Below are 86820 nucleotides of genomic sequence, written 5' to 3' on the forward strand. Positions count from 1 at the left end.
ACCTAATCTTACTTCCCAAAAGAGGGAAGTAGAATAATATTATTTTTAAACAAAGACACAGTTAAATGAACTATCCCTTAAGAGTCTCCCTTTTGAATTTTCAGTAAATTCTAAAATATTATTTAACCCAAATCCCCTATTTCTGGGATTTGATTTGACAGAAAAACCTTTTTCTAATGATTTTAATATAGCTTCCCAATCTTCCATTTGTGCTAAATCCTTTTGGTCTGTATTTTTTACAGATGTTGGAATTCCGATTCCATAATCACATACAGAAAAAGATAGCTTTTTGGTCTTTGGGTAATATTGGGTTAAGATATATCCAGTAACTGGAGATTGTGAATGGTCAAAGATATTGTTGAATACTTCATCCATATTAGAAGCAAGTGGTATCAAATCCTTATTCGCAGTAAACTTCTCGAAATAAAGTCTAGCATATTTAGAGTAGGAGTAAATCATATCAATTGAAATTTTCCAAAGACAAAGTGTTGTGTGATTCTTTGAAAAGGTAAATTTATCTCTGTTGAAACCTGGCTTCCAATATTCTTTAAATTTAATATTAAAAAGGTGATCATTGAAATTTGGTGTGCCGCCAACAAATAAAATTTTACTGTTATTGATGTAATAACTTTCAATTAAACACGCTAACATTACGAATTCATCTGTATCCATAAAATGGACAACATTAAAATCGACTAGTAATTCATCAAAACCAACAGTCTTTTGTAAGCTTCTATTTATAAATTGGAACCAGTCTTTTTTTTTCTGTGATGAAGGGACTTTTAATACACGGCTGTTCACTTAAGATCTTTTATTGATATAAATTGCAATATCGTCACATAAGTTCATCGCAATGCAAAAGATTTAGTCTCGTTGGTTATTTAAAATAAATAGAAAGTATGAAGTTTAAATGTAGAATTAATTGGTGTAAAAAAAGCACAAATTTCGAAAATAGAGAATAATCTAACTGACGCTCGATTTGAAACTATTCTAAAAGTCTTTAGAGCATTAAATGCCAAAATCAACTTCAGTGTAGAATTGCTGGACCACAAAATGGACTTGACGAAGGAATAGCATCCATTCCATATTGTGGATAGAAAGCAATTCTATCCATTAATTAATGACTAGGAGGACTTATATTCCTTATGCTATTTAGTGTTGAACTCGTTCATCGTCCGTGCAGGACCAATGGTAAAATAGCTTTTGATGGCCTCACTGGCATTTTGAATAAATAAAGGGAGACCTGCTTCTTCATCTGCTGACCATTCCCCTAAAACGAAATCAATTTGCTGGCCGGAATAAAAATTTTGACCGATACCCATACGCAATCGCGGATATTCTTGGGTTTGGAGTACTTCTTGAATATTTCTCAATCCATTGTGGCCCCCGTGGCTTCCTTTTTTGCGAATACGGATAACTTCGAAATCGATGTGAATGTCATCGACTACGACCAATACTCGGTCCAATGACTTGATTTTAAGTTTTTGCATCCAATAATTCACGGCTTTTCCACTGAGATTCATATAAGTGTTGGGTTTAAGCATATATATGGTTCGACCCTTGTGCTTGCCCGTGGCCATGTGACCGTGTGTTACCGATTCAAAAGGGACGGCTAAATCTTGGGCTAAATGATCTAAAACTTTAAAACCTATATTATGTCTGGTATTGCTGTATTTAATTCCAGGATTACCTAGGCCAACTGCTAAATATTTCATTGCTCTTAATAATTAATAAAGTGGAGAAAATCCTCTAACCTTCTGTTGATTTTCCTCCTTCAGTGTTATTTTTTTAGAATTAATCGGTCAAAATTAAAAGTATTCTTTACGATTATGTCGATTCTCTTGGGATATTTTAAAATTGTCAATATTTTTGTAACATCTTATTTACACTATTCATCCAATACTTGTTCAGATCTTAGAGAATGGTATAGATTTTGAGTTAGTATTTTGCTACAAATAATTTTTTAAAACAACCAATATGTTCTATAAAAGTATCTTTCAAGGAAAGATAGAATTTGACAACCCTAGAAGTTATTCGAAAGCCCTTAAAATGTTTCGACACCGTGTGGAAAATTACCACAAGTCGACAGAGGTGATTTTCGATGAAGAGCTATTGTTTCACGAGGATCGGTTGACCATTGAATTGCCGCGAACCGTACTCAATACCACGGAAAAAGCCTGGAAAACCACGGTGAGCCTATTGTCTTACACGGCGCAGTTTGGAATATCCGGGAGTTTGGGCGTGTGGATGATTGATGAAGGCAAGTTGATGCATTTTGCTTGGATAGAACCGGAAAGTGATAAGGCTGTGGTCAAAAATTATCTAATGGGCAAAGAAATGTCCAAGGTAGAGGGCAAAGAAGACGAAGCCATTGACTTGTTGACAAAGGCTATCGAGTTGTATGACAAACATTCACAGGCCTACGAACGAAGAGGATTTATGAATTATATCCTCGAGAAATATCACGATGCCGAAAGAGATTTCTCCAAGGCCATTAAATGGGATGAGGGCAATGCCGCTGCTTATTTGGGTAGAGGAAGAATTAAAATGAGACGGAAAGACTATGTGGAAGCCTTGGAAGATCTCAAGATGACCATAGCCAAGTCATTGGCCTTGCAGGACATCCATTGGCATGCCCGTAGACTTAAAGCCGATTGTTTGATCCATTTAAAAGATTTTAAAGGAGCGGAATTTGAACTTCGGTTTTTTATAAAGAAAGACTTTAAGAAGACCAGTAGAAATAGTCGACACAAAAAAGTGTCTATGCTCAAACATGCCATTGTGATGAAGGAACTCGGCGAAACAGACAAAGCTCTGGTAACGCTTAAGGATGCCTTGAAAATAGAGGACGAAAATCAGAAATATGTCGAAGATGCCGATATCTATTTGGAAATGTCCATCTGTAAGAAAGAATTGGGCAAAAATGGCCACCTCGCCGATTTGAAAAGAGCGGCAAAAATGGGAAATAAACGCGCTATTGGCATTTTGGAAAATAGATAATCAAGGTTTGCGTTTATGGATTGAATGAAATACGCACTATATATTATATTGTTTTGCTGTTTGTCTTTGGAAGGCTGTGCTCAAAATAAAAGGGCATCGGCTAAGTCCAAACACAAAAATATTGAGTCCTGTGTAGAATGGTATCGTTCTGGTGATTTTCAGAAAGCTTATGCTTGTTTGAATGATTTAGACGATACCTCGCTGTATTACTACAATATCAAGGGCAATACAGAATTGCAATTGGAGGATTACGCTGCGGCAGAAAAATCTTTCCGCAGGGTATTGGCATTAGATAGCCTTCAAAAAAATATTTTTGTGAATTTCAGTTTGGGCCAGGTCTTATGGTATCAAAATAAATTTTTGGAAGCATATGAGGTACTGACGACTATTCACGAAGCCAATCTCAATCTTCAACCCACAGTGAGTCGCCAATTGGATTACTTCCTTCGATCGGCATCATTGGCCGATTCCCTATACAACTCACCTCGAATATTTGATCCTCAATCCTTGTCTAATACAATCAATACCGAAGACGATGAGTTAAGTATTTCATTTACCCATGATGGTGAAGAAATGATGATTACCCGCCGCAATAATCAAGAAGATATATTTTGGTCTAAACATAAAGATGGGGATTGGGCATTGCCGGTATCTATGGTGATAATCAATACCGCCGACAATGAAGGTGGAGTCAGTATATCTGGGGATGGACAAACCCTAGTATTTACGGCCTGCAATCACAGTGAGGGCAAGGGCGGTTGTGATATCTTTATGTCCTTAAAATCCGATGGACATTGGCAAGAACCTTTCCCCATGACAGGAATCAATTCGAGGTTTTGGGATTCTCAACCATGTATTTCCAACGATGGCTCTGTATTGATATTCAGTAGTGATCGACCAGGAGGTCAAGGGGGAAGAGATTTGTGGTTGACGGTGTTGAATAGCCAAGGTCAATGGATCAATCCGATAAATTTGGGCCCGACTGTCAACTCCGTGGGCAATGAGGAAAATCCTTTTCTACATCTCGACGAACACAGTTTATATTTTACTTCTGATTATCATCCCGGTTTTGGAGGTAAAGATGTGTTTCGCAGTCAGCGATTACAGGGCAATCAATGGACGAGGCCACAAAATCTTGGCTATCCGATCAATAGCTTCAAAGACGAACAGGGTATATTTGTAAATGCCAAGGGAGATGAAGGCTATTTTTCCTCAAATATTGAAGGGGATTTTAATTTATATCGTTTTTCTATGGATGCTTCCATTCGTCCCTCCACCATTTTGTTGATCGATCTCGTGGTTATGGATAGAGCGGATCACTCTGTGTTGTCCAATACCGAGATTGAAGTATATGATATTGAAAATAACAAGGTGCTGAATAAGACTTTTACCGATCAGAGTGGACAGTTTCGCTACCTCGTATCTAGTGATCGACCTTATGGTGTCAATGTAAGAAGACCGGGTTATGTGATGACATCGGCTCAAGTAGATCACCTCGATAATAACCGAAGAGATACCCTGTATTTAGATAAGTTAGAAAAATTAAATCGTCCTATTGTTCTAGAAAACATTTTCTTTGCAACGGGAAAAGCTGAATTAAAAGAGGCTTCGGTATTTGAATTGGATAAATTGGCCCAGTTTTTAGAGGAAAATCCCGATATGGAGATTCAAATCCTAGGTCATACTGACAATATCGGACAACCTGATGATAATAAGGTATTGTCTCAAGATAGGGCCAATGCCGTAGTGAATTATTTAGTAGGCAAAGGCATAGAGCACAACAGGTTAATGGCTATCGGAAAGGGAGAGGAGCAGCCCATAGCCGATAACAACAGTCCAGAAGGTAGAGCAAAAAATAGACGTACAGAATTTTTAATAAAGTAAATATGGCAAGAAGAAGAGAGCCGCGAATGATAGAGGTCAACATCGTGGATATAGGGAACAAAGGTGCGGCAATAGGTAAAACCGATGCCGGAGAAGTGGTACTTGTACAAGACGCTGTACCTGGTGATCGAGTAATGGCCAATCTTTTGCGAAAGAAAAAGGGATTGTGGAACGGCTATGTTCATGAAATTATTAGTGAGAGCCCTGACCGCGTTGTCCCAGAATGTCAGCATTTTGAAGAATGTGGTGGATGTAAATGGCAGCATTTGAGTTATGCCAAGCAAATAGCCCTTAAAGAAAAAGGTGTCTACGATGCAATGCAGCGACTGGGAGATTTGACTATCGGTGAAAAAAGACCTATTCTTGGTTGTGAGGAGATTTACTATTATAGAAATAAATTGGAGTATTCATTTTCCAACAAGCGTTGGATTACCGATGCCGAAAAAGATATCGATAAGGAAAGTATAGAATGGCGGGGATTGGGTTTTCACCGACCCGGAAAATTTGATAGAGTATTGCATTTATCTCATTGCCATCTTCAGCCTTCTCCTTCCAATGAAATAAGAAATTATATTCACGACCGGGCTTTGGAGTTGGATCTCACGTATTATGATGCGGTAAAAAAGATCGGTTTTTTGAGAAATATGATTGTCCGCACTACTGAGAGTGGTGACCTTATGGTGGTATTGATAGTTTCACAAAATGATGAAACTGTTATTGAAACCCTGTTGAGTGGACTTAAAGCGGAGTTTCCCATCATAACGAGTTTGATGTATGTCATCAACAATAAAGCCAATGATACTATATACGATCTTCCCGTTCATGTATATTCTGGTAGTTCGACCATTGTAGAGACACTGCGAGATAAAAAATACTATGTCGGTCCTAAATCCTTTTTTCAGACCAATACTAAGCAGGCTACTCGACTCTATGATATCGTCGTTGAATTTGCTGAATTTAAGGAGGATGAAGTTGTCTATGACCTTTATTCTGGATTGGGGAGTATCGCATTGTATGCCGCCGACAGGGTGGGTAAAATGATCGGAGTTGAGGAAGTGGAAGAGGCCGTAGAATTAGCTCATCGGAATATAGAACTAAACCATGCCGACAATTGTTACTTTTACTGCGGTGATGTAAGAAAGGTTCTCAATACCGAATTTGTGGCTAAAAATGGAGCACCGGATACCATCATTGTAGATCCACCAAGAGCTGGACTACACGCTGATGTCGTTCATTTTATAGGTCAATTGTCGCCCAATAAAATAGTGTATGTGAGTTGTAATCCCGCAACACAAGCCCGCGATATGGCCTTGTGGAAAGACGATTATGACTGTGTCAAAATGCAGCCGGTGGATATGTTCCCCCATACCAGTCACGTGGAAAATGTGGCACTTTTAATTAAAAAGACCTAGTTTTGTGGTCTGAATGGATATAATGTTGTAAGTACTATAGTTTTGTTTATGAAAGAATTAGTTAAAAATTTTCAGGATCATTTTCCTCGCTTTAAAGACATGTTGCTAGAAGCCCAAAACATTATTTTAAACAGTGAGGTATCGGATTTTCCGGTTTTTGTTTTTTCGAAAACTGAGCCCGAAATAGGAATTGGTTTATACAGTTCAAAAGACTTTGATCGAGATTGGAATGTTCATGCATCCTCATTGGAAGAGCTAGTCGCTAAAAATGTAATCGTAGATTCCAAAATAGAAGAGTTTAAGGATGTGTACAAAGATCCGAGTTCATTCTTTTGTATTTTATTGCTAGACCAAGCCAACGCTCAGTTTGCATTTCCTCCGATAAATGATATTCCTTTTTCGGATAATTAACGCCCAAATCGTTTAGTTAGAAAAAGTAGTTTTTTGTAAAGCCGCGGCAAGGACTTCGCTAAACTGGTTGGGATGACTGGTATAACAGGGGATGTCGAGTTTGAGTAAATGTTGGGCCAGTGCTTTGTTGTAACTCGTACTGCCTTTTTCGTCCATCGACAAGATGCAGTGGATGGTTACATGATCGGCTCTTAATTCGCTTACCGTATCGTACACCGCACGATCGCTGTAATTGTCAAACAAGTCAGTTATTAAAAATACATAACTGTCCGCCGGTGTTTGAATTTTAGATTTTACATATTTCAAGGCTTTGTTAATATTAGTGCCTCCACCCAGTTCAATGTGGAAAAGGAGGTCGACTACATCGTCGAGTTGGTCGGACAAATCTGCAATGTCGGTGTCAAAAAGGATAAGTGTGGTCTTGATGGTGTGAATTTGAGCCAGAATAGATGCGATAATGGCTGAATAAATGACGCTGTCGCTCATACTGGCACTGGAGTCTACCACAATGAAAATCTCCGGAAACCCACTGGACTTCATAGCGTGACCATAGTATTTTTTAATCAAGATGGTATTTAGTGACTCCTGATAGTTCTTTAAATTTCTTTTAATGGTTTTGTTCCAGTCTACATATCTTTTTGGAGGGTGAAAACTCAACTCTCCTTTTGAAAAATGTTGAAATAATGCATTTTGAATTTCCCATTGGATGGTTTTTTCAACTTCTTCAGCATACCGTCTAATCATTAGTTTGACATCGTCGAGGCGATCTTCCGGTATTTGCGATTTTAGGTTGAGAATGGTCTTGATGAGTTCAATGTCTGGTATGAGTTGTTCAAAAGTTTCTTGTTCAAACAACAATTGATTAATACGCAAGCGTTCTATGGCTTCTTTTTGAAGAAAAAAAGTTTTTTCTGGGGGAAAATATTCTCGAATGTCTCTTAACCATTCATTGAGTTTAACCCTAGATCTACGCAATGCATCGTTTTTGGTATCGTCGTATACCAAGGATAGGGCGCGATCTATTTTTTCACCATCTTCGTCTAGGGATTCACTGCCTTCGGGATCAGCTCCAGGTCCTAGTATAAGGCGCCATTTTTGATCAATGGACAGGTTCTCTTTCAATTTAATCCTTATTTGCGCATATGAAATAACAGGGATTTCAGCCACAACAAAACAAAGGCTCCAACAGTAGCTGTGATTAGCGGTCCCCAGCGACTATCTATGGTCACACCGAGTTTTTCGAAGATCCACCCACCTACAAAGGCACCCAACATGCCGAGAATTATATTCACGATCAATCCAGATCCTTTTCCTTTCCAAAGTAAGCTGGCTAGCCAGCCTGCAATACCACCTACGATGAGTCCGATAATTAAGTCCATAGAACAGGGTTTGTGTTACTTAATGAGGTTTTATGGCCGTGTAGTGATGTTTGCACAATAAAAGGTTATATCATTTGTTTGGCCTTCTGGTAAAATTGAGTGATACGCATTTTGTCTTGATCGTTTTGACCATTTTTTGCTTGAATCATTTGATAAACCTTCTCCAAAAAATCTTCATCTTTTGAACCGATGGCCAAATTTAAGCCGATTACATAGTTTTGAAGAGTTGTGTTTTCTGTATAATCGTTGATAAAAATTTGCTTAGAATAATCCCTCATATTGGGTGATTCGACAAAGGCTCTAAAAGTCTCAAACGACAAAATAGAAACATTGGGACCGTCTTTTTTAATGTGTTCGTTTAGAGTCTTGAGATAACTGGTTTCATCCTTTAAAGTCCCGTAATATTGCAATTCTAGTTTTCTGCAAAAGGCAGGATTTAAACCAAATTCTAAAACGTTGTCTATAGTTTGGTTAAAGATTTTAACCTCTTCATACATGGCAGCTGTTTCAATAGAGGCAGAGGCCGCATTATATATTTTTTCGACCACGGCTTCATATCCGTATGCTTGGTCTAAAAAGTCTTTTTTATCCTTGATTATTCCATATAGATAAGAATCTAAAGATTCCAATCCAGAATAAGCGATTTTGGTTTTGAGGGATTCGTCTATGGATTTTTGTTCTCTCAAGTATTCATTGGTGAATTTTTCCGTGGGTTTTTCAGCTTTTATCATTTCTTCTATGTAGCTGAGTACGAAACCGGGATCTCGCTCTCCGGCATCGTATTTTTCCTTGTATTCTTTGTATTGGTTGACTTTTCGCAAAGCCAATTCTGCATTCTGTATTAATTTGTCCGGGGTTTGGTATCCCACGACCTTGTGCAATACTTTTCCTGAGCTATTGACAAATAGTAATGTAGGGTAAGCAGTTACACCAAATTCCCCTCTCAACTTAGGGCCTTCGCCCTTTTCCATATCAATTTTGGCATTAATAAAATTCTTATTGAAAACATCGCCCACTTCAGACGTGGAAAATACTTGTCGATCCATCATTTTGCACGGCCCGCACCATTCTGCATAGGCATCAACGAAAATGATTTTATTGTCTTTTTCGGCTAGCGCAAGAAGATCCGCCCATTTGTCGTGGTTGAATTCGATTTGACCAGTGGCTATTTGAACGCTCAAGAAACTGATAGATAAAATTAATAGTCGTCGAAAATTCATAGAATACCCTGTTTTGATTTATTGTATAACTTCTTAAAAGTACGGTTGTTGTCTAATTATACCTAAAATTTAACGTTATTTAAATGATAGATAGGCCAATAAGTTTAAAAATGACTGTTTTTGCGGTATTGGCTCGGTGATTGATTCTTGGTTTTCTTAAATTGTCGATTGAAGTTGGCCAAATTGTTGAATCCACATTTGTAGGCAATTTCTGAAATATTTTGATCGGTTTCCGACATCAACATACAGGCATGACCAATGCGTACGGAATTGACATACTCTACAAAAGTCATTCTAAATTGGGTTTTAAAATAGTTGCAGAAGGTAGTTACACTCATATTGGTCAATTCTGCAATGTCGGCCAATTTTATCGGTTGATCAAAATTTTGCATAATGTATCCTGTGATTTTTTTAAACCGATCCGAAGTTGCATGGTTTGAGTTTTTTACAAATGTTGGGCTGGCTAAGAGTTCATATTCGGGTTGTTGAGTGAGCAAATCGAATATTTTAAAAAGAGAAGAAATCCGTTGCAAACCACTCATTTTCGGCATCGCTTTTATAATTTCATTGGCCACCTCCTTGGTCTTTCCTCTGAGGACCATGCCCCGCTCTGAAAGTTGTAGGATTTTGTTGAAACTTTCCATTTCTGGAATTTTCAATATTTCATCGCCGAGGAAGTCTGAAGTGAAGTGAATGACTATGGCGTTGGCTTCCTCCTCTGCCTCTCCTTTGAGGTATTCTTCATCATTGATCCATACATGAGGAAGAAGAGATCCTAAAAACACCAAATCATCGGGCTCGAAATATCCGATGTGGTCGCCCACCATTCTGCGCCCAGTGCTTTGGGTAACTAGGACAAATTCAAAATGAGGATGGTAATGCCAAGGAACGGGAAAGTATTGACCAGTTTCTTGAAAAACAATAAAAGAAGTATTGTGATCTTGGGGTAAATGGAGTTCAACGGCTTTCATAATTTTCTAATATTTTCAGCCCTCTGGTCTGGTTTTAAGTTTATTTATTTCGATAGAATTCAACTCCAATTTACTGTTTTTTTCTCTATTCTCGTAAGTGAGGCTAGAGCTACATTGTATTTTCTAAAGATATATTGGGTTTATTTTAACATGTGTTCGAACACATAGTTTAAAAAGTACCATATTGACTGGCAATATTAGTTTTTCTTTATTATAAAAAATCTATTGTAGATAACAAACTAGATTTTTTTACCCCTTTTTATCGCACTTTGGCTATGGATGGTTTTTGGTCCATATCATCGATGACGAATCATCTTGTTCTTGCCTTTTAATTTTTTCTTGTTTATAGGACTTTTTGCCATTGAAAATGAAAGAGTATGGTTCTCCAAGGTCAATTAGATGAGTATTTTTAGCATTTAAATTTAAGTAGAGTTTGACTAAGAAAAGGGAGATGAAATATAAAGTGGCATTTAGTTTTTTTTGTAATATCTAATGATAGCATGGATGGATATTAAATTTAATGAGGCAACCAACTTTTTTGGTCTCTATAAAGTGACAGGTATTCAATTTGTCGGTTATAGACTGGATTCCTTTTTTATAGACCGAGTTCAATAAGGTAGCTGTCATGGATTTGTGAAGAGATTAAATAGTTTTTCTATTTTGTGAGCAGAAACACCACATTATAGTGACAGAGGATTGTATTTTACTTGAGTGGAATATCCTCTGGCTAAGGCAAGACTATTTTTTGAATTATTAAAAACACGATAGTTGGCAGTTAAAAATGCATGTATAGGAGTAGATTTAGGTGGAACATCCATCAAGTATGCAGCCGTGGATGAATCTGGAGCTGTTCTTTGGCAAGGGAAAAAAGCGACGGAAGCCCAGATGGCCACCCCTCATATTCTTCAGAATATCGTAACTGCCATCGAAGAGGCTAGGGCAGGTGTTAGAGATACAGGTTGTGAGATATTGGGTGTAGGTATGGGTTCTCCAGGGGTAATCGATATCCATAGTGGGCAAGTCCTCGGGGAGGCCAATAATCTCAATGGTTGGAATGGTCTGATGTTGGCAGATGCCATTACCGAAGCGGTAGGTTTACCCGTATTCATAGACAATGATGCCAATCTAATGGGCTTGGGAGAGTTTTCATTTGGTCAGAATATCCGAGAGCGTCAGGTCTTGTTTGTCACCATTGGCACTGGTATTGGTGGGGCTATCTTTATGAATGGCGAGTTGTATCGCGGTCATCGATTTGCCGGTGGTGAATTGGGTGGTTTGGTCATGGAGTATGAAGGCAAAGTGGGTTATTGGGAAGATTTTGCAAGTACTTCAGCATTGGTTGCCAGATATCAAGAAAAAGATGGTCATTCGGAAGAATCTATGGATGGATATACCATATTTCAACGGTATATAAAAGGTGAGGCATTGGCTAGTGAGGTATTGTTGGAACAGAGTCGACTCATTGGAATGGGCTTGGCCAGTTTGGTTAATATCTTTAATCCACAAAGAATAATTGTCGGTGGTGGTATTTCAGAAGCGGGTCCTATCTATCTTCAGTTGATAGAGAAAGCGATGTTACAATATAGTATGCCCACTGCTGTGAAAGATTGTATTCTATCTGCGGCTGAGTTTGGCAATCAAGCTGGGTTTTTGGGTGCGGCAGAATATGCTCGAAAAAGATTAAACTCTTAATATCTTTTCCATTTTTCGACCTTTTGCGAGTTCGTCCACCAACTTGTCGAGGTATCTTACTTTTCGAGTTAAAGGATTTTCAATTTCCTCAATTCGATAACCACAGATGACACCTTTTATGAGGGTTGCATTGGGATTGAGTTGGGCTTGTTGGAAAAACGTTTCAAAAGTTGCATTTTTTGCAATGAGTTCTTGCTGCTTGACCACATCAAAACCTGTCAACCATTCAATGACACGATGCAATTCTTCTTGGCTTCTTCCTTTTTTCTCAATTTTGGTAACATAGTGAGGGTATACCGATGCAAAGGTCAAGCTGGCCATTCGTTCATTGTGTTTGCTAGTTACTTCCATAATGATACATTTTAATTGTCCTAATAAATTGAACGCTATAAACTCACATTTGATTTTGTATTATTCTTAGATTTCTATATTATTCCAAATGAATATATTATTGCCGGTTATTATTCGATTTGCTTATGTAGAGAGGTGGCCGACATCATAAAACGCAATTGGTATAAATATAGTAATTATAATGGGAGGAGAATTGATAAATCATATATTTTAATTATTTGTTTACTTCCATTCATGAGAGTATTTAGTTTTCTTGAATTTTGAAAACTCTTCCTATTTTTTATATGCAGTCACTAGCTTGTCTGAATAGTACATTATATTGATAGTTTGTCTATGATGGAGATCTTTATTTTTGGCTATTCCATGTTGCTTAATCCGAAATCGTTGGAATTGAATGTGAGTCTACAATAGTTTAAGGTTTTTCTTTTATTTGAAATATATTTTTGTAAAAATAAAATAAAGACCAATATTTGCCATTAATTTTGTCCTGTATTAAAATCGAATATGTCTGGTCGAGATCATAACATCAATTCACAACGAGAGCGATACAATCGTATGTTCGATGAGCATTATGAGATGATGTATCGATATGGAATGAGGTTATTACAGGATAAGGTAAGTGTGGAAGATGGGATACAAAATGTTTTTATGCGTTTATGGCTTAAAAAAGACCAGTTGTCCATTCAATCGGAGTCGGCTTACCTCTTGATTTCATTGCGCCGTGAATTGTTGTTGAATAAGAAAAATACCATCGATATGACACCTATCGATGAAGGTTTTAATATCACATTTAATCAAAACGATATGCTGGAGCAAGAGATGGTCGGATTGCAACGAAATAGAATCACCCTGCTTTTAAACCAATTAAGCCAACGTCAAAAAGAGATTATTTACCTCCACTTTTATGAGGATCGATCTTATCAAGAAATTGCCTCTATCCTAGAGGTGAAATATCAGTCCGTCTTAAATAACCTTCAAAGGGCCTTTTCTAAATTGAGAGAGAAGGAAAAATTTAATCAATAATAATTATTTTTTTTAGGAATTATTTTTGGTTCTTCAATCTCCTTACATAGTATGATTGTTTAATATTTGGCATATTGGTCTTTATTTGGAATTATTGTCTAAACATGACAATATTGATGTTTGTATAATATGGTTTTTTTTAAATTTTATTTGTGTTGGTGAGTATATATAAGAGTATATTCTCTCTATGTAGTTAAATGTTTAGATAAAACAATATAGTCATAAAAGATAAACATGATCGATAAGCAGATAATAGATCAATTAATCAATGATGATCAATTTAGAAAATGGGTGAAGAATGGGGAATACGATTTGTATTGGTCTCAATGGGATCAGTCTCATCCGGAGTACCATGAAGAATTTTTATTGGCTCAAGATATGATTTCTGGTATACCATTTGACCGCAGGCCATTGCCAATTGATGAGGTAAATCGGGCAAAAAATAGATTTTGGAATGAGGTTGAACAAGTAGAAAAACAAAGAACACCTATATCTATAATGACATGGAAGAGAGCCTTGTCAGCAGCGGCAGCTATTGCTTTGTTGATCTTGGGTTATATGATGTTGGTCAGTCCATCCGAAGTTGTGGAAAAAGTCGCTGTTGTTGAGAATGAGATGATTCAGAATATTGCATTGCCCGATAGTACCATGGTGGTGTTAAATGCCTATGCCGATATAACCTATCATCATGACAGAGAAGAAAATCTTCGGTCGGTTTATTTGGAAGGAGAGGCCTTTTTTAATGTTAAAAAATTGAAGGAGAATAATGTGTATCAAAAATTCCAAGTGGAGACCAAAGATATGAAGATTAGTGTATTGGGTACATCATTTAATGTAATGGCCACCGATGATGGTACTACTGTAGTATTGGAAGAAGGATCAATAGAGTTATTGGTAGAAGGATATGACAGACCTATGCTGATGAACCCCGGAGACAAGGTATATTATTCTAAATCTAAAGGACTGTTTAAGGAAGAATTGGTACTAGCCCCCGATTATTCATCTTGGAAGGAAGGTGTATTGACACTTACTGGGAAAAATTTGGGTGAAGTTGTAGCTTGGCTAGAACAGCGATACAACATCGATATTGAGATAGATACCTCCAGAGCAGATATTCGATTAAGTGGGTCAGTGAATACGGCCTCAACTTCGGAAACCATAACTACAGTATCTATTGCGGCTGGTTTAGAGGCTATACAACTCGATGACAAAAGCTGGAAAATGGAATAAATTTTTACTAATATAAATTAATAATAATGGGATTTTTTAAACGAATGTATATTCTCACATTAGTGGGAATACTGGCAGGACTATGCCCTGGTCATTCACAAGAAGGATTGACTTTGGTATCCTATCCTCATATGAATTTTCAAGAACGGACTGGAAAACAAGAATTAAAACGAGTCTTATATGATTTAGAAAAAAGATATAATGTCAATTTTGCATACCAAGCAGGATTATTAGATGAGAAGTATATTACTCCTCTAGATTTAAAAGAATTGACTTTGGAGGATTTGTTGTCCAATTATCTAAAGAAGAATCAACTCGATTTTAAAAAGATGAGTGAGAAAAACTTTGTAATTTATAGAATGAAGAATAAAGGAGTTCATCTAAGATCTGTTCAAATGTTGCCCTTAAGATTTAATAAGTTTTTAAGTTATAAAAGGTCTGATCGGCAACCACCCATCGATGGTCTGGTGGTAGATAAAAGGTCGGTGCCTTTGATAGGAGCGACTGTTCAAGTAAAGGAGCAGCCTGGTTTAGGAGCCATTACTGATTTTGAAGGTCGATTTTCATTTGGAAATGTCAGGGCCAGTGAGACATTGATAATCTCTTATATTGGGTATAAGACTATAGAGGTTCCGATTAATGGAAGGTCAAATTTGACAATTACCTTGGAGCAAAATTCAGAATTGTTAGATGAGGTTGTCATTGTGGGCTATGGTGTTCAGAGGAAAGGTTCTACAACTGGTGCTATGAGTTCAGTAAAAGCTGAGGAAATAACAAAAACCCCAATAACAAATATAGCACAAGGAATTCAGTCAAGAGTATCTGGTGTTCAGATTACTCAAAATAGTTCAGCACCTGGAGGAAATATAAGTGTTCGTGTGAGGGGAACTAATTCCATAAATGGTTCTTCTGAGCCGCTCTATGTAATCGATGGCATACAAATCTCTAATGGAGGAGGGGTAACGGATGTTAGTCCTCTATCCACTATAAATCCGAATGATATTGAATCGGTTGAAATCTTGAAAGATGCATCTGCTACAGCAATTTATGGGGCTCGTGGTGCAAATGGTGTGGTTTTGATTTCTACTAAAAGAGGAAAGAATGCACCAACCAAAATTCAGTTTGATAGTTATGTAGGAATGCAAAAAATAACAAAAAAATTAGATGTTTTAAATGCAAAAGAATTTGCAAAATTAGAAAATGAGATTTATCCTTCAACACCATATCCTGATATTGATAATTTAGGTCAGGGTTCAAATTGGCAGAATTTAATATATCGAAAAGCTCCTATTCAAAATTATCAATTATCTGTTACTGGCGGGAATGAAAAAACCCAATTTTCAGTTTCTGGAAATTATTTTGATCAATCTGGAATTATTATAAAATCAAATTTTAAGAGATTTTCTCTAAGATCTACCTTGGATCATAATGTAAATGATAGAATTAGGATAGGTAGTACAATTTTAGGTAGTTATTCAGCTAACAATGGTATTCCTACCGGAGTGACTGGTGTAAATAATCATTTGTCAGATAGGAGTATAGTCGGTGCAGCATTGGGTGCTCCACCGACATTAAAACCATATCGGGATGATGGTGCGATTTTTCCTTTCGTTGATCAAGGTGGTGGACGATACGCAGAAGTTGTAAACCCCTTAGGATTAGCAGAAGTATATGATAAAAATCAAATTAATAGGATATTGACGAATCAATATTTTGAAATTGAAATATTGGAAAATGTTAGATATCGAGCTACGGCAAATTTTGATATAAACTATTCGTTAAAAGATTTTTATTCTCCTATCTATATAATTCCTGAAAGTATGGTAAATGCCAGCTCTGGCACTGCGAGTAAGACCAATGTCAGCAAAAGATCCTTATTGCATGAAAGCATTTTGACATATATAAAAGATTTTAATGAACATGGATTAAAGTTTACAGGTGTTTATTCTATTCAGAGAGATTTATATTCAAGCAATAGCATATCTGCCTCTGGATTCCCCAATGATCAAACAACCAACGAAGCATTAGGTTTGGGTATAAATAGGACTGTAAGTAGTTATAGAAGTAAAGGTGATTTAGTTTCAGTAATGGGACGATTAAATTACTCCTTTAAAAGTCGGTATATTTTTGACCTGACGGCAAGATATGATGGAGCATCAAAATTTGGTATAAATAATAAATATGGTTTTTTCCCTGCTGTGGCTTTTGGCTGGAGATTAATTGATGAAACTTTTATGTCAAATCAAAATGTATTTAGCGATTTAAAAATAAGGACAAGTTATGGTTTAACTGGAAATGCTGCCGCAATAGGACCTTATCAATCACTATCTCTTTCTAGCCAGGGTTATCCCTACATTTTTAATCATCAATATACCTCGGGAATAAGTCCGTCTGGCATTGCGAATACAGATTTAAGATGGGAAAAATCCCAGCAATTAAATTTGGGTGTTGACATGTCTTTTATAAATAATAGGTTAAATGTAGTGATGGATATTTATGATAAAAAAACTGATGATCTGTTATTTGGAAGGGATTTACCGATGTCCTCTGGGTATAATTCATATACAGGGAATTTTGCAAGTATTAGAAATAGGGGATTTGAATTTGCCGTGGATGCAATTTTAATAGATAAGGAACTAAAATGGGATCTGGCTGGTAATATTTCCATTAATAAAAACGAGTTGTTATCCCTTGAAGGTAAAGAGAATGAGTTTATACTTTCAGAATTTAGTATTCTAAAAGTTGGATTACCTGTTGGTACTTTTAGGACATATGTTTTTGACGGAATTTACCAAACTGGTGAAAATATTCTGCCAGGTCAGACCAGTAGAGTTGGAGGAACAAAATTAAAGGATGTAAATGGTGATGGAATGTTGACATCTGAAGATCAACTGATATCAGGGGACGCAAATCCTAAAATTATATATGGAGTGTCTTCTAACCTTTCTTTTATGGGTTTTGATTTAAGTGTATTTCTTTCAGGTGTACATGGGAATAGTATTTATAATTTAAGTAGGTATACTTTTGAAAATCCTCTGGGGTCTAGGAATACCTTAGGAGGATTGGTTGATAGATGGTCATTGGATAATCCCAGCAATGAATTTCAGAATGGTAGTCAAGGAGGAAGATTACAGATTTCAGATCGGTTCATAGAGGATGGTTCATACCTAAGGTTGAAAAATGTTAGTATGGGGTATAGATTAACTTCGCTAAAGTCCATAGCTTCATTAAGGATATACATTAGTGCTAATAATGCCTTGACCTTTACTTCTTATTCAGGATATGATCCAGAGGTCAATTCATATGGTGGGTCTAATGTCTTGCTAGGAGTTGATAATCTTGTTTATCCTAATTCAAAGTCATTACTTTTCGGATTGCAAATCGGTTTTTAATATTTAAATAATTAACAATGAAATATATTATAAAAATAGCACTAATTTATCTTTGTGTATTTTATTCCTGTAGTTTGGAGGAAGAACCATATTCTTCCTTATTTACAGAGGATTTTTATAAAACAGAAAGTGATTCAGAAGCTGGTTTAACTGCAGCTTATGGAGCACTTCAAAATTTGTACAATACTGCAGGAACAGGAGCTTCGGATTTTAGTGCAGATCAAACTTATGCCAGACCAGTAGTGGGCAGAGATGTGTATGCATTATTTAATTATGATCAAAATTATACAACGCAAAGAAGTTTTAGTAGAGAGTTTGAATCTGCTCAATATATTTGGAGATCATGTTATCTTGGTATTGAAAAGGCAAATTGGGTTATTAAGAAAGTACCAAGTGCTTCTATGAATGAAGTTAGAAAGACTGAAATTATTGGAGAGGCTTATTTCTTAAGGGCATTTTACCATTGGTTTTTAACTAAAAATTTTGGTGATGTAATACTTAAGCTTGAACCTAGTGATAATCAACAAAGTGCATATGTGGAAAAGTCAAAAAAAGAAATAGTATATAAACAAATCTTTAGTGATTTAGATAATGCCATTGAACGGTTACCACATTATGATATAAGTGTTCAAAAAGGGAGAGTTTCGAAAGAAGTTGCTATAGGACTCTATTCAAAAGCTGCACTATATGCTGAAGAATGGACTGTGGCTTTAGAAAAAGCTAAAATGGTAATTTCTTCGGGAGCATATCAATTAATTGATGATGTATCAAAATTGTACAAGGTGGAAACAGAGGATTTTGCAAGGACTGAAATTATGTGGGCATTTGAATGCGAGACTTCAGTACCATCAATTGGGAGTCAGATTCACAGTTTATTTGGCCCTAGAAGTAGTTCTGGTCCAAATTATCTTCGAACCTCTTGGGGGTCAGCTTTGGCTTATCAATCGTTTTTTGACTCATTTAATCCATTGGATGATCGACGTAAACTATTAGATACTTCATATTTGCATAAGGACGGACACAATGTGGCTCAAAAAGACATAGATCCAGCAATAAAGGAGGCAGTGCTATTAAAAAAATATCAAGATCCTAATTCTTTAGGTAGTATCGGAGCAAATAATATACCCATATTAAGGTTTGCCGATGTCCTATTGATTGCGGCTGAGGCTGAATGTAGGTTGAATGGACCGACAAATTTATGCTATGATTATATCAATCAAATTAGAAAAAGAGCTCGACTAGAAGTTTTGGAAATGGGACACACTAAAGAGGAATTAATAGATGCGATACTGCAGGAAAGATCTTGGGAGTTTTTTGGCGAGGGAGATAGATGGTATGATTTAACGCGAACCAATACATTTTTGGAAGTGATTCCCCATGCCGTCAATAGTATTTACCCAGTAAGACAACCTAAGCCAAAACACAGGTATTTTCCGATTCCTTTAGAAGAAATTAATGCCAATCCCAAGCTTGTTCAAAATGAGGATTGGAGATAATTAAATTACACAACAAAAGAAATTATGATAAAATTTATAAAAAGCTGTTTTTTTTCAGGCATGTTTATTTTTATGCTCATTGAAGTAAATGGTCAATCAGATGGGAATCAGGATCTAAGTGTAGTGATTGATAAAGAATTTCCAGGAGGTAATATTTCGGTTCAGAAGATATCAAATGATACAGTTTATATCTATCAGGATTTAAAAGATACTGAAGGAAATTGGTTTTATTGGAACTTTCGATTGAGAGGGGGAGCAGGAAAAAAATTGGTTTTTCAATTTGTGAATCCCTGGAAAGACCTTAAAGATGTACCTGTATTTGCAGTGAATGGACCAGCTATTAGTTATGATAATGGAAAGGAATGGATTTGGTTGGGTAAAGAAAGTGTAAATGACTTAAGTTTTGAATATGACTTTAAAAAGGAGGATACCATTGTTCAATTTAGTATGGGAATGCCATATGTTGAAGCTGATTTAAGGTCATTTTTGTCGAGGTTCACAGATAATATATTTATAGAAACTGGAATTCTTGCTGAAACGAAAGGTGGGCGCAAGGTAGAGCGATTGCATCTAGGGAATATTCATGGAAACCCGAAATACAAGATAATTTTAACTGCTCGACACCACGCTTGTGAAATGATGACCAATTATGTATTAGAAGGATTTATGGAAACGGTATTGGGAGATAGTGATGTTTCACGATGGTTTCAAAAACATGTAGAAGTAATGATTATTCCTTTCGTAGACAAAGATGGGGTAGAAAATGGGGACCAAGGAAAAAATAGGAAAGGTCGAGATCACAACAGAGATTATTCAGGAGAAAGTTTATATGAAAGTACACGAGCCATAAGAGCATATCTTCCTGTTTGGGCTGAGGATAAAATTCAAATAGCAATGGATCTTCATTGTCCATATATTAGTGGGGGGATTCACGAAAAAATTCATATTGTTGGAGGGGAAAAAGGAGTTGTAAATGAAAAAGTATTTTCATTATTATTGGAGGAAAGTTCTCAAACCCTAAATTCATTACCTTATTATGAAAAAGATAATCTCTTATTTGGGCAATCATGGAATACATCAAAAAATTATACAAAAGGTCAGAACTTTAGGGGGTGGGTAGAGAATCTTGATAAAGTTCGTTTATCTACAACTTTGGAATTCCCCTATGCAGAGGTATCAGGGGTCCCAATTAATCCTAGTAATGCTCGATTATTTGGTAAAACGTTGGCATTTGCTATGCATAAATTTATTTTACTTGATTCTGATCAAAAATGAAAAACTTTAAATATATTATGGCAAAAAGGAAAAATATGAAATTCGCATTGATGATTTTAAGCATAATGTTGCACTTTGTAACAAGTCATGCTCAATCGTTTTTAATTGAAGCCGAGAGCTTTGATGACAAAGGGGGCTGGGTTGTCGATCCACAATTTGTGGAACAAATGGGGTCACCCTATATTATGGCTCACGGTATGGGTATCCCAGTGGCAGATGCTGTGACACAGGCTAGTTTTAAAGAAAAAGGGGAATACCATGTATGGGTTAGAACCAAAAATTGGGTGCCTGGTAAATGGGATCCGCCCGGACGCTTTAAGCTGCAAATTGACGATGTAGTCATGGAGCCCACATTGGGTCAAAAACCTAGCTGGAGTTGGGAGTATGCCGGTAGTGTGGAGATAAATAAGAAAAAAGTAGCCGTGGTATTAAAGGATCTAACTGGATTTAATGGACGGTGTGATGCTCTGTATTTTAGTCTCGAAAATCAGCCACCTCCCCATAGTGGAGAGGCATTGGCCGAATGGAGAACGGAAATTACCAATCAAAAAAATGCACCTAGCAAGACGAAACAATACGATTATGTAGTCGTAGGTGGTGGTATTGCGGGTTGTGCCAGTGCGATTGCAGCGGCAGAACAGGGATTAAAGGTGGCTTTGATTCACGATAGACCAGTTTTAGGTGGGAATGCCAGTAGTGAAATTCGCGTTCATACTTTGGGTATTTACGGACATTATGAACGCATATTGAAGATGTTGGATACCGAACATTATCCCAACGGATCTCCAGAAGCTCACGAAGATCAAAAGAAACGAGATGAAAATGTAAAAAGCTATAAGAATATTGATCTTTTCCTCAATTGGAGAGCCTATGATGCCAATACGGAGAATAGTACCATATCTTCTGTAGATGCCAGACATACTTCGACAGGAGAGCGGATAAGATTTAAGGCTCCGTATTTCGCCGATTGTACTGGGGATGGATGGATTGCCTATTGGGCAGGGGCAGAATTTATGTACGGAAGAGAAAGTGTAGATGAATACGATGAAGGTTGGGATGAATTTGGAGAGTTATGGAGTCCAGAAGAACCGGATGGAGCGGTGATGGGATCATCTGTTTTATGGCGAAGCTTTGAGGATAGCAAGCCTTATCCTTTTCCCGAATTGCCTTGGACAGAGGAAGTGGTGGGAGATTTTGCCGCCAAAAAAGGGGAATGGCAATGGGAGTATTCTCGAGCAGATATTCATCAAATTCACGATGCCGAGGAAATTCGAGATCATATGTTGAGGGGGATATTCGGTGCCTTTGCCAACCAAAAGAAATTGCCCGGTCAAGAAAATCTAGGATTGGAGTGGATCTCGTATTTAGTGGGGAAGCGGGAGTCTAGAAGAATCATTGGTGATTACATTTTTACATTTAACGATGCGCGCAATAGCAAAAAGTTTAAGGATTCTGTAGTCATGGAGATCAGAGAAGTTGATGTGCATTTTCAGCAAAATTTAAAGGATCCAGAGAAGGTGGATTTTCTTTCTGAAGCCATGTTTTACAAGACCAAAATGTATTACATCCCTTATCGCAGTCTATATTCACGAGATATTAATAATCTGTTTATGGCCGGAAGAAACTTTAGTTGTTCACATATTGGATTAGGGGGACCTCGAGTGATGAGGACAACTGGGCAGATGGGGGCTGCTGTTGGTTTGGCCGCATCCATCTGTACCAAGTACAATGTAAGTCCAAGAGAAGTCTATCAAAACCATCTCAAGGAATATATGGAGTTGGTCGTCAATCAAAACAATCAGGCAAAGCCGTAAATGAAATACAGAGGGATAATATTGATGGCCATCGTTTTTATGACCTCGCCCTTGATCGCCTTGATCTCGGAAATGTCTTATGGTCGGCCCATGAAGATAACTAGGAATTGGAAAGCCGTGTCTACTGCAGATAGGGCTTTTCAATATGTAGATGATAGTACTTTGATATCCATGGACATATTGCTGTTGGAGGACGATGGGGGGTTGCCGGAAGCCTATACGACTTATATTCGCACTCCGGTCTGTGATGATACTTTGTGCAATCTTCTGCATATCCAAATGTATTGGAATGTATTGGGTAATTATTTGGGCTTCGATACCATAGCCGGTGAGTCTTTAACCAAAAACGACCATTTGGCCTTTACCAATGAAGATTATGATAAATTGCATCAATTGTTACAAGATGACAATGCCGTAATTAAAAGGAAGAGCAAAGCCGAACTATTTGATAAGACAGAAACACGTCAATCCGAAGTGGTAGATGCGGTGACTGGTGCCACGGCTTTGGAGGTAAAGGAAGCAGTGGTAGATGGTGCACTTTATTCTTGCTATACCTTATATCATTTGGTATATGGAGAAATCTCTGATCGTATTCAGTTGCATACAGAGGAGTTATTGGATCGAGGATTGACAGAGAAGTTGTTGAATTCTCAATACGCCGATGATCAACTCTATGCCTTGAAAAACCTAAATGAAGATGATTTTCTACGCTATAAAGAAATCATCCTTGGTCTAATTGAGTCTGCTATACCATTGAATAGAATTTATATTTTGAAAAAAATGCCCAAAATATTATGGCAAGATCGAGAGGTTCAACTTAAATTAGGGAAGTATTTTATGGCTATGGATGTCAACAGTAGAACCTATGTTTTAAATAAACTTTTGGACGAAGATTGGATTGAACCACAATCATTAAATGATATGGCGAATTGTCTAACTGAGTTGAGCAAGAATCAAGTGAAATCATTATCGGCTATATTGGCCAAGAATGAGGAAGTTATTTGGTCTTCAACCCGTATGCGTATCGATTCAATAGTGAACGGCGGGCAGTTTAGGTATGATTATTTATTGCAGCCATAGAAGATTGAGATTCTTAAAGCCGTAATTGGGAGGGTAGAAGTGTAAAGTAGTTATAAGAGTTTGTTTTTAATGGAGAAACCTGGTGAAGAGAAGATATTGACTATGATGGTAGAACCTCGTTCGCTTATATAGGTATGGTGATAAGTGGAAAACAACAGAATTGGGCAATTGTGCCAATAGGTATTCAAGAATCTTTAAAAATAGATGTTATTAAGTACAAAATAGTGTATAATTGCATCCCATTGTTGCCATAATTATATGGACAATGGAATATATAATTATACAATAAATTATTACCATGTATTTGTTTTTACTGTCTATCGCTATATTGGTATTGGGCTATTTTTTATACGGCAAACTTGTTGAACGTATTTTTGTCATACAGACCGATGTCGAGACCCCGGCTTATGCCAATGCAGACGGAGTAGATTTTATGCCTATGCCTTGGTGGAGGGTCTTTTTGATTCAGTTTTTAAACATTGCTGGTTTAGGTCCGATATTTGGAGCGGTAGCCGGTGCAATGTGGGGGCCAGTAGCTTTTTTGTGGATTGCCCTCGGCAGTGTCTTTGCTGGTGCTGTTCACGATTATTTTTCTGGAATGCTGTCTCTTCGTCACAATGGTTTAAGTATTTCTGAGGTTACAGGACATTATTTAGGAGATAGCATGAAGCAGGTAATGCGGTTGTTGACTGTAGTACTATTGGTTATGGTGGGTGTAGTATTCATTATGGGACCTGCCAAGATATTGGCTGAGATCACCAGTGGATGGGCGTCGATGACTATGTGGGTGGCCATTATTTTTATATATTATTTAATAGCTACTTTATTGCCTATTGACAAGGTCATAGGAAAACTGTATCCGATATTTGGATTTGTGTTGTTGTTTATGGCCGTTAGTATTTTGGTCAGTATGGTGGTTCAAGGTGTACAGATACCGGATTACAATATTGGCTTGACGACAAATCACCATAGCAATTCTTCATCTTTCCCAATTTTTCCAATGTTGTTTGTGACCATAGCTTGCGGTGCGATCTCTGGTTTCCATGCTACCCAATCCCCGCTTATGTCTCGATGTTTGCAAAAAGAAAATCAGGGACGAAAGGTTTTCTATGGAGCGATGATCGTAGAAGGAGTGGTGGCTTTGATTTGGGCTGCTGTTAGTATGAGTTTCTTTGGGGGCATCGGTCAGCTCAATGAGGTAATGGCTGCCAATGGGAACAATGCAGGGTATATTGTCAATGAAATTTCAGTTGGTTTATTGGGTACATTTGGAAGTATTCTAGCGGTGTTGGGTGTGGTGGCTGCGCCAATTACTTCTGGAGATACGGCTTTTAGAAGTGCGAGATTAATTATCAGTGATTTTATGAAAGTCAAGCAAGGGTCTTTAAAAAACCGATTGATGATTAGCATCCCTTTATTTGCTGTTGCTTGGGTATTGACTCAAATTGACTTTGGAATTATATGGCGGTATTTTGCTTGGTTAAATCAAGTGGTGGCAACTATAGTCTTATGGGCCATATCCGTTTATTTGTTGAAATACAGTAAAAATTATTGGATTACTTTAATTCCCGCCGTTTTTATGACCATGGTGGTATCTACCTATCTATTGTTTGCGCCTGAGGGATTGAGCTGGTCCTATGATAGGGCTCTAATGGCGGCAGCAGTAATAACTGTGTTGGTTACCTTGTCCTTTACGCGATTGGTCTGGTCAATGAATAAAGGCAATACTAAAGAACAAGTGGTGTAAATTGGCTAATGAAAGTATGTGTTGTTTATATGATCATGATAGTGTGATTGTATAAATCTTACCTCTTTTTGGTCTATGAAATTCATCCTGTCTCTGTCAAAGAATCTAGAGGACCTTTTGTAATTCGTATAATAAGATTAGGGAAATGTCGATTGGTTTTAAAAAAATGGTCGATATTTTTATTAAATATCGACCATATGGCTGTGAGAGCAGGATTCGAACCTACACAGAGCGGTTAGTGCTATTGAACAGATACTGAAATCCAAAAACAATCGGTAAAGATTATTTATCCTATAACATTTATCCCGTTGACTCCACCCTCGAGACAAGAGGGCACGGCTGCCTATTTCGTCACCTCACAGTATGTTTATGGAATGTAATCACTTGTTGATTACATTGGCAAATATACAATAAAACATCTTGTATTATAAAAATAATTTAATAAAAATAGATTAAATATGCAATATTGATATTGTTGTGGCGTATTTGTTGAAATATTGATAATTTGAATTGTAATAGGGCATTTCTAATTATTAAATTTTAAATTCATAGGTAATGATGCCATCTTGGATAATCCCCCTCCTTTGGAGGTGATCGAATGTAGTTGCTCAATAGAGCAACCCGATGGACTAAATGTGAACGAGCGAAATACGAAGTATCCAATGTCTGGATATAGTATAAAATTCAACAGCGATTTTCCGGGAATCTAGTCATGTCAGTGTGGGCATGACTAGATTTTATGAAAACTGATGGGGTAGTTAGATAAATTTTAGTCAATAATTTATTTGAAGTGATGGTGTTTAGGAGAATTTTCTTTCGATTGAATGGAGATGAAGATAATTTCTAAATTTGAGGTGGTTTCATTGTTATAAAACGATGACTATAATAAGCCTATGTTATGTTTGTGTTATGTTATTGAAAATTTCATCTGCTAGATATTGGGAAAATAACCCTAATCAGGTCGGTAAATTGTGATATTTACCTAGGATTTTATATGATTTTTATTGTTTTAATAATACTGTTAACCTAGAGGTAATACATTAGTTTGTATTTTATTATTCTTGTATTTTGTAAATAGTTTCTGTGAAACATGTATTTTTAGTGATAATATTAGTTGGGTCGGAGATGATTTGATGTTCTAATATAATAATATTAAAATAGGTCACTTTAATACGTACTATTGTATGTTGCACTGTATATATTTCCTTCGAATATTTACATTTACTCGAATTTTTACTTGAATATTAGAAGTATAATGTCATAGGATGTCCAAAGAGCAAACCATAGATTTGTTGAAAAAACTGTATTTTGACAATTACGAAGTAATGTTGCGATATGGTGTTAAGCTTGTAGGTGATGCATCCATGGTTAAAGATATTATTCAACGATTATTCTTGCAATTTTATGAGAAATCACTGTCCTTAGAACGACATCCTAATCCGGATGCCTATGTTATTAAATCATTTCGAAGAGAATTACTCCGGGCGCAAAAATCCTATTTTTTATCTGCCGATAGGGTCATTGGAGAGGATGAGACCTTGGTATATTCGGCGGAAGATTGGGTTATAGAAGATGAGGAAAAGTCTCAGAAAAAGCAGAATGTGGCCGATCTATTAAATAGTCTTTCATCCAGACAGCGCGAGATTATTTATCTTCATTATTTCGAAGGTAAGACCTATAAAGAAATAGCCCATGTTTTGGATATAGAATACCAATCTGTCTTAAATAATCTACAGCGCGGTTTTAGAAAAATACGAGAAGTTTATCCTGAAGGTATATAGTTTTTAGAACATTTTAGTTTTTAAAGAATAATATTTTGACAACTCTTTGCTTTTTATATGATTTTAAAATTTAATTTTTTTTTAAAATTTTAATGTAAAAACTGAGTATGAATCCATAGTCCATTTCCTTATTAAGGTGTATTGGAATAGGAAAATAATGAAAAATAATATAGAAAAGATCTTGTCGGATCCCTTCTTTGCTCCCTATGTAGATCAAGGATTGTATAGCGAATATTGGGAGAATTGGAAGGTTGAACATCCCGACATGATTGAATTGTTATATGATGCCATAGCTGTTAAACGAGGTTTGCCCGTTCGCAACCAAATGGTAAATGATGGTGAAGCAGAGGCTGGATTTGAAAGGTTGAAAGCTGCCATTTCTCAAAAGAATAGACGGATAGTAATCATGAGATGGTCTGCATATGCAGCAGCTTCCATCGTATTGTTAATGGGCTTGTTTTATTTCATGAATTCACCTAAGACTGTTGAAGTTTCACTTCAAGAAATGACATTAGTTGGAGAAATAAAAGAAGTAGGTCTTCCCGATTCTTCATCCGTTATCCTCAATGGAAATACTACTATTTCATATACCTCTGACATAGCCAATGATGTCCGCAGAGTAGAACTGGATGGAGAAGCTCATTTTTCTGTACGGAAACATTATCAAGATGGTCAGCCCCAAAAATTTGTTGTTCAAACCAGTAATGCCCAAATCGAAGTCTTGGGTACAACCTTTAGTGTAAGCACTGATAGTGTGTGGACAACGGTAGTGTTGGAAGAAGGTAGTGTTCAATTGCGCTTGGGCTCCATAGAATCAGCGAAAATAAAAACCATACTTATGACGCCGGGAGAGAAGGTGGTTTACAATAATCTAACCGGACAGATAGATCAGCATAATATAGATGCTATTTCCTATAATTTATGGACGGAAAATAAGTTGGCCTTGGTCGATCGATCCCTAGATGAATTGATTCGTTGGTTTGGACACACTTACAACATAGAACTAGATCTACCTTCAAAATATTTGGATAGGAAATTGACAGGTACGATTGCAACAGATAATTCTGATACCGCGATAAAGATGATAGGAGCTGCGCTGGGATTGGAAGTAAAGAAAATAACTAATACAAAATGGGAATTTAAATAATCTAATGAAAACCAGTAATGATGAATAGGAAATTTACACGATTTATGATCGGTGTAATGGCTGTGTTTACTGTCTGCCAACTGCAGTCACAGGAAATAGTAGCTTACGCCGGAGGAAGCTTTAATTCTACTTATGACAATGTGAAAGAGGAAAAACAAAGCCTCTCATCTGTTCTTAAAGTAGCAGAAAGAATTTATGATGTGCAGATACTTGCACAGTCGAATTTGATTAAGGATGTTTCTTTGACCTATCAAATTCGACCAGAACAAAGTTTGGAAGTTAATCTGACCAGTCTTTTGAAAGATGTTGGTTTAACGTATTCCAAAATTGATGACCAGAATTATGTCATCATTAGAGCACCAAAGATTGAGGTTGTAGAAAACAATATTGCTGAGCAACCTAAGCTAGCTATGGTCACTGAAACTGTCGATAAAACCATTAATGTGAGTGGTCAAGTAGTCGATGAATCAGGTGAGGCCTTAATTGGTGTAAATATTTTCGTAAAAGGAACAGATCAGGGGACGGCTACCGACTTTGATGGGAATTTTACACTAGAAAATATTGAAGAAACGTCAATAATTGTTTTTTCCTATATAGGATATCAGACCCTTGAGGTGTCATTGGAAAACCAATCAGTGTCGACGGTAGTTTTGATGAGAGACTCCAAAACCTTGGATGAAATAGTGGTTACTGCTTTGGGTATTAAGCGAGAGCAGAGATCGTTGGGTTATTCTGTGGGAAAAGTAGATGGTGGTGATTTGAATGAGACCACCCAGAGCAACTTCCTAAGTGTGCTTTCGGGTAAGGTGTCTGGTGTCCAAATTTCTCAGATGGACGGAATGATGGGGTCGTCTATGAATGTAATTATCCGAGGTGCTACCTCATTAAATAACGACAATCAACCATTGTTTGTCATCGATGGAGTGCCGGTTGCAAACTCTTTGAACAATGCCTACAAAGGGGCAGATATGGGTAATCCCATTGCCGATATCAACCAAAACGATATCGCGGATATATCGGTTTTGAAGGGAGCAAGTGCGGCTGCATTATACGGATCTAGAGCGGGTAATGGTGTGGTATTGATTACTACTAAGTCCGGTGCCAATAGCAAGAAGGGATTGGGTGTATCGTACAATACGTCTTATATCAGTGACCAACCGTACAATTATTTTGATATTCAAAATAAATTTGCTTCAGGTAAAACAGGTACCCATATTTTGGAAGAAAGTCAAAATGAAAACTGGGGACCTGCTTTAGATGCTGGAGAAAATTGGGTGCAGTGGAATAGTAATGGTGAAGCAGTGCCATTGGTGTCCTATCCCAACCGATTTAAAGACTTCTTCCAGAATGGAAGCAATTTTACCAACAACTTGGCCATTAATGGAAACTATGACAAGGGTAACTTTAGATTGTCTATAGGAAATGCCAACAACACCGGGGTGATTCCAAATACAGATTACAATAGAACTACTTTTAGCTTAAACTCCCTATACAATGTAACGGATAGATTGAGAGTTTCAGCCAATGTAAGTATTACTAATTCGGGATCTGATAGCAGACCCAATATCGATGGAGGTAGAGACTCCCCAGTTCGAAGTTTATATGAAATGGGTGCCAATATTAATATCCTCGATTTAAAAGATTATTGGGAGCCAGGTTTAGAAGGTATCCAACAATTGAAATATAAGGAGAAACAAAATAATGCTTGGTTCTTGGCCCATGAAAATACTATTGGCTTTGCCAGAGATCGAAATGTCGCAAAATTCCAAGTTGATTATGATATATCCGATGACTTAAACATAATGGCTCGCTATACAAGAGACGCATTCACCCAAGAAAATGAGGCAAAAAAAGCCTTTAGTACATACGGATTATTCAATGGTGGATATAATTTAGTTAATTTAAATCGAGCAGAGTCAAATGTTGATTTGATATTGACTTATGACAAGCGATTTAGTGATGATTTGAGTTTCAATGCATTTGCTGGATTTAATCGATTAGAGCAGAATTCGAGAAGAATTGAAAACAATGCAGATGGTTTGGTAGTACCAGATTTGTATACCATTTCCAATGCCATCCCAGGAACGGTTCAATACGATAGTGATTTGTATAGAAAATACTTGTACGGTGTATATGGAATGGCTTCAATAGGTTTTAAAGATTACTTGTACTTGGAAGTAACGGCTAGAAATGATTGGTCTAGTACCTTGCCTGTAGCGAATAATTCATTCTTTTACCCATCGGCATCATTGAGTGTATTGGTATCTGAAATGGTTGACATGCCTAGTTGGGTTAGTTTCTTGAAACTTAGAGGTGGATACGCACAAGTGGGTAATGATGTAAGTCCTTATAGCTTAGCGCAATATTTCTCAGTAGCCAACGATTGGGGTACTTCCAAAAGAATGTACATGGGAGGTACTTTGAGAAACGCCAACTTGAAACCCGAAATTGCTACTTCAAATGAGATAGGATTTGATTTCAAAGTATTGGATAGTCGAATTGGATTAGAAGCTACGGTTTATAAAACTCAAAATGAAAACCAAATTCTAAATATTGGCTTGCCGGTTGAATCAGGTGCAACAAGTAAGTTGATTAATGCAGGTTTGATCGAAAGCACAGGTGTGGAATTGGGATTGGTTACCACTCCTATTCTTACAGATGACTTCAGATGGGATATGAACTTTACATTTACCCGTAATAGAACCAAAATAGTTGAATTGGCTGATGGAATTGAATTTTTCAATTTTGGATCGGTACAAGGAGCTGAATTTAGAACCTATACAGGAGGTACTTTAGGTGATATCTATGAGAGACCTTTGTTGACGGTTAAGGATGAATCTTCTCCTTATTTTGGATATCCACTGTTGACCGGTAATGGTCGATACCAAAAAGATAGTGATGTAAATAATTTAGTAAAAATTGGTAACTATAACCATGATTTCATTGTAGGAATACAGCCTTCTGTTTCGTATAAAAATTTCTCATTGTATGCCAATGTAGAATGGAGACAGGGAGGAGAATTTTACTCAGAAACGGAAATGTTTTTTGCTAATAATGGATCTACAATAGGCTCTTTGTCTGGTATTCCATACGATCAAAGTAGAGACATCGAAGAGCAAATCTTGGAAAATCCTGAATATTTCTTCGGAAACTGGATTGGTGGAAGAAATGCTGAATACGGTGGATTTCAATGGGCAGAAAATAATCCAAGTGGACATGATGCCAGTTTCAATGCTGGGGTAAGACAGGCTACAGATGCAGATGGCAACATCATTTATATAGAGAACTTAGGAGGTGAAGGTACGGCATGGTTGAATCCTTATGATGCACATAGATATGCCATCAGAGAATTCCCTTCTCGTAATATTTTTGATGCTACTTATGTAAAGGTTAGAGAGGTTTCATTGACTTATAGATTTGATAAGAGTTTATTGGAAAAAATTAAACTTCAGAATCTTTCAATTTCATTTGTTGGAAATAATTTAATGGAATGGGTGAAAGCTGGAACAGACATAGATCCTGAAAGAGCTTTTCAATTGAGCGGAGACTCTTGGACTCAAGGATTTGAGTACTACAATGTAGTGCCGTGGACTCGATCAATAGGTGTGAAATTAAATGTCGAATTTTAATAAAAAAGAATAATGAAATATTTATATAATATATTAATAGTAGTATTTTCTATCTCAATCTTTTCTTGTGAGGATTTTGAAGAAGTAAATACAAGTCCGAATGACCCTGAGGTTGTATCTTCTAATTTTGTGTTGACCTATGTGTTGACAGAAACAGCAAAATTATATACTGGCGAAAGTGGAATTAGTTCAAATATTGCTGGAGCAATGCAGTACACTCAGAAAGGGACTCAGTTTAACAACAGTGGTCCTAATTACTATGCGTGGAGTAATGAATCTTGGTCTGGATATTACAATGTGTTGAGAAACAATCAGATAATATACAATTCTGCCGTTGAGCAAGACCATGCATTTTTCGAAGCGGTGTCTTTGGTAATGAGAGCTTATATATTTGGATTCGTAGCAGATTTATATGGCGATGTTCCTTTTTCTGAGGCTTTGCAGGCATCTGAAGACATATTCTTTCCTAAGTATGATGATCAGAAAGATGTATATGTAGGTGTATTGTCGGATTTGAAAAAGGCCAATGAATTGTTGTCATCGGTTAATACCAGCAATTCACCAATTGATGCTTCTGCAGATATTTATTACGGAGGAAATCCCGATAAATGGAGACGTTTTGCCAATTCTTTGCGATTGAGATATGTGCTTAGATTGGATAATAAAAAGAGCGAAATTTCTGAATTGAATCTCGAGTCAGAGTTTCAGGATGCAGCACAATTTGTATTCCAAAGCAATGATGATAATGCCATTATGGAATACATAGGTACTACTGAGGACAATGCAGCCCCTGGCGGATTGTTGCGTTCTTCTAATCCCAATTTTGCCCTTAAACCTGCAGCAACACTGATCAATCAGTTGGTTTCTACTTCGGATCCGCGCTTGGAAAGATGGGTAAATCCAGTTTTGAGAAAATGGGATACTTCTGTTTCAGAAGTTACTACGACAACGGTTACCAATATTTTTGGAGATGAGTACACTGTGGAGTTGGTTCCTACCAATGATGAAACTTTAGATACGGATCTATATGTAGGTTTACCTATTGGATTGCCTTCTTTGGATGCCATCAATTATAATATTGGTGATGATGATGAATTTTTTAATCCAGAGCGAAATCCTCATATTTCTTACCTTCACGATCGATTTAGAATGAATTATGAAGAGTTGGTCAATATCAAATTGATGACTTATAGTGAGGTTCAATTTATCCTAGCAGAAGCAGCCTTGATAGGTAGTTACGGTGTGTCAGGTAGTCCAGAGACTTATTATCGAAATGGTATTTTAGCCTCTATGAACGATTGGAATGTGATTCAAGGAGCTTCTTCTTTTGATTTTGATGCTTTTTATAATCAACCCAGTGTAGATTACTCAAGTGCTAGCAATCCATTGGAGAGAATTCTTACTCAGAAATGGTTGTCTTCTTTTGAATCTGCAGAAGCATGGTTTGATTGGAGAAGAACTGGTTATCCAAATTTACAACCCGGTGAAGTAACTGAATTTGGAGATGCATTACCGATACGATTTGTGTATCCTTCACCTAATTTAGATCCTAGTTATTTGGTGAATTATGAAGCGGCCATCAATAAATTGGAGGTGACCAATTTTGTTCCTGTAGGTCAGAGCAAAGACCATGCATACTCTCGTATGTGGTTGTTGCAAGGCACAGGAAAACCTTGGTAGTCAAGATATATCTTTAAAAGTGTTCATTAAATAGAAGCCAGTTAAGTCTGGCTTCTATTTTTTTATGGAAGATATATTAGGAACTTCCATTGAATTCTGATAGATTTCCTTTTTTCTATTCTTTAAAAGTGTAATTCGTATTATACATTGTATGTAAGCTGGTAGGTGTAGTTAGATGGACAACAAAAGGAGAAGGGTAATAAAAGGTTGTCATTGTGATAATGTATTATTAATATGGTTTCGCTATTTTTAGTAAAAAAACAATGATCCGCGCTATCTTTTTTCTTCTATTACTTCATTCCAATTCATTAATTAAAGGACAGAATCCCGTCCCTCATCCTTTCCTTCAGTCGATACTGGCTCATAACGATTATCAAAAGTCTCAGCCTTTTTTAAATGCCTATGCCCATGGAGTGGGGGTAATAGAAGTGGATTTGTTTTACCATGATGGGGAAGTATTGGTAGCTCATGATGCTGCAGAAACTGTGCACAATGCCTCCTTTAAGAAGCTGTATCTAAAGCCACTGAAAAAGATAATGCGTGCTCGAAGTGGGCCATATCCCAATACATCTAATAGACTTGCCCTGATGTTTGATATCAAAAATCATCGCGAGGAAATAATGGGATTCATCATTTCATTGTACAATGATAATCCCCATATTTTTGGACCAATAGAAGGACAAGAAAATCTTATCCCTATTATTATCAGTGGTTTGAGACCAAATATATCTACCTGGGGGGATTTGCCACCAGGTATTATGATTGACGGCAGATTGTCTGATGACATTCCCCCTGTCTTGCGTCACAAAGTGTATATGGTGAGTTCTTCCTATAGCGCTGTCGGAAATTGGGATGGAAAGGGTGAATGTCCTGATGAAGAAAAAGCAAAATTAGCTGCGACTATACAAAAAGTTCACGATGAAAATTTGAAAATCCGATTTTGGGGCGCCAAGGATGTGCCCGAAATGTGGGATCTTCTTATGAATTATGAGGTCGATATCTTAGGTGTCGATCATTTAGATGATTTTAAACAATGGCTTGAAAAATAGTACATATAAAAATCTGAGTAGGGGGACTTGTTGTTTTTGTTTTTCTATAATAAAATATAATAATATCGTATTTTTGGATTTTTGTTGACTGACTTATGTATTATTGTATTTAGTTGTTTTACTTGTTCGGAGTAGAATGGCCTCATATTATACTATAGATAATCATGGTTTTTAAGTCGGTGTTCCGCATATTGTTTTGTATTTTCTTGCTTTCAACATGTTTGATTAGTCTCCCTTCGCAAAAACTTTATGGTCAAAGGTTACCAGAGCCTTCTTCTTTCAAATATATAACTATAGAGGATGGTCTTCCTCAGAATGTAGTCAATGAAATATTACAAGACCGACAAGGATTTATGTGGTTTGGGACCAAAGACGGTTTGGCAAGGTTCGATGGATATGAATACAAGGTGTATAGTTTTGATGCCAGCGATTCAATGTCCCTTTCAAATAATTTCATAACCGTATTATTCGAAGACGAAAATGGGAATATATGGGTGGGAACTATTGATGGTCATGTCAATTTGTTTATTCCGCAAACTGAGCAATTTTTCGATGTTCCTTTTATAGCCGATGATTTGGAAGTTAAGAAAATAACGACGATTCAGTCTTGTCCTAATGGCGAAATTTGGGTGGGGACAGATGGCAATGGTCTATGGCATGGTGAATTAGACGGTCAGGCATTGAATCTGTTCACTGATTACGATGCCCAAACAGGGTTTTCACTTCAAGTTAGCCATTTAGCTGTCGATGAAGAACAATTGTGGATTGCAGGAGAAAATGGGGTGTTCGAGTTGACTAGGCAAGGCCATGAATATAGATTAGAAGCCTTAGATTTTGGGGATTTTGTGGATAATAAGGAATTTCCTAAATGTGGAATTTCTGCCAATTATATTTTTGTCGATTCAGCAGAACTGTGGATAGGTCATGGTTGTGGACTCATCCATTGGGACAAGGAAAAGAAGAAAGCGAGTTTTTATCCCAATAAGTATGCAGATTACCGATATGGTTGGGGAAATATTTTTGAGATTAAAAAGGTGGATGATGGTTATTTGTGGTTGGGTATCTTGGAAGATCTGGTGATTTTTGATATTGAGTCTAAATCCTACAATTACTATGATGGCAAAGCCACTTATTTACCTAAGGTAGGAATCAAATCTATATATAAAGATAATTCTGGAGTGGTGTGGTTGGGTAGTAATGGTGGAGGTTTAAGTGTGTGGAGTAAAAATGCTCATCGTTTTGGTCTATATATAAAACCCTATAGTGCAGAGGAACGAATCCCAAATTTTAGTGTGCGCACAATCTTCGAAGACGATAATGACAATGTATGGATTAGTTCTGGATTATTGTATCGATGGAATAGAAGAAGCAATACTTTGAAAAGTTATGAAACCAATTCCTACGACGCCGAGGACTTTGGCAATACAGGAGTTTGGTCCATTATTGAAGACTCAAAGGGCTATTTGTGGTTTGGGACATACGAAGGCCTGTATCGATATAATCCGGATACGGAAGTAGCAGAACATATTGAATTTACTCCTAGTCTATTCGAGCGATATAATGACAAACTAATATTTGAGATTTTTGAAGATTCCCATCAGCAAATTTGGTTTACCGTAGGAAAATATTTGTGTAAGTTAAAATCGCTTAGTGGAGAGGTCGAAGAATATCCCATTTTGGATTATAGATTGGCGAATATTTCCGGTTTTGAGTCCATTTATGAGGATGATGAAGGTGTTTTTTATATAAATACCAATATGGGCCTCATTAAATTTAATCCACAAACAGGCGATAGCAAATCCTATACAAATGATATCCATGATGTAAATAGCCTAAACTTTAACGATGTAAAGTGTCTACTTCCCGACCCACAACAACCCGATGAAATATTATGGCTGGGTACTGGAGGAGGAGGTCTCAATAAATTTTATATAAAGGAAGAACGATTTGAAGCCTATACGGAAGCTGACGGTTTGCCCAATAATGTGGTCTATGGTATTTTGGCCGATGAGAACAACAACTTGTGGATGAGTACCAATTTGGGACTGTCAAAATTCAATATCGAGGAAGAGACATTTACAAATTATACCAGTGATGACGGTCTGCAAAGTAATGAATTTAATTCTGGAGCCTATTTTAAAAGTAAAAGGGGGGAGATGTTTTTTGGAGGAATTAAAGGACTAAACTATTTTTATCCCCACGATCTTGTTGCCAATCCTGTAGGACCAAAAGTGGCACTTACTGATTTCAAAATAGCTAATCACTCAGTTGAAATAGGGGATTCTACTGGGATTTTGCCCCAAGCATTGGCTTATACCTCTGAGATTGTACTGCCTTATAAAATGGCCAATATTTTTAGTTTTACCTTTGCCGGATTGGAATATTCAGCGGTTGAAAAGAATACCTACGCTTACCAGCTCATGGGTTTTAATGACGATTGGGTGTATTCGGGTCATGAACGCTCTTCAACTTATACCAATATTTCTCCAGGAAAGTACACTTTTAGAGTAAAAGCGGCCAATAACGATGGAGTGTGGAATGAGGAGGGCAAAGAAATATCTATCACTATTTTACCGCCCTACTGGCAATCAGAAGTTGCTTACTTTCTCTACATCCTTTTAGCTTTGTTGATAATTTATGGTATTTGGAGCTACTTTTACAAAAGGAATTTGATGAGGAACCAGATTTTGTATCAGCAATTAGAGCGAGATAAGTTGCTGGCTTTGGATGAAATAAAGACTCAATTTTTTGCAAATATTTCTCATGATTTAAGAACACCGCTCACCTTGATCAAAGGTCCAGTTGAAACCCTGTTGACTGAGAATACTTCTGCAGAGCAAACTAGATTGTTGCAAGTGGTGCAAGAGAATACCAATCGCTTAAAAAGTTTAATCGATCAAATCCTAGACATTTCTAAATTGGATGCTGTAGGTATCGCATTGGAAAAATCGGAAATGGACATCATTTCTTTTGCGAAAGGAGTGTTTTCGTCTTATGCATTCTATGCAGAAACAAAGGAAATAGAAATGGTAGTAGAGTCGAATTGGGACAGTCTCAACCTTGAATTTGATTCAGGACAACTCGAAAAGGTTTTTCATAATTTAATTTCTAATGCCTTTAAGCATACCCAAAAAGGGGGACAAATAAAGTTAATCATAGGCAAAGGGAGTGAAAATAAATACAGTAAATGGCAGCAAAAATCTTATGTCGAGATATCTATTAAAAATACCGGATCTCAATTGCCTGATGACGTATTACCCAAGTTGTTCAATAAGTACTACACTTATCAAACAGAGAATAGTGGCGCGGGCTTGGGCTTGACTATTGTTAAAGAAATGGTTGAACTACACGGTGGTTTCGTACGCGTTGGGAATACGAAAAAAGGTATTCGATTTTCATTTTTATTACCCGTAAAAGCCGAAATATTAAGTCGCAGTCTTAAGACGGTATCGCGTCAAATAATATCACATATACCCACTATTGTGACTAAGTCTAGTCAGGTAGATGCCATAGCAGAATTTGTATCGCCCAATGAAAACCCTCTGATTTTAATCGTAGAAGATACATATGATTTACGCAAATTTTTGGCTCAAGTATTGCAGAAAAAATATCGGGTCATTGAAGCTGGAGATGGCGAAGAAGCTTTGGAAATCGCTATCGAACAGATTCCAGACCTAATTGTGTCTGATTGGATGATGCCAAAGATGGATGGATTGCAATTTTGTGCTTCCATTAGAGAAAATTTACTTACTTGCCATATCCCTGTAATTATACTTACGGCAAGGGCTATGCAGCATGAAGTTATTGATGGCTATGACAAAGGAGTAGACCAATATTTGACCAAGCCATTCTCCTCCGAGGAATTGTTGGTTCGGATTAAAAATTTACTCGATCAGCGAAAATTATTGAAAAATTTATTTCAAAGTCAGAATGATGAATTCCTTCCCGACAGAGAAATTAGCCAAAAAGAAAAAGAGTTTCAAACGCAAATATTGGAATTGTTGGAAGAGAATCTATCTAATCCTGATTTTTCAGCCAATGAATTTTGTAAGGTGTTTTTTATGAGTGAGCGTCAAATGCGGAGAAAAATTAATGCTGAATTTAACATGACGCCAAATCAGCTGATTCGTAATTTTAGATTACATAAGGCAAGGGAATTATTGAGAAATACCAATAGTTCGATTACTGAAATTTGTTTTGCTGTAGGGTTTAATGAGCTCACTTATTTCTCAAAAAGGTATAAAGAATTTTACGGCCATTCTCCTTCTGAGGTGAGGGCTGGAAATGTAAGTCCTTGATAGTGAATGTTGAATTGTGTGAGTGTCCGTTTTGTTACAACGGTTGTCCGAAAAGTATAAGCTGTGTAATGCCTTATTGGTTAGCTTAGAGTCGATGTTGTAACTATAGTAATCGTAGTCGAGGTGCAATGATTTCTATGGTGCAGAATCTACCCTAAAACTAACAGCTATGAATTACCTAATGACTTACTTAGTCTATTTGTGGATTCCTTTTTCTACAATAAATCCAGTAAATGAAGCTTTGCCTTCATGGAGTTCAAATGAACGATTGAGCCATGATATCGAATGGATGTTAAACGCACCAGAACTCAAATTCAAATTTTCTCAAAAAGTTAGAATATCCTTGTTTGTGACAGCAGATCGCCAGATGGTTGTCCTAAAAACCGATGCCAGAAAGAAGAAAATTGATGGCTTTATTAAATCTCGGTTGAATTACAAAAAAATTAAGATTGCCGATATCGAATCCGACAAGATATATACCATTAAAGTCGATTTTGAACTAAATGGAGAATAGTGTGATTAAGCTCCTGGTGTATGGATGCCATATACAACAAATCTTAGTCCATGGAAATGAGAGATGGTGTAGAATAAGTTATTTCAAAAAACTAAATGGAGGATTATTTAAAGAAATAAACGAATACTTAAGTTGAAATCTTGAACTGAGTTTCGAAAGAGAAAAGATTAAGTCAGTAACAATCTTTTTATGCCAAAAGTCATTCTGCTAAAGTGTGGAATGGCTTTTGTTTTTTATGCCCCTAATAATATGGTCATCAATAAAAAGTAATCTGGATTGATTTTGTGTTTTAATTGTTTAAGTGCTTGCGCGAGATGGTTTTTAGCTGTGTAAGGTGAAATATTTAGCTGCTTACCGATTTCTTCAAGAGACAAACCCTCTATTTTGTTTAAGCGATAAACGGTCTGTTGTCTTTTAGGTAGGTCGCAAAGCACTTTTTCGAGGTGATTAATTAAATCATTTCTATACACTTCCTTTATGAGATTGTTTTCGTTCTTATTAGAATCTATCGTATTCCATACCTTTTCCCGGTAGGCTTGATTTCTAAATAATTTTTTGAAATGGTCCATCACCATGTTATGTGCAGTAGTTAAAATGTACTTTTCAACATCTAAAACTTCCTGGAATTTATCTCGATTAATCCATAGCTTAATCATGACATCTTGTGTAAGGTCTTCCAGTTCGGGTTGAACTTTTATGTAATGGGATAGAAACCCATAGACGCGCTTTCGATATTCAAGTATAAAATGATCCATTTGAAATTTTATAATTGATAAAATTAATGTGAATAAAGCTGATCTAAATGTAAAGTGGTAGTATAATATTCCTGTAATATAAGGATTTGGAAATAAATATAAAATAATTTAAGCTTTAACTAGTCTTTTTTATTCTGGAAACAGTCTAACTGTCCTGAAAAATGTCTGTGAATTTATTTTTTAACTATTAAATAAGATCAATTGGAAGATAAATCAAACCAAATCCAGAAGTTGTTGTCCAAATACAAGGACAATAGTATTACTTCCAGCGAATTTGAGGAGTTGATAACATTGATGAAGAATGATGATTTGACGTTAAAATCGGAGATGTCTGCTCATTGGCAGTCAAATTACAGTGCTGTTGATGTTAGTCAGTCAAAGTCTAAGGGGAAGCAATTGATTTATTTGAGATTGGCTGCCTCCGTTTTGATAATTATCGCGCTGTGGTTTTTATTGACCATAGACAAAAGCCAAGATCAGACAATGGTTTATAGTACAGGGAATGGAGAGGTCTTAAATATTGAATTAAATGATGGATCTGTGGTTATGTTGAATGCTAATTCAGAATTGACAGTGGCAAGTGATTTTGATCACAGTATGGTAAGACAAGTGAATTTGGAAGGGGAGGCCTATTTTAAAGTGGCTAAATCAGAGGATGATAATCATAAAAAACGAGGATTTCAAGTCAAGACAGCAGATATAGTTATTGATGTATTAGGTACTATTTTTAATGTGAATGCTAGAAAGGGGGAGCAAAGGCAAGAGGTTTTTTTGGAAGAGGGAAGTATCCATTATCAGATAGCAGAAGGTGAGAAAAAACCGCTGATGCCCGGTGAAAAAATTGTATACGATGATAAGACTTCGGAATTGGTCATTCAAAAAAATATCGATGTAGATGGCGTAGCTTCTTGGACCAAAGGCATATTGAGCTACCACGATGAAACACTAGGTGATGTTTTGAGAAACCTTGAATTACTGTTTGGAATTAGCTTGAAATGCAGTGATGATATAGAAGCAGAAAGAAGAATTAATCTAGGGGTGCCCTATATGGATTGGGAAAATACCAAGAAGGCATTGGAAATGGCCTTGGGCATTGTCATAGAGAAAGAAGGTCATGGATATTTGATATTAAATAATGATCAGATCTCAGATTGAAATTAAATTATTGGAGACAAAAACAACAGAATTATGAATAAAATTTTAACTACGGTACTAGCTGTTTTTGCCATGTTGTATTCCTTTCATGTCGATGGGAAGGAGGTGTTGGATGGCATTAAGCTGAGTGAAGCACTTGACAAAATCAGTATTGATTACAATGTCTATTTTACTTTTGACAGAGATATGGCATCTCGATATACGGTGGAATATAGGCCTCAGGAATTGCAATCGGCAGAGGAGGCTATTCACACTGTGTTGTCTGGAACCAATCTTGCTTATCAGATTTTTGACAAGCAATTTGTAATTATCTATAGAAATGACAAGCAAGGATTGGAGTCGGTCCAAAAAATGGTAAGTCATTTGCAGCAATTTCTAAACGATAAAAACAAGGTGGTCAAAAACCGGATGAAAAAAGATAATCAAAGTATTGATTTATTGAACTTCGGTGGAGGACTCAAATCTTTAAAACCTTTTGAATTAAATATTTCAGGAAGGGTAACCAGTGCCAATGGAGATGTGCTCATCGGTGTAAATATTCTGGTGAAGGGTAGTAGTAAGGGGACAGTGACAGATGTGGATGGTTATTTTTCCATTGATGATATCGATGAACAAGCGGTATTGGTGTTTTCCTATATTGGTTATGAATCAATGGAAGTTCCAGTCAATGGAAGGACTTCTATAAATGTGATCTTGCAAGAAGATAGCCAGACTTTAAATGAGGTTGTCGTTACAGCATTGGGTATTCAGCGCAAGACGAGGGATGTGGGTTATTCTGTCCAGCAATTGGAAGGGGGCAGTATTCAGGAAGCTCGAGAAGTTAATTATTTGAATTCGCTTCAAGGAAAATTGTCCGGTGTTCAAATTGGAGGAAACAGCGGATCTATGGGTGGATCCTCAAAGGTGACTATCAGGGGGCAAACTTCCATTTCAGGTGATAACAATGCATTGTTTATAGTGGATGGAGTACCTATGGCCAATATGAATCTCAATTCGGTAGGTACTACCGGAGGTCAAGGTACAGGAGGTGGTGGATTTGACTGGGGGAATCCTGCTCAATTAATCAATCCCAATGATATCGAAAATATTGCCGTACTCAAGGGTGCCGCAGCTACTGCATTGTACGGTAGTCGAGGACAGAATGGAGTCATTTATATTACCACCAAAACGGGAAAAGGCGCCGGTAAGTTATCCGTCAATTACGATATGAATCTTCAGTTTGATCAGGTGTCTCTCCTACCGGATTATCAAAATTCTTATGGAGGTGGAGGAAGTCCTGAATTTATGAAATTATATGTCAATGAAAATCCCAGTGGGTTTTTGCCTGGAGGGGGAAGTTATGACGATGGCGATGGCAAAGGAAGATATGATTTAATACCTGCTTATGGAGTAGATGAATCGTGGGGCCCTGCCCTCGATGGACGTTTGGTGAGACATTACTGGTCCTGGGATGCCGATAGAAATAATCCAAATTTTGGAATCGCAGCTCCCTGGGAAGCTCATCCGACCAATGTTGAAGACTTCTTTGAAACTGGGGTGACTTTTTCAAATAATTTGTCGGTGGCAAGTAGTAATGAAAATGGTTCTATTCGATTTTCACTTGGGCATACCAATCAAAATTTCATCTATCCTGGTAGTGACTTAGAGCGTTTCTTTATGGGGCTAAATACGACCTATAAGTTTACCGATCAATTGACTTTTAGCGGTGGAATAAATTATGTCAATGATGGGTCAAAAGGACGTCCTGGAACAGGATTTTATGGAAATAATCCCATGTTGTTCTATGTTATGTACGGACAGCGCCAGATCAATGATGAATATTTTAGAAATTATAAATACGAAGATGGATCTGAACAAGGTTGGAATCGAAGGGCATGGAATATTCAGCAACCGGCCTTTACTCAGAGTCCGTATTGGAATCAATATGAAAACTATGCCACAGATCAAAACAAAAGGTATTACGGAAATGCGGGCTTAACTTATAAGTTTTCTGAGCAATGGTCGGCCGATGTTCGAGTGTTTTCCGACGATTTAAATCATTTAGACGAAACAAGGGCGGCAAAAGGCTTCTTTGTGGGATCCTACGCCAAGCGTCAGTTTGTGTTTAATGAAACCAATTATCAGGCTACTTTAAATTATAAAACCAAGTTGTCTAATAAGTGGTCATTGGATGGCGTAGCTGGAGGTAATATATTGAGTACGCGGTCTACTGAAGATCTTGGAAATACCAATGGCGGACTCCAGAGTCCAGATGTTTATGTACTTCAGAATTCAGTATCTTCAGCTCGTATTCGTACTTTTTATAGCAGAAAACAGACCAACTCACTTTTTGCATCTGCTACTTTGGGCTATAACAACTACCTCTTTGTGACGGCTACTGGTAGAAATGATTGGGCCTCAACCCTCTATCAGACTGGAAATTACTCATATTTTTATCCATCCCTGGCAGGGTCATTTATATTTACTGATTTAATGTCACAGTCTGATTTGCTGACATTTGGTAAGTTGAGATTGTCCTTGGCTCAAGTGGGGAATGACGGCCAGCCTTATACCGTGTCCAATTATTACGATTATGTAGAATCATTTGGATCATATCCCTTGCAAACGACATCGAATTCCTTGTTTAATGCCGACCTCAAATCGGAGCTGACTTCAGAGGTGGAAGCTGGACTTGACCTACGTTTTTTCAAGGATCGTTTATCGACCAGTTTTACTTATTATGACAGAACGACTAAAAATCAGATTTGGAATGTTCAGATTCCCGCTGAAACAGGATTTTTGACCAAGGTTGTCAATGGGGGAAATGTTCAAAATAAGGGATTTGAGTTTTCGGTATCTGCCTATGTGATTCGAGCAGATGATTTTTCTTGGAAGTCCGCTCTTAACTTTTCCAAAAACCAGAATAAGGTATTGGATTTAAATAGTACCAGTGATGAAGTAGGTGGTTTGGAGAGATTTGTCATAGGGACGGAGCGAAGAACGCGTAAAGTGTCTATGGTGGCAGAGGTAGGAAAGTCCCTCGGTACCATGTTGGGAACTGATTATGTGTACGATAGTAACGGCAATCCCTTGGTTGGAGAGAATGGGATATATTTAGTGACCTCTAGTCCAGTAGTCATCGGTGACGTCAATCCCGATTTTATCGGTGGATTTTCCAATACATTTACATACAAAGGAGTTTATCTGTCGGCCTTGTTGGATTTTCAGAAAGGAGGTGATTTCTTTTCTTATACCAATCTATACGGCAACAAGTCTGGAATGTTGGCTCAGACAGCTGAAAACGGCATTAGAGAAAATGGTATAATTGTACCTGGTAAGAGAGAAGATGGTACGGTGAACAACGTATCTATTTCTGCGCAATCTCATTTTAATTCCAATGGTGGCAATCGCATTAGCAAAGCCAACCTATACGACGGAAGTTTTATTTATTTGAGAGAAGTGCGTATGGGTTGGAATGGTTCTTCAAATCTAGCTAGCAAGTTAGGGGTGGAAGCTTTGAGGTTGACACTCACCGGTCGGAATCTTTGGTTGATCCAGAGCAATGCGCCCAATGTAGACCCAGCCAATATTACCAATTCCAATGGTAATCAATTGGGTTTTGAAGGTGGTGCACTGCCGCCGGTTCGAAGTTTTGGAGTCAATATTAATCTAACCCTGTAATTGTAAATCACCTATAAATAAGACATTATGAAATTTTTAAAATCATTTTTATGGTTGATCGTGATTTGTGTATTTATCAGTTGTGATCAATTCGAAGAAATTAATGAAGATCCTGCTCGTTCCTCTGAAACACTGCCTGAGTATTTATTGGGCAATGCGGAGAAATCGGCTTTGGATATTATATATAATAATTACTACAACGGCCGACAAGGCATGCAATTGGCTCAGTATTGGATGGGGACGGATAAGACATCAGACGGGCGATTTTTGTTCACTGATGATGGTCTATGGTCCAAGTTATATTCCGGTCCATTGGCCGATTTGCAAGAAATAGAGCATTATTATGATCGACACCCCGATGAAGTAAGCCCACATACCTTGGCGGCTGCCGAAATTTTTAAATCGTGGATATTTCATATTTTGACCGATGTATATGTCGACGTGCCTTATAGTCAAGCACTGCAAGGTGGGACGATAACACAGCCAGTATTTGATACCGGTGAAGATATATACATTGATATATTGGCCAATTTAGCCAATCAAATTGAGATCCTGAAAAACCCAAGTACCGTTATTCGTGGAGATATTATTTCTAATGGAGATGCAGAGCAATGGATCCGATTTGCCAATGCCCTGCGATTGAGAATGGCTATGAGGATGATTGACGTAAGGGAGGCAGAAGCCAAAGCTATTATTGCAGAGGCAGCCAGTCAAACCTTGACCAGTGTGGATGAAGATGTTTATTTTCCATATTCTGCTGCTGCAGTATCGAGTCGATTTCCATACAACAATGTAGAGCGACCTTTGGTGGAGTTTGCAGTGACAACGACTTTAATCGATTACCTGAAAGAACTCAACGATCCGAGACTGATCATCTATGCTCGTCCCGATGAGACCAATGGCGAATACATAGGGAAAGAATACGGTCAAGAACTCAATGATCCGACAGTGATTGGTCTTTCAAAGCCCGGTTCTGAAGCTTATAGTGGTTCTGCTAAGGGATATGTAATTACTTATTCCGAAGTAGCCTTTATATTGGCAGAGGCAGCAGCGCGAGGTGTCAACGTCGGTCAATCTGCAGCAGAATGGTATGAAGAAGGTATTCGAGCGGCCATGAAACAGTGGAATGTGACCGATGACTCAGTGATTGATGACTATATTTTATCTGTTCCCTATGACGGAGGTCCATGGAGAGATGTTATTGGGAGTCAAAAATGGTTGGCCTTATATCTTCAGGGTATACAGGGCTGGATGGAGAGATTGCGGTTGGATTTTAAAAAGCCCAATGGTGAGGACTTGTTTATAGCGCCAGTGTCTGGAAGTTTAGATCCCGAAGTAGATTATTTACCCAGTCGATTGACTTATCCTTCTTCTACTAAAGCGAATAATATAGCCAATAGTACAGCGGCATCTTCTCGAATCGGAGGTGATTCCCAGGCTACGAAAAATTGGTGGGATATTAATTAGATTATTAGATCAATATCAAAATATTAGGGATGTCAATTATGGTTGGCATCCCTTTTTTTATTTATTTTATTTAATAATGTATTTGTTGTGTTGTCGGCAAATATTTTTATTGTGATAATTGCTGTTTCTGGCAGTTGGTTCTGGCGCTTAATTTTATTTGCAATTTAGGTTGTAGTGCAATTTAATGGTTTTATTTATTGTATTTAAGTTTTTAGTTAATTAAGCATATTGCACTTAAGTTGTGTATTTGTATTTATTTATAAAAAATGAAATATTGTTGTTATGTTTTGTATCGATATAAAATAACGACAAAGATTGAAATTGAAGTTGAAGTAATTTCTTTGTAGTGAATTAAAGATAATATAATATTATTTCTATAGTTGTTTAAAATTGGGTGTTGTTGACTTTTTAATAATTATTTACCATAATTTAATGCTTAAGGTTAAATAAAATATTAAATTTATTGTCGAATCAATTATTTAATGTGTAAATTTTACAATACAATGAAATGGAATAGGATGTTTTATGAGTATGGTTTGATTTTTATTTTGACCGTAATGACGAGTAGTACTCTATTTGCTATTGATGTCATGGCTGTCAATATTAATGGAACTATTTTAAATCAAAGTGGTGAACCACTTATCGGTGTTAATGTATTGGTCAAGGGAAGTGACAAAGGGACTGTCACCGATTTTGACGGAAAGTATCAATTGCAAGATGTAGATGAACAAGCCGTGTTGGTTTTTTCATATATCGGTTATGTGTCGCAAGAAATTGCTGTTAATGGAAGGACGACCATCAATGTAGAATTGATGGAAGATGTACAAGCTTTAGATGAAATAGTGGTGATTGGATATGGTTCTCAGAAAAGGTCGGATTTAACTGGTGCTGTGGGCTCGGTTAATGTAGATCAATTAAGACAGCGACCAACTCCGTCACTGAATCAAGGATTGGCTGGAAAGATATCAGGAGTTCAAGTAAATACCAATTCGGGGAGACCAGGAGGAAGGACAAATGTGAGAATACGGGGATTTAGTTCGATTAATTCATCCAATAATCCATTGTATGTAGTAGATGGAGTACAATTACCTGTGGGTAATCAAGCTCAGTTTAGTCAATCCATCGATTATATTAATCCCGCTGATATCGTATCGGTAGAAGTCCTTAAGGATGCTTCTTCAACCGCCATTTACGGTGCGCGTGGTGCCAATGGGGTTATTTTAATAACCACTAAAAAAGGACAATCTGGTGAAGGCCAGGTTTCTTACAATGCCGATTTTAGTGTGAATACCATAGGGCCCAATAGACGAGAAGTCCTCAATGCGGAACAATATCTTGCTGTTGAAGATTTGGCTTGGAGAAATATGGAAAAATACGATCCCGAAGGTTGGGCAGCTGGAAAATGGGCCTATTTAAATCCAGCGCTTAGAAGAACAGATCCTCGAGTTTTTGATGCTCAGGGCAATCCAAAATACGATACCGACTGGTTAGAAGAAACCACCCAAAATGCATTGTCACAGAATCATCAATTGGGTTTTAGCGGTGGCAGTGATAACACTACATATTCCGTGTCTTTGGGGTATCGCGATGATCAGGGATTGTTGAAAAAATCTTATTTGAAAAGATATTCTGGAAGATTGACATTAGATAGTGACGTTAAGACATGGTTGAACATAGGGACGACATTGAGTTATAATAATCAATCGGAAAATTTGGTCGATATCAGTGATCAAGTCGCTCGTCAAATCGTAGAAGATTTTCCTTTTTTGCCGGTTCAATACGAAGATGGAACTTATGCCAACAATAGGGATTATCCATTTGCAGAGGGGACGATGAGTTCGGTTCACCGGCTCAATGGACGAACCTATATACTGAATACTCAAACCGTATTGGGAAGTGCATATGCCAATCTGACTTTGGCAGAGGGTTTGGTTTTTAAATCGATATTGGGAGCCAATGTAATCACTCAAGAAAGAAATGACTATACGACTAGAACTCTAGACATTGGAAGTCAAGGACGAGCAGCTACGAGCAACGAAAAAGAAACATTTTGGTCCTTTGAAAATTATTTGACCTATAATAAAACCATTAATCAAATCCATAGCTTTACAGGCTTGTTGGGAATGTCTTGGCAAGAGACCAATTATTTCAGGATAGATCAAGGAGCCAGAACTTTTGCTACCGACTATTTCTTGTTCAATAATATAGGTGCTGGTAGCAACAATCTTAGCGTGAGCTCTGGCGCTTCAAGAGAGGCTTTGAATTCCTATTTTGGCCGTATCAATTACAGTTTGGACAACAAATATTTATTGACGGTAACCGGTCGAGCCGATGGTTCGTCAAAATTTGGGGATAACAACAAGTTTGCCTTTTTTCCTTCTACGGCATTGGCATGGCGTATGTCTGAGGAAGAATTCTTAGCCGATAATGCCGTTATATCAAATTTGAAAATAAGAGCCAGTTACGGTTTGACAGGAAATTCTGAAATACCTCCTTATTCTTCATTGTCTCTTTTGGGATCGGGCTATGCGGCGATATTGAATGATTCACGAGTGGGGGGAACTGGAATTAATCGATTGGCAAATCCGGATTTGAGATGGGAGAAAACAGCTCAGTCCGATATAGGTATTGAGTTGGGTTTGTATAATAACCGGATTTCAATAGAGACAGATTTTTACTATCGCAAGACGACCGATATGTTGCTAGATGCTCCAGTACCTACGACAAGTGGATATGCAACCATTAGGAAAAATATTGGCTCTATGGAGAACAAAGGGATTGAGTTTACTTTGAGAACGGTGAATTTTGATAATGCGGATTTTACTTGGAGTACATCATTTAATATTTCCTTGAATAGAAATAAGGTGTTGTCCTTGGCTACCCCAGCACCAATATTCGGTGTGGGAGGACCTAATTTTACCAACCCAACCAATATTATCCAAGTGGGTGAGCCTGTGGGTTCGTTTTGGGGCTTAAATCGATTGGGTGTATGGAGCGAGGCGGAAAGAGCGGAAGCTGCAGAATTTACCAGTTATAGAAATGGTTTGACGATTTTGCCAGGAGATATAAAATATGAGGATGTAAATGGTGACAAAGCCATTACCGATGCCGATCGGATGATCATAGGAAATGGCAGTCCCAAAGGGTGGGGATCCTTGGTGAATACCTTGAGATATAAAAATTTCGATATGGTATTTGACGTGCAATACACTTATGGCAATGACTTAATGGATATGAACCTTCATCCCAGTGAAGATCGTCAGGCTTTAGCCAATAGTTATACTACGGTATTGGATGCTTGGACGCCAGACAATCAAGACAGTCAGATTGCTGAAATAAGAGATACTAGAGCGGGATATGTAACCAATGTGGATACGAGATGGATTAAGGATGCTTCTTTTATACGAGGTCGAAATTTATTAATTGGCTATACATTGCCATCGGCTACCGTATCCGCTGTAGGTATCGACAATGTACGTGTATATGCTTCGGCTCAGAACTTTTTCTTAATTGTAGATGATGAAGTAATCGGAGATCCTGAAGTAGCCCCTATTCGTGGAGGAGATGGAGATAATGCTTTTTCACAAGGTATGAAATGGCATGAATATCCGAAGCCGACGACATTTATGGTAGGTATTCAAGTTGGATTTTAATTAGATCACCGAATTATTGCCGTTGATGTGTGGTGATATATCGAGATGAAAACTTTAAAAAAAATTTTCTTAACCAATGAAGACGCAGTCAAATTGGGTCAAAATAAAAAGAAAAAGATAAAATCATGAAAAGTAAAAATATACAATTATATCTATGGGCCGCCTTATTGCTGGCCTGCTCCATGACATTTAGTTGCTCTGGATTTTTGGATGAAGAAGATCCCTCTAATCTTACCCCAGAAGGTTTTTATACCATTCCCGATCACGCTGAAGCTGCCATAGCGGCGGCCTATGACAATACTCGGTTTTACGGAGGAGGAGCCGGTATATTTTCTTCTAATTGGCAACTTTTGGAAGCTCCCACAGGGACGAGTACTACAGAAACAGCTCAAAATTCGGATTTAAATAATCTGTATTCACTCACTTATGATGGCAATACTGGTCACGTTATAAATTGGTGGCAAGGTATTTATCGATTGGTTGCCCAGTGTAATCTGGTATTGGATAAAGTCCCCGGAATTACACCGATGGACGAAGCACAAAAGACCAGAATACTTGGGGAAGCCAAATTTTTGAGAGCATGGGCTTATTTTTATGCTGTGAGATTATGGGGAGATGTTCCTTTGGTCTTGATGCCTCAGACGGCTTCATCCGAAGATTTTTCACCAGAAAGAACGGGTCAAGAAGTCGTATATGCTCAGATTGTAAATGACTTAAAAGATGCTGAGACCGCAGGACTTCCTTGGACAGATCAGAGTGGAAGAGTGTCTACGGCCGCAGTCAAAGGACTGATGTCGAAGGTTTATTTAACCATGGCTGGTTTTCCATTGAATAAAGGACAGGAATATTACCAATTAGCAGCAGCCAAGTCCAAAGAGATTATTGACAGTCCAGGTGGTATAGCCTTGTTCGATACTTATAAAGAGGTACATGATGAAAACCTAGGCAATACCAAAGAACATATCTTCAGTATTCAGTACAACGATTTAGTAGCCTCCAATCCAATGACGAATATGTTCCCCAATTTTAAACCTATTTCCTATAGGGGGCCAAGTGGGACAGGAAGTACAGTGCCTACCTCTAGTTTTTATAATTCCTTTGAGACTGGAGATAAACGAACCGTCAATCAAGAAGGTTATTTTTATACCACTTATTACACCAACGGGAGCGAGGATGAATTTGATTTGGGAGCACCCTATATTTTTAAGCATTTTAATATTGCAGCCAATGGCACATCTGGTGTGCCTGGAACGGCAAAGGACAATTTAAATGTACCTATTCTTCGATATGCAGAAATCTTGTTGATTTATGCAGAGGCTCAGAATGAAGTAAGTGGACCCAATCAAGCAACACTAGATGCGCTTAAGCAGATTAGAGACCGGGCGGGATTGAATACACTTCCACTATCTGAATATAGCAAAGAATCATTTAGGGAAGCGGTATGGAAAGAGCGATGGCATGAGTTGTGCTATGAAGGCAAGACTTGGTTTGATATGGTGCGTTTGCGTAAGGTGTTTAATGAAACGACAAAGGGATTCGACGATTTTGTAGGCCATAAGAATTTAGGCTCAAATGAGTCCCTGCAAGAGAAACATTTATTGTTCCCGTTGGGGGTTCAAGAGATGTTGAATAATCCTAATTTAAGACCACAGAATCCAGGTTATCCTACAATGTAGTCTTATATCATTTTTTTAGATATAATAATTTTAGGCTATGCCCTACTATGTTGAGTAGGGCATAGTTTTTTTATTTTAATATCTTTATAAAATGTATTTCGTATTAATGGAATACCCATAGATTAGCAATTTATATTTTATGTCAATTAACTATAACTGACTTGATCTGGCTGGGAATCAACTTAAATCTGGTCTATCCCATTTTGCGATTCATAAGTGAATAATATAATAGCTCTGTGGTCTTTAATTTACTTTATTTCTTTGTATCTAATTATGATAAGTCACTTTATTACAAGATTGTGGTGAAGTAGTCGAATCAAGTCCTAACTTTCGTTTGATAAAAAGGCAATTTTTTTGAAAACAATTCTGTTTACTTTCTTTTACTATTTATAGCTTTGCAGATTAATTATGCTATGATTCGAGATTTTATATTAACTTTTTTATGGAGCATATCTCCCCTAGGGGAGGCTAAAGTGGGCATTCCCTATGGAATACTTAATGGATTAAACCCCTATATGGTGTTCGTGGTGGCACTTACTGCCAATATATTGGTATATCCTATTATGATGTTTTTCTTGGATAAAATTAATGTTTTCTTATTTCGATGGTATTGGTATAAAAAAATGGCCTTATGGGTAGCGAAAAGGGCTAAGAAGGGTTCGGCGACCAGTTTGAAAAAATATGGCAATATGGGAGTCGTCTTATTTGTTATGTTACCTGTCCCAGGTACTGGGGTATATGCTGGGTCAATCGCTACTTATTTGTTTAAGTTGGAGCGCAAAGCTGCTTTTTTTGCCAATACAATTGGCATCACTATTTCATCTGTCATCGTGTGGAGCCTTGCTTATTTTGGTTCTCAAGCCATGTAAATCACCATATACAATAGTGTAAATTCAATTAGATATATAATTTGGAAAAGATTGCTATTCGAGTTGAGCCTTGCAGCAATGCTGATGTTTAGGTTTTGAGAAAAATGATAGCTTAAAAGACAGAGGTTTTGATGATAATGTGACATAGAAGCTTGAGTTTAAATAAGTTTTTCAATTGTAAGATAGTATAGAAATGATTTGCTCTCTAAAATAATTTTATGGAGCGTTAGCGAGTCTTAGTTTCTGGTCAGTTGCCGTGTTTTATTCAACAACAAATTTTTTGTGTAATATTTTTGGACAGTTATAGGTCTTATGGATTAATTATTTATAGTGTCGCTTTTTTTAGTTGAAATAAGATGGGAAGTCAAAATATTGAAATGTGATTTCATTTATGTATTTTGTTTTTATTTTATCAAACACCATTAAAATATATTTTTAGTGAAAAAGGCATTCTTGTTATTTTTAATCTGTTGTTTCTCATTTACGATTCAAGCCCAGGAGTCTATTATTTACAAACAAGTCGATACTACAAAATTGACCATGGAGGTTTATAAACCAAGTAATATGAAGGCCGAACAATTGTATCCTGCCATAGTCTTCTTTTTTGGAGGAGGTTGGAATGGAGGAAGTACAGCTCAATTTGAACCCCATGCACAGTATTTGGCCAGTAGGGGAATGGTGGTTTTTTTGGCCGATTATAGAGTGAAATCTAGACAGGGAACTACACCATTTGAATCCTTAAAAGACGCCAAGTCTGCAGTGAGATATATTCGTGGCAATTTTAGTAAGTTTCAGATTGATCCCAATAAAATTGTTGCTGCAGGTGGATCGGCAGGTGGACATTTGGCTGCGGCTACAGCCACCATAAGAAGATATAATGAAAAATCTGATAATCTCGATATCAGCGCTGTCCCCAATGCCCTTGCACTTTTTAACCCTGTGATAGATAACGGTCCTGGAGGTTATGGCTACGATAGAATAGGTTCAAGGTATCCCTATTTTTCACCACTGCACAATATCAGAATAGGTATGCCTCCATCGATATTTTTTTTAGGGGATAAGGATCGTTTAATTCCAGTTGAGACGGCAGAATATTTTAAAGTGGTGTCAGAGAAAGTTGGGAGTCGCTGTGACTTACATATATACGAAGATCAGCCCCATGGATTTTTTAATCTCAAAAATAGACCGATGTACGAGGCGACGGTAGAAGCTTTAGATCGATTTCTGACCTCTTTAGGTTATTTGACTGGTGAACCCAATATGAAGTTGATAAGGGAATAGTCAGAGGACGGTTAAAAAACGTATTTCGTATTAATTGTTCTGTTCCGGAAATGGTGCATTGTAGAATTTACAAAATACTTAATATATGTATTCTATTTGAAAATAGAAAGTATTGATAAAAAATTGATGTTATGAAATTATATGTATGGTTGTTTTTTGTAGGAATTTTGTTTGGTTGTCAATCACAGACAAAGACCGATGAGCAATCCGAGGATAAAAAGAGACCCAATGTAGTGGTCGTATATATGGATGATTTGGGCTATGGTGATGTAGGAGCCTATGGAGCTACTGAATTAAAAACTCCCCATTTTGATCGAATAGCCAATGAGGGGATTCGATTTACAAGAGGGTATGCTTCTTCAGCCACTTGTACTCCCAGTCGATTTGCATTGCTGACTGGAGTATATCCATGGCGCAATAAAAATGCAAAAATCCTTCCGGGAACAGCACCCTTGCTCATTGATACCCAGCAAGAAACTCTACCGAAATTGATGGCGAGAGCTGGATATCACACCGGAATAGTGGGCAAATGGCATTTGGGGCTTGGATCGGGAAATGTAGATTGGAACACAAGAGTATCGCCGAGGCCAAACGAAGTAGGTTTTGATTATTCTTATATTATGGCTGCTACACAGGACAGAGTACCTACGGTATATATTGAAAATGGCGATGTGGTAAATCTAGACCCCAATGATCCCATTTCCGTAGATTATAAAAACAATTTTGAGGGAGAACCAACCGGAAAAGACAATCCCGAATTGCTGAAAATGAAATGGCATCACGGACATAATAATAGCATTGTCAATGGCATTCCGAGAATTGGTTTTATGAAGGGGGGAGAAAAAGCCAAATGGAAAGACGAAGATATGGCCGATCATTTTTTGAAAGAAGCTCAGGATTATGTGGTTCAACATAAAGATGAGCCATTTTTTCTGTACTATGCTTTCCAACAACCCCACGTGCCACGAACACCGCATCCGCGATTTGTGGGATCTTCAGGTTTAGGTCCTCGAGGTGATGTTATCGTTGAGGCAGATTATTGTTTTGGTGAATTCATGAAAACTCTAGAAGAAGAAGGAATATTGGACAATACCTTGATCATCTTTACGAGCGACAATGGACCTGTATTAAACGATGGTTATTTTGATGATGCCGTCGAAAAACTGGGCAATCACAATCCCAAAGGACAGCTCCGCGGAGGAAAGTACAGTCTGTTTGAGGCAGGTACTCGAGTGCCTTTTATCACTTATTGGAAAGGGAAAATTCAACCAGCAGTTTCCGATGCCATGGTATGTCAAATCGATTTGCTGGCATCTATAGGGGCTTTGGTGGGTTTAAATCCTGAGGGGAATATTGATAGTGAAAATTTACTTCCTGCACTTTTAGGAGAAAACGAGATAGGTAGGGATGATTTAATCATAGAAGCTACCTCTCGAACGGCCTATAGACAAGGTGATTGGGCGCTGATTCCTCCATATAAGGGGCCGGCTCTGCATAAAGCAGTGAATATCGAGTTGGGAAATGACAGCAAGTATCAATTGTATGACTTGTCTACTGACATAGGTCAACAAAATAATATAGCTGCTCAACATCCCGATAAATTGGAATCGATGATTAAGGATTTTGAGGCCATTAGAGGGGATGATTACGGAAAAATACAAGATTTGGAATTGAAATAATTAATAGAAATAGAGAAAAAAAGATAATGATGAATGCCTCAATTCGATATCAAACCCTAATGGGTATATTTTTCTTAACCTTATTGGGTTGTCAAATGAAAAATGAAAAGGCCATCGTTGATCGGCCAAATATTGTATGGATTACATCTGAGGACAATTCTATGCATTATCTTTCTATGTTTCATGAAAATGGAAGTCCAACTCCCCATATCGAGTTTCTGGCCAAAGAGGGGATACAATATAATCGAGCATTTTCTAATGCTCCGGTATGCAGTGTGGCACGATCCACATTGATTACTGGATGTTATGCTCCTCGGATCGGAGCACAGTATCACCGAAAAATTCAAAAAGTTCCCATGCCCAAGGATGTCGAGATGTTCCCTCAGTATTTGCGGGAAGCGGGATATTATACGAGCAATAATAGCAAGGAAGATTACAATTTAGAGAAATCGGATAGTGTGTGGGATGATTCTTCAAAAAAGGCCAGTTGGCGAAATCGAAATGAAGGTCAACCTTTTTTTCATGTACACAATATTGGAGTGAGTCATGAAAGTAGTTTGCATTTTGATAAAGATGTGGTACAATCATATGATCTCAAAACCGAAATGGATACGTCGATGGTTCTGCCGAATCACCCCAATACCCATTTGTTTCAATTTACCAATGCCTACTACAGAGATAAGATTATTGAAATGGATGAAAGAGTGGGGAAAGTCCTATCAGATCTCGAAGCTGATGGTTTAATGGACAATACCATTATTTTTTATTTTGGAGACCATGGTGGTGTTTTGCCCGGCAGCAAAGGTTATCTCTATGAGACTGGACTCCATGTGCCCTTAGTTGTCTATTTGCCACAACAATACAGAGAGGCCCTAAGTATTGAGGCTGGAAGTCAATCCAATGGCTTTGTACAGTTTATAGATTTTGGCCCTACCGTATTGAATTTGTCGGGGATTGAAATTCCCAAGGGAATGGACGGTAAACCGTTTTTGGGACAAGGTGTGCAATGGTCGGAGGTAGAAGGGCGAGATGAAACTTATAGCTATGCCGATCGATTCGATGAAAAATACGATATGGTGCGTGCAGTTCGAAAAGGGAATTATAAATATATCCGCAGTTTTCAACCCTTCAATCACGATGGTTTAAGGAACAACTATCGATATAAACAATTAGCATATCGGGAATGGGATAGCCTGTATCGCGAGGGTAAATTGGATGAGGTAGAAGGGGCATTTTTTAAACCTCGACCCGTTGAGTTGTTGTACGATGTGAAAGAGGATCCATATGAGACCAATAATTTGGCCATGGAAAGCAGTTACCATTCTACTTTGCTGGATATGAGAGTCCGGTTACAAAATTGGATGATAGAAAAGACCGATTTGTCTCTATATCCCGAATATTTATTCATTAGAGATGGAGGGGGAGATCCTGTTACTTTTGGTCAGAATCATGCGAAAGATATTCAGCGGTATTTATCTATTGCGGATTTGTCTTTAGCAATCTTTGATGATGTAAAGGAAGAAATAATGAAGTGCCTCGAGTCCACTGATGCACTGGATCGTTACTGGGCATTGACGGTATGTGTGGGATTTGGAGAGGAAGCGGTTGGTTTATTTCCTATCATAGAAGAGATGGCGATAAAAGATGAAATGGGTATCAATAGAGTTCGAGCTGCAGAAGCACTTGCACTTGCAGGGAATAAAAATCAAGAGGAACACATTTTGACTGCGTTATATGAGGCAGAAGAGCCAGCTGAAGCACTGTTAATGTTAAATATGATGGTGTTGTTGGAGGATGGAGGTGCCGACTATCAATTCAATATTGACGGGAAGCGGTTAAAGGAGAAAGTAAGAGCAAGTGATGAAGTGCAACGGCGGTTGTTGTATTTGGAGGTGAAGATATAGATTGATTTGAAGTGCTTCGAGAGATAAGATTTTTAACCAAGGATGGAAGACTATTGAATAGAAATTGTGATAAAAAGATAATGATGGAAATTAATGTGTTAAGCGTTATACGCAGTAGTGTTTTGTATGCTGTGTTTGGTTGGATCTATATTTTGACTCTTAGCTGTAGTCAGGAGGAAGAGGCGGTTCGGCCTCCCAATATCCTGTTTTGTATATCGGATGACCAGTCTTTTCCCCATGCTTCAGCCTATGGTTGCGATTGGGTGAATACTCCATCATTTGATCGGGTCGCAGCATCGGGTATCTTGTTTACCCAAGCATATACCCCTAATGCTAAATGTGCACCTTCTCGTGCAATTTTGTTAACGGGGCGAAATTCGTGGCAGTTAGAAGAGGCTGGAAATCATGTTCCGTATTTTCCTTTAAAGTACAAGACATACGCTGAAGTATTACTGGATAGAGGATATCATACTGGATGGACAGGTAAGGGGTGGGCGCCAGGAGATCCGGGGAAGATCGATGGTCAGCCTCGTCATTTATTGGGGCGGAAATACGGAAGTGAAACTTTGACTCCGCCTACAAAGCAAATTTCTAATAATAATTATGCGGCCAATTTTAAGAAGTTTTTGCAGGATCGTTCACCCGATCAACCATTTTGTTTTTGGTATGGAGCTACTGAACCACATAGAAGGTATAGTTATCGTTCTGGGGTTGAAAAGGGTGGCAAGTCATTGGAGGATATCGATCGCGTTTTTTCATTTTGGCCAGATACCGATACGGTGAGGAATGATATGCTGGATTATGCTTTTGAGATCGAACATTTTGATAATCATCTAGGTCAAATGATGGCTATTTTAGAAGAGATGGGGGAATTGGACAATACCATTATTGTGGTGACTTCAGACAATGGAATGCCATTCCCGCGACTAAAAGGTCAATCTTATGAGTATTCCAATCATTTGCCCTTAGCCATTATGTGGCCAAAAGGTATTAAAAATCCCGGTCGTCGCTATGATAAGTTTGTAAGTTTTGCCGATATCGCACCTACCTTTTTGGCTGTAGCTGGAATAGTTGAGCCAAAAAGTGGAATGCAGCCCATAGAGGGAAATAATTTAATGCCGGTTTTTAAGGATAAAAAATTTCCAGATCAACGCAATTACATGGTTATAGGAAAAGAAAGGCATGATTTGGGGCGACCCAATGATGAGGGTTACCCTATGCGAGGTATCCGACAGGATAGTTTTTTGTATATTAAAAATTATAAAACCGACCGTTGGCCTGCAGGTAATCCAGAGACAGGGTATATGAATTGTGATGGTTCGCCGACTAAGTCATATATTTTAAATCTTCGCCGACGAATGGGAAGTTCAGTGTATTGGGATCTCTCTTTTGGGAAAAGGGGCAGTGAAGAATTGTATAATGTGGTCAAAGATCCCGAATGCATGGATAACTTGATCGATAATGCTTCTTATGAAACGGTTCGAAATAACTTATACGCACAAATGGAAAAAGAGTTGAAACAAGAGAAGGATCCGCGAATTCTCGGTAATGGGGACATCTTTGACCATTATCCCTATTCGCAGTCTGCTACTCGAAATTTTTATAGTCGATTTATGAATGGTGAGGATATCAAAGCCAATTGGATTAATCAAACAGATATCGATACTGATATTGAATAATTGTATTCTATTACATTAATTTCATAATTACGGTTAAGATTACGAGGGTTATTCTAGGTTGGGCTTGTTCTGTAATTTTAATTAGCTATTTTTTAAATTTTCGTTGACCCGTGTGGTCTACACCTTGTTGTCTTTCATAGGCAATCATGGATGTGGGGCGATAATTGAGAATAAGTGCGCGTCTTGATCCATTGGTTTCGTTGCCCCGGCTATAATGTAAGGTGAATCCATCGTGGGCGGTGCAACTACCCGCTTTCATGGAGATGGCTTGGCTTTGGTCCCCCTTGTACTCACAGTATAATGCTCCGCCATTGGGTAGATTTTGATGATGGTAGACGGTATCTTCTTTTGCTCGAGGGACAAACCACATACAGCCATTTTCGGGAAATACATCGTCGAGGGCGATCCAAAAACTTACGGCTCGTTTGTCTGGCATATTGATCCAATAGGCTGCATCTTGATGCCAGGGCGTTTCGGTTTTTGTAAAGGGCGCTTTATTGATGAGCATATCAAAATCTAAGGCCATATCTGGCCCCAGAAGATCTTGTGCCCATTGTATTGTTTTTTGATAAACAAGGTGTTGATGGAGTTCTTGATTAACAGAACTGGGCCTCATAATTTGGGTGATGCGTTCTACACCGCTGTCGTTAGTCGCATTGTCCCCAGCCAGATCACTTCTCAAATTTTGGGTGGCTAATTTGTCGGCCAATAATGCATCGTATATCTGTCGCAATTCATCGACTTCTGTTTTGGTCAATAGGGAATCTATTTTGACAAAGCCTTTTTCACGAAATTGATGGATGGTGGTTTGCATAGATTTCAAATTTATGCTTTTTAAAGCTAGATATATTTTTAAAAATTGACAATTTTATATTCCCATGGCACATGTAATTCGTATAATATCGGTGATAGGAATGGTCGAATTAAAACAATTATTCTATCATTCTATATGAATTATTCCCAGCAGCAATAATGTGCTTTGAAAAGCTTGATTTTGTAAATATCTTAAAAATTGATTTTATTTATTTAAATATTTTTTGGGGAACTTCCATTCTCCTCTGTATTCGGGAATGGCCATTTTTGCGGCAACTTTGTCATCGACAATAGTCTCAGTTATGGGATCAAATTTAATGGAACGACCTAGTTTAAGAGATAGAATACTTAGCTGTATGGGTAGGTCCACTTTGATGTGGTATTCCGCATTGCAAGAAGGTTGAATTTTGTTTCTCAATCCTTGAATCCATTCCAATTCATGTCCTGGAGAAGGCGCAATCGAAGGAGGAGGTGTGGATAGGTTATCCATTCTATTGCCTTCGGGAACGAGAATGTGTGAAGAATAATCGGTGATCAAGGTCCCATTGACTCCGTGAAAATAAATGCCTAATCTTCTTCTGGTCCCCGTTTCGTAGCCTACACCAGTTTTGTCGGCATTTTGAAATGCCCATCCATGACTATTGGTTGAAGACTGCATCCATGTCATGGTCAAGTTGGGATATCTCCATAAAACCTCGTGATTGTCATAGGCATCCCCATCATCATTGATGATGAATCGTCCTCCGCTTGCTGATATTTCAGTAGGATATCCAAGATTCAATGCCCATATGGGTAAGTCGGTAATATGTGGTGCCATACCCGGCGTCCAACCTCCGCTAAAATCCATCCAAAAGCAGTGATAGAAAGCATCTTTAACCAAATGAGGATTGAAGGCTTGCATCGGCGACGGTCCTACCCAAAGATTCCAATCTAAACCTTTGGGGATGGGAGAGTTGTTGAATCCTGAGCCTATGCCATCGGGGGCTTCATTCATTACAAAAAAGGTTCGAACAGAAGCTATTTTACCCAAATTACCGGATTGGATAAGTTCTACCATCCTGCGGTAGTGTTGTCCTGCATGAATCTGAGTGCCTATTTGATTGATGGTTTGGTGTTTTCTAAATGCATTTCTCACTGCAATGCTTTCGGCTGGATGCATAGTCATAGGTTTTTGCAAATAAACCGCTAGTCCAGCTTCTGCGGCATCAATGGCTTGTATGGCGTGCCAATGAGCCGGCGTGGCAATGATGACGGCATCTAATCCCGGGTGGTTCAAAAGCTCACGATAGTCATGGTAGGGTTTAGCGTTTTTGTATTGGTCAATAATGGGATTCAATCTTTCGTCCCATACATCACAGGCGGCCACCAGTTCTACTGCATTGTCTTTCATACAAGCTCTTAAATTGGCCTTGCCCAAACCACCGCAGCCTATGATGCCTAAATTAATTTTGTCGTTGGGCATTATTTTGCCCTTGCCTGAAATAACTTTTGAAGGAAGTACAAAAGGTAGGGTGAAAGCTGCCATAGAAGTTTGTTTGACAAAGTCTCTGCGCTTGATATCATTTTTATTTTTCATTATTTTGAATTTTTTAGAAAAGGATACAGGTTTATTGGATCAATTTTTCACATTTCAATGATTGTATTCATCCCACCATTCTTCAAATATTTTGTCTTGAATATTATTTTCATTGTGAATGACGAGTCGATATCGCAAAGTGAGTGGTTGATTTTGGTGCAAAGCATATCTAGTACCCGGAGTGGGAAATGTGGGTTGAACCCAAGCCAAATCGGGGTATTCTACCCATGTGCCTGGATATTCTGGATTGGATCCATGCTGTAGAACGGCGAGACCACTACTTTTTTCTGCCCCTAGGAAATGACCGCTAAAATCTGACCATGATCGAATGACTTCATTGGTTATTGTGTCGGAATGGTGCCTAATGGATTGATGGTCTGGGGTCTGCATGCGAAGATTAAGGCCGCCGTAACTGTCTGTTTTTCGAGTTGCAATGGTTATACTGTCTTTTAGGGCATGAAAAGTTAATACTAAATCGATCCAACGCAAATCTTCAGATTTGTCATAGACTTTGATTTTCGCTATTTCTCGAACAATGTCGGTGGTATCCTCCCATTTCCAAAGATTTTCAGCCTTTATTTCAACAAAATCTTCTCCATTGGAAAATTCTAAATTTCCAGTAGGTCTTGCAAAAACTGTTTGCAAAGCATAGATGTCTCCCTTTTCCTTACCCCATTCTACCTCAGGCCAGGCCCAAAATATGGCTCTGTGATGTGGGTGGCCTCCGTCTGGCCAATCCCGCGTCAGCATTTCACCTTGGAGTCCGTACAAAGGATGGATATAATCACTTCTGGGAACGGCGTAAATACTTGTGGTCACAAATGTATCGCCTTCCACTCTATTGTAGTTCTCACGAACGGCTCCATCTAATCGAATGACATCTTTTTCGTGAATGGTATGATAGTTATAAATCAATACAGTGTCTTCAAGATCTTTAACTATGACATGACCATTGCTTTCGTCTTGGGTCACCGATAAGCTGGATTTTTGCTGTATGGGTGAATTACATGCCAAGATTAAAAGGTAGATTAGGATGATGTATTTCATGGCTATTGGGTTATTGGTCACGGTAACTATCGATGGTTTGGCTTTTATTTTCTGTTTAAAGATAATTCATCATCTGGGATAGGCAATAGAATGTGGGTGTATTTGTTGTTATTTGGAAATTTTATATTTTTTTGTACGACCATCGTCAGCTCTTACTTCGATGGGATAATGACGCGTTCTGGTAATTTATCTTTTTATACCTGATCAATAAGTGCTTTCCAAAAGGAAGTCTAATTACTTTTTCAAAGGATTATTATATCTAATTTTATTGAGGCATTGTATTCAATTTCTTTCCAAGAAATCTTGTTTCGTTTAAACTATGAAATTTTCCTTTCAAACTTTTGAATTGAATAGGAGGATAGATGTTTTGTGTCTAAAAATTTTGTTCTTTGATTTAGGAACTTGGATTTGACATTTTAAGGTGGGGAGGAATTAAGTGATTTGAATTTTATATTTACTGAGAAGTGAAAGGGCTTCGGGCAATGAAAATTTAGCGCCTTTGATTTTATTCTGATCTGGATCAATGCTGTATTGGGTGGAATGACGGAAATCGACCTTCTCCAAAACAGTATCGTGAAAGGTGGCATTTAGTAAATCGCAATGATTAATTTCAGAACGGCTAAGATTACACCTCGTGAAATCCGTAAAGTGCAATTGGCAATGACTAAACAAAGTCTTAGGGAGACTGACTTCGAAAAAGGAGGAGTAATTGAGTTGGCAACGTTCAAAGGTAACCTCTAGTCCATAGGTATTGCACTGGTCAAAATGTAGGCCTATCATTTTACAATCTTTAAAGCTCACTTCTAGGAAACTAGTATTGTGTAGGATGGTGTTGCTCAAATTGCATTCCAAAAATTCGCAGTCGAGAAATCGAATCTGAGATAAGTCTGCCTTTGTGAAATTGCAAGAGGCAAAAGTACAGTATTCATATTCCCCCATTTGAATAGGATTTTCAGAAAAGTCTATTTTGTCAAAAACCTGGGCTTCTATGTATTTACGATCCATTTGATTGTGGTGTTAAATAGATATTGTAGTTGTTTTGGTGATGATGTAAAGTTAGATTAAAAGAATGAGTTCTTAAAGCGCGAATGAATTTAACTTGGTGTGAGGAAGAAGGAAAAATTTCCTAAAGATTTTACGCTGCGATAAAGATTTTTGGTTTGGGAGTCGTTGATATTCGGTTTATTAGTATCATTGTTTTAGGTAGAATATGGAAAAGTAGTTCAGTTATTTATACGACAAATAGTGTAAGATTGAGTTAATATTTGACAATTTACTTATGTATTCTAGATTTTGATTAAATAAATTCGATATGAGGTTGAACCTAAAAAAACAGGTTGAGCTTAGAGAAAAAGCCCAACCTGCTGACGTATAATAACTATGTGATATGATTAAAGCTTAATAAAACGCTGAATACCTTTATCACTTTGGATGACGTAAATTCCGTTTTTCAAACCTGCAACAGAAATCTGTTTTTGAGCTTCAAATGATTGTATTACCTTTCCATCCATTGAAATAATTTTTCCTGTCAAAATTTGATCGAAGTAGAGTGAATGGTTATCAGTTACCGGATTGGGATAGATGCTAAATTTCGCCTCTTTTGCCAATTGGCTGGTAGTCGTCAATTCGTCGGTCAATTGTAGGATGCCCACACTTCCACTCACTTCATAACCGACAATCAATAGAGCATTGTTGTTGGGGCTTTCTGAAGCTGGAATAAATTCAATGATTTCGGGCGCTATATCAGCTAATGAATCATTTCCATTACCTCTATTGTTGTAGTAAGTTATAAAATAAGGGTTAAAGGGATCAGTAATATCATAAACTATAATGGCACTTTGTCTTTCCAGGCCTATAAAAGCATAGGTGAATTCACCGATTTGGCCAATAGTTATAGCTTCAGGTTCTATCCCTTTGTCATCTGATCTACCGTCAAATTCTCCTTCATCTTCATTGAATACTTCGGATTCATGATCTCGAGTGATTTCTTCAAACTGCTGACCACTGTCGTAGATTAAATTTCCATATTTATCAAAGATTGAGAATGACCTAGCTCCGTAAGAATAAATTTGATCTGTGCTACCATTACCATCATAATCCCCATTAGCTGTAGTGGTTTTTAATCTGCCAATATTTTCATTGGCCATTAAGGTTTCTTTATTCGGATAGGCCACACTGTCCAATGTTAAATCTTTAACGCGTTCTTCCTCAGAATAGCCATCATAGTCTCTTGAGTCACCTTCGTTGGCTGTCACTATATAATCCATACCATTGACGCTGTAGCAGGCTATTCCGTCAGGTAAGAACATGCCCAAAGTTGGCTGTGGTTGTATATTGATAGAGTCGTCTCTGTCGCTGGCATCAAATCCGTAATCGCCATTAAAGGAAAGTATGCCCAAAACCGATTCATCGATGACCCCAGCTCCAGCAAGTCCAAAGTCATTGTCATTGATTACTGCGATTTTATTATTTGGTAGAATGGCAATACCTTCTGTTTTATCCGATCCGTAATAGCCGATTGAGGGGAGGTTCACTACTTTGGTTTTGTGCACCGGTTGAATACCATTGGCAAACAATTCATCTGCTGTCATCTCCTCAAGTGGAGTAATGTCACCTGTACCAGTACTGGTTGCAATGTCTGAATTGAAGATGTTGGTAGCACCCAAAAGATCGATTTCAAAAATATATTTTTTCCCATGTGGATTATTGCCTACTTCGGAATCCCTTTCTACTACCAAAAACTTTCCTTCCCCTTTGTAAACGGCGTCTCCAATTTTGTCTACTCTTGAAGTTCCAAAACTTTGGTTTTTATTGCCTTCTAGGAGGTATACAAATTCTGCTATAGGCTGACCATTCTCAGCATTGACACCAAGGATTCTGATAATATCAGAATTGTTTTTTGTGCTGCTATTTCTGTTGTATAATGGAGACTGAATAAAAGTATAAATAATATTGTTTGTCGAATCATAGGCTATAGCTTCAAATCCTCTATTGGCCCAACGTTTGGCATAAGTAGCAGGAAGTGTTTCATTGCCATAGGTGCCCTCAGGCTGAGGTGTAGTTCCCTGTAATGAATTGCCTTTGGGAACATATCTGTCGATAAGTACACCTGTACTGTCAAATTTGTAAAGAGCAGGTCTATATTCATCACACATCCAAAATGATTGGTTTTTGTCAATAATTATTCCTTCAAAGTCACCTCCCATTTCGTCGTAGGGTAGCAAATGATAAGCTTTTCCATCTGGACCTATAAAATCCGCATTGCCATAAGGCGTCGTCGTATCGGTATAGGTTACAGGCACTTCATCCTCACCTGGGATATTCCCTTTACCTGAAATAGGAGTAATTCCATCCTGTCTAAACAAGGGAATCTGTTGGTCTAAACTGACTTCTCCACTGGAGTGATTTATAGAGAATTTTACAATTCGTCCTTGGTAATTGGGCAATTTAAAAGGTCTAAGATTTTTGGGAGCAGCTGGTGTTACGCTTGTTGCAGCCACAGGAGCATCGTTGGGTCCGCGATCAGGAATGACGAAAAATACTGATATGCTGTCATTTGACGCAGAAGCATCATAGCACAGTCCTGAAAATCCCCCTAAGAATACCGTGTCTTGACCACCGTTGTATAATGGTTGTCCTAGGGCAGGCCAGTTGTTTACTCTTTCATTAATATTATACATTTGAACACTTGCACTGCCCAGGTAATGATCTTTATAACCCAAAGGCAGGATGTCTATAAATTCTTTGGTTTCTAGGTCAAACACAGCTAAAGCATTGTTTTCTTGACAGTTGACATAGGCTAGACTTCCATCTTTTACAATGGTGATGTATTCGGGTTCTAAATCTTGAGCAACAGTAGTGGTACCATTGTCGCCAAAGATTCTGATTCCCTTGTTGATTAATTCTTGTTTTCTTTCGTTGAACGAAGTGAAATCATAGGTGATTGCAGTCCTAGAAGCCAGATCGACGATGCTGATTGAGCCCAATGGGTCAATGTTGTAGTCGTCATTCGGCTCTCCTTCATTAGCTACAATGATTTTGCTGCCATCGGGAGTAAAAGTCAACATGTCGGGTAGACTACCTACAGTTACAGTGTCTAGAAATACACCTGCGGTATCGTATAATGCAACAAAGCCATTTTCTACTTTAGTGTCGTTTTCGATAGCAATGGCTACTATTCCGTTGTTTGTTGCGATTGAGTTGGGCCCACCACCTAAATGATGTAATGGGATTTCTTTAATAAGTTGAGGAGAAGTGGGGTTTGAAATATCCAGTATTGTAAAACTATTATTTGCAGAACTGGTGAAGAAAACTCGTTTAGAATTTTTGTCATATGCTACTACTTCAGCACTCCCTTCTGTTTGGGTAGAATAGCTTGATAATCTTTGTATTGGCAAGTCAATTTGTGCAAATAGTAGGTTGCTACAAACGACATTGATTATAATGACAGTGAGTAAAAGTAAATTTTTTTTCATTGGACTGTTATTCAGATGATTAATAAAGCCCTAATGTATCGTTTCATCGTGTCTGGAAATGGATTTTCGGATTAACTTTACTTTAATTATTGTGGACATTATAGTGATAAGCTAGGTTCGTAAGTCAGCCATTTTTTGGTTTAGGTTTATCGAGGAATTCAGGTTGGTCTTTATATGAGATTGATATAAATTTTACTAATTAAATTATTATTAGCAATACAGAGACAAGCTGCTATTTAAAAAGTAGTCTTAGATTATTTCAAGAAATCATAATTATTCTTCAGTAGTTTCAAACTAATGCTGTTCGAAATGAAATGTTTGTGAATAGTAGATTAAATTATTTTGAAATCAATTATTTTAAATTAATTTTGGAATAGTTTTTGAACTCATGTCTATATTATTCCCCAATACTTTTTGAATTCATTCAATTTATTACTCTTAAATAATAGCCTAAGTTTTTATTTATGTAGGCTCTGTGGTTATCCTTATTAATTTGTTTATATCATAATTTTTATATGGAAGTCGTATAAGTTGTTGATATATAGAAGCGTAAACTAATTGATAGTTTCTTAAAGATGAAATGATGATAAAAAAGGGAGACTCTATTTTGCTACATTTGTTTGTATTGTTTTGCAAGGCGGCTATAATTATGGTTTTTACTATGGGAACAGTATATGCCCAGGTGGAAATCTGTGATAATGGTGTAGATGACGATGGTGATGGCTTGATCGACTGCGTCGACCAAGATTGCTACAATCAAGGTACGGCAGTCTGTCCTCAAATGGAATGTCTGCCAATTGGATATCAAGTGTATGGACCCAATGCGGACTGGAATACAATTAATTTAATCACTGGGAGTTTTGGTACCCATGGTGATAATCTAGCTGCTGGTGTCAATTTAAATGCAATAGGATATAGTATTATTGACAATAGAATATGGGGGTACAATTCTGATTTACGAGACGGAACCCTCTTCGTCGCTTTTCAATTGCCATCGGGAGACTTTCACGTTGAATTTACGCCTGAAATTGCAAAATTGCCTCATGAAAACTTTACTGTAGGAGATGTGGATAATGACGGTCATTTGCTGTTGTATAATTCCAGTGCGGTTGATTATATTTATAAAATCAATATCGATCCTGGTTCAATGGATTATTTAACCATAGTGGATAGTATTTTTATGAATACTCCAGCAAATGTATACGATTTTGTTTTTAATCCATTGGATGGAATGGTTTATGGTGTTCAAACTGGTAGTGATCTTGTTCAAATCAATCTTACTACAGGGAATGTTGTCAATTTGGGGCCTTCTGGAGTCCTACACCCAGGTAATTATGGAGCTGCCTATATCGATAAAAATGGATTTTTTTATGTTAGTCATAACAATTCAGGTCAGATTTATAGGTTAGATTTACGCGGCAATCCGATCGTTGATTTTGATAATCAAAATACGGTAGCACTTGGAGTCACCAATAATGGGGGGTCCAATGATGGAGCCTTTTGTTTTAATGCCGATTTGAGTATTGATCTCGGTGATGCTCCCGATAGTTATCAGACTACTTTGGTGAATAATGGACCCAGTCATTTTGTCTTAAATTATGATAGTTTATCTGCTTCTTCTACATTGATGTTGGGAAATGCACTTGATGCAGAATTTGATGCAGCAGGTATTAATCCATTGGCCAATGGCGATAATGTTCATGGTGTCAATGATGAAGATGGTATTGTATGGGGCAATCCCATTGTCAGTCAAAGAAATTATAATGAAACCATTACCGTAACCAATAATACAGGAGATTCTGCTTATATAAATGCTTGGATAGATTTCAATTACGATGGAGATTTTTTAGATCCGGGAGAGCAAATTGCTACTGACATGGAATTGGGTGATATGTCGACCTCTGCTTCTTTAAGTTTTACTGTTCCCAATTTATCTGTTACACTACCTCAAACCAGTTATGCGCGAATTAGATTATGTGATGAAAGAGGAAAATGTACTCAACCTTTTGGAGCGGTCATTGGTGGTGAAGTTGAAGATTATGAGATAACTCTTCATCAGAATCCAGAAAAAGAAATAGTTGAAGTCGCAACAGCTGGAAATGCCACTATTCAAGTGTGTGTTGATACCACCATGTTTCCAGGTATTGTAAACACCATGGAGAGTTGTGGAAACCCAATAAATGGGACTTTGTCCAATATAAATCTGTCTACGGGTTGTGTGGATTATACGCCTACTGTGGATTATGTGGGCTTTGATACTGCATGTGTAGTGGTTTGCGACAACTTTGGTATTTGCGATACTACTATTATTGCAATACGAGTTAATCCCCTGCCAGATACAATTCGAGTGACTACTCCGATGGATAGTCTCGTCACCATATGCAAGGATGGGACCATGTTACCTGGAGTATTAACGTCGATATTGTCCTGTGGAAATCCATCAAATGGAAGCCTTGGGAATTTAAATTTAATTACGGGATGTGTGGATTATACCCCCAATCCTCGATTTACAGGTTTCGATACAGCCTGTGTACTTTTCTGCGATGAATTCGGCTTTTGTGATACCAGTATATTGTTTATTGAGGTAGAATGTTTGGGTGGCAATCAATTGCCGAATTGTAGTGATTTTTCTCCCGCCATAGACGAAAATGGAGACATTGTTTTCGGTGCATATGATTTATTGACCAATGCAGAAGGAGTTAAATATCCTATTACTGTACAGTTTTACAATGAATGGGGCGGATTACTATCGACCTTTAACATAGAAGGTTTTTGCGACTTAGTTAGTTGGAATACTTGTGGATATTCAGGGCAAGTAGTAGATTTTACGGTGACCAACCAAATGGGCAGTTGCACAGAAGGTATGGTTAGAATACAAAGTACACCGTCATTGAACTTGACGTCAAGATTTCAACACGATATCACCGATCTGCCAACTCATGACGGGGATTATATTACAGATGACAGTGATATCGATGAGGTAGTGACCGCTGGTGTAAGACGAGGGAAGGTCGTAACCTATTGTGGTTATATTCCCAGTGCAGATAATCCAGATTATCGACCAGTAGTGTCTGTGCCCTGTGCAGGTGGTAGAGGAAGTGGATATTATGGATTGTCCGTACAGCCAGATTGGATTATGCCTATTAAGTGTGATGAAGAAAATGATACAGCAGAGATTATATTCCGTACCTGGGAAGTATTTAACAAGGAAGGCGTCATGAGCACTTTGGTAGACACCATCGTGGTATTGAGATTGCCGGCCTTTGGTCCTGCTTCGTTTAAAGGGAAAGCAGAGGATACAACTTATTGTGAAATCGAAGAAAATCAAATCGGAGGAGAGACATTGAAGCGATATGCAGCATGGAAGCAGCCAATGGGATTACACGACTACGAATTGCCTTATGGGAAAATGGGAGCGGTAACTTATGAATTGCCAGCCGCCGTACTTCTTGCAGGTTATGTAAATGCAGCATCTCAAGATTTATTGGAAGAGTATTTGGCTTGTGTTATCTTGAAAAAGAATGACAAAGCTCAAACTGAATATACTATCGGAGATATCATCGATGGAGACTATATAATTGATGTATTGGCTGGTGCAAGTAGCACAGAGTTGGGATATGGAGCATTGAACGTTGTAGCGCGATTGGCTGAAGATTGGGAGAATCACTTAATCGCGTTGGCATCACTTCAATATTTCCCCTATGTGTTCTTAGAAAAAGGAGACAGGGTGTTGTCTGCAGATGGATATTACGAAGAGGTGACCGATCAATGGTTCTGGGACGGTAATGGCAATAGTCCTTATTGGTTCGCAGCAGGATGGCCATCAATCTACGGATCAGGAGATTGTGTAAGATATTGTGATAAAGCAGATGGAATAACAGATGAATGTGTGAAAGTCTGCGTGCCAGCGATAGAATTGGATGATGAAGGGAATTTAGATTTCTCAGTAGGCCAGAATAACTCACCAGATACATGTGTTGAAATATGTTTGGATGAGTTGGCAGGTTTGCCACATTGTGGAATTACTATGACTAGCGATGATGCCGACTGGACTGGAACATGCCCTAAGACAAAGGGAAGAAATATAATAATTACTCAAAGCTGTTGGGCTAACGGAGAAGTGTTAGGAGAATTGAGAGCATGTAATGAAGATCTAAGAAATAATGGTGAATTCGGACCTGATTTTGTAGCAGGGATCTATGCTATTCAACCAGAATCAGTTTTCACCCATTATACTATTGATGATGATACAGATTGGTCTAGTGAATTAGTAACAGAAAAACCAAAATACATTATATCTCAGTGGTTGACCTTGATCGATACAGTAGGTCCAATCTTCGACTTCTGTTATCCCGTAGATGGTGGAAGGGAGTACGGTATATGTGAAGAGGAGTTGTGCGAAATAGGAGAGTGGGATCACGATGAAATCGTAGCAGATATAGCAGCTGGTCTTCAATATGAATCAGCGAGAGAATACGAGTATTGCCATGGGACAGTATATACTACAGAGAGCCACGACTGTGCCACTGATGTATATGTACCCAGTGTGACATTGAAAGATCTATGTTCCGGTGTACACAGTGTAAAAGCGATGGTAAATGACAGAGCAGTACAATTGGAAAGAGTTGCTACTACTACTGATGGTTATGTAACCTTTGCTCACACTTCTAATCCTATCAGAATACCATTCGGAGGACACGGTGTGAAAACTGAAATAAGATACGAAGCAGCAGATAGCTGTTGGAACCAAAGTGAGTGGTTCAAATACATAGAGATCAAAGATGCTACTCCTCCAATCGTGGTGATGGATGATGAAGTACGTGTTTCTTTGACTTCAAAAGAAGCTTGGGTAAAAGCAGAGACCTTTGATGAAGGAAGTTGGGACAACTGTGAAATCGAATTAATCTTGGCTAGAAGAACTGACTGGTGGGCAGATACTGCTTGTGTAGATCTTTGTCCTGAAGGAGAAACTTACACTAGCTGGGATGATTTATTGTCTGACTTAGGGTTCTCTGGATACGGAGGTGCCTTAGGAGGTGAGTACCAGTGCGGAGATTATGACTTCGATATTACAGCGTTGAAAAAATTCTTAAACTCAGAGACTGTAGAAAATCACTACTACCAAAAATTATTATGGTTGTGGGAAGACAGCTATGAGTGTGGAGAATTTGTAGTACACGGCTGGCTTTATGACATCGTAAAATACATTTTGTTGAACGACAACTGTAGTGGAGGAGATGTGGAACATGGTAATAGATTGAAAATAGAAGAATTCGAAGGATTCTTAGACGCGATTACTGGTCGACCCGGATACGGAAAAGAAGTAAGCTACCTAGGAGGTGGGTGGAGCCCCGCGGTACCATTCAAATGTGAGGATGCCTGTGAGAACCCAACTGTAGAATTATTGGTCATGGATTACTGGTGTAACTGGGGTAAAGGATGGTTAGACGTAGAAGTGGAAGACAAATCCCAAGCGAAAGTACACAGAGAATTGGCTGATGTAGCTATTTCATGTGAGTCGTACAACGTAAACTATAAATCTATCATTGAAGCTGCAGCGGCATACGGAGAAGGTGGATCAGCTATAGATAGCACAGGTGCATTCGATGCATTGAACGAAGCATTTGGTTCATATGTAGCAGCATGGGTTAACAGCAATGGTGTGGTAACTGATGCAGCAGGTAACGAAATCACAAGCGAAGACTTGAAATTCTATATCAAGAATGTTACTTGTGAAGAGACTGAGGAAGTAACTCGAGTAGCCGATACATTGCACGATGGATACATTGATTGGATCAATGTAACAGAGCGAACTACAAGTTTGGTTAACGATTCATCTGAACATTACTTAGGAGTATTGACGGTATTGTGTCAGTCAAGAATCGAAACACAAGACGTATGGGTTGACCTAGACGACTGTGGCAACGGAAAGATCACCAGAAGATTTGATATCAGTGGAGGTTGTGGATCAAAAGCACCTAACTTCACATTGGAGCAAACGATCTGGATAAGTAGTGCCTGTGAATTGGGAATCTCAATGTTTGATACTCCTGCTGACACTTATACTAAAGAGTCTCCTGCATGTGTCACATCATTGGAAACAGTAAGTACAGAATTATCTCCAGCCGTAACGGGTAAAGTGAGTTTGAAAGCTGACTTGGTAGGTGCATTGTGTAATTCATTGGCTATTGGTTTAAAAGAAGAGTATATCAGTGAGGTAGCATCTGCAGATGCTGACGGACCAGAGATGTATAAAATGACTAGAGTGTGGAATATCAGAGATTGGTGTTCAACTATCGAGAGAGACTACGAACAATTGATCGTATTCGTAGTAGATCCTTCATGTGCAGTTGTTGACACAACTCCAGGTGGTGGAGATGTTAGCTTGTCAGGAACTATCGTAACAGAAGAGAACAAAGAAATAGGACAAGTAGAAGTGAAAGCAGTATTGGGAAGTGGAAGTCCATTGACAGCAGTAACTACAGGAAACGGAAGTTACGGTTTCAACTTGGATGGAGGTTCACAAGTAAGCATTGTACCAAGCAAAAACATTGGACATTCAAACGGGATCAGTACTCAGGATGTTATTGCTATCCAAGGTCATGTATTGCAGAAAACTAACATCGCAAGTGATTACAAGAAAATCGCAGCTGATGTAGATGGCAATGGTGAGATCAACGGATTGGATGTATTGGCAACAAGAAGAATGGTAATGACACCAAACAGACAGTTTGCCAACAATACGAGCTGGAGATTCTTTGTCAATGATGGTAGTATGAGAGAAACATACGAGACCACGACATTGACATCCGATGAAAATGTGGACTTTGTAGGTGTAAAAATCGGAGATGTTATTCTTTCGGCCGATGCATCTAGAAGTGCAAGAAGTGGATTGACCAGCTTGAACTTGAACGTAGCAGACAAAGCACTTAAAGCAGGAGAGGTATACAGAGTAAATGTAACTTCAGATAACTTCAACGAAATCACAGGTATGCAGTACACATTGGCTTATGCTGACAACGCTGTAGAAATTCAAACCATCGATGCAGGAGCATTGAACTTTACTCAAGACAACTATGTGAAATACCAGCCAGGAATCATCACTTCTTCTTGGAGTGAAGGGGTTGCAATCAGCAAAGGATCCAATGATGTATTGTTCACATTGGTGATCAAAGCGAAAGCAGATGTACAATTGAGAGATGTATTGAGTTTGAACGACAGAGTAACAATGACAGAAGCCTACACAAGTGGACAGGAGTTGAAAAATGTAAACTTACAGTTTAAGGGTAGCAGTAAGGGATTAGCATTGTACCAAAACAGACCAAACCCATATGCTGGTCAAACAATTATCGGATTCAACTTGCCTGAGGCATCAGATGCGACACTGAGGGTATATGATATAACCGGAAAAGTATTGAAAGTAATAGAAGGTGGATACGGTAAAGGCTACAGCGAAGTAAGATTGAACAGTTCAGATCTTAATGCAACAGGAGTATTGTATTATCAGTTGGACACAGATAAATATACAGCGACAAAGAAGATGGTTTTAATGAAATAATTGGGTAGTTATATTTAGGCAATTAACATTATTAAGAAAGATCCTCTTTTACCACAAGGGAGGATCTTTTTTTATTGGGTGGTTTTTAATAAATCAGAAATTCGGGCTGTGAAGTTTAGAAAATATAGGGTATAATCTAATACCAAATGTATTTGTAATTGTCGGTCATCTTATCTGTCGTTATAAAATGCATTTTGTATAACAGTATTCTCTCAGATATTTAAATTTTTCTATTTTTCGATTTTTTTGGTGAAATTGTCATAACCACTGGCTTTGGGTGGGTGAGGAAAGAGCCACTGACTATTTTAATTTATAGAATGAATCATAATTTATTTAGTGAAGGAGATGAGATTGAAGCTCAATTAGTCGCCGATTTAATAAAACAAGTTGATAATATTGGAATAAAAAGTGCCAATGATTTATCAGATAGAATTGCAGAATATCAGCCTTTTATGATGTCATTGATTTTGGGATATACTCAAGATGTGGAGCCAGAATTCATGGATGATATAATAAAAATGTTTTTTGTGGTATTCTTATTCTTTGAGAAGAAAACGAATATTAAGAAGAAAAAAATTGATCTATCCGATTTTGAAATTTTCCAGGAAAAAAATTTTCAATTTTTAAATTATTTGTCTGGCGAACAAGCTAAAGGGAATCGAATGGATGTGAATTCACAAAATCTTTCCAATATTAAATTTAAAAGTTTGTTCACAGGTATATTATTCCTGGCAAAGAATCAACCTCGATTTAAGAAAATGAATCCTGAATTGCAAGGAGTTGTTATATTAGGGATGAAAATACTGATTGAGTGTTTAGAATGGAATTTGCTTGATAAGAAATAATATTGATCAATATAATTGTTCAAAAGAAAATTTTACAAGACATAATAAGTGCAATAAGTATGAAATATGCTGATGGTAAGTTAGATTCATTTCATATCGTGTCAGTGATAAGTAATGCAGAACATAGTGCATTATATCCAGTTCAGTCACCCTATGGAAGATAGTTTACCCAATTAAGAAGTCCTGAAAGGACGACATAATATTATTAAGTAAAATTCTGCAGATTTATATTCTAATCGGGTATCGGCATGGTGGATTAAAGCCTATCGAATTATGTTACAATCACGTCTCTACTACCAACGTTGCAGTCATGCCGAAGCCAGTGGTAAAATTACCTTACAATATACAGGGCAGTCACGCCTCGGCACAGTGGCCTCGGTTCCTTTAATTTTATTATATTATTATTGAAAAATGTAATTTAATACTTATTAATATAAATATATTCTCGTCGCAGCGCTGTGGCTAACCCACCCGAAACACTGAAGTTTCGGTTCCTTCATTACATTTTTTACTATTTCTGTAAAACTAGTTGATACTTGTCAATCTTAATGTAGTGTTGTCACGACACGGAGGTCGTGACTTCTCTCGCCAGAGCCCGATTTACGGGTTAGGATGCTTTTGTCCACCCACCCGAGGGATGGGACCCTCGGCTTCTTCATCCCCAGCCCTCCCGAAACGCGGAGGTTTCGGCTCCTTCATCAGATGGACATTTAGTCCATCTGGTAGACCTATTGGTCTACTTATTTCAGTCGTATTTACTGGATTGGGTTGTCCTCCGGACAACTTCATTCAGTCATGCTCGTTCACCCACGACACTGTGGTCGTGGCTCCCTCATCGTAGACCTATTTAAGGTCTACGGTTCTTCGAACTACATTCGGTCGTGAGCTTCATTCGGTCATCTCAAAATCTTATCCCAGATTATAATACGCTTTTGGTAAAACTAAATGGATCAAGACGAAGCATTCGCTGGATTAAAAATTTAAAATAATTTTTAAAAAAGTAGTTTTATATGCAACCCTTTCTATTTTTTTGAAACTATATAAGTAGAATAAGAACAATAAGTGATTAACAAGACCTTGATTCATAACGCCGAACAACAACTCATAACTCAATGTGTCCATAGAGATCGTCGAGCACAAAAACAATTATACCAGTTGTATGCTAAGAGAATGTACAATGTGGCCTATCGGATATTGAATGATAGAGGCTTGGCTGAAGATGCGATTCAGGAAGGGTTTTTGGCGGTGTTCAATGGATTGTCAAAGTTTAATCAAGAAAGTTCTTTGGAAACCTGGATGAGAAGAATTATGGTTAATAAAGCCGTTCAATTGTTGAAAAAAGAAACTAGACTAAAATTTTCTAGTGAAGAAGTAGAGGTGATGGATGAGGATGAGGAAATAGAGTCGACAGCATGGTCGGTAGAGGATATCAAGAAGGGCATTCGTTCCATGCCATTGGGGTATCAAACCGTGGTCAATCTGTATTTAATTGAGGGATTTGACCATCAAGAAATTAGCCAGATATTGAAAATTAGTGTTTCTACTTCTAAGTCCCAGTATCACAGAGGTAGAAAATTATTACAAAAATATTTAAAGCCACTAATATGAATTTAAAGGATTATATCGACAACCACAAAGAGGAATTTGACGATCAAACCTTTGATCAAGAAATGGTTTGGGATAAAATAGACATGGAATTGGATCGGAAATCGGCTTTTAGTAGACGATTTTTAAAAATAGCAGCAGCTGTCCTTATTATTATCATGGCAGGCACTTCACTCTATGTGAACGGTTATCGGAACGGGCAAAATAACATATTGAACGCTAGTAACCCTGAATGGGTAGAGATTGAATCGTTTTATGGTGAACAGTATACGTCACTTATTTCTGACTTGGTCAAGACAGATGAATATGATGATGCAACTAAATCTGCATTTTTAAGGACTTTAGAAGCCTTGGATTTGGAGCAGGTTAGACTGAAAAACAGATTGAAGCTCGAACCTAATAACGAGGAAATATTGACGGCATTGGTCAATAATTTCAAACAGCAAATCGCTGCATTAGAACTTTTTCTAAATCCATCCGCAAAGGATGATCATTTAAAAATTAATGAGAATGAATATATATCGATGTAAACCATTGGTGGTCGGGGTTTTGATAATATGGGCTACAGGATTATGGGCTCAGTCGGGCAATGAGAATATTTTTATTAAAACTTTTAAGCGGACCACAGAACTACAGCTTTCTGCTATAAACGATGGAGGGGATATTTCTGTTCGAGGATGGGAAAAGGACTCTATACGAGTGGTTGTAAAGACCAGGTTGAAATCGAATAGCGAGGAAGAGCAAGATATGGATTGGATTAAGCCCAGTATTAATCAATCGAAGAGTCAGATTGTGGTAAATGTGGAGATGGAAAAACCTTCGCAAAGTTTTTTGTCGGAATGGATTAGTAAAAATATTTACGACACCAACAAGTCTGATGTCTGGATAGGTTATGAAATTTTTATGCCTAAAAACATGGATTTGCAAATTACCAGTGGGTTTGGGAAGGTCGTTGTAGAACAATGGCATGGTAAATTGAGGATTGAACAAGAACATGGGAGTTTGAGAATTGATGGCTCGATAAATGAGTTATCTGGTGCTTTAAAATTTGTAAAAGCAAGTCTAGATCAATTGAATCAATTGGATGCCGATCTCAAACAAGCAGAACTAAAAGTACAACATGTAGATATAATGTCGATTCGTTCGACCGGAGGACAACTCGATATTGGGTCGGTGGATGTACTCGATATGGTTTCAGGTAGAGATGATGTATTGATTAACCATTTGGGGGCAGCGTCCATCGATGCCAATTTTAGTCATTTTGACTTCCAAACCGTGTCGGGTAGACAGGATATCAAATTACTGTTTGGTAGTTTAAATATAAAGGGCTTTAAGTCTACTATCCCGGTTATGAAAATTGATCAGCGAAGCTCAGATGTGTCCATTTATGTGGGGGATAAATCATTTGAGTTTAAAGCCGCCATCGATGGAGGTGTATTGCGACTGCCTATAAATACCAAAGTCTTGAGCAGTACAAACGTAGATAAATCGGGAAAAGAGAAAAATATTCATGCCCTATACGGACAGGGCAAGACCAATATCATTCAACTATACTCCAAGAATGGCAGTGTAATTTTTAAACATTAATAATCAAAAAATGAGAGTAGTTTATTTAGCAATTAGTCTATTTATGAGTCTTGGTTTATCAGCTCAAGACCAGAATACAGGAGAATACATTGAATTCTCAGAGAAAAAAGTCGGACAAGCCGAAACCTTTACTTCTGGCGGTGGTAGTCATGGAATTTATATGGGGATATATTCTAAATATGGGGCAATTGCTGACGACAATGCTCTGTTTTTGGGCGGTCGTATTGCTTATGTTGCAGACAATAAAATAGAGATTGGTATTGGTGGAATGGGATTTTATTCTGATCATGAATTGTCTAATTTGGCTTCGGATAAAATCCTGACTGGGGGATACGGAGGCCTACATATTGAGCCTATTTTGTTCGGTAAGCAAAAGATACATTTATCGATCCCTATTTTACTAGGGGCAGGTGCGATCGGATTGTTGGATAATGACCATCTAGGACCAAATGACTTTCCGGATGAATGGGATCCATATTTTATCATGGAACCTGGATTGAATGTAGTGTTTAAAATATCCAATTTTATACAGTTAGAAGCAGGGGTTCATTATCGTTTCTCTAATGATGTAAGTTTGGGTAATTATCAGACCATAAAGGATATGAATGGATTTTCAGCTGGAGTCGGCATCAAGATGGGGGTATTTAACTTGGGACATAAAAGGATGGTTCAATCGGAAGTTCGACTTTAACACAAGTTCTTTGGATGGTGTTTTGAGTCATTGGTAGTAAAATGATGCATCGAATGCATAGATATAGGCACAAAAGGTTTCTTTAATGATGGGCATATTAATTAAATTCTAGATAGCGGAGGGATATTTTATTTGAAAATTTCCCTTCTATGAATCCAGTATCCAGAATTATATTTGCCCCTAGAAGTGGGCTCAGATGTCAGTAATCTTTCCATAAATTATACTATAGCTTTAAGGGTGCATTTTTGAAGGAAGAAGGGCTGAGAATTCCATCACTTCAATGGCCTATAGTAAGTAGTATCAAATTCATTTTTAATTGTCGGTTATTTTCCGATTTATTTAAAGATGTACAACTTTTACAATTACAATTATTTAACCTTCTATAATTTAAAATCTAGCCTCGGTATGGTAATCAACCCAACCGAATTACGGAGGTGTCAGTTCCTTTTATTTTGACTGCCACACTTCGACTAAGCTCAGTGCAGCGGCTCAGTGCAGCGGTTTAGAGCAACGCGCCAAATGTCCATTCAGGACTTTTGGTTGTCTTTTAGGTAACTTTAATCAGTCATCCTGAAGGGATGATATATCATAGCCGTGGGTTGAAAACCCACGGTATAGGAATAAGTCAATGTTGATTTGGCGGGATTTTTGCATTTTGGCAAAAATCATGACAAATTGAAATAGTACCAAGTTGTTTTTAAAACGGTATGAAGTCGAGGATTAACTTTAAAAGGCTAGCCCATCCGATGCATGGAAGCATGCTCCCCATCCTTGCCATAAATTTATTTCAAGGCCAGCCCACCCTTGCCACGGAGGGCAAGGTTCCCTCATCATAGGACAACTCAACCAAATCCTGTAGATTTGGTGCCTTCACCAATGGTAGATTTACTACCATTGATTCCTATCGGAATTTCGTTCAGTTATGTTCAGTTATCTTCTTACTGCTTACCCACCCGAAACACGGAGGTTTCGGTTCCTTCGCCCAATCGACATTTAGTCGATTGGATACTTCGTATTTCGCTCAGTCATCCTGAAGGGATGATATATCATAGCCGTGGGTTGAAAACCCACGGTATAGGAATAAGTCAATCTTGATTTGGCGGGATTTTTGCAATATCATATTTTAATTTATAAACGGATTTATATAAAATTCTAGAAATTATATACGAAGATTAATTAGGCAAAAATCATGACAAATTGAAATAGTACCAAGTTGTTTTTAAAACGGTATGAAGTCGAGGATTAACTTTAAAAGGCTAGCCCATCCGATGCATGGAAGCATGCTCCCCATCCTTGCCATAAATTTATTTCAAGGCCAGCCCACCCTTGCCACGGAGGGCAAGGTTCCCTCATCATAGGACAACTCAACCAAATCCTGTAGATTTGGTGCCTTCACCAATGGTAGATTTACTACCATTGATTCCTATCGGAATTTCGTTCAGTTATGTTCAGTTATCTTCTTACTGCTTACCCACCCGAAACACGGAGGTTTCGGTTCCTTCGCCCAATCGACATTTAGTCGATTGGATACTTCGTATTTCGCTCAGTCATCCTGAAGGGATGATATATCATAGCCGTGGGTTGAAAACCCACGGTATAGGAATAAGTCAATCTTGATTTGGCGGGATTTTTGCAATATCATATTTTAATTTATAAACGGATTTATATAAAATTCTAGAAATTATATACGAAGATTAATTAGGCAAAAATCATGACAAATCAGATCCTGACAATGCAATGTTTACCCGTTTTGATTTATTCAATCAGTTAAGGCATTTTAGATTTTATTAAACTCCATGAATATTCATTATATTTAAGAATATTGAAATCATATTTTATTGATCCTTCCTACGTCCCTTCAGGACTTAATAATGGGGAGAACTATCTTTCATAGGGTTGCACCCTATGCTATTAGACTACGCCCCTTCAGGGCTTTTTCAATTTCTATCAAGTATTTTAAATGGTCAGAATATAATCTATCAAGATTTTGATTTCTGTCATTCGACCAATTATTACGGCTACCGATTCTATTTTATGCACACCCACCTTTCAGGCAGTCACGCCGGAGCGCAGTGGCTTACCCACCCGAAACTCGGAGGAAGCGGTGGCTGAGCTTTGTCGAAGCCCGGTTCCTTCGCCATGGCCAGCCCATCCGGAATGCGGAGATTCCGGTTCCTTCTCCAAAGATCGATTTACGATCTTTGGTTTTCCTTCGGAAAACTTCATTCAGTCATCTTCGCCAATGGTAGATTTACTACCATTGATGCTTCGCATTATGCTCAGTTATGTATTCTATTCGGTCATCCTCACAATCTTTTCCGTCATTATAAAATGTAAATCGTATTATTTACCAAAAAGAAAATGAAGAGTAAATATTGAAAAATCAATTTTAATAATAAATAAGTGTTGTTTGGGATTTTTGTCTTTATTTAGAAATTATCTACTTTTTATTTCGACATTTTCGCAATAATTATGTAGCTTTAGAGTATAGCTTACCTTAGGAGAATATTGTTTTCTTCAATTTTTAAAATATATTTTTATGAGTAAACTCTAACCGATACTCTATCTTTTTCTCGATTTAAATTCATTTAATACTTTTTCAATTTCCAATCTTTATCAAAGGTAGGATAGACAACTGGTTTAACGTTTTTTACATACGAATAACTGCGAAGCGTTGGGTTGTTTATATGTATAAAGAAATGATAATTAATGTATTGAAATGATTAGGTTGTCTGATTTTAAGCCCGAAGGAATGTTTGCTGTGGACGAAGCTCTTGAAAATTACCAGAATGCCAAGTACTATTGGTATGGCTATGACGAGGAAGTTTAAGATGTGGATTATGAAAGAGAATATACCTATGATAAGGATACAAATACTTATGTAGGTGAAAGTCGCAATCAATTAAAAGATAGTTGATATAGATATGGTAGTGTGAATGCCATATTCAAGACCATTTATTCCAAAAATGTCAAATGCGTAATTATGAAAAAAATCCTATATCTGACTTTTACCTTTATAATCATTTGGAGCGTGAGTTATGCACAAGAATTTACAGTCTTGTACTCACAGGAGATCTTCCCCCCTCCTCCACCTCCATCACCGCCTTCTGCAGAGGACAATATTTTAAAATCTAAACCACAGTCGTCTTCTGATGGCATTTCTTCAATATCCAATGCTGTTGTTGTTTATAATCGTCTAAATGTAAAGGACAATATTTCTTACTTTTTTAGCATCAAAGCTGACACTTGTCGATACAATGAAAAGGAGTGGTATAAAGGCTTTTTACATTATGTAGATAGAAGTAAAAGGCAAACTTTTCAATTTTATTATCCCTCCAGTTTTAAAAAAGCTACCACCTATCCTTTGATTGATCCTACCGACTGGGAAATTGGCAGTAAATACTACGTGATCAAAGGTTATAATACACTTCGAGCCACTGGAATGATGGATTGTAAAAAGGTAGACATTTATTTTTGCCCAGATTTTCCGACGGTCTTTGGGCCATCTCTTTATTCGGGTTTGCCTGGGTTGGTCATTAGGGTTGATACTCCAAGAGGCAGGATGGAGTTGGTGAATGTACATGAAATGGATCTAGGGCCATTCCCCGATGTGGATTTCAACCAACTAGATATTTTGGATAATAATCCCTTTGAAATTGAAAAAAGAAAGGCATTGTTAAGAGCCATTTATAGTGACTCCAATTCAAAAACAGAGGAGAAGAAAGTAGACAGGGACTTTGATCAAGTCTTTGAATGTGTGGAGCCATAAACCTTGCAGTTGTTATTTCTGAACTACATAGTATTGGAGACATTGGATAGAAAGGAGAGGATTATACAAGATCATTTCAATCAAACCATAAAATACGTTGTTATGAAAAACATCCTTTTCGTATTCTTAACGGTAATGATTACAGCCACACAATGTCTCAGTCAGGAATATACAGCATTGTATTCACAGAAGATATATACGCCAGGTTCATCTTCTGCCAATGCTTCCTCATCTAATGTTATAATTACCTACGAACGTTTAAATGTAAAAGAAAATGTCTCCTATTATTTTGATACAACGGCGGACACTTGTCGATACAGTAAAAAGGAGTGGTATAATGGGCTTTTACAGTATGTAGATAGAAGCAAAGAGCAAACCTTGCAATTTTTTCGATCCAATTCCAATAAAGCCACGACCTACTCTATGATATATCCTGAGGACTGGGAGGTAGACACAAAAAGTTATAGGATCGATGGATATAAGACCGTAAAGGTCACGGGACAGATGGACGATGAAAAGGTGGACATTTATTATTGTCCGGATTTTCCAACAGTGTTTGGGCCGTCCATCTATTCGGGCTTGCCGGGATTGGTGGTAAGAGTCGATACCCCGATAGGAAATATTCAATTGGTCAATATTCATGAGATAGATATAGGAGGCTTTCCCGATGTGGATTTTTCACAATTGGAAATAGTGGATAATGATTCCTTTAAAACTGAACGGTCATTCATGGTGATGAAAGCCCTTCTTGAGAAAGACGATTCCCAAACAAAGGACAGGGAAGAAGGGAAGACCATTGATGGGGATTATGATTGTGTGAAAAAAAAATAAACTATGTCCAATGTATTACAAATATCAAATAGGTATTTTCTACACACTTTATTAGGGATTCTTATCTTGCTAATAGGAGGGAAGGGACATAGCCAAAATCTCAGTGGGCGTGTATTGAATGACCAAGGACAAGCATTGGATGGAGCCACTATTCTACTATATGAAGCAGATAGTACGACTATGCGTGGATTTTCGATCAGCGATTCATTGGGGAATTGGCAAATAAATAAGCCTGTCAAAGCAAACATGTTAATTACTGCCGCTTATTTGGGCTATGCCACTCAATATATCCCCATCGATACAGAGCTATTGTCTCGAGATACCATTGTCATAGTACTGAGGAGTAGTGCCCAATTGCTTACAGAAGTAGAAGTAAGGGCCAAACCCCTGCGCATAGTGGTCAAAGGAGATACGCTTTCCTTTGACGCCAAAGCATTTTTGCGAGAAGGTGACCAAACCTTAGGGGATTTATTGGGCAATATGCCTGGAATTGAATACAGTAAAAGTGGAGAAATATTGTACAATAATAAAAGAATAGACAAGCTCTTACTCGAAGGGAGGGATATATTGGCTGATCAGCACAAGCTATCAGCAGAAGGTGTTCAAGCACAGGATGTTAAAACCATCAATATCATAGAGCACTATCGGTCGTTTAGTGAACAGTACTTGCCATTTAAATCGAATAAAGTTGCTATGGATATTAAGTTGACCGATGAAGCCAAATTTCGAATAAATGGCGATGTAGAGTTGTTGGCTGGTCATGAATCTAAGTATGAAGCCAAGACAAATGTATACCGAGTAGGGGAACAGTCAGGGATGACTTCCTTTATTAGGGCCAATAATATTGGTGAAGCGGTGATGTCTTCAGGAGATTTTTTGAGTATAAAGGGTAGCTTATATCATGCACTTAATGAGACCAAAGGCGATTTATCTCAGTTGATACCAGCAGGATTTACTCCGAGTATGGATGTACAACAAAATTACGACAATGTAATCCTTTTTAATCTAGAAAAAGATAAAGGTAAACGGCAGAAATCACGAATCACATCGATGGTAAATTATGCCAAAAGAAATCAACAGTCTACTGTATTGCAAAATTTTGAAGACAGAAACCTTTTACTCAATGGGATTAAGAATAAGGAAACTATTTTCCCCTATGTGTATAGTAAATGGACAATGGACAAACTATTTGAAAATAAAAACGGACGAATAAGTTTTGAAATCCCAGCATATGCCGACTTAAGCAAGAATACCCAGACCTATGATGGTGATGTTTCGCTGCAGGCCTCCCATAATTTTTATACCAACAGGACAAAAACTTTTAATGTAGCTCCCAAAATTAGTTTTTACAAATCCCCTTCAAAAAAACATAGCTACTATTGGGATGTAGATCTTTTATTGGAAAATAAAGACCATAACCTTTTTTTAAGTCAAGATGGTGAATTTCAGACGGAAATAAATCAAGCCAACCGCAACCAGAAGGGAAAAGCGGGATTAAAGTTAGGCTATTATCGCTTTCTCGAAAACTGGGAGCTAAATGGAGAATTTAGGTCAAGTTATATTCTAACAGATTGGCGAATAGAGTCCAAAGAAACGCCGCTATATGATACTGACTTTCATCATTCAATACTAAATTTTAATTCGAATGTCAACTTTGAATATGAAAAAAATAAGTGGATGGCAAAATTGAAATTCAATGCTGATTTTAATCATCATCGTCTGGATACCTTGCAAAAACAAAACTTTGTATACTCGCCCAGTTTATAGTTGAAGTATAGTTTTAATCAGCTTCACTTTTTTATGCTTACAACCTCCATGTCTAAGTCCGAAGTGCCGTCTTCCTTGAGTTATAATACCTATGAATATGTAGATGAAAATACGATTCAACACGGATCATTACCATTGGGAACTACTTTTACCCATTCTTCTATTCAATTGACTCATCTGTATTTTAGCCTTATTAAGGAGATGAATTTCCATACCATCTTGAACTATTTTCAATCACGTAATGGCATTTACCAAGATTATGCTTTAGACAATGGTTTGTTGATTCTATATTATAAGCAGGCTATTGCTCAACACAATTTTTCCATTAACAATACGATATCGTTGAAAATGGCCAAACAAAAATTAGATATGGAAGTTACAACCAGGTTGTCTAAATCAGAAACCCAATTAGAGAGAGATAGAACCAATCGGCAACATAGCTATTATCAATCCATAGGTGTAGATTTTCAAGTGACTAAAGCCTTTGAAATTGGTTATAGTTATTATTATCAATTTCAAAAAATTAATTCCCAGACCATTATTTGTAACAATGTGGGACAAGGGCATAGCGTGCAAGCCTCTCACAGTAAGAACAAACTCCAGTTAGAAAGCGGCATGACACTAAACCTATTCAAAGGTGGTGGAATTGACAATCATTTTGTAGATCTTTCAGCCTCCGCGGAATACAAATTGGCAAACAATTGGACGATTCGATTAATTGGAAGAGATTTACTAAATCTTAATCCCCAGGTAGTCTATAGTTATTTTCAGTCCATTTCTTATGTCGAAACCCTAAGTTATCGGAGGTTTCCAGGCTCAGTATTAATTGGTTTTAAAAAATTGTTTTGAGGGAGTCGTTCGATTTATTGGTTGTAAAGATTAGGTATATTCTCCTGGTTAAAGTGTCAACACATTATTTCTTTGATGATACTGTCCAAAAAAGTGTGTAAAGTTCAAATATTTAAGATTTTAGTGATTCGAAACAAAAAATTAAAAGATGAAC

54 protein-coding genes and 1 pseudogene are annotated in these 86820 nt (G+C 37.6%); 41 read left to right on the forward strand and 14 right to left on the reverse strand.

Translation table 11 applies throughout. From position 1 onward, the window contains the following. Positions 1-45: 45 nt before the first annotated feature. Complete coding sequence (locus tag LVD51_RS13315; protein ID WP_236971877.1) at positions 46-801, reverse strand: ATP-binding protein; 756 nt, start codon at positions 799-801, stop codon at positions 46-48. Positions 802-915: 114 nt separating this feature from the next. Here LVD51_RS13315 and LVD51_RS20215 point away from each other — a divergent pair. Next, positions 916-1074, forward strand: a pseudogene (locus LVD51_RS20215) (helix-turn-helix domain-containing protein); the annotation flags it as partial. 74 nt (positions 1075-1148) lie between these two features. Here LVD51_RS20215 and pth read toward each other — a convergent pair. Beyond that, a complete protein-coding gene (gene pth, locus LVD51_RS13325) occupies positions 1149-1715 on the reverse strand; it encodes an aminoacyl-tRNA hydrolase (RefSeq protein ID WP_236971878.1) in 567 nt (188 codons plus the stop codon). Positions 1716-1977: 262 nt separating this feature from the next. Here pth and LVD51_RS13330 point away from each other — a divergent pair, with 262 nt between their 5' ends. From LVD51_RS13330 to LVD51_RS13345, 4 genes are read left to right on the forward strand one after another with little or no spacing between them, the layout of a single operon-like run. Further along, positions 1978-3000, forward strand: coding sequence for a tetratricopeptide repeat protein (locus tag LVD51_RS13330; RefSeq protein ID WP_236971879.1), 1023 nt, complete (start codon positions 1978-1980; stop codon positions 2998-3000). A gap of 24 nt (positions 3001-3024) precedes the next feature. Then, entirely contained in the window at positions 3025-4884 is a 1860-nt protein-coding gene (locus LVD51_RS13335; RefSeq protein WP_236971880.1) for an OmpA family protein, read from the forward strand. 2 nt (positions 4885-4886) lie between these two features. Then, entirely contained in the window at positions 4887-6296 is a 1410-nt protein-coding gene (gene rlmD / locus LVD51_RS13340) for a 23S rRNA (uracil(1939)-C(5))-methyltransferase RlmD (protein WP_236971881.1), read from the forward strand. A 48-nt stretch (positions 6297-6344) separates the two neighbouring features. Beyond that, positions 6345-6707: a hypothetical protein gene (locus LVD51_RS13345; RefSeq protein WP_236971882.1), complete on the forward strand. Its 363-nt coding sequence runs from the start codon at positions 6345-6347 to the stop codon at positions 6705-6707. Positions 6708-6719: 12 nt separating this feature from the next. Here LVD51_RS13345 and LVD51_RS13350 read toward each other — a convergent pair whose 3' ends face one another. The 4 genes from LVD51_RS13350 to LVD51_RS13365 form a co-directional block, all read right to left on the reverse strand. Next, positions 6720-7829 (reverse strand): VWA domain-containing protein, encoded by a 1110-nt coding sequence (locus LVD51_RS13350; RefSeq protein ID WP_236971883.1) that lies wholly within the window; start codon positions 7827-7829, stop codon positions 6720-6722. Between the two features lie 8 nt (positions 7830-7837). Further along, entirely contained in the window at positions 7838-8086 is a 249-nt protein-coding gene (locus LVD51_RS13355; protein ID WP_236971884.1) for a GlsB/YeaQ/YmgE family stress response membrane protein, read from the reverse strand. 65 nt (positions 8087-8151) lie between these two features. Further along, positions 8152-9306: a thioredoxin family protein gene (locus LVD51_RS13360; protein ID WP_236971885.1), complete on the reverse strand. Its 1155-nt coding sequence runs from the start codon at positions 9304-9306 to the stop codon at positions 8152-8154. 104 nt (positions 9307-9410) lie between these two features. Further along, a complete protein-coding gene (locus tag LVD51_RS13365) occupies positions 9411-10277 on the reverse strand; it encodes an AraC family transcriptional regulator (RefSeq protein WP_236971886.1) in 867 nt (288 codons plus the stop codon). Positions 10278-11045: 768 nt separating this feature from the next. On the opposite strand from LVD51_RS13365, the gene LVD51_RS13370 reads away from it, so the two are divergent. Continuing rightward, positions 11046-11969 carry an ROK family protein gene (locus LVD51_RS13370; RefSeq protein WP_236971887.1) on the forward strand — a complete coding sequence of 308 codons (924 nt, stop codon included), beginning with the start codon at positions 11046-11048 and terminating at the stop codon, positions 11967-11969. Here LVD51_RS13370 and LVD51_RS13375 read toward each other — a convergent pair. Then, a complete protein-coding gene (locus tag LVD51_RS13375) occupies positions 11958-12320 on the reverse strand; it encodes a DUF2200 domain-containing protein (RefSeq protein ID WP_236971888.1) in 363 nt (120 codons plus the stop codon). The two genes, LVD51_RS13370 and LVD51_RS13375, sit on opposite strands and share 12 nt — an antisense overlap. A 504-nt stretch (positions 12321-12824) precedes the next feature. Here LVD51_RS13375 and LVD51_RS13380 point away from each other — a divergent pair. The 15 genes from LVD51_RS13380 (at position 12825) to LVD51_RS13450 (ending at position 39475) form a co-directional block, all read left to right on the forward strand. Then, complete coding sequence (locus LVD51_RS13380) at positions 12825-13343, forward strand: RNA polymerase sigma factor (RefSeq protein WP_236971889.1); 519 nt, start codon at positions 12825-12827, stop codon at positions 13341-13343. Between the two features lie 234 nt (positions 13344-13577). Beyond that, positions 13578-14573 carry a FecR family protein gene (locus tag LVD51_RS13385; protein WP_236971890.1) on the forward strand — a complete coding sequence of 332 codons (996 nt, stop codon included), beginning with the start codon at positions 13578-13580 and terminating at the stop codon, positions 14571-14573. Positions 14574-14599: 26 nt separating this feature from the next. Then, positions 14600-17965 carry a SusC/RagA family TonB-linked outer membrane protein gene (locus LVD51_RS13390; RefSeq protein WP_236971891.1) on the forward strand — a complete coding sequence of 1122 codons (3366 nt, stop codon included), beginning with the start codon at positions 14600-14602 and terminating at the stop codon, positions 17963-17965. Positions 17966-17982: 17 nt separating this feature from the next. Beyond that, a complete protein-coding gene (locus LVD51_RS13395; RefSeq protein ID WP_236971892.1) occupies positions 17983-19461 on the forward strand; it encodes a RagB/SusD family nutrient uptake outer membrane protein in 1479 nt (492 codons plus the stop codon). A gap of 24 nt (positions 19462-19485) precedes the next feature. Then, complete coding sequence (locus tag LVD51_RS13400; protein ID WP_236971893.1) at positions 19486-20736, forward strand: M14 family zinc carboxypeptidase; 1251 nt, start codon at positions 19486-19488, stop codon at positions 20734-20736. 35 nt (positions 20737-20771) lie between these two features. Further along, a complete protein-coding gene (locus LVD51_RS13405) occupies positions 20772-22550 on the forward strand; it encodes an FAD-dependent oxidoreductase (protein ID WP_236971894.1) in 1779 nt (592 codons plus the stop codon). Further along, positions 22551-23630: a hypothetical protein gene (locus tag LVD51_RS13410; RefSeq protein WP_236971895.1), complete on the forward strand. Its 1080-nt coding sequence runs from the start codon at positions 22551-22553 to the stop codon at positions 23628-23630. A 298-nt stretch (positions 23631-23928) separates the two neighbouring features. After that, positions 23929-25377 carry a carbon starvation CstA family protein gene (locus tag LVD51_RS13415; protein ID WP_236971896.1) on the forward strand — a complete coding sequence of 483 codons (1449 nt, stop codon included), beginning with the start codon at positions 23929-23931 and terminating at the stop codon, positions 25375-25377. A 1265-nt stretch (positions 25378-26642) separates the two neighbouring features. Further along, complete coding sequence (locus LVD51_RS13420) at positions 26643-27158, forward strand: RNA polymerase sigma factor (RefSeq protein ID WP_236971897.1); 516 nt, start codon at positions 26643-26645, stop codon at positions 27156-27158. A gap of 157 nt (positions 27159-27315) precedes the next feature. Further along, entirely contained in the window at positions 27316-28305 is a 990-nt protein-coding gene (locus tag LVD51_RS13425) for a FecR family protein (protein WP_236971898.1), read from the forward strand. A gap of 17 nt (positions 28306-28322) precedes the next feature. After that, a complete protein-coding gene (locus LVD51_RS13430) occupies positions 28323-31934 on the forward strand; it encodes a SusC/RagA family TonB-linked outer membrane protein (RefSeq protein WP_236971899.1) in 3612 nt (1203 codons plus the stop codon). Positions 31935-31946: 12 nt separating this feature from the next. Continuing rightward, a complete protein-coding gene (locus tag LVD51_RS13435) occupies positions 31947-33614 on the forward strand; it encodes a SusD/RagB family nutrient-binding outer membrane lipoprotein (protein ID WP_236971900.1) in 1668 nt (555 codons plus the stop codon). A gap of 263 nt (positions 33615-33877) precedes the next feature. Continuing rightward, complete coding sequence (locus tag LVD51_RS13440; protein WP_236971901.1) at positions 33878-34663, forward strand: PI-PLC domain-containing protein; 786 nt, start codon at positions 33878-33880, stop codon at positions 34661-34663. Positions 34664-34827: 164 nt separating this feature from the next. Beyond that, entirely contained in the window at positions 34828-38961 is a 4134-nt protein-coding gene (locus tag LVD51_RS13445; protein ID WP_236971902.1) for a hybrid sensor histidine kinase/response regulator transcription factor, read from the forward strand. A 169-nt stretch (positions 38962-39130) separates the two neighbouring features. Next, complete coding sequence (locus LVD51_RS13450) at positions 39131-39475, forward strand: hypothetical protein (protein WP_236971903.1); 345 nt, start codon at positions 39131-39133, stop codon at positions 39473-39475. A 233-nt stretch (positions 39476-39708) separates the two neighbouring features. Here LVD51_RS13450 and LVD51_RS13455 read toward each other — a convergent pair whose 3' ends face one another. Further along, complete coding sequence (locus LVD51_RS13455) at positions 39709-40230, reverse strand: RNA polymerase sigma factor (RefSeq protein ID WP_236971904.1); 522 nt, start codon at positions 40228-40230, stop codon at positions 39709-39711. A gap of 201 nt (positions 40231-40431) precedes the next feature. On the opposite strand from LVD51_RS13455, the gene LVD51_RS13460 reads away from it, so the two are divergent. The 10 genes from LVD51_RS13460 (at position 40432) to LVD51_RS13505 (ending at position 59253) form a co-directional block, all read left to right on the forward strand. After that, the gene (locus tag LVD51_RS13460) at positions 40432-41385 is read left to right on the forward strand and encodes a FecR family protein (RefSeq protein WP_236971905.1); all 954 of its coding nucleotides are present in this window, start codon (positions 40432-40434) and stop codon (positions 41383-41385) included. A gap of 33 nt (positions 41386-41418) precedes the next feature. Then, on the forward strand, positions 41419-45045 hold the full coding sequence (locus tag LVD51_RS13465; protein ID WP_236971906.1) for a SusC/RagA family TonB-linked outer membrane protein: 3627 nt from the start codon (positions 41419-41421) through the stop codon (positions 45043-45045). Between the two features lie 27 nt (positions 45046-45072). Next, positions 45073-46512: a SusD/RagB family nutrient-binding outer membrane lipoprotein gene (locus LVD51_RS13470; RefSeq protein ID WP_236971907.1), complete on the forward strand. Its 1440-nt coding sequence runs from the start codon at positions 45073-45075 to the stop codon at positions 46510-46512. Positions 46513-47069: 557 nt separating this feature from the next. Beyond that, a complete protein-coding gene (locus tag LVD51_RS13475) occupies positions 47070-50165 on the forward strand; it encodes a SusC/RagA family TonB-linked outer membrane protein (RefSeq protein WP_394803173.1) in 3096 nt (1031 codons plus the stop codon). A 125-nt stretch (positions 50166-50290) separates the two neighbouring features. Further along, positions 50291-51841: a RagB/SusD family nutrient uptake outer membrane protein gene (locus LVD51_RS13480; RefSeq protein WP_236971909.1), complete on the forward strand. Its 1551-nt coding sequence runs from the start codon at positions 50291-50293 to the stop codon at positions 51839-51841. Between the two features lie 413 nt (positions 51842-52254). Then, positions 52255-52710, forward strand: coding sequence for a COG2426 family protein (locus LVD51_RS13485; protein WP_236971910.1), 456 nt, complete (start codon positions 52255-52257; stop codon positions 52708-52710). 438 nt (positions 52711-53148) lie between these two features. Further along, positions 53149-53991 (forward strand): alpha/beta hydrolase, encoded by an 843-nt coding sequence (locus LVD51_RS13490; RefSeq protein WP_236971911.1) that lies wholly within the window; start codon positions 53149-53151, stop codon positions 53989-53991. A gap of 131 nt (positions 53992-54122) precedes the next feature. Then, positions 54123-55670 (forward strand): sulfatase family protein, encoded by a 1548-nt coding sequence (locus LVD51_RS13495; RefSeq protein WP_236971912.1) that lies wholly within the window; start codon positions 54123-54125, stop codon positions 55668-55670. Positions 55671-55696: 26 nt separating this feature from the next. Further along, positions 55697-57574 carry a sulfatase family protein gene (locus LVD51_RS13500; RefSeq protein WP_236971913.1) on the forward strand — a complete coding sequence of 626 codons (1878 nt, stop codon included), beginning with the start codon at positions 55697-55699 and terminating at the stop codon, positions 57572-57574. An 80-nt stretch (positions 57575-57654) separates the two neighbouring features. Further along, entirely contained in the window at positions 57655-59253 is a 1599-nt protein-coding gene (locus LVD51_RS13505) for a sulfatase family protein (RefSeq protein WP_236971914.1), read from the forward strand. An 85-nt stretch (positions 59254-59338) separates the two neighbouring features. Here the strand turns inward: LVD51_RS13505 and LVD51_RS13510 are convergent, their stop codons facing one another. The 5 genes from LVD51_RS13510 to LVD51_RS13530 form a co-directional block, all read right to left on the reverse strand. Beyond that, a complete protein-coding gene (locus tag LVD51_RS13510) occupies positions 59339-60067 on the reverse strand; it encodes a phytanoyl-CoA dioxygenase family protein (protein ID WP_236971915.1) in 729 nt (242 codons plus the stop codon). Between the two features lie 204 nt (positions 60068-60271). Next, on the reverse strand, positions 60272-61642 hold the full coding sequence (locus LVD51_RS13515) for a Gfo/Idh/MocA family protein (RefSeq protein ID WP_236971916.1): 1371 nt from the start codon (positions 61640-61642) through the stop codon (positions 60272-60274). 54 nt (positions 61643-61696) lie between these two features. Next, a complete protein-coding gene (locus LVD51_RS13520) occupies positions 61697-62689 on the reverse strand; it encodes a DUF6807 family protein (protein ID WP_236971917.1) in 993 nt (330 codons plus the stop codon). Positions 62690-63121: 432 nt separating this feature from the next. Next, entirely contained in the window at positions 63122-63694 is a 573-nt protein-coding gene (locus LVD51_RS13525; RefSeq protein WP_236971918.1) for a pentapeptide repeat-containing protein, read from the reverse strand. 386 nt (positions 63695-64080) lie between these two features. Continuing rightward, positions 64081-67164: a choice-of-anchor I domain-containing protein gene (locus tag LVD51_RS13530; protein WP_236971919.1), complete on the reverse strand. Its 3084-nt coding sequence runs from the start codon at positions 67162-67164 to the stop codon at positions 64081-64083. Between the two features lie 580 nt (positions 67165-67744). On the opposite strand from LVD51_RS13530, the gene LVD51_RS13535 reads away from it, so the two are divergent. Together LVD51_RS13535 and LVD51_RS13540 are read left to right on the forward strand one after the other, a co-directional pair. After that, positions 67745-74722 (forward strand): DUF6923 family protein, encoded by a 6978-nt coding sequence (locus LVD51_RS13535; protein ID WP_236971920.1) that lies wholly within the window; start codon positions 67745-67747, stop codon positions 74720-74722. Between the two features lie 317 nt (positions 74723-75039). Then, on the forward strand, positions 75040-75567 hold the full coding sequence (locus LVD51_RS13540; protein WP_236971921.1) for a hypothetical protein: 528 nt from the start codon (positions 75040-75042) through the stop codon (positions 75565-75567). Positions 75568-76167: 600 nt separating this feature from the next. On the opposite strand, the gene LVD51_RS13545 is transcribed toward LVD51_RS13540, so the two are convergent. Then, positions 76168-76356 (reverse strand): hypothetical protein, encoded by a 189-nt coding sequence (locus tag LVD51_RS13545; protein WP_236971922.1) that lies wholly within the window; start codon positions 76354-76356, stop codon positions 76168-76170. 273 nt (positions 76357-76629) lie between these two features. Here LVD51_RS13545 and LVD51_RS13550 point away from each other — a divergent pair, with 273 nt between their 5' ends. The 8 genes from LVD51_RS13550 (at position 76630) to LVD51_RS13585 (ending at position 86666) form a co-directional block, all read left to right on the forward strand. Continuing rightward, positions 76630-77175: an RNA polymerase sigma factor gene (locus tag LVD51_RS13550; protein WP_236971923.1), complete on the forward strand. Its 546-nt coding sequence runs from the start codon at positions 76630-76632 to the stop codon at positions 77173-77175. Further along, positions 77172-77702 (forward strand): hypothetical protein, encoded by a 531-nt coding sequence (locus tag LVD51_RS13555; protein WP_236971924.1) that lies wholly within the window; start codon positions 77172-77174, stop codon positions 77700-77702. Before LVD51_RS13550 ends, LVD51_RS13555 begins: the two co-directional genes overlap by 4 nt. Beyond that, on the forward strand, positions 77683-78759 hold the full coding sequence (locus LVD51_RS13560) for a hypothetical protein (RefSeq protein ID WP_236971925.1): 1077 nt from the start codon (positions 77683-77685) through the stop codon (positions 78757-78759). The genes LVD51_RS13555 and LVD51_RS13560 overlap by 20 nt, the downstream gene beginning before the upstream one ends. Before the next feature lie 43 nt (positions 78760-78802). Further along, positions 78803-79450: a hypothetical protein gene (locus LVD51_RS13565; RefSeq protein ID WP_236971926.1), complete on the forward strand. Its 648-nt coding sequence runs from the start codon at positions 78803-78805 to the stop codon at positions 79448-79450. Positions 79451-82433: 2983 nt separating this feature from the next. Continuing rightward, positions 82434-83219 carry a GLPGLI family protein gene (locus tag LVD51_RS13570; RefSeq protein ID WP_236971927.1) on the forward strand — a complete coding sequence of 262 codons (786 nt, stop codon included), beginning with the start codon at positions 82434-82436 and terminating at the stop codon, positions 83217-83219. A gap of 102 nt (positions 83220-83321) precedes the next feature. Continuing rightward, a complete protein-coding gene (locus LVD51_RS13575; RefSeq protein ID WP_236971928.1) occupies positions 83322-84050 on the forward strand; it encodes a GLPGLI family protein in 729 nt (242 codons plus the stop codon). A 3-nt stretch (positions 84051-84053) separates the two neighbouring features. Next, entirely contained in the window at positions 84054-85817 is a 1764-nt protein-coding gene (locus LVD51_RS13580) for a carboxypeptidase-like regulatory domain-containing protein (protein ID WP_236971929.1), read from the forward strand. A gap of 33 nt (positions 85818-85850) precedes the next feature. Continuing rightward, positions 85851-86666, forward strand: coding sequence for a hypothetical protein (locus LVD51_RS13585; RefSeq protein WP_236971930.1), 816 nt, complete (start codon positions 85851-85853; stop codon positions 86664-86666). Positions 86667-86820 lie beyond the last annotated feature (154 nt).

Origin of the sequence: Membranihabitans marinus (assembly GCF_021729155.1) — a bacterium.
GTDB lineage: Bacteria > Bacteroidota > Bacteroidia > Chitinophagales > Saprospiraceae > Membranihabitans > Membranihabitans marinus.

Bases quoted from the DNA above. Each gene is read 5' to 3' on its own strand.
- pth (WP_236971878.1), bottom strand. From the start codon at position 1,715: ATGAAATATTTAGCAGTTGGCCTAGGTAATCCTGGAATTAAATACAGC.
- LVD51_RS13330 (WP_236971879.1), top strand. From the start codon at position 1,978: ATGTTCTATAAAAGTATCTTTCAAGGAAAGATAGAATTTGACAACCCT.
- LVD51_RS13335 (WP_236971880.1), top strand. From the start codon at position 3,025: ATGAAATACGCACTATATATTATATTGTTTTGCTGTTTGTCTTTGGAA.
- rlmD (WP_236971881.1), top strand. From the start codon at position 4,887: ATGGCAAGAAGAAGAGAGCCGCGAATGATAGAGGTCAACATCGTGGAT.
- LVD51_RS13345 (WP_236971882.1), top strand. From the start codon at position 6,345: ATGAAAGAATTAGTTAAAAATTTTCAGGATCATTTTCCTCGCTTTAAA.
- LVD51_RS13355 (WP_236971884.1), bottom strand. From the start codon at position 8,086: ATGGACTTAATTATCGGACTCATCGTAGGTGGTATTGCAGGCTGGCTA.
- LVD51_RS13360 (WP_236971885.1), bottom strand. From the start codon at position 9,306: ATGAATTTTCGACGACTATTAATTTTATCTATCAGTTTCTTGAGCGTT.
- LVD51_RS13365 (WP_236971886.1), bottom strand. From the start codon at position 10,277: ATGAAAGCCGTTGAACTCCATTTACCCCAAGATCACAATACTTCTTTT.
- LVD51_RS13375 (WP_236971888.1), bottom strand. From the start codon at position 12,320: ATGGAAGTAACTAGCAAACACAATGAACGAATGGCCAGCTTGACCTTT.
- LVD51_RS13380 (WP_236971889.1), top strand. From the start codon at position 12,825: ATGTCTGGTCGAGATCATAACATCAATTCACAACGAGAGCGATACAAT.
- LVD51_RS13385 (WP_236971890.1), top strand. From the start codon at position 13,578: ATGATCGATAAGCAGATAATAGATCAATTAATCAATGATGATCAATTT.
- LVD51_RS13390 (WP_236971891.1), top strand. From the start codon at position 14,600: ATGGGATTTTTTAAACGAATGTATATTCTCACATTAGTGGGAATACTG.
- LVD51_RS13395 (WP_236971892.1), top strand. From the start codon at position 17,983: ATGAAATATATTATAAAAATAGCACTAATTTATCTTTGTGTATTTTAT.
- LVD51_RS13400 (WP_236971893.1), top strand. From the start codon at position 19,486: ATGATAAAATTTATAAAAAGCTGTTTTTTTTCAGGCATGTTTATTTTT.
- LVD51_RS13405 (WP_236971894.1), top strand. From the start codon at position 20,772: ATGAAATTCGCATTGATGATTTTAAGCATAATGTTGCACTTTGTAACA.
- LVD51_RS13410 (WP_236971895.1), top strand. From the start codon at position 22,551: ATGAAATACAGAGGGATAATATTGATGGCCATCGTTTTTATGACCTCG.
- LVD51_RS13415 (WP_236971896.1), top strand. From the start codon at position 23,929: ATGTATTTGTTTTTACTGTCTATCGCTATATTGGTATTGGGCTATTTT.
- LVD51_RS13420 (WP_236971897.1), top strand. From the start codon at position 26,643: ATGTCCAAAGAGCAAACCATAGATTTGTTGAAAAAACTGTATTTTGAC.
- LVD51_RS13425 (WP_236971898.1), top strand. From the start codon at position 27,316: ATGAAAAATAATATAGAAAAGATCTTGTCGGATCCCTTCTTTGCTCCC.
- LVD51_RS13430 (WP_236971899.1), top strand. From the start codon at position 28,323: ATGATGAATAGGAAATTTACACGATTTATGATCGGTGTAATGGCTGTG.
- LVD51_RS13435 (WP_236971900.1), top strand. From the start codon at position 31,947: ATGAAATATTTATATAATATATTAATAGTAGTATTTTCTATCTCAATC.
- LVD51_RS13440 (WP_236971901.1), top strand. From the start codon at position 33,878: ATGATCCGCGCTATCTTTTTTCTTCTATTACTTCATTCCAATTCATTA.
- LVD51_RS13445 (WP_236971902.1), top strand. From the start codon at position 34,828: ATGGTTTTTAAGTCGGTGTTCCGCATATTGTTTTGTATTTTCTTGCTT.
- LVD51_RS13450 (WP_236971903.1), top strand. From the start codon at position 39,131: ATGAATTACCTAATGACTTACTTAGTCTATTTGTGGATTCCTTTTTCT.
- LVD51_RS13455 (WP_236971904.1), bottom strand. From the start codon at position 40,230: ATGGATCATTTTATACTTGAATATCGAAAGCGCGTCTATGGGTTTCTA.
- LVD51_RS13465 (WP_236971906.1), top strand. From the start codon at position 41,419: ATGAATAAAATTTTAACTACGGTACTAGCTGTTTTTGCCATGTTGTAT.
- LVD51_RS13470 (WP_236971907.1), top strand. From the start codon at position 45,073: ATGAAATTTTTAAAATCATTTTTATGGTTGATCGTGATTTGTGTATTT.
- LVD51_RS13475 (WP_394803173.1), top strand. From the start codon at position 47,070: ATGACGAGTAGTACTCTATTTGCTATTGATGTCATGGCTGTCAATATT.
- LVD51_RS13480 (WP_236971909.1), top strand. From the start codon at position 50,291: ATGAAAAGTAAAAATATACAATTATATCTATGGGCCGCCTTATTGCTG.
- LVD51_RS13485 (WP_236971910.1), top strand. From the start codon at position 52,255: ATGATTCGAGATTTTATATTAACTTTTTTATGGAGCATATCTCCCCTA.
- LVD51_RS13495 (WP_236971912.1), top strand. From the start codon at position 54,123: ATGAAATTATATGTATGGTTGTTTTTTGTAGGAATTTTGTTTGGTTGT.
- LVD51_RS13500 (WP_236971913.1), top strand. From the start codon at position 55,697: ATGATGAATGCCTCAATTCGATATCAAACCCTAATGGGTATATTTTTC.
- LVD51_RS13505 (WP_236971914.1), top strand. From the start codon at position 57,655: ATGATGGAAATTAATGTGTTAAGCGTTATACGCAGTAGTGTTTTGTAT.
- LVD51_RS13510 (WP_236971915.1), bottom strand. From the start codon at position 60,067: ATGCAAACCACCATCCATCAATTTCGTGAAAAAGGCTTTGTCAAAATA.
- LVD51_RS13515 (WP_236971916.1), bottom strand. From the start codon at position 61,642: ATGAAAAATAAAAATGATATCAAGCGCAGAGACTTTGTCAAACAAACT.
- LVD51_RS13520 (WP_236971917.1), bottom strand. From the start codon at position 62,689: ATGAAATACATCATCCTAATCTACCTTTTAATCTTGGCATGTAATTCA.
- LVD51_RS13525 (WP_236971918.1), bottom strand. From the start codon at position 63,694: ATGGATCGTAAATACATAGAAGCCCAGGTTTTTGACAAAATAGACTTT.
- LVD51_RS13530 (WP_236971919.1), bottom strand. From the start codon at position 67,164: ATGAAAAAAAATTTACTTTTACTCACTGTCATTATAATCAATGTCGTT.
- LVD51_RS13535 (WP_236971920.1), top strand. From the start codon at position 67,745: ATGATGATAAAAAAGGGAGACTCTATTTTGCTACATTTGTTTGTATTG.
- LVD51_RS13540 (WP_236971921.1), top strand. From the start codon at position 75,040: ATGAATCATAATTTATTTAGTGAAGGAGATGAGATTGAAGCTCAATTA.
- LVD51_RS13545 (WP_236971922.1), bottom strand. From the start codon at position 76,356: ATGAAGTTGTCCGGAGGACAACCCAATCCAGTAAATACGACTGAAATA.
- LVD51_RS13555 (WP_236971924.1), top strand. From the start codon at position 77,172: ATGAATTTAAAGGATTATATCGACAACCACAAAGAGGAATTTGACGAT.
- LVD51_RS13560 (WP_236971925.1), top strand. From the start codon at position 77,683: ATGAATATATATCGATGTAAACCATTGGTGGTCGGGGTTTTGATAATA.
- LVD51_RS13565 (WP_236971926.1), top strand. From the start codon at position 78,803: ATGAGTCTTGGTTTATCAGCTCAAGACCAGAATACAGGAGAATACATT.
- LVD51_RS13570 (WP_236971927.1), top strand. From the start codon at position 82,434: ATGAAAAAAATCCTATATCTGACTTTTACCTTTATAATCATTTGGAGC.
- LVD51_RS13575 (WP_236971928.1), top strand. From the start codon at position 83,322: ATGAAAAACATCCTTTTCGTATTCTTAACGGTAATGATTACAGCCACA.
- LVD51_RS13580 (WP_236971929.1), top strand. From the start codon at position 84,054: ATGTCCAATGTATTACAAATATCAAATAGGTATTTTCTACACACTTTA.
- LVD51_RS13585 (WP_236971930.1), top strand. From the start codon at position 85,851: ATGCTTACAACCTCCATGTCTAAGTCCGAAGTGCCGTCTTCCTTGAGT.